The 112546-nt window shown below is 68.3% G+C and carries 103 protein-coding genes, 1 tRNA gene and 2 pseudogenes (1 of these 106 cut by a window edge); 41 read left to right on the forward strand and 65 right to left on the reverse strand.

Annotated features, from left to right (window positions below):
- Positions 1–524: pseudogene (locus tag V6M51_RS10575) on the reverse strand (hypothetical protein); the annotation flags it as partial.
- A 58-nt stretch (positions 525–582) separates the two neighbouring features.
- Between V6M51_RS10575 and V6M51_RS10580 the strand changes: the two are divergent.
- From V6M51_RS10580 to pgsA, 6 genes are all read left to right on the forward strand, one after another.
- Positions 583–798: a hypothetical protein gene (locus V6M51_RS10580; RefSeq protein WP_332766979.1), complete on the forward strand. Its 216-nt coding sequence runs from the start codon at positions 583–585 to the stop codon at positions 796–798.
- Positions 799–853: 55 nt separating this feature from the next.
- A complete protein-coding gene (locus tag V6M51_RS23870; RefSeq protein ID WP_442957851.1) occupies positions 854–1237 on the forward strand; it encodes a ClpX C4-type zinc finger protein in 384 nt (127 codons plus the stop codon).
- Between the two features lie 126 nt (positions 1238–1363).
- Positions 1364–3151: a long-chain-acyl-CoA synthetase gene (locus V6M51_RS10590; RefSeq protein ID WP_332766981.1), complete on the forward strand. Its 1788-nt coding sequence runs from the start codon at positions 1364–1366 to the stop codon at positions 3149–3151.
- A gap of 43 nt (positions 3152–3194) precedes the next feature.
- Positions 3195–5063, forward strand: a complete 1869-nt coding sequence (gene uvrC / locus V6M51_RS10595; protein ID WP_332766983.1) for an excinuclease ABC subunit UvrC — start codon at positions 3195–3197, stop codon at positions 5061–5063.
- Between the two features lie 65 nt (positions 5064–5128).
- Entirely contained in the window at positions 5129–5407 is a 279-nt protein-coding gene (locus tag V6M51_RS10600; protein ID WP_332766985.1) for a hypothetical protein, read from the forward strand.
- Positions 5408–5430: 23 nt separating this feature from the next.
- On the forward strand, positions 5431–6054 hold the full coding sequence (gene pgsA, locus V6M51_RS10605) for a CDP-diacylglycerol--glycerol-3-phosphate 3-phosphatidyltransferase (RefSeq protein ID WP_332766987.1): 624 nt from the start codon (positions 5431–5433) through the stop codon (positions 6052–6054).
- 167 nt (positions 6055–6221) lie between these two features.
- Here pgsA and V6M51_RS10610 read toward each other — a convergent pair whose 3' ends face one another.
- Both V6M51_RS10610 and V6M51_RS10615 read right to left on the reverse strand, forming a co-directional pair.
- Positions 6222–6839: a glutathione S-transferase family protein gene (locus V6M51_RS10610; protein ID WP_332766989.1), complete on the reverse strand. Its 618-nt coding sequence runs from the start codon at positions 6837–6839 to the stop codon at positions 6222–6224.
- A 75-nt stretch (positions 6840–6914) separates the two neighbouring features.
- Positions 6915–7811: a pirin family protein gene (locus V6M51_RS10615; protein ID WP_332766990.1), complete on the reverse strand. Its 897-nt coding sequence runs from the start codon at positions 7809–7811 to the stop codon at positions 6915–6917.
- 93 nt (positions 7812–7904) lie between these two features.
- On the opposite strand from V6M51_RS10615, the gene V6M51_RS10620 reads away from it, so the two are divergent.
- Positions 7905–8516, forward strand: a complete 612-nt coding sequence (locus V6M51_RS10620; RefSeq protein ID WP_332766992.1) for a cytochrome b — start codon at positions 7905–7907, stop codon at positions 8514–8516.
- A gap of 25 nt (positions 8517–8541) precedes the next feature.
- Entirely contained in the window at positions 8542–9237 is a 696-nt protein-coding gene (locus tag V6M51_RS10625; RefSeq protein WP_332766994.1) for a VIT1/CCC1 transporter family protein, read from the forward strand.
- A 20-nt stretch (positions 9238–9257) separates the two neighbouring features.
- Here the strand turns inward: V6M51_RS10625 and V6M51_RS10630 are convergent, their stop codons facing one another.
- The 3 genes from V6M51_RS10630 to V6M51_RS10640 form a co-directional block, all read right to left on the reverse strand.
- Positions 9258–9455, reverse strand: a complete 198-nt coding sequence (locus tag V6M51_RS10630) for a helix-turn-helix transcriptional regulator (protein WP_332766996.1) — start codon at positions 9453–9455, stop codon at positions 9258–9260.
- Complete coding sequence (locus V6M51_RS10635) at positions 9455–9841, reverse strand: hypothetical protein (RefSeq protein WP_332766998.1); 387 nt, start codon at positions 9839–9841, stop codon at positions 9455–9457. Before V6M51_RS10635 ends, V6M51_RS10630 begins: the two co-directional genes overlap by 1 nt.
- Positions 9842–9924: 83 nt before the next feature.
- A complete protein-coding gene (locus V6M51_RS10640) occupies positions 9925–10422 on the reverse strand; it encodes an Lrp/AsnC family transcriptional regulator (RefSeq protein ID WP_332767000.1) in 498 nt (165 codons plus the stop codon).
- Between the two features lie 141 nt (positions 10423–10563).
- Here V6M51_RS10640 and V6M51_RS10645 point away from each other — a divergent pair, with 141 nt between their 5' ends.
- Positions 10564–13986, forward strand: a complete 3423-nt coding sequence (locus V6M51_RS10645) for an indolepyruvate ferredoxin oxidoreductase family protein (RefSeq protein ID WP_332767002.1) — start codon at positions 10564–10566, stop codon at positions 13984–13986.
- Positions 13987–14002: 16 nt separating this feature from the next.
- Here the strand turns inward: V6M51_RS10645 and V6M51_RS10650 are convergent, their stop codons facing one another.
- Positions 14003–15310, reverse strand: coding sequence for a tetratricopeptide repeat protein (locus V6M51_RS10650; RefSeq protein WP_332767004.1), 1308 nt, complete (start codon positions 15308–15310; stop codon positions 14003–14005).
- Positions 15311–15451: 141 nt separating this feature from the next.
- Between V6M51_RS10650 and V6M51_RS10655 the strand changes: the two genes are divergently transcribed.
- Positions 15452–16099: a TetR/AcrR family transcriptional regulator gene (locus V6M51_RS10655; RefSeq protein WP_332767006.1), complete on the forward strand. Its 648-nt coding sequence runs from the start codon at positions 15452–15454 to the stop codon at positions 16097–16099.
- On the opposite strand, the gene V6M51_RS10660 is transcribed toward V6M51_RS10655, so the two are convergent.
- Positions 16096–17265, reverse strand: a complete 1170-nt coding sequence (locus tag V6M51_RS10660) for a serine hydrolase domain-containing protein (RefSeq protein ID WP_332767008.1) — start codon at positions 17263–17265, stop codon at positions 16096–16098. The genes V6M51_RS10655 and V6M51_RS10660 overlap by 4 nt on opposite strands.
- A gap of 128 nt (positions 17266–17393) precedes the next feature.
- Here V6M51_RS10660 and V6M51_RS10665 point away from each other — a divergent pair, with 128 nt between their 5' ends.
- Positions 17394–18506: an NAD(P)/FAD-dependent oxidoreductase gene (locus V6M51_RS10665; protein WP_332767010.1), complete on the forward strand. Its 1113-nt coding sequence runs from the start codon at positions 17394–17396 to the stop codon at positions 18504–18506.
- Between the two features lie 133 nt (positions 18507–18639).
- Here V6M51_RS10665 and V6M51_RS10670 read toward each other — a convergent pair whose 3' ends face one another.
- From V6M51_RS10670 to V6M51_RS10680, 3 genes are read right to left on the reverse strand one after another with little or no spacing between them, the layout of a single operon-like run.
- Positions 18640–19842, reverse strand: a complete 1203-nt coding sequence (locus tag V6M51_RS10670) for a PQQ-dependent sugar dehydrogenase (RefSeq protein WP_332767012.1) — start codon at positions 19840–19842, stop codon at positions 18640–18642.
- 40 nt (positions 19843–19882) lie between these two features.
- Complete coding sequence (gene asnB / locus V6M51_RS10675; protein WP_332767014.1) at positions 19883–21568, reverse strand: asparagine synthase (glutamine-hydrolyzing); 1686 nt, start codon at positions 21566–21568, stop codon at positions 19883–19885.
- Positions 21568–22596: a glycosyltransferase gene (locus V6M51_RS10680; RefSeq protein WP_332767016.1), complete on the reverse strand. Its 1029-nt coding sequence runs from the start codon at positions 22594–22596 to the stop codon at positions 21568–21570. The genes asnB and V6M51_RS10680 overlap by 1 nt, the downstream gene beginning before the upstream one ends.
- Positions 22597–22692: 96 nt before the next feature.
- Here V6M51_RS10680 and V6M51_RS10685 point away from each other — a divergent pair.
- The 4 genes from V6M51_RS10685 to V6M51_RS10700 all read left to right on the forward strand — a co-directional run bounded on the left by V6M51_RS10685 (position 22693) and on the right by V6M51_RS10700 (position 28597).
- Positions 22693–22769: transfer RNA gene (locus V6M51_RS10685), tRNA-Met, on the forward strand.
- 513 nt (positions 22770–23282) lie between these two features.
- A complete protein-coding gene (locus V6M51_RS10690; protein WP_332767018.1) occupies positions 23283–25064 on the forward strand; it encodes a CIA30 family protein in 1782 nt (593 codons plus the stop codon).
- Positions 25065–25149: 85 nt separating this feature from the next.
- Positions 25150–27882, forward strand: a complete 2733-nt coding sequence (locus V6M51_RS10695; protein WP_332767020.1) for a M14 family metallopeptidase — start codon at positions 25150–25152, stop codon at positions 27880–27882.
- 70 nt (positions 27883–27952) lie between these two features.
- Complete coding sequence (locus tag V6M51_RS10700; protein WP_332767022.1) at positions 27953–28597, forward strand: TonB-dependent receptor domain-containing protein; 645 nt, start codon at positions 27953–27955, stop codon at positions 28595–28597.
- Here V6M51_RS10700 and V6M51_RS10705 read toward each other — a convergent pair.
- Genes V6M51_RS10705 through V6M51_RS10715 form a run of 3 tightly spaced genes read right to left on the reverse strand, consistent with a single transcriptional unit; the run spans position 28481 to position 30941 of the window.
- Positions 28481–29395, reverse strand: a complete 915-nt coding sequence (locus V6M51_RS10705; protein WP_332767024.1) for a polysaccharide deacetylase family protein — start codon at positions 29393–29395, stop codon at positions 28481–28483. The two genes, V6M51_RS10700 and V6M51_RS10705, sit on opposite strands and share 117 nt — an antisense overlap.
- The gene (locus V6M51_RS10710; RefSeq protein ID WP_332767026.1) at positions 29395–30156 is read right to left on the reverse strand and encodes an SDR family NAD(P)-dependent oxidoreductase; all 762 of its coding nucleotides are present in this window, start codon (positions 30154–30156) and stop codon (positions 29395–29397) included. The genes V6M51_RS10705 and V6M51_RS10710 overlap by 1 nt, the downstream gene beginning before the upstream one ends.
- Positions 30153–30941, reverse strand: coding sequence for an IclR family transcriptional regulator (locus V6M51_RS10715; RefSeq protein WP_332767028.1), 789 nt, complete (start codon positions 30939–30941; stop codon positions 30153–30155). Before V6M51_RS10715 ends, V6M51_RS10710 begins: the two co-directional genes overlap by 4 nt.
- 417 nt (positions 30942–31358) lie before the next feature.
- Between V6M51_RS10715 and V6M51_RS10720 the strand changes: the two genes are divergently transcribed.
- Complete coding sequence (locus V6M51_RS10720; RefSeq protein WP_332767029.1) at positions 31359–34385, forward strand: TonB-dependent receptor domain-containing protein; 3027 nt, start codon at positions 31359–31361, stop codon at positions 34383–34385.
- 67 nt (positions 34386–34452) lie between these two features.
- Complete coding sequence (gene ggt, locus V6M51_RS10725) at positions 34453–36225, forward strand: gamma-glutamyltransferase (protein ID WP_332767030.1); 1773 nt, start codon at positions 34453–34455, stop codon at positions 36223–36225.
- A gap of 36 nt (positions 36226–36261) precedes the next feature.
- On the opposite strand, the gene V6M51_RS10730 is transcribed toward ggt, so the two are convergent.
- The 3 genes from V6M51_RS10730 to V6M51_RS10740 all read right to left on the reverse strand — a co-directional run bounded on the left by V6M51_RS10730 (position 36262) and on the right by V6M51_RS10740 (position 39249).
- Positions 36262–37179, reverse strand: a complete 918-nt coding sequence (locus tag V6M51_RS10730) for a LysR family transcriptional regulator (RefSeq protein ID WP_332767031.1) — start codon at positions 37177–37179, stop codon at positions 36262–36264.
- Between the two features lie 325 nt (positions 37180–37504).
- A complete protein-coding gene (locus V6M51_RS10735; protein ID WP_332767032.1) occupies positions 37505–38254 on the reverse strand; it encodes an aspartate/glutamate racemase family protein in 750 nt (249 codons plus the stop codon).
- 2 nt (positions 38255–38256) lie between these two features.
- Positions 38257–39249 (reverse strand): D-cysteine desulfhydrase, encoded by a 993-nt coding sequence (locus V6M51_RS10740; protein WP_332767033.1) that lies wholly within the window; start codon positions 39247–39249, stop codon positions 38257–38259.
- 206 nt (positions 39250–39455) lie between these two features.
- Here V6M51_RS10740 and V6M51_RS10745 point away from each other — a divergent pair, with 206 nt between their 5' ends.
- From V6M51_RS10745 to V6M51_RS10755, 3 genes are read left to right on the forward strand one after another with little or no spacing between them, the layout of a single operon-like run.
- Entirely contained in the window at positions 39456–40220 is a 765-nt protein-coding gene (locus V6M51_RS10745) for an SDR family NAD(P)-dependent oxidoreductase (protein ID WP_332767034.1), read from the forward strand.
- Positions 40221–40230: 10 nt separating this feature from the next.
- Entirely contained in the window at positions 40231–41544 is a 1314-nt protein-coding gene (locus V6M51_RS10750; protein WP_332767036.1) for an MFS transporter, read from the forward strand.
- 19 nt (positions 41545–41563) lie between these two features.
- Positions 41564–44041 carry a zinc-dependent metalloprotease gene (locus V6M51_RS10755; RefSeq protein ID WP_332767038.1) on the forward strand — a complete coding sequence of 826 codons (2478 nt, stop codon included), beginning with the start codon at positions 41564–41566 and terminating at the stop codon, positions 44039–44041.
- Between the two features lie 80 nt (positions 44042–44121).
- Here V6M51_RS10755 and V6M51_RS10760 read toward each other — a convergent pair whose 3' ends face one another.
- From V6M51_RS10760 to V6M51_RS10770, 3 genes are read right to left on the reverse strand one after another with little or no spacing between them, the layout of a single operon-like run.
- Positions 44122–44877, reverse strand: coding sequence for an MIP/aquaporin family protein (locus V6M51_RS10760; protein WP_332767040.1), 756 nt, complete (start codon positions 44875–44877; stop codon positions 44122–44124).
- A gap of 57 nt (positions 44878–44934) precedes the next feature.
- Positions 44935–45468 carry an arsenate reductase ArsC gene (locus V6M51_RS10765; protein ID WP_332767042.1) on the reverse strand — a complete coding sequence of 178 codons (534 nt, stop codon included), beginning with the start codon at positions 45466–45468 and terminating at the stop codon, positions 44935–44937.
- A gap of 11 nt (positions 45469–45479) precedes the next feature.
- Positions 45480–45833, reverse strand: a complete 354-nt coding sequence (locus tag V6M51_RS10770) for an ArsR/SmtB family transcription factor (RefSeq protein ID WP_332767044.1) — start codon at positions 45831–45833, stop codon at positions 45480–45482.
- A gap of 153 nt (positions 45834–45986) precedes the next feature.
- Between V6M51_RS10770 and V6M51_RS10775 the strand changes: the two genes are divergently transcribed.
- Positions 45987–47333: a hypothetical protein gene (locus tag V6M51_RS10775; protein WP_332767046.1), complete on the forward strand. Its 1347-nt coding sequence runs from the start codon at positions 45987–45989 to the stop codon at positions 47331–47333.
- Between the two features lie 25 nt (positions 47334–47358).
- The gene (locus V6M51_RS10780) at positions 47359–48138 is read left to right on the forward strand and encodes a phosphocholine cytidylyltransferase family protein (protein ID WP_332767048.1); all 780 of its coding nucleotides are present in this window, start codon (positions 47359–47361) and stop codon (positions 48136–48138) included.
- Here the strand turns inward: V6M51_RS10780 and V6M51_RS10785 are convergent.
- Genes V6M51_RS10785 through V6M51_RS10805 form a run of 5 tightly spaced genes read right to left on the reverse strand, consistent with a single transcriptional unit; the run spans position 48135 to position 52728 of the window.
- Positions 48135–48878, reverse strand: coding sequence for a nucleotidyltransferase family protein (locus V6M51_RS10785; protein ID WP_332767050.1), 744 nt, complete (start codon positions 48876–48878; stop codon positions 48135–48137). The genes V6M51_RS10780 and V6M51_RS10785 overlap by 4 nt on opposite strands.
- Positions 48875–49987: a dATP pyrophosphohydrolase gene (locus tag V6M51_RS10790; RefSeq protein ID WP_332767052.1), complete on the reverse strand. Its 1113-nt coding sequence runs from the start codon at positions 49985–49987 to the stop codon at positions 48875–48877. Before V6M51_RS10790 ends, V6M51_RS10785 begins: the two co-directional genes overlap by 4 nt.
- Positions 49988–50015: 28 nt before the next feature.
- Positions 50016–51074, reverse strand: coding sequence for an LptF/LptG family permease (locus tag V6M51_RS10795; protein ID WP_332767054.1), 1059 nt, complete (start codon positions 51072–51074; stop codon positions 50016–50018).
- A complete protein-coding gene (locus V6M51_RS10800; protein ID WP_332767056.1) occupies positions 51071–52306 on the reverse strand; it encodes an LptF/LptG family permease in 1236 nt (411 codons plus the stop codon). The genes V6M51_RS10795 and V6M51_RS10800 overlap by 4 nt, the downstream gene beginning before the upstream one ends.
- Complete coding sequence (locus V6M51_RS10805) at positions 52291–52728, reverse strand: HIT family protein (protein WP_332767058.1); 438 nt, start codon at positions 52726–52728, stop codon at positions 52291–52293. The genes V6M51_RS10800 and V6M51_RS10805 overlap by 16 nt, the downstream gene beginning before the upstream one ends.
- A 62-nt stretch (positions 52729–52790) precedes the next feature.
- On the opposite strand from V6M51_RS10805, the gene V6M51_RS10810 reads away from it, so the two are divergent.
- Complete coding sequence (locus tag V6M51_RS10810; protein ID WP_332767060.1) at positions 52791–53270, forward strand: DUF2141 domain-containing protein; 480 nt, start codon at positions 52791–52793, stop codon at positions 53268–53270.
- On the opposite strand, the gene V6M51_RS10815 is transcribed toward V6M51_RS10810, so the two are convergent.
- Positions 53258–54151: a metallophosphoesterase family protein gene (locus tag V6M51_RS10815; protein WP_332767062.1), complete on the reverse strand. Its 894-nt coding sequence runs from the start codon at positions 54149–54151 to the stop codon at positions 53258–53260. The two genes, V6M51_RS10810 and V6M51_RS10815, sit on opposite strands and share 13 nt — an antisense overlap.
- A gap of 75 nt (positions 54152–54226) precedes the next feature.
- Here V6M51_RS10815 and V6M51_RS10820 point away from each other — a divergent pair, with 75 nt between their 5' ends.
- From V6M51_RS10820 to V6M51_RS10835, 4 genes are read left to right on the forward strand one after another with little or no spacing between them, the layout of a single operon-like run.
- Positions 54227–55345 (forward strand): CDP-alcohol phosphatidyltransferase family protein, encoded by a 1119-nt coding sequence (locus V6M51_RS10820; RefSeq protein WP_442957852.1) that lies wholly within the window; start codon positions 54227–54229, stop codon positions 55343–55345.
- Positions 55330–56250, forward strand: coding sequence for a diacylglycerol/lipid kinase family protein (locus V6M51_RS10825; protein ID WP_332767064.1), 921 nt, complete (start codon positions 55330–55332; stop codon positions 56248–56250). Before V6M51_RS10820 ends, V6M51_RS10825 begins: the two co-directional genes overlap by 16 nt.
- Entirely contained in the window at positions 56247–57167 is a 921-nt protein-coding gene (locus tag V6M51_RS10830) for a hypothetical protein (RefSeq protein WP_332767066.1), read from the forward strand. The genes V6M51_RS10825 and V6M51_RS10830 overlap by 4 nt, the downstream gene beginning before the upstream one ends.
- Before the next feature lie 39 nt (positions 57168–57206).
- Positions 57207–57527, forward strand: coding sequence for a DUF1905 domain-containing protein (locus tag V6M51_RS10835; RefSeq protein ID WP_332767068.1), 321 nt, complete (start codon positions 57207–57209; stop codon positions 57525–57527).
- A gap of 11 nt (positions 57528–57538) precedes the next feature.
- Here the strand turns inward: V6M51_RS10835 and spt are convergent, their stop codons facing one another.
- The 7 genes from spt to lptC are packed head-to-tail and all read right to left on the reverse strand — an operon-like array spanning position 57539 to position 64894.
- Positions 57539–58756, reverse strand: coding sequence for a serine palmitoyltransferase (gene spt, locus V6M51_RS10840; protein WP_332767070.1), 1218 nt, complete (start codon positions 58754–58756; stop codon positions 57539–57541).
- 2 nt (positions 58757–58758) lie between these two features.
- Positions 58759–59010: an acyl carrier protein gene (locus V6M51_RS10845; protein ID WP_254837149.1), complete on the reverse strand. Its 252-nt coding sequence runs from the start codon at positions 59008–59010 to the stop codon at positions 58759–58761.
- 49 nt (positions 59011–59059) lie between these two features.
- Positions 59060–60037: an NAD-dependent epimerase/dehydratase family protein gene (locus V6M51_RS10850; RefSeq protein ID WP_332767072.1), complete on the reverse strand. Its 978-nt coding sequence runs from the start codon at positions 60035–60037 to the stop codon at positions 59060–59062.
- Position 60038: 1 nt separating this feature from the next.
- Complete coding sequence (locus tag V6M51_RS10855; protein WP_332767074.1) at positions 60039–61748, reverse strand: fatty acyl-AMP ligase; 1710 nt, start codon at positions 61746–61748, stop codon at positions 60039–60041.
- A 40-nt stretch (positions 61749–61788) separates the two neighbouring features.
- The gene (locus V6M51_RS10860; protein WP_332767076.1) at positions 61789–63105 is read right to left on the reverse strand and encodes a lipopolysaccharide biosynthesis protein; all 1317 of its coding nucleotides are present in this window, start codon (positions 63103–63105) and stop codon (positions 61789–61791) included.
- The gene (locus V6M51_RS10865; RefSeq protein WP_332767078.1) at positions 63102–64241 is read right to left on the reverse strand and encodes a glycerophosphotransferase; all 1140 of its coding nucleotides are present in this window, start codon (positions 64239–64241) and stop codon (positions 63102–63104) included. Before V6M51_RS10865 ends, V6M51_RS10860 begins: the two co-directional genes overlap by 4 nt.
- Positions 64242–64288: 47 nt before the next feature.
- Complete coding sequence (gene lptC / locus V6M51_RS10870; RefSeq protein WP_332767080.1) at positions 64289–64894, reverse strand: LPS export ABC transporter periplasmic protein LptC; 606 nt, start codon at positions 64892–64894, stop codon at positions 64289–64291.
- Between the two features lie 385 nt (positions 64895–65279).
- Here lptC and V6M51_RS10875 point away from each other — a divergent pair, with 385 nt between their 5' ends.
- The gene (locus tag V6M51_RS10875) at positions 65280–66479 is read left to right on the forward strand and encodes a glycosyltransferase family 87 protein (protein WP_332767082.1); all 1200 of its coding nucleotides are present in this window, start codon (positions 65280–65282) and stop codon (positions 66477–66479) included.
- Here V6M51_RS10875 and V6M51_RS10880 read toward each other — a convergent pair.
- A complete protein-coding gene (locus V6M51_RS10880) occupies positions 66460–66645 on the reverse strand; it encodes a hypothetical protein (RefSeq protein ID WP_332767084.1) in 186 nt (61 codons plus the stop codon). The genes V6M51_RS10875 and V6M51_RS10880 overlap by 20 nt on opposite strands.
- Positions 66646–67026: 381 nt before the next feature.
- Here V6M51_RS10880 and V6M51_RS10885 point away from each other — a divergent pair, with 381 nt between their 5' ends.
- From V6M51_RS10885 to V6M51_RS10895, 3 genes are all read left to right on the forward strand, one after another.
- Entirely contained in the window at positions 67027–68334 is a 1308-nt protein-coding gene (locus V6M51_RS10885) for a pilus assembly protein TadG-related protein (RefSeq protein WP_332767086.1), read from the forward strand.
- A 74-nt stretch (positions 68335–68408) separates the two neighbouring features.
- Positions 68409–68879 (forward strand): TadE/TadG family type IV pilus assembly protein, encoded by a 471-nt coding sequence (locus V6M51_RS10890; RefSeq protein ID WP_332767088.1) that lies wholly within the window; start codon positions 68409–68411, stop codon positions 68877–68879.
- 2 nt (positions 68880–68881) lie between these two features.
- Complete coding sequence (locus tag V6M51_RS10895; protein ID WP_332767090.1) at positions 68882–69271, forward strand: TadE/TadG family type IV pilus assembly protein; 390 nt, start codon at positions 68882–68884, stop codon at positions 69269–69271.
- On the opposite strand, the gene V6M51_RS10900 is transcribed toward V6M51_RS10895, so the two are convergent.
- The 12 genes from V6M51_RS10900 to V6M51_RS10955 all read right to left on the reverse strand — a co-directional run bounded on the left by V6M51_RS10900 (position 69268) and on the right by V6M51_RS10955 (position 79404).
- Complete coding sequence (locus V6M51_RS10900) at positions 69268–69771, reverse strand: A24 family peptidase (protein WP_332767092.1); 504 nt, start codon at positions 69769–69771, stop codon at positions 69268–69270. The two genes, V6M51_RS10895 and V6M51_RS10900, sit on opposite strands and share 4 nt — an antisense overlap.
- Complete coding sequence (locus tag V6M51_RS10905) at positions 69768–70682, reverse strand: tetratricopeptide repeat protein (RefSeq protein WP_332767094.1); 915 nt, start codon at positions 70680–70682, stop codon at positions 69768–69770. The genes V6M51_RS10900 and V6M51_RS10905 overlap by 4 nt, the downstream gene beginning before the upstream one ends.
- Positions 70682–71560, reverse strand: a complete 879-nt coding sequence (locus V6M51_RS10910; RefSeq protein ID WP_332767096.1) for a tetratricopeptide repeat protein — start codon at positions 71558–71560, stop codon at positions 70682–70684. The genes V6M51_RS10905 and V6M51_RS10910 overlap by 1 nt, the downstream gene beginning before the upstream one ends.
- Entirely contained in the window at positions 71560–72513 is a 954-nt protein-coding gene (locus tag V6M51_RS10915) for a type II secretion system F family protein (protein ID WP_332767098.1), read from the reverse strand. The genes V6M51_RS10910 and V6M51_RS10915 overlap by 1 nt, the downstream gene beginning before the upstream one ends.
- A gap of 11 nt (positions 72514–72524) precedes the next feature.
- A complete protein-coding gene (locus V6M51_RS10920; protein ID WP_332767100.1) occupies positions 72525–73505 on the reverse strand; it encodes a type II secretion system F family protein in 981 nt (326 codons plus the stop codon).
- Between the two features lie 2 nt (positions 73506–73507).
- Complete coding sequence (locus tag V6M51_RS10925; protein ID WP_332767102.1) at positions 73508–74845, reverse strand: CpaF family protein; 1338 nt, start codon at positions 74843–74845, stop codon at positions 73508–73510.
- Between the two features lies 1 nt (position 74846).
- The gene (locus tag V6M51_RS10930) at positions 74847–76070 is read right to left on the reverse strand and encodes an AAA family ATPase (RefSeq protein WP_332767104.1); all 1224 of its coding nucleotides are present in this window, start codon (positions 76068–76070) and stop codon (positions 74847–74849) included.
- Between the two features lie 80 nt (positions 76071–76150).
- A complete protein-coding gene (locus V6M51_RS10935; protein WP_332767106.1) occupies positions 76151–76453 on the reverse strand; it encodes a hypothetical protein in 303 nt (100 codons plus the stop codon).
- Positions 76454–76463: 10 nt separating this feature from the next.
- Complete coding sequence (locus V6M51_RS10940) at positions 76464–77909, reverse strand: type II and III secretion system protein family protein (protein ID WP_332767107.1); 1446 nt, start codon at positions 77907–77909, stop codon at positions 76464–76466.
- A 60-nt stretch (positions 77910–77969) separates the two neighbouring features.
- Positions 77970–78827 carry a Flp pilus assembly protein CpaB gene (cpaB, locus tag V6M51_RS10945; RefSeq protein ID WP_332767108.1) on the reverse strand — a complete coding sequence of 286 codons (858 nt, stop codon included), beginning with the start codon at positions 78825–78827 and terminating at the stop codon, positions 77970–77972.
- 153 nt (positions 78828–78980) lie between these two features.
- On the reverse strand, positions 78981–79148 hold the full coding sequence (locus V6M51_RS10950; RefSeq protein ID WP_332767109.1) for a Flp family type IVb pilin: 168 nt from the start codon (positions 79146–79148) through the stop codon (positions 78981–78983).
- A gap of 88 nt (positions 79149–79236) precedes the next feature.
- Positions 79237–79404 carry a Flp family type IVb pilin gene (locus V6M51_RS10955; protein WP_332767110.1) on the reverse strand — a complete coding sequence of 56 codons (168 nt, stop codon included), beginning with the start codon at positions 79402–79404 and terminating at the stop codon, positions 79237–79239.
- 572 nt (positions 79405–79976) lie between these two features.
- On the opposite strand from V6M51_RS10955, the gene V6M51_RS10960 reads away from it, so the two are divergent.
- The gene (locus tag V6M51_RS10960) at positions 79977–81287 is read left to right on the forward strand and encodes a hypothetical protein (protein WP_332767111.1); all 1311 of its coding nucleotides are present in this window, start codon (positions 79977–79979) and stop codon (positions 81285–81287) included.
- On the opposite strand, the gene V6M51_RS10965 is transcribed toward V6M51_RS10960, so the two are convergent.
- Entirely contained in the window at positions 81193–82806 is a 1614-nt protein-coding gene (locus V6M51_RS10965) for a hypothetical protein (protein WP_332767112.1), read from the reverse strand. The genes V6M51_RS10960 and V6M51_RS10965 overlap by 95 nt on opposite strands.
- Positions 82807–82921: 115 nt before the next feature.
- On the opposite strand from V6M51_RS10965, the gene V6M51_RS10970 reads away from it, so the two are divergent.
- Positions 82922–84040, forward strand: coding sequence for a glycosyltransferase 87 family protein (locus tag V6M51_RS10970; RefSeq protein ID WP_332767113.1), 1119 nt, complete (start codon positions 82922–82924; stop codon positions 84038–84040).
- Here V6M51_RS10970 and V6M51_RS10975 read toward each other — a convergent pair.
- From V6M51_RS10975 to V6M51_RS10995, 5 genes are all read right to left on the reverse strand, one after another.
- The gene (locus V6M51_RS10975; RefSeq protein WP_332767114.1) at positions 83996–84382 is read right to left on the reverse strand and encodes a GtrA family protein; all 387 of its coding nucleotides are present in this window, start codon (positions 84380–84382) and stop codon (positions 83996–83998) included. The two genes, V6M51_RS10970 and V6M51_RS10975, sit on opposite strands and share 45 nt — an antisense overlap.
- Entirely contained in the window at positions 84382–85110 is a 729-nt protein-coding gene (locus V6M51_RS10980) for a class I SAM-dependent methyltransferase (protein WP_332767115.1), read from the reverse strand. Before V6M51_RS10980 ends, V6M51_RS10975 begins: the two co-directional genes overlap by 1 nt.
- 1 nt (position 85111) lies before the next feature.
- A complete protein-coding gene (locus V6M51_RS10985) occupies positions 85112–86071 on the reverse strand; it encodes a glycosyltransferase family 2 protein (protein WP_332767117.1) in 960 nt (319 codons plus the stop codon).
- 116 nt (positions 86072–86187) lie between these two features.
- Positions 86188–87375 carry an ABC transporter permease gene (locus V6M51_RS10990; protein WP_332767119.1) on the reverse strand — a complete coding sequence of 396 codons (1188 nt, stop codon included), beginning with the start codon at positions 87373–87375 and terminating at the stop codon, positions 86188–86190.
- Positions 87375–88328 (reverse strand): ABC transporter ATP-binding protein, encoded by a 954-nt coding sequence (locus V6M51_RS10995; protein ID WP_332767121.1) that lies wholly within the window; start codon positions 88326–88328, stop codon positions 87375–87377. The genes V6M51_RS10990 and V6M51_RS10995 overlap by 1 nt, the downstream gene beginning before the upstream one ends.
- Before the next feature lie 203 nt (positions 88329–88531).
- Between V6M51_RS10995 and V6M51_RS11000 the strand changes: the two genes are divergently transcribed.
- Positions 88532–88723 (forward strand): hypothetical protein, encoded by a 192-nt coding sequence (locus V6M51_RS11000; protein WP_332767123.1) that lies wholly within the window; start codon positions 88532–88534, stop codon positions 88721–88723.
- A gap of 3 nt (positions 88724–88726) precedes the next feature.
- On the opposite strand, the gene V6M51_RS11005 is transcribed toward V6M51_RS11000, so the two are convergent.
- Positions 88727–89680, reverse strand: a complete 954-nt coding sequence (locus V6M51_RS11005; protein ID WP_332767125.1) for a CPBP family intramembrane glutamic endopeptidase — start codon at positions 89678–89680, stop codon at positions 88727–88729.
- A gap of 277 nt (positions 89681–89957) precedes the next feature.
- On the opposite strand from V6M51_RS11005, the gene V6M51_RS11010 reads away from it, so the two are divergent.
- A complete protein-coding gene (locus tag V6M51_RS11010; protein WP_332767127.1) occupies positions 89958–90428 on the forward strand; it encodes a methyltransferase family protein in 471 nt (156 codons plus the stop codon).
- 28 nt (positions 90429–90456) lie between these two features.
- Here V6M51_RS11010 and V6M51_RS11015 read toward each other — a convergent pair whose 3' ends face one another.
- Together V6M51_RS11015 and V6M51_RS11020 are read right to left on the reverse strand one after the other, a co-directional pair.
- Positions 90457–91146, reverse strand: coding sequence for a response regulator transcription factor (locus tag V6M51_RS11015; protein ID WP_332767129.1), 690 nt, complete (start codon positions 91144–91146; stop codon positions 90457–90459).
- Complete coding sequence (locus V6M51_RS11020; protein ID WP_332767131.1) at positions 91143–93050, reverse strand: ATP-binding protein; 1908 nt, start codon at positions 93048–93050, stop codon at positions 91143–91145. Before V6M51_RS11020 ends, V6M51_RS11015 begins: the two co-directional genes overlap by 4 nt.
- Before the next feature lie 679 nt (positions 93051–93729).
- On the opposite strand from V6M51_RS11020, the gene V6M51_RS11025 reads away from it, so the two are divergent.
- On the forward strand, positions 93730–94107 hold the full coding sequence (locus V6M51_RS11025; RefSeq protein WP_332767132.1) for a helix-turn-helix domain-containing protein: 378 nt from the start codon (positions 93730–93732) through the stop codon (positions 94105–94107).
- 994 nt (positions 94108–95101) lie between these two features.
- Positions 95102–95212 (forward strand): annotated as a pseudogene (locus tag V6M51_RS23875) (PEPxxWA-CTERM sorting domain-containing protein); the annotation flags it as partial.
- An 81-nt stretch (positions 95213–95293) separates the two neighbouring features.
- On the opposite strand, the gene V6M51_RS11035 reads toward V6M51_RS23875, so the two are convergent.
- Together V6M51_RS11035 and fdhD are read right to left on the reverse strand one after the other, a co-directional pair.
- Positions 95294–97585, reverse strand: coding sequence for an FdhF/YdeP family oxidoreductase (locus V6M51_RS11035; RefSeq protein WP_332767136.1), 2292 nt, complete (start codon positions 97583–97585; stop codon positions 95294–95296).
- A complete protein-coding gene (gene fdhD, locus V6M51_RS11040) occupies positions 97575–98396 on the reverse strand; it encodes a formate dehydrogenase accessory sulfurtransferase FdhD (protein ID WP_332767138.1) in 822 nt (273 codons plus the stop codon). The genes V6M51_RS11035 and fdhD overlap by 11 nt, the downstream gene beginning before the upstream one ends.
- A gap of 241 nt (positions 98397–98637) precedes the next feature.
- Between fdhD and V6M51_RS11045 the strand changes: the two genes are divergently transcribed.
- Positions 98638–98838, forward strand: a complete 201-nt coding sequence (locus V6M51_RS11045) for a hypothetical protein (RefSeq protein ID WP_305762166.1) — start codon at positions 98638–98640, stop codon at positions 98836–98838.
- Between the two features lie 10 nt (positions 98839–98848).
- Here V6M51_RS11045 and V6M51_RS11050 read toward each other — a convergent pair whose 3' ends face one another.
- The 5 genes from V6M51_RS11050 to V6M51_RS11070 form a co-directional block, all read right to left on the reverse strand.
- Positions 98849–100570, reverse strand: a complete 1722-nt coding sequence (locus V6M51_RS11050) for a M10 family metallopeptidase C-terminal domain-containing protein (protein ID WP_332767141.1) — start codon at positions 100568–100570, stop codon at positions 98849–98851.
- A gap of 129 nt (positions 100571–100699) precedes the next feature.
- Complete coding sequence (locus V6M51_RS11055) at positions 100700–101320, reverse strand: class I SAM-dependent methyltransferase (protein WP_332767142.1); 621 nt, start codon at positions 101318–101320, stop codon at positions 100700–100702.
- Between the two features lie 191 nt (positions 101321–101511).
- A complete protein-coding gene (locus tag V6M51_RS11060; protein ID WP_332767143.1) occupies positions 101512–102615 on the reverse strand; it encodes a response regulator in 1104 nt (367 codons plus the stop codon).
- A gap of 167 nt (positions 102616–102782) precedes the next feature.
- Positions 102783–105284, reverse strand: a complete 2502-nt coding sequence (locus V6M51_RS11065) for a TonB-dependent receptor (protein WP_332767144.1) — start codon at positions 105282–105284, stop codon at positions 102783–102785.
- A 411-nt stretch (positions 105285–105695) separates the two neighbouring features.
- Positions 105696–108530, reverse strand: a complete 2835-nt coding sequence (locus tag V6M51_RS11070; protein ID WP_332767145.1) for a TonB-dependent receptor — start codon at positions 108528–108530, stop codon at positions 105696–105698.
- Positions 108531–108929: 399 nt separating this feature from the next.
- On the opposite strand from V6M51_RS11070, the gene queC reads away from it, so the two are divergent.
- From queC to V6M51_RS11085, 3 genes are read left to right on the forward strand one after another with little or no spacing between them, the layout of a single operon-like run.
- Positions 108930–109673, forward strand: coding sequence for a 7-cyano-7-deazaguanine synthase QueC (gene queC / locus V6M51_RS11075; RefSeq protein ID WP_332767147.1), 744 nt, complete (start codon positions 108930–108932; stop codon positions 109671–109673).
- The gene (gene queE / locus V6M51_RS11080) at positions 109670–110302 is read left to right on the forward strand and encodes a 7-carboxy-7-deazaguanine synthase (protein WP_332767148.1); all 633 of its coding nucleotides are present in this window, start codon (positions 109670–109672) and stop codon (positions 110300–110302) included. The genes queC and queE overlap by 4 nt, the downstream gene beginning before the upstream one ends.
- Positions 110303–110327: 25 nt before the next feature.
- Positions 110328–110702, forward strand: coding sequence for a 6-carboxytetrahydropterin synthase (locus V6M51_RS11085; RefSeq protein ID WP_332767150.1), 375 nt, complete (start codon positions 110328–110330; stop codon positions 110700–110702).
- Here V6M51_RS11085 and V6M51_RS11090 read toward each other — a convergent pair.
- From V6M51_RS11090 to aroC, 3 genes are all read right to left on the reverse strand, one after another.
- The gene (locus tag V6M51_RS11090; protein WP_332767152.1) at positions 110699–110926 is read right to left on the reverse strand and encodes a hypothetical protein; all 228 of its coding nucleotides are present in this window, start codon (positions 110924–110926) and stop codon (positions 110699–110701) included. The two genes, V6M51_RS11085 and V6M51_RS11090, sit on opposite strands and share 4 nt — an antisense overlap.
- Positions 110927–110969: 43 nt before the next feature.
- Entirely contained in the window at positions 110970–111479 is a 510-nt protein-coding gene (locus V6M51_RS11095; RefSeq protein ID WP_332767153.1) for a response regulator, read from the reverse strand.
- A gap of 210 nt (positions 111480–111689) precedes the next feature.
- On the reverse strand, positions 111690–112546 hold the 3' portion of the coding sequence (aroC, locus tag V6M51_RS11100; protein ID WP_332767154.1) for a chorismate synthase. 265 nt of this gene lie beyond the right edge of the window; only the last 857 of its 1122 coding nucleotides appear in the window; its start codon lies beyond the right edge, outside the window — the gene reads right to left on this strand; it ends in the stop codon at positions 111690–111692.

Here is a 112546-nt window from a genome sequence, read left to right on the forward strand (position 1 = left end):
GCGGCGGCGCGGGCGGTCACGCGGGGCGTCGCGGCCTTGGCGACGGGCGCGGTCGGCGCGGGCGTGGCCTCGACCGGAGCCGGGGTCGGCGTCGCGACGGCCAATTCCGTCGGCTCCGGAAGCGGGGTCGGCGGCGCCGGCGCGACGGCCACGGTGGCCGGCTGTTCGGCGATCAGGCCGTCCCGCGGCTGCATGGTGAAGTAGGCGACCCCAGCCAGCAGGGCGACAGCGGGAATGGCGATCATGGCGATGGGCGCGATGGAGCGTCGCGACGACTTGGGGGTCGACTTGGCGCGCTCCGCATAGAGCGGCGCGGCGGCGAAGGTCGAGGTGTCGTCCATCATCTGGTCCTCGCGGACGAGGTCTGGATCGATAGAGGCGGCGCGCGGCGCGTCATCCGCCGCGAAGGTGCGCTCTTCCGGCGCCACACGGGGCGCGGAGTCGAACGTCGTCGCGGGATCTTCGCGGGCGAAATCCTCGGCGGTGAACTTGGGGCGGGCGAACGGGCTATATTCGGTCGACATATCAGACCTCCCAGGTCGTTGGTCGGAGATGAGAACGAGCTCGACGTTCACATGTTCCGTGATTTCCAACGTCACGCTTGATCAAGACCGTGTCTTAGTTGCCGCAGTTCCTGAAATTATACTGTTTTTTGACCGTGAAATTTTTTCCAACAGTGAAGTTTCATTTTCATCGATTGTCAAAGAACTTCCAAATTCGCGCCACAGTCTGGCGATTGCCGCCGCCTCGTCGCCACAATTGACGGCCGAGCTTGCCAAGGTGTCAGGATGTTCTTGACGAGCGGCGCGTAAGGATATACCTGACAGTCAGGACAAACCTGACGAGGCGCGCCATGAGCGAGGTTCCTCCAAACAAGTTCCTGTTCGGCGAGGACTCGTCCTCGACCTTCTATTGCTCGTTCTGTCTGAAGTCGCAGCACGAGGTGGAGAAGCTGATCGCCGGCCCCGGCATGATCACGATCTGCGACGCCTGCGTCGGCCTCTGCAACGAGTACCTGGCCGGCCGCACACCTGACCTCTCCCACTTCACGCCGCCCGACCAGCTTCCGGCCGAACGCTTGCTGGCCCAACTCCCGGCCGTTGAGGCCGTGCGCAAGGGCAAGGGTAACCAGCTTCAATGGGTGGTCGACCAGCTCCGGTCGCGTGAGGTGAGCTGGGCCCAGATCGGAGAGGCCCTGGGCATTTCGCGTCAATCGGCCTGGGAGCGGTTTTCTTAACCAAGCACTGAGTCCTTTCCGCCACGGTCGGGTTCGCCTGAGACGGGTGCGACGCTTCGCATCCATGGCTCAGCTTGACCCGCGCTCACGGCCCCCGCCAAGGTGAGCGCGCGTCGGAGGGAATGCATGCGACTGAAGGCCCGGCTCGAACGTGACTGGCGCTTCATGCGCGGGCTCAATCGCACCTTGAAGCGCGTGAAGACCATCGCGCCGTCCTCGCCCAACCTGATCTGCGACGACCTGCAGACGGCGGTGGAGACCTGGCGCGACAGGCCCGCGCTCACCTTCGAGGGCAAGACCCTCACCTATGGGGAGATGGACGCCGTCGCCAACCGCTTCGCCCATTGGGCCAAGGGGATGAACATCCGGCGCGGTCAGGTGGTGGCGCTGTTCCTGCCCAACCGGCTGGAATATTTCCCGATCTGGTATGGGCTGTCGAAAATCGGGGTGGTCACCGCCCTGATCAACAACCAACTCGCGGGTCTGCCCCTGGCCCACTGCCTGAACATCTCGGGCGCGGCCCATGTGATTGTCGATGGCGAGACCTCGCCGGCGTTCGAGCAGGCCAAGACTCTGCTGGAGCGGCCCATGCAGCAATGGGTCCTGGGGCAGGCGCATGGCGACCAGCGCGACCTCGTCCAGGCGCTGAAGAGCTGCAGCCAGCTCCCCCCCGACCGCTCGGTGCGCGAGGGCATGACCGCCAAGGACACCGCGCTCTATATCTATACGAGCGGCACGACCGGCCTGCCGAAGGCCGCGCGGATCACCCATGTCCGGGCCCAGCTCTATATGCGCGCCTTCGCCGGCGCGACGGGGGCGACGGCCAAGGATCGGATCTATGTGGCCTTGCCCCTCTATCACGCCACCGGCGGTCTTTGCGGCCTGGGCGCGGCCTTGCTGAATGGCGGCTCGGCGGTGGTGAAGAAGAAGTTCTCCGCCAGCCACTTCTGGTCCGACGTGGTCGCCGAGGGCTGCACGATGTTCGTCTATATCGGCGAGCTGTGCCGCTATCTGGTCAACCATCCCGAGGTCGAGGACGAGCACGGCCACAAGATCCGCCTGGCTTTCGGCAATGGCCTGCGCGGCGACGTCTGGGCCGAGATGAGGACGCGGTTCAGGATCCCGGAGATCCTGGAGTTCTACGGCTCCACCGAGGGCAATGTCTCGCTGTTCAATTTCGACGGCAAGGTGGGCGCGATCGGCCGGGCGCCCAAGTGGCTGCGCAACAAGTTCAGCGTGCGTCTGGTCCAGTTCGACGTCGAGACCGAGGAGCCGGTGCGCGGCATGAATGGTCTGTGCATCGAGTGCGGCCCGGGCCAGGTCGGCGAGTGTATCGGTCAGATCGGCGGCGATGCGCGCACCGCCTATACCGGCTATGTCGACAAGGCCGCGTCCGAGAAGAAGATCCTGCACGACGTCTTCGAGCGCGGCGACGGCTGGTTCCGCACCGGCGACCTGATGCGCATGGACGCCGACGGCTACTTCTATTTCGTCGACCGGATCGGAGACACCTTCCGCTGGAAGGGCGAGAACGTCTCCACCAACGAGGTGGCGGAACGTCTGGCCGCCGTGCCCGGCGTGGCCGAGGCCAATGTCTACGGCGTCACTGTCGAAGGCGCTGACGGCCGCGCCGGCATGGCGGGCCTGGTGGTCGAGTCAGGGTTTGACATCAAGCAGTTCGGGGAACAGGTCGCCCGCGACCTACCGCCCTACGCCCAGCCGGTCTTCGTCCGCATCCTGCCGGCCATCGAGACCACCGGCACCTTTAAGCACCGCAAGATGGACCTGGTGGCTGACGGCTTCGATCCCGGGAAGGTCCGGGGCGCGATCTTCTGGCGCGACCCGGTGAAGGGCTACATCAAGCTGACCAAGCCAGGCTTCGAGAAACTCTCCGCCGGCGGGGTGAAGCTCTAGATCGCGTCCTGCGCGCCACGCCGGACTCGCCTATATCTGCGCCATGACCATCGACGTCACCACCCCGGCGCCCCTGCAGGGCGCGGCCCTGATCAAGGACGAGGTCCGGCGCCTGCCCGACGCCCCGGGCGTCTACCGGATGATCGGCGAGGACGGCGAGGTTCTCTATGTGGGCAAGGCCCGCTCGCTGAAGAAGCGGGTGCTGCAGTACGCCCAGGGCCGCTTCCACACCCAGCGTATCGCCCTGATGGTCGACCTGACCCGGTCGATGGAGTTCGTCACGGTCCGCACCGAGACCGACGCCCTGCTGCTCGAAATCAACCTGATCAAGCAGATGAAGCCGCGCTTCAACGTCCTGCTGCGCGACGACAAGAGCTTCCCGGAGATCGTCATCCGGCGGGAACATCCCGCCGCCCAGCTCCGCAAGCACCGCGGCGCCCACACCATCAAGGGCGACTATTTCGGCCCCTTCGCCTCGGCCCACTCGGTCACCAAGACCCTGAACACCTTGCAGAAGGCCTTCCTGCTGCGGTCCTGCTCGGACAGCGTCTACGAGAGCCGCACCCGCCCCTGCATGCTGCACCAGATCAAGCGCTGCGCCGCGCCCTGCACGGGCCTGGTCAGCCTGGAGGACTATGGCGGCCTGGTCGACCAGGCCGAGGCCTTCCTGCGCGGCAAGAGCCGGGCGGTGATGAAGACCTTGTCGGACCAGATGCAGGCGGCCTCGGACGACATGGAGTTCGAGCGCGCCGCGCGGCTGCGCGATCGGATTCGGGCCCTGGCCTCCGTCGCCCAGGAGACCCAGGTCAATCCCGAGACCATCGAGGAGGCCGACGTCTTCGCCCTGCACGCCGAGGGCGGCCAGGCCTGCGTCCAGGTGTTCTTCTTCCGGGCCGGGCAGAACTGGGGCAACCGCGCCTACTTCCCCCGGGTCGACAAGTCCGACGAGGACCCGGACGTGATGAGCGCGTTCCTGGGCCAGTTCTACGACGATAAGCCGATCCCGCGGCTGATCCTGACCAGCATCGAACCGGCCGAGCGCGAGTTGCTGTGCGAGGCCTTCGGCCTGAAGGCCGGCCGCAAGGTGACCATCGACCGCCCGCGGCGGGGCGAGAAGCGCCAGCTCGTCGACCACGCGCTCACCAACGCTCGCGAGGCCCTAGGCCGCAAGATGGCCGAGAGCTCGGCCCAGTCGAAGCTGCTGGCCGGCGTGTGCGAAGCCTTCGGCCTGGACGGCAATCCCGAGCGCATCGAGGTCTATGACAACGCCCACATCATGGGGACCAACGCGGTCGGCGGCATGATCGTCGCGGGCCCCGACGGCTTCCAGAAGAGCCAGTACCGCAAGTTCAACATCAAGGGGACGGAGCTCACCCCCGGCGACGACTACGGCATGATGAAGGAGGTGATGCGTCGCCGCTTCGCCCGTCTGGTCAAGGAAGAGGAGGCCGGGGAGGGCGCGATCCGCCCCGACCTGGTGCTGGTGGACGGCGGCGCGGGCCAGCTCGCCGCGGTGACCGAGGTCATGGCCGACCTGGGCGTGGACGACATCGCCGTGGTGGGAGTCGCCAAGGGGCCCGACCGCGACGCGGGACTTGAGCGGTTCTTCATCGAGGGTAAGCCGCCCTTCATGCTGGAGCCCAAGTCGCCGGTTCTCTACTACCTGCAGCGCCTGCGCGACGAGGCTCACCGGTTCGCCAACGGCAGCCATCGCACCCGCCGCTCGATGGACATCAAGAAGAACCCGCTCGACGAGATCGAGGGGGTCGGTCCCGGCCGCAAGCGGGCCTTGCTGCACGCCTTCGGCTCCGCTCGCGGCGTGTCGCGGGCCTCGGTGGACGACCTGGCCAAGGTCGAGGGGGTCAGCGAGCCCCTGGCCCAGCGAATTTTCGACTACTTCCGCAAGGGTTGAGCGGGAACGTTTGGCGCGGCCGGACGCTGCGGTAAGCTGAAGCTCAATTCCGCCGGAGACCGCCCATGTCCGCTCGCGCCATCCTCGCCTTCGCGGCCCTAGCCAGTCTGGCGCCCGCCATCGGCCAGGCCAGTTCTCCCGACGCCTGGGCGGCCTTCCGCGCCGACGTCGCCGCCAAGTGCCTGGCCGCGGCCCAGGCGACCGGGATGAAGGCACCCGAGGTCATCGTCCACCCGCTGGGCACCGAGGCCTATGGCGTGGCTGTGCTTCGAGAGGGCGCGGACAAGCGAATCTGCATCTATGGAAAACAGTCTAAGAAGGTCGAGCTGACGCCGGCCACCTGAGTCACGCGCGCCCTAGGACCGACATGAAAGCCCTTCCCAACATCCTGACCTCGCTGCGGCTGGTCCTGACCCTGTTCGTCTTCCTGGCCCTGGCCGCGGCGGCGGGCGCCGTGCCCTATGTCAGCGAGCGGCTCACCCCCGAGATGCAGTTCGGCCTGCAGCGTTGGGCCTTCTGGTCGTTCGTGATCGCCGCGGTGACCGACTTCTTCGACGGCTGGTTGGCGCGCAAACTTGACGCGGTCTCCGTCTGGGGCGCGATCCTCGACCCCATCGGCGACAAGGTGCTGGTCTGCGGCGCGATCCTGGGCCTGCTGGCCCTGGGCGGCCAGCCGATGGTCGTGCTGCCGGCGGGCCTGATGCTGTTCCGCGAGTTCACGGTCAGCGCCCTGCGCGAGGTCGGCGCCGGCAAGGGCGTGAAGCTGCCGGTCACCCTGTTGGCCAAGTGGAAGACGACGCTGCAGCTCACCGCGCTCGCCGCCGAGATGCTGTCGTCATCCTGGGCGGCCTTCGACCTGCCCGCCGATCCGTCCATCCAGGCGCCGGTGACGCTGTTGGCGCACACCCTGATGTGGGTGGCGACGGTGGTCACCCTCATCACCGGCGCCCAGTACTGGGAACAGACGCGCAAGGCGTTGTCGGCGCAGTAGGGCGCAACATTTCCAAAACGGTGTCATCCCGGAAAGCGCGCAGCGCTTGTCCGGGACCCATAGACACCGGATCAAGCAAGACGCGGCGCGGCTTCGCCTCATCCGATCGCCCTCAGCGCGTATGGGTCCCGGTCTTGCTGCGCAAACCGGGATGACAGCGGTTGCTGCTACGCCGGCGCCTTGGCCGGCGCCCGGGCCTTCACCCGCTCGACCCAGGCGGCGATGTTCTTGTTGTCGGGGTTGAGCGGCTGACCGACCGTGCCGCCGAACTGAACGAAGCAGAACAGCAGGATGTCGGCCAGGGTGAAGCGCTCGCCCGCCACCCAGGTCTTGCCGGTCATCAGCCCGTCCAGCCAGGTCAGTTTTTCCTGGGTGAGGGCCTTCAGGTCGTCGGCGGCGTGGGGGATGGTCCGCATGCGGCTCTGGAACAGGGGCAGGCCCTCGGCGTAGCGGAAGCCGTTGGCGAGCGGTTCGCAGATATTGAGGTCGATGCGACGCAGCCACATGCGGGTCTCCGCGCGCTCTTCCGGCGTCGTGCCGATCAGTCGCGGGTTGGGGAACTTTTCCTCTAGGTATTCGCAGATCGGGATGATCTCGGACAGATGGCCGCCGCCGTCCATCTCCAGGCAGGGCGACTGGCCCGCGGGGTTCTTTTCCAAGTAGGGAGCCTGGCGGTTCTCGCCGGCCATGATGTCGACCTTGACCGTGTCGAGGGTGACGCCCTTCTCGGCCAGGAACATCGCCACGACAGCCGGATTGGGGCCGATGGAAGAGTAGAGTTTCATGCTGTCCTCCCAGGATCTGGTTGGCGGCATTCAGAACAAGCTTCCCCCAGGGCGTTCAAGCCCCTTTCGGTCGCCTCATGACATTGGGTTGGCCTGGGCCGGCGGCGGTTCGTCGGGCAGGGGAATGAACTCATCGTGGTCGGCGTCGGGCAGCTTCATCCGCCCGGCTCGCCAGTCGGCCTTGGCCTGCTCGATGCGGTCCTTGGACGAGGAGACGAAGTTCCAGTCGATGAACCGCGGCCCGATCGGCTCGCCGCCCAGCAGCATGACGATGGCGTCGTTCACCGCGGTGAACAGCACCGGCTGACCGGGTTCGAACACCAGCATCTGGCCCTCGTGGTACTGGCGTCCGTCCACCTCGACCAGGCCCTGGGCGACATAGGCCGCGCGTTCGGGATACTCCGCCGGCAGCTGCGCCTGGGCGCCGGGCTTCAGCGCCCAGTGGACGTAGAACATCGGAGAGTGGGTCTTGACCGGCGAGCTCGCGCCGAAGGCCTGGCCGGCGATGAGCCGCGCCCACATGCCGTTCGCCTCGTAGGTCGGCAGGACTTCGGGGGCGTAGTGGTCGAAGCTGGGGGCGGTCTCCTCATCCTCGACCGGCAGGGCGATCCAGGCCTGGATGCCGTTCATCGATCCGCCCTGGGCGCGCAGGGTCTCGAATCGCTCGGAATGGGTGATGCCCGAGCCCGCCGTCATCCAGTTCACCTCGCCCGGCCGGATCGGCTGGGTGACGCCCACCGAGTCGCGATGGGTCATCTCGCCCTCGAACAGGTAGGAGAGGGTCGACAGTCCGATATGCGGATGCGGCCGCACGTCCACATTCGCCGGGAAGCCCGCCTGGAACCGCGCCGGGCCCATGTGGTCGAAGAAGATGAAGGGCCCGACCATCCGCCGCCGGGCATAGGGCAGGACCCGGCCGACCTCGAACCCGCCCAGGTCCTTGCGCCGCTGATCAATGACAAGGTCGATCATGGTTGGGCTCCAACTTCATCCGCCATCCGACATTGACCGGTCAGAGCGGCGCGGAGAAGGCGCCCACGACCAGATCGCCGCGGCGACGCCGAATTGCGCGAGATCAAAGCGCCGGCGCCGTCCGGCATGGTGTTGAACAATATGTCCATCTCGAACTCCAAGACAGCCTATGGCTGGGCGGCCATCGCCCTTCACTGGATCAGCGCGATTTCCGTCGTGGCGCTCTATCTTCTGGGCGAGCAGATGGAGGAGGCCGCCGACAGAGCGGAGAAGCTCGCGGCCCAGGATCTACACGTGTCGGTGGGCGTTCTGCTGTTCACGTTTCTTGCGGCGCGGCTGCTATGGTCGGCGTCCCAGCCTTCGCCCGCGCCACTGGAACCCAACCGCTGGCTCCGAATTCTCGCCGCGGCGGTCCAAGGCCTGTTCCTACTGATGATTGCGGTCCTGATCATCACCGGCCCGCTGGCCGTCTGGTCCACGACCCGCCCTCTCGAGGTGTTTGACCTTCTCTCCATCCCCAGCCCCTTCCCGAACCGCGTCGCCTGGCTGCACGAGCTGTGCGAGGAAGTGCATGGGACCGCGACCAAGCTCTTCTGGCCGCTGATCGCCCTTCACGTCGCCGGTGCGCTTAAGCACTTGGTCTTCGACCGCGATCGGACGCTTCAAAGGATGCTCTGGGTTCGCGGGACCCAGGACTCGGCGTGATCGCCGGCCAGCTGTTGGGGGATGGATGAGCCGACTGCACAGAGAATTTCACCTGATCGAGCGAGTGGGCTGGCTGCGCGCCGCGGTCCTGGGGGCCAACGACGGCGTCGTTTCGACCGCCAGCCTGATCGTGGGGGTGGCGGCGGCGTCCCAGGGGCGCAGCGAGATCCTGGTGGCGGGCGTGGCCGGTCTGGTGGCCGGCGCCATGTCCATGGCGGCCGGCGAGTACGTTTCCGTCAGCTCCCAAGCCGACACGGAAAAGGCTGATCTGGCCCGGGAAGCGGCCGAACTGTCCAACCAGCCTGAGTTCGAATTGCGGGAGCTGACCCGCATCTATGCCGACCGCGGCGTCGAGCCGCGACTCGCACGGACAGTCGCCGCCCAGCTCATGGCGAAGGACGCGCTGGGCGCCCATGCTCGCGACGAGCTCGGAATATCGGCGGCCTCGACGGCCAGGCCCATCCAGGCGGCCGTCACCTCGGCCATGACGTTCGCCGGCGGCGCGGCGCTGCCCCTCGTCGCGGCCCTGGCGTCGCCGTCGGCCGTCGTCGTGCCGGTCGTGTCGGCCGCCTCGATCGCGTTCCTGGCGCTGCTGGGGGCCGTGGGGGCGCGGGCGGGTGGCGCGCCGTTGCTGAAGGCGATCTTGCGCGTGACCTTCTGGGGAGGTTTCGCCATGGCGCTCACCGCCGGCGTGGGCGCGATCTTCGGCGTCGCCGCCTGAGCCCATGCGCGGGCCCGCCATCAGCCGTGAGGGTTGTCGAAGATCTCCTCCACCGCCAGGGCGAACGCGGCGGCGATCCGATAGGCAAGATCGAGAGACGGGTCGTGTTTGCCACCCTCCAGGGCGATCACCGCCTGGCGCGACACCCCCACCCGGCGGCCCAGGTCCTCCTGGGTCCAGCCGCGCGCGGTCCTCAGGATCTTGAGTTGGTTGCGCATCAGCGGCTGGTGCGCACGAACGGCGAAATGACCCCGAAGGCCGCCCAAAACAGCAGGTAGACGTACCAGCCGGGCGCATGGGGCGCGTCGGCATAGCTCTCCAGATAGCCCCAGGCGCTGAAGGCGGCCATGGCCACGCCGGCCGCCAGGATGAAGCGCTTGGCGGTGATGGCGCGCACGAACTCATCGCTGTCGTGCATCAGGGCCAGCGTGGCCCACATCTGCCCCGCCACGGGCGCCGCCACCGCCAGCCCCAGCAGCCAGGCGCCCGGACGGGTCAGGTCGTCGAAGGCGCCGCCGATCGCCGCCACGTTGATGGCGACGTAGCCGCCCATGAACAGGAGGCTGCGGATAAGGTACCTGCGGTTCGGAAGGTCGATGGCCATGGCGCGGCTCCAGCGAATGTAAGGATCACCTTACATTCACCGAATGTCAGGTCAACCTTACATATCGCAAGGCCGCCGGCGGATCAGCCGTGGCTGCTGACGTAGGGACTGATCAGTCCCAGGGGCGCGGCGGTGGTGTGCTTGACCGAGCGGATCACGATCCGGCTCTCGATGTTCGAGACCAGGCCCAGCGACAGGATCTTGTCGCGCAGGAAGTCGTCGAAGGCGTGCATGTCGCGGGTGACGATGCGCAGTTCGTAGTCGGCCGCGCCGGTGACGGTGGCGCACTGCACCACTTCCGGAAGCTTGCCGATGGCGGTCTCGAAGGCGTCGAGGTTGTCCTTGGTCGGCAGCGACAGCTTGACGGTGCAATAGACCTCGAAGCCGAGGCCCAGCAGTTCGCGGTCCAGGATGGTCACCCGGCGCTGGATGACGCCCGAATCTTCCAGGCGTTTGATGCGCCGCCAGCACGGGCTGGAGGACAATCCGACCCGTTCTGCGATCTCGGCGACCGAAAGGCCGGCGTCATGCTGGATCAGGTCCAAAATCTTGGCATCGACGGCGTCGAGGGCCTCGGACAAGTTTTCCTCCTTCATACGACGCATATGAGCGTCATTCTTGCCCCGGAACCCATGGCGAGGGGCACGCCTTTAGCAAGCAATTGCATCGCACTTATATGATCTTCTATTGGCACTAGGGAGCCGAAAAGGAAAGATATTGCTATGCGCCACGCAGATGTGACGCTCGACGACAAATTCCTGCTCAAAGAAGGTCGCGTCTTCATCACCGGGGTTCAGGCGCTCCTGCGCGTGATGATGGACCAGCGCCGCCTGGATGTGATCGCGGGCCTGAACACCGCCGGATTTGTCTCGGGATATCGTGGCTCCCCGCTTGGCGGACTGGATCAACAGGCCGGTCGGGCGAAGAAGTTCCTCCAGGAGGCCCAGGTGGTCTTCAAGGAAGGCCTGAACGAAGACCTGGCGGCCACGGCCGTCTGGGGCAGCCAGCAGGCCAATCTGTTCCCCGGCGCCAAGTTCGATGGCGTCACCGGCATGTGGTACGGCAAGGCGCCCGGCGTCGACCGGACGGGCGACGCCTTCAAGCACGCCAATTTCGCCGGGACTTGGCCGAAAGGCGGAGTCCTCGCCGTGGCCGGCGACGACCACACCTGCAAATCCTCCACCCTGCCGTCGCAGTCGGAATTCGCCTTCCAGGACTTCGAGATGCCGGTGCTGTCGCCGGCCGACGTGCAGGAGGTGCTCGACTACGGCCTGTTGGGCATCGCCATGTCGCGGTTCTCAGGCCTGTGGGTCGGGCTGATCGCGCTGGCCGACACCATGGACTCCGGCGTCACCATCGACATCTCGCTGGACCGCCACAAGATCGTGGTCCCGACCAACTTCAAGTTCCCGGCCGGCGGGGTCGGTATCCGGCTGAAGGATCAGCCCCTGGACAAGGAGCGCCGCCTGCGGACGCTCAAGATCCCGGCGGCGCTGGCCTTCGCCCGCGCCAACCGCATCGACCGGGTCATGCTGGGCTCGAACCGGCCCCGGCTGGGCATCGTCTGCCAGGGCCAGGCCTACAAGGACGTGATCGAGGCTTTCTCGGCCATGGGTATCACCAGCCAGCAGGCCTCGGACCTGGGCGTCGCCATCTATAAGGTCGGCATGCCCTGGCCCCTGGAGCCGACGGGCCTTCGCGCCTTCGCCGCCGGCCTCGAGACCATGATGGTCATCGAGCACAAGCGGTCGCTGATCGAGACCCAGGCCCGCGCGGCCCTCTACGACCTGCCGGCCCACGCGCGGCCCAAGATCGTCGGCAAGACCGACGAGCAGGGCCACCCCCTGCTTTCGGAACTTAGCGCCCTGTCCGTGGCCGAGGTGGCCCTGGCCATCGCCGACCGGCTTCCCCCCGGCCCGCACATGGAGCGGGTCCACGACTACCTCTCCCGCGTCTCGGCCGCCTCCATGGCCGCCGTGACCCTGGCCGCGGAACAGCAGCGCAAACCGTTCTTCTGCTCGGGCTGCCCGCACAACTCCTCGACCCGCCTGCCGGAAGGCTCGCGCGCCCTGGCCGGGATCGGCTGCCACTACATGGCCAGCTTCTCCGATCCCTCCACCGACCTGAACAGCCACATGGGCGGCGAGGGTTTGACCTGGGTCGGCTCGGCGCCGTTCACCACCGAACCTCATGTGTTCGTGAACCTGGGCGATGGCACCTACAACCACTCCGGCTCCCTGGCGATCCGCGCCTCGATCGCCGCCGACAGTCACGTCACCTACAAGCTGCTGTTCAACGACGCGGTGGCCATGACCGGCGGCCAGGCGGCCGAGAGCGGCTTCACGCCGGCCCAGATCACCCGCCAGCTCGCCGCCGAAGGCGTGGCCAAGACGGTGATCGTCGCCGACGACCCGACCCGCTACGCCGGCGCCGTCGACTTGGCCCCCGGCGTTGAGGTGCGACCGCGCTCGGAGCTGATCATCGTGCAGCGCGAGTTGCGCGACACCCCCGGCACCACGGTCCTGCTCTATGATCAGGTCTGCGCCAACGAGAAGCGCCGGCGCCGCAAGCGCGGCAAGATGGAGACCGCGACGAAGCGGGTGTTCATCAATCCGCTGGTCTGCGAGGGCTGCGGCGACTGTTCCAAGACGTCCAACTGCGTCTCCGTCGAGCCGTTGAACACCGAGTTCGGCCGCAAGCGGCGGATCAACCAGTCGAGCTGCAACACCGACTATTCGTGCCTCGACGGCTTCTGCCCGTCCTTCGTCACCATCGAAGGCGGCGAGAATGCCCAGGCCAAGGCCATGCCGGCGCTGACGGCGGACTCCACGCCCTTGCCGACCTTCGAGCCGCTGGAGGGGGTGCGCAACATCGTCTTCACCGGCATCGGCGGGACCGGCGTGACCACCGTCGCCTCGATCCTGGCCATGGCCGCCCACGTAGACGGCCGCGCCTCGTCGGTGGTGGACATGACGGGCCTCGCCCAGAAGGGCGGGGCGGTGTTCTCCCACGTCCGGATCGGCGAGACCGAGGACAGCGTGGTCGGCGGGCGCGTCCCGGCGGCTTCGGCCCACGTGCTGATCGCCTGCGACATCCTTTCGGCGGCCGGCGCCGACGCCCTGGCTCTCTACGCCAAGGACCGCACCGTGGCCTGCGGCAACGAGGACTTCTCGCCCACCGCCGACTTCGTCACCGACCGCGACGTGCGCTTCGATTCCAAGAGCATGTCGGGCCGCATCAAGGCCGCCACCAAATCTTATGACGAATGCCCGGCGCACCACCTGGCCGAGACCACTTTCGGGGATGCGATCTATTCCAACATGATCATGGTCGGTTTCGCCTGGCAGAAGGGCCTGATCCCGCTGTCGTCGCGGGCTATCTACCGCGCGATCCGGCTGAACGGCGTCCAGGCCGAAGCTAACCTCCAGGCCTTCGAAATGGGCCGCAAGGTGGCGCACGATCCCTCGGCCCGAGGCCCGGCCGAGGCCGACGTCCCGACGCCCGAGACCATGCCGCTGGCCGACCTGATCGCCCATCGCGGCCACGAGCTCACCGCCTACCAGAACGCCGCCTACGCAAGGCGCTATCTGGAACGCGTGGAACAAGTCGCGAAGGCCGAGGCCCCCTTCGGTTCGGAGGCCCTGACCCGCGCGGTGGCGACCAACCTCTACAAGCTGATGGCCTATAAGGACGAGTACGAGGTGGCCCGCCTCTATACCGACGGCCGGTTCGCCGCGGAGCGGAACGCGACCTTCAAGGGCGGTAAGACCACGGTCTGGCTTTCCCCGCCCTTGCTCGCGCCCAAGGGTCCGGACGGCAAGCCGAAGAAAATTCAGTTCGGCGGCTGGATGCTGGATGCGGCCTTCCCCCTGATGGCCAGGATGAAAGGCCTGCGTGGCACCGCCCTCGACATCTTCGGCTACACCGACGAGCGGAAGATGGAGCGGCGCCTGATCGACGAATACCAGGCCGGCCTCGACAAGATCCTGGCGGGCCTCACCGCCAAGACCCTGCCGACCGCGATCCAGATCGCCGCCGTGCCGCAGGCCATCCGCGGCTACGGCCACATCAAGGACACCTCGGTGAAGGTCGCCAAGGCCGACGAGGCCAAGCTGTGGCGCGAGTGGGAGAAGGCGGCGGCCTAGACCGCCGCCTCCAACCTCACGCCGCGCGGGCGAGCAGGGCCTCGTCGCCGATCGACAGGGGCTTGGCGTTGGCGCGCTCGGCGAGCAGGGCCTTCTCCAGGCCCGCATCGCCGCCCCGCCGGGCCGAGGCGATCAGGGTCAGGTCGATCAGGTCGCGCTGGGCGTGGCTGCCGCCGAACCGGCCGGAGCGGTTGCGGACGCCGCGTAGCCGGTCGGCCGCGATGGCGTAGGCGCCCGCGTCGAAGGCGGCGATGGCCTGGATGAGGGGCAGGCCGACATCGCGCACCATGCCGGCGTTGTCGCCCGGCGCCGCCAGGGCCTGGTCCTGCGCCGCGAGCACCGCCTTGACGCCGTCCGCGCGGCCGGCGCCGACGAAAGCCATCATGGCGTGGGCGTCGGTGAAGGCCGACATGCCGAGGACGCCTTGCTCATAGACATCGGCCAGCCGGCGCCAACGGTCGCCCACATCGACCCCCAGAAGCTTCAACCGCCAGAGCAGGGCCGCGGCGTCCAGCTTGTCGAAGTCCATGGTCGAGGCCTCACCGTAGATCGGGCCGTCATAGAGCCGCAGCACTTCGTCGGTCTCGCCCAGGCCCAGGTGGAAGAGCGCCAGGTGCCACCAGTTGTGGACCGCGAAATAGCTGTCCTGCTGCCAGCCGGTGCTCTCGCGGCGCATGAACGCGATCCCATCGGCCCGGCGGTCCTGCATTTCCATGACGTGGGCCACGGCGTGCTGGGCCCAGGCGTCAAGGGGCTGCAGCTCCAGGGCCCGGCGACCGGCGGCCTCGGCGCGGCCGTAGAAACCGCTCTCCTCCAGGCCGAAGGCGAGCATGGCCAGCACGGCGTGGTAGTCGGGCATGGCGTCCGACCAGTGGGGCAGGACGCGCGCGATCCGGTCGCGCAACATGCGCGAGTCGCCCAGCAGGAAGTCCATGAGCTGGCCGGCCTGCAGCGCCTGCAGGTCGCGCGGGTGTTCGATGGACAGATCCTCGAGGATCCGTCCGGCGTCGCGGATCTCGCCGGCGGCGACGCTGGCCAGGGCGGCCACGTGGCCGCGTTCGCGGTCGGTCCCGGCCAGGGTCTTGGCGGTCTCCAGGGCGGCGATTCCGCCCATCATGGTCTCGGGATTGGTCCCGACCAGCATCAGGTTGGCCTTGAGCACATGGGCCATGACGAAGCCGGGGCTGTCGGTGATGGCCTGCTCCAGCAGGGTGAACGGATCGCCGCCCATGCGGTGATAGAGGCTGAGCGCCTCGCAATAGGCCTGGGCGGCCTTGGGACTGGCGCCGGTCAGGGCCAGTCCGGCCTGGTCTTTCTGTGACATCTGCTTCTCCTGGTCTCGGGGCAGGGAGAGGTATTTCGTTGGGCCAATGGCCTCTAGCGGATGCGCGGTCGGTTTTGGCGGACCACAGATTTTCGTGTTATCCGAAAGACTTGGGTCAGCATCCCGTGGCGGGCTAAGCCGATGTCGAGCGAGCTACTCGAGAAAACCACACCACCGGTGCAGTCGAAGGGCGCGCGCACCCGCGAGCGCCTGCTCGACATCGCCTATGACGCGATCATCCGTAAGGGATTCAGCGCCACCTCCATCGAGGAACTGGTGGCCGAGGCCGGCATCACCAAGAGCGGTTTCTTCTACCATTTCCGCGACAAGAACGATCTCGCCCGCCAGATCCTGGAACGGTTCCACGCCGAGAACGAGATCTTTCAGCAGACCCTCATCGCCCGGGCGCGGGAGCTCTCGTCCGACCCGCTCCACGCCTATCTGATCTTCATCAAGCTCTATGCCGAGGCGATGTCGGACATGGTGACGAACCATCCGGGCTGCCTGGTGGCGACCATCACCTTCCAGGACCAGGCCTTCGACCGCGACGTCACCCGGATGAACACCGAGGGCGTTCTGGCCTGGCGCAAGACCTTCCTCGCCTGGCTGGAGGAGATCGCCGAGACCTATCCCCCCAAGCTTCCGACGGACCTCGTCGGCCTGGCGGACGGGGTCTTTGGTACGACCTCCCAGGCGCTGATCGTCTCCAAGGCCCTGGGCGACCCGAACGTGGTCGCGCGCGACCTGCTGCTCTATCGCGACCAGATCCGGCTGACCTTCGGCGGCTAGCGAACGGCCGCGCGGATCGCCGCGGTCAGCCGGTCGCGCGCGGCGTTCAGCTCAGGGGTGTCGGCGGCGGGCCAGGCGGAATTGACCACGATGATCAGCCGGTCCTCCGGGAAGGTGGTGATCGACTGGCCGAAGATTCCCTGAGCCTCGTAAGAGCCCACGGCGGGATTGATCCACCAGAAATAGCCGTAGCCGCCGTACTCCGGGTGCGCGGGGCTGACCAGGATGTGGGAGCGGGTGGCGTCGGCGGTCCAGCCCTCGGGGACCACCTGTTTCCCGCCAGCCTTGCCGCCGCCCAGGATGAACATGCCGATCCGGCCGTAGTCGCGCAGGGTCATGGACATGCAGCAGCCGCCGCGTTCGTGGCCGGCCACGTCCTCGATCCAGATGGCGTCCTGCTCCATGCCGAACGGCGCCCAGATCTTCTCCGACAGGTATTGCGACAGCGGCTTGCCCACTGCGTTGGAGACCAGGATCCCCACCAGGTCCGTCTCGCCGGTGGAATAGTGGAACTTCGAGCCGGGCGGCACGTCGCGCGGCAGGCGGCGCATATAGCTGACCACCGGATTGACCCCCGGCTCGATCACCGAGAGCCCCACCTTGGCCACGTCGGAATCGAGGCTCGTATAGTCCTCGTTCCACTTCACGCCCGAGGTCATGGTGATCAGCTGGCGCACCGTCACGCCCTCATAGCCGCCGCCCTTCAGCTCGGGGATATAGCTGGTCACCGGGTCGTCCAGGCTCTTGATGAAGCCGTCCTGGATCGCCGCGCCCACCAGGGTCGAGGTCACCGACTTGGCCACCGAGAACGAGGTCCAGCGGTCGGCAGGCTTGCGGTCCAGGCCGTAGCGCTCCAGCAGCACCTTGCCGTCCCTGATCACCAGCAGGCCCGAGACCCGGTAGGCCGCCATGAACCCTTCGATGTCGTGGGGCGTCCCGGCGATCTTGAGCTTGGGGTCCAGCGGCGTCCCGGCCGGTAGCGGGTAGACCTCCGCCCCGCGCTTGACCACTTGGTGGGCGGCGAGCGTTTCCATGGCCTTGTAGCCGGCCTGCTGCTGCTCCGGGCTCCACATCAGGATCGAGGCGCCGGCCGGCGGCGGCGAGGCCTGGGCGAGCGCCGCCGCGGGAATCAAGGCCGCCGCCACGGCCGCCAAGGCTAGTCTCATCCCACGCATCGTCCCGCTCCCCGGCTTGTCTCGTTGCGGTGAGGCTAGAGAGGGCCGGGCGGTTTGCCTATGGGGCGGGCGTCAGGTCGGTCGTTCCCAAACGGACCGCCAACGGCTACCCAGGCTCCATGGCGGATTTCGATTTCGATGCGGTGGTGGTGGGCGCGGGCGCGGTGGGCTTGGCCTGCGGATATGCGCTCAGCAAGCGCGGCCTTGTCGTGGCGGTGCTGGAGTCAGGCCCGATCATCGGCGAGGGCGTCTCGGCGCGCAATTCCGAGGTGATCCACGGCGGGCTCTACTACGCCACCGGATCGCTGAAGGCGCGGCTGTGCGTCCAGGGCCGCCGCGCGCTCTACGCCTTCCTCGACAGCCACAAGGTGGCCTACGACCGCTGTGGCAAGCTTGTGGTCGCCACCACCACCGACGAGGTCGGGCGGCTGGATTCGATCCTGGAGCAGGCCCAGGCCAACGACGTCGAGGGCATGGACCGGATGACCAAGGCGCAGGTCCTGGCCCTGGAGCCGGCGCTGGCCTGCGAGGGCGCGCTGGTCTCGCCGCAGAGCGGGGTGTTCGACAGCCACGGCTACATGCTGGCCCTGCAGGGCGAGATCGAGGCCGCCGGCGGGGCGGTGGTGACCTCGACGCCGTTCGAGGGCGCCAGCCCGCTGGAGGGCGGCGGGTTCTCGGTGCGGGCCGGCGGCGAGGAGCCGACCACGCTCACCTGCCGGCTGCTGGTCACCGCGCCGGGGCTTTCGGCCCAGGCGGTGGCGGCGACCATCGAGGGTTTTCCCAAGGCGACCATCCCGCCGCTGCACTACGGCAAGGGGGTCTATTTCCGGCTGACCGGCAAGGCGCCCTTCGCGCGGTTGATCTATCCGCCGCCGATCCACGGGGCGCTGGGCACCCACTATCGTCGTGACCTGGGCGGCCAGGCGGTGTTCGGGCCGGACCTGCAGTTCGTCGACACCCTGGACTACAGCGTCGACCCCAAGCGGGCGACAGAGTTCTACCGCTATATCCGCAAGTTCTGGCCCGGCCTGCCCGACGGCGCCCTGGCTCCCGACTATGCCGGCATCCGACCCAAGCTGCATGGCCCGGACGAGCCGCAGCCCGACTTCCGTATCGACGGGCCGCAGGCCCACGGCCTCGAAGGGCTGGTCGCCCTGTTCGGCATCGAGAGCCCTGGCCTGACCTCCTCGCTGGCGATCGGCGAAGAGGTGGCGGGCCGGCTGGGGCTCTAACCCACCATCGTCATCCTCCGGGCTCGCGAAGCGAGATCCGGGGGACCCAAGCGGCCCACCAAGCTCTGCAACTCAGCTTGGGTCCCCCGGATCGTCTTTCAGACGACCGGAGGATGACGAGCTTGGGGTTGGCCTATTTCTTCGGGACGATCTTCAGCACCCGGCCCTTGGTGTTGTCGGTGGCGAGCCAGATCGCGCCGTCCGGTCCGACGATCACGTCGCGGATGCGCTCATTGAGTTCGGTGAACAGCCGCTCCTCGCCGACCACCTTGCCGTCTTTCAACACCAGGCGGGCCACCTGCTTGCCGGAGAGGCCGCCGATCAGCACGCTGCCCTTCCAGGCGGGAAAGGCCTCGCCCTCGTAGAAGGCCATGCCGGCCGGGGCGATCACCGGGTCCCAGTAATAGACCGGCTGCTCCATGCCGGGCTTGGCGGTGATCCCTTCGCCGATCGGTTGGCCGGAATATTCTTCGCCATAGGCGATGGTCGGCCAGCCGTAGTCCTTGCCCTTTTCCGGCTGGTTCAACTCGTCGCCGCCGCGGGCGCCGTGCTCGACCTCCCACAGCTTGCCGGTCGTCGGATCGAGCGCCGCGGCCAGGATGTTGCGGTGGCCGATGGACCAGATTTCGGGTCGAACGCCGGGCTTGCCGACGAAAGGGTTGTCCTTGGGGATCGAACCGTCGGCGTTGATCCTCACGACCTTGCCAAGCGTCCCGTCCAGCCGCTGGGCCAGGGCGCGGCCAGGCAGGATCGAGCGCTCGCCAAGGGTCACGAACAGGGTTCCGTCCTTGGCGAACACGAGCCGGCCGCCATAGTGCTTGGTGGAATCCAGCGACGGAGTCTGACGGAAGATCACCTGCACGTTCCGCAGGCTCTCGCCGGTCAGCGTGCCGCGCGCCACGGCCGTGTGGTTGCCGCCGGCCGGGTCGGTCTCGGCGTAGGCCCAATAGATCAGTCCGTTGCTCGCGAAGGCCGGATCGACCGTGACACCTAGCAGGCCGCCCTGGCCGCGGGCGTCGACGGGCGGCAGGCCGGCGACCGGATTCGACAGTTTGCCGTCGGTCCCGAGGATCCGCAGCCGGCCGGGCCGTTCGGTGATCAGTAGCCGGCCGTCCGGCAGGAAGGCCAGGCCCCAGGGATGATCCAGGCCCTCCGCGGCGGTGGTGACCTCGTAGGCGACTTTGGACACCATGCCCGGCGCGCGCGTCTGTCCAGAAAAGGCCGGCTTCTGGCCCTCGGCGTTGGGCGCGCCCGGCGTCGGCTGGGCCTGGCCCTGGGTCCCGCCGCAGGCGGCGAGTTGGGCCGCGACGGCGGCGACGGCAAGGACGTTGCGCATGGGGAACTCCTCGAATTGAAGCGTGAAAAGCCTTTGGACGTCAGTCGGTCATGGCGGCCAGGGCCTCGGCGGGCGCAGCGCCCTCCAGATGGATCAGCGACCAGACGGCGTAGAACAGCAGCGCCCAGCGGTCGCTGCTCTCGTTGGCGAAGGCCGCGGCGACGGCCTCGGGGGTACGGACCCGGCGCACGGCCTCGATCTTGGCGATGCGGCCGGCGAGGTCGGCGGCGCGCGGGGCGATCCAGGCGTTGACCGGAACGGTGAAGCCCTGTTTGGGCGCCCAGGGCGCGGCGGCCGGACAGGCGCGCTCCAGCCACTTGCGCAGCAGCCACTTGCCGTAGCGCCGGCGCACCTTGAACCGGTCTGGCAGGGCGAAAGCGAAGGCGGCGACCTCCGGATCGAGGAATGGCGTGCGCCCCTCTAGGCCGTGGGCCATCAGGCAACGGTCCAGCTTGGTCAGCAGGTCGTTGGGCAGCCAGGTGGCGATATCGGCCCACTGGGCTTGCTGCAGGCGTGTCAGGCCCGCGGGCGGCATGGCCGCGGCGCGCCAGCGGGCCAGCACCTCGGCGTCGGCGCTGCGCGGCTCGGCCAGGCGCCCGCCCAGCCAGGCCGGCCGCAGGGCGCGGCGATAGCGTCCGTAGCCGCCGAACAACTCGTCTCCGCCCTCGCCGGTCAGGACCACGGTCAGGGTCCCCTTGGCGGCTTCGGCCAGCTTGTAGGTTGGCAGGGTTGCATAGTCGGCCGTGGGGTCGTCCATCGCCCAGGCGACCTGCGGCAGGACCCGCCAGAAGTCTTCCTCGCCGAATTGGATCTCGCGCCAGTCGAGGTCGAGCGCCCGGGCCACCCGCTCGGCCTGGGCCCGCTCGTCGCGCGCGCCGGGCGCTTCGAAGCCGCAGGTGAAGGCGGTGACCGGGCGCTCGTTCAGCCGCGACATCAGGGTCGCCACGGTGGCCGAGTCGATTCCGCCGGACAGGAACAGGCCGTAGGGGACGTCGGAGCGCTGATGCACCCGGACGCTGTCTTCCAGCACTGCGTCCAGGCGGTTGACGAGCCGGGTCTCGCCGCCGCCGCGCGAGGTCCTGGCCGGCACGGCGATCCGCCGGCCGCGCGGGACGATCGCGCCGTTCACGACCTCCACGACTTCCCCTGGCGCCAGGCGGCGCAGCCCGGTGAAGATCGTCTCCTCGCCGAGCGTGTAGTTGAAGGCCAGCAGTTCGCGCACCCGGTCTTCGGAGATATCCGCCCCGATCAGCCCGGCCGCCAGGAAGGCTCGCGGTTCGGAGGCGAAGGTCACGCAGCCGTCATGTTCGAGCAGATACAGCGGCTTGATGCCGAACGGGTCGCGGACCAGCCAGACCCGGCCGTCGGCGCCGATCAGGCAGAAGGCGTACATGCCCCGCAGGCGATCGAAGGCGGCCGGGCCTTCCTGCGCGTAGAGATGCAGCAGCGGCTCGAAGTCCGACCCCGTGGCCAGCCTTTCGTTCAGGCCGAAGTCGGCGGCCAGTTCGACATAGTTGTAGATCTCGCCATTGCCGATGACCGTGGACCCGGCGGCGTGCAATGGCTGCCAGCCGCCCTCCAGGTCGATGATCGACAGCCGCGCGTGAGCCAGCGAGCGGTCCGGCCGTTCCTCGACGAACACCCCGTTGGGGCCGCGATGGACGATCGCCTCGATCAGCGGCCGGGCGGAGCCGCCCGGGCCGATAACGCCCGCGATGCCGCACATCAGATCGCCCCGTAGTCGGCGAACAGCTCGCGCCACTGGGCGACCACGGCGGCCTGCGAGAACTCGGTCTCCACCCGCGCGGCGGCGTTGCGGACGAGGGTGGCGCGCAGCGTCGGATCGGCCAGCAGTCGGTTCACGCCTTCGGCCAGGGCCTCGGCCTCGTCGATGGGGACGAGCAGGCCGTCCTCGCCGTCACGGATCAGGGCCGCGGGACCCTGGCTGGCGGCGGCGATCACCGGCAGGCCGTGGGCCCAGGACTGGATCACCACATTGCCCAGCGGCTCGTAGCGCGAGGGGAAGACGCAGATGTCGGCCGCGCGATAAAGGGCCGAGGCGTCGGTGCGCCAGCCCAGGAACCGCACCCGATCGGCGACGCCGAGCGCGTCGGCCATGGCCCTCAGCTTGGCTTCCAGCCCGCCCGCCCCGGCGATCCACAGGTGGGCGTCCGGGACCTTGGCCAGGGCGTTCAGCGAGACGTCGTGGGCCTTGGACTCGTGCAGCCGGCCCATGGCCAGCAGCAGCGGGACCTCGGCCGGCGTGTCGAGGCTCGCGCGGTCGACCGGGCCGACCTCGGCGGGGGCCTCGGCGAAATTGGGGATGTGGCGCACCTTGCCGGCCGGCCAACCCTGGCCCACCACCCACTCGGCGATGTCCTCGGTATTGGCGACCAGCTCGTCGAAGCCCCTGTAATATTTGAGGTTGTAGTAGCCTCCCAGGCGGCCGACCCGCGCCCACGGGCCCTTGGGCGTGTGCCGGGCGGCGCGGTTCATCCAGGCCAGCGCCAGCTTGACGTCGTACTTGCGGGAAAATCCTGCCAGCTTGGGCTTGGTTAGGATGTCGACCGGACCGCCGAACCGGAAGACCCCGGACGGCACGCCCATGCGCGCCAGGGCGGCCTCGCGATTGGCGTTGGCGCGGATCGCACAGGCCTGATCCACGCCCGCCCGCGCCAACGCGCCGACCAGGTCGAGGAAGTAGGTTTCCGCGCCGCCTTCGCCGGCCGTTCCCAGGAGGTGAAGCACGCTCATGCCGGAGAGAACCTAGCTGGGTAACGCGCCGCACCCAAGCCGCTTGAAGCGGGGAAAAAGCCACCCTATAACCCGCCCCTCGCCGAAAGGCCCGGCGGCTGGGTAGCTCAGATGGTTAGAGCGGTGGATTCATAACCCACAGGTCGGCGGTTCGATCCCGCCCCCAGCTACCACCTTATACAAACTCGGCGGTTCGGCGCTCTGGCCCTCAGGGGGCGTGAACGCCGCGGTTCAGCGTAATCTCAATCGGCGCATCGGCCGAACGCACCCGGGCCATCGGCCCCCGGAGCGACCGCTCGCCAGACTCCGCGCCCTGGCTAGGGGTGAACAACCGTCTTGGAATTGGCGCCTAGGCGGGAGCCCCTGCTCGCCATGTTCGAGGACGTCGTCCCGACGAGAATCCTCACCTACGAAATCGGAACTCCGACGCGCCGATGTCAAACATCATCAGTAGAACTAATCGTTTAGAACAACTGATCTTGTATTGATCGACAGCGTCGATGATTTTGCGAATGCTGAAATAAATCCGGCACAATTGTGTATTCGCATGGTGATCGCTGGAAGCGGCGCATCAGGCGATTGTGGGGCCGGGCGAGTGTGGTTTGGCCGCGCCCGTACGTCTTAGCTTACAGCGGCGGAGGTCCGCCGGCCCGCACGCGGGCGCCGAAACGCAGGGGGATAGGGTCTTGGGGTTCAGGTGGAGTTTGGCTGGGGCGGCGGTCCTGGTGTTCGTCGCGAGCGGCGCGGCCCTGGCGGCGGGCCCGGCGACCGTCATCGTGGGCGCCACGGTGTTCGACGGCACGGGCGCGGCTCCGCGGGTGGCGAGCGTCGTCCTGCGCGACGGCCGCATCGTCGAGGTGGGCGCCAAGGTGAAGACGCCGCCCGGCGCTATCGTGATCGACGCCAAGGGCAAGGCCCTGCTGCCGGGCTTCTTCGACCTGCACACGCACTGGACGCCCGGCGGCAAACCCAATACCGCGCCGCAGATCGCCAGCGCCTACGTGGCGGCCGGCGTCACCACCATCAACGACTTCCATCAGCCGCCGGAGGCCTATGAGCCGCGTCGCCGCTGGCTTTCGACCCTCACCACGCCGCATGTGAATTTCACCGCGCGGATGAGCACCCCAGGCGGGCACGGCGCCGATTGGGGTGATGTGGCGACCACCAAGTGGGTGAACACGCCCGAGGCGGCCCGCGCCGAGGTCCGCGCCCTGCTGCCCTACAAGCCCGACGCCATCAAGGCCTTCGCCGACGGATGGCGCTACGGCTCCGCGCCCGACAACACCAGTATGGACCTCTGGACCCTATCGGCCCTGGTGGAGGAGGCGCACAAGAACGACATCAAGGTGCTGACCCACACCGTCACCGTCGAGCGGGGCAAGGTGGCCGCCCGGGCCAAGGTCGACGTGATCGCCCATAGCCTGCAGGACCGCGAGGTCGACGGCGAGGTCGTTGACCTCATGAAGGCCAATGGCGCCACCTACGCGCCGACCCTGGCGGTCTATGAGCCGGTGAAGCCCGGTCAGGCGGAACCCGACCGCAGCGACCCGCGGGTGCAGCAGTCCTTCCGCAAGTTCGGCTACGCCCTGCACAATGTGAAGGTGCTGCACGACGCCGGCGTGCCCATCGCCGTGGGCACCGACGCGGGCATGCCCGGCACGCCGCACGGCGCAGCGACCCTGCGGGAGATGGAGCTGCTGGTTCAGGCCGGCCTGACGCCCACGCAGGCCCTGATGGCGGGCACCGCCAACAGCGCCAAGGTCATGGGCGAACTGGCCGACCGCGGCACAATCGAAGCCGGCAAGCGCGCGGACCTGGTGCTCGTCGACGGTGCGCCCTGGGCCAATATCGCCGACATCCGCAAGACCGATCGGGTGTTCATCGACGGCCAACTGGCCTTCGGCCCCGGCGCGAAGGTTTCCGCCGGCAACGCCCAGTCCGCCATGCCGGCGATCAAGGTCAAGGCGTTGATCGACGACTTCGAGCGCCCCGACGGCCGGACCCAGCTCGACACCCTGCGTCTGGACGACATGGACGGCGGGCATGACCGCACCGTTCAGGTCAGCCAGATCGTGCCCCGCGCCGCCGGCGGCCGGGCGTTGCTGATGACCGCCCGGATGGCGACCAAGGAGGCGCCGTCGGCCGGGATGATCCTGCCGCTGAGCCGCGGTTCGGTCGAACCCGTGGACGCCCGGAGCTATTCGGGGGTGCGTTTCGAGGTCCGCGGCGATGGCGGCGCCTACAGCCTGTCCGTCAACACCCTCTCGGGCCGTTGGGGCAAGACCGTCACCGTCGGCGATCAGTGGACCACCGTTCAAGTCCCCTTCGCCGAACTCGAGCCGACGGTGGGCCGAGGCGGAGAGGGCGGCGCCTGGAGCGGCGCCGACCTGGTGGGCGTGGGCTTCAGCGGCGGGCGCAAGGCCGGGCAGAAGCTCTGGCTCGAGGTGGACAACGTGACTTTCTACTGACCAGCCGGCCGCGGGTTTCCCGCGGCCGATTTGCAGGACGTGTCGGGTCCCCCGGGATCCGTGAGCCGACCGAGGGGGCGTGCCGATGAAGTTCGAACGAGTATTTTCCGGAACCGTGGCCTTGGCGCTATGCGTCGCCCTCGGCGCGCCGGCGGCCTGGGCCGGGCCTGCCGTCACCTCGCCCAAGGAGGCCTTCGGCCACGAGATCGGCGACGACTACAAGCTGGTCAACTACACCCAGCTCGAGGCCTATTTCAAAACCGTCGCCGGCCAGTCCGACCGCATGAAGCTCGTCGAGATCGGCGCCACCGAAGAGGGGCGCCGGGAATATATGGCCATCGTCTCCTCGCCCAAGAACCTCGCCAATCTCGACAAATACCGCGACATCGCCCGCAAGCTCGCCAAGGCCGAGGGCATCGACGCGGCCGAGGCCCAACGGCTGGCGGCGGACGGCAAGGCGGTGATCTGGATCGACGGTGGGCTGCACGCCACCGAGGTGGTCGCCCCCCAGGCCCTGATCGCGGGCCTGCACGACATGCTGACCAAGGACGATCCGGAGACGATGCGGATCCTGGACGACGTCATCATCCTGTTCGGGCAGGTCAACCCCGACGGGATGGAGTTGGTGTCGAACTGGTACATGCGGAACGCCGACGAGGAGAAGCGGGAGTTCTCGAACCTTCCGCGCCTCTATCAGAAATACATCGGCCACGATAACAACCGCGACTACTACATGTCGGCGATGAAGGAGACGACCAACGTCAACCGGGTCTTCTTCCGGGAGTGGTTTCCCCAGATCATCTACAACCACCATCAAACCGCCCCTGGCGGGACCGTGGTGTTCATGCCGCCCTTCCGCGACCCCTTCAACTACAACTACGACCCCTTGGCGATGTCGACGCTCAGCGAGGTCGGTTCGGCCATGCACAGCCGGCTGATCAGCGAGGGTAAGCCTGGTTCCACCATGCGCAGCGGGGCCACCTATTCCACCTGGAACAACGGGATGGAGCGCTCGGTCACCTATTTCCACAATGCGGTGGGCCTGCTCACCGAGATTACCGGTCATCCGACGCCGATGACCATTCCGCTGATCGCCAAGAACCAGATCGCCCGCAACGACCTGCCGGCGCCGATCGCGCCTCAGGCGTGGAAGTTCCGGCAGTCCATCGACTACTCGCTGAGCATGAACCGGGCGGTGCTCGACTACGCCTCGCGCAACCGCGAGCGTCTGCTGATGAATATCTGGCGGATGGGAAACAATTCGATCGAGCGCGGCCGGAAGGACAGCTGGACGATCACCCCCAAGCGCATCGAGGCCCTAGAGGCGGCCGCCAAGGACAAGCCCCTGGTTGGAACCGGACGCACCCGCGGCCTGCAGCCCGAGCTCTACAAGGCGGTGCTGCAGGACCCAGCCCAGCGCGACGCCCGCGGCTACGTCATCCCGGCCGACCAGGCCGACCTGCCCACGGCGGTGAAATTCCTCAACGCGCTCATCAAGACCGGCGTGGACGTCAAGCGCGCCACCAAGCCCTTCACGGTCGCGGGCAAGGCCTATCCCGCCGGCTCCTATGTGGTGAAGGCCGACCAGGCCTATCGGCCGCACGTGCTGGACATGTTCGAGCCCCAGGACCATCCGCACGACTTCGCCTATCCGGGCGGGCCGCCGGTGCCGCCCTACGACTCCACCGGCTATACGCTGGCCCTGCAGATGGGCGTGAAGTTCGACCGCATCCTGGATGGGTTCGACGGACCCTTTGAGCCTGTGGCCGACGTGATGACGCCGCCCCCTGGGCGGGTCGTCGGATCGGGCAAGGCCGGCTACCTGGTGAGCCACGAGGTCAATGACAGCTTCATCCTGTCGAACCGGCTGCTCAAGGCGGGCCAGGGGGTTTACTGGTTGAAATCCCCGACGCGCGCGGCCGGTCGGTCGTTCGGGCCTGGAACCCTCTGGATTCCCGCCACCTCGATCAACCGGGCGATCGTCGAAACCGCCGCGCGGGAGCTGGGGTTGGACGCCTACGCCCTGGCAAACAGGCCAGCGGGCGCATCCCTCAAGCTCAAGCCGGTCCGCATCGGCCTGGTGGACAAGTACGGCGGCGTCATGCCGTCGGGTTGGACCCGTTGGCTGATGGAGCAGTACGAGTTCGACTACAAGGTGGTCTATCCGCAGCAACTGGACGCGGGCGCTCTGAACAAGGACTTCGACGTCCTGATCTTCACCACCGGTCTGTTGGCCGCCGAGGACTCCGAGGCCCAGCCTAGCCGCCAACCCAAGGCGGAGGACATCCCCGCCGAGTTCCGCTCCTGGCTTGGCGAGATCACCGAGGAGAAGACCGCCCCACAGATCGCCGCCTTCCTCAAGGACGGTGGGACGGTGCTGACCATCGGTTCTTCGACCCGCCTGGCCGAGATGGTCGGGGCGCCGGTCAAGAACCTGCTCAACGGGCCCGACGGCAAGCCGCTCCCCCGGACCAGCTTCTACATTCCCGGGTCCCTGCTGAAGGTCTCGGTGGATAACGGCCAGCCTCTCGCCTATGGGGCGCCCAAGACCATGGACGTCTACTTCGATCGCAGCCCGGCCTTCGCCGCGGGCCAAGGCGCGCGCGTGGCCTGGTATCCCGAGGGCGACGTGCTGCGCAGCGGCTGGGCGCTGGGCCAGGACAAGCTGGTCGGCGCCAGCGCCATCGTCGACACGGAGGTTGGACGCGGAAAACTCTTCCTCATGGGGCCGGAGGTCGCCCAGCGAGCCCAGTCGCACGCGGCGTTCAAGTTCCTGTTCAATGGCCTGCTGTACGGCCCGGCGAGCGTCCGGCGCTGAGTCCGACGTCATATTGAGGCGGAGGCCTGCAGGCCTCACGCGGCCGGGTGTCCCCATACCGAAGCCGTGCGTGAAGATCTTCGCCTCAAGCGCGGCGCTTCGTCCCGCCGCGCCTCCCAGCCCCGCTTTCCTCCCGGAGCGGGGCTGGATTGCGTCGGCGTGGCGCAGGTCCGCGTCCCTGGAGCCGGAAACCTCGACCAACTACAGCGTGGGCCTGGCGATCACGCCGATGCCGGGGCTCTCGGTGACGGTGGGCGCCTACCGCATCGAACTTCGCGACCGGATCGCCCTGACCGGCCTGCTCTCCGGCTCGGGGGTGGCGTCCATCCTGACGCGCAATGGGTTCCCGTCGAACCTGTCGGCGCGCTACTTCGCCAATGCGATCGACACCAATACGACGGGCCTCGACATCGTCGGCTCCTACGCTCACCAGCTCGGAGACCGCGGGCGCGTGTGCCCGACACCCAAGGCTTCGCACCCTTCGGCGGCAACTCGCCGTTCGGAATCCGCGGCGGCTTCTAGGCAGGTTGGGGAAGGGCGGCGCCCCTACGCCACGTCGGCTGCAGGCGCTTGGCGGCGCTCCATGCGCGCGCCGAGCCTACGGCTCGACCGGGCAGGCGGCCTTTACGTGGGCGACCACCTCGGCGTGGGTGGCGAACCAGGCGTTCATCGAGCGGCCCAGCCGCGCGATCTCATCCAGGATCCAAATGCGTGATCGGGCGCCGATGACGTGTGGATGCATGGTCAGCTGGAAGAGCCCGCCCTCGGCCGCGGCCCCGGCGAGCTCGCGGCGGAAGATGTCGAGCACCGCCTCCGGCGAGGTGTAGGGCCGTAGGCCCGAGAACCGGTTCATGCCGAAATAGACCGCGTCGTCGCGGATCCATTCCACGGGCAGTTCGACGACGCCGGTGGGTTCGCCGTCCATCTCCAGCTCGTAGCAGTCGTCGTCGGCCATCAGCGAACTGTCATAGGCCAGGCCCATCTCGCGGATGATCTTCAAGGTGTTGGGGCTGAAGTCCCAGGATGGGGTGCGGATGCCGACGGGCCGGATGCCGGTGAGGTCCTCCAGGGCGTCGGCGGACCGAAACATCAGATCGCGCTCGGCCTCGTAGGGAAGGGTGGAGTTCAGCTCGTGGATCCAGCCATGGATGCCGATCTCGTGGCCTTCGGCCACCGCGCGCCGTTGTTCCTCGGGATGGAGCAGGGCCGACACGGCGGGAACGTAGAATGAGGCGGGGACCTCATGCCGGCCAAGGATTTCCAGGATGCGCGGGACGCCCTTGCGCGCGCCGAACTGGCCCCAGCTCTGGCGGCTGATGGATCCGCCGCCATCGCGCAGGTCGTTGGTCTCGTGGTCGCTGTCGAATGACAGGGCCACGGCGAACGGCGCGCCGCGCGGCCAGTGGTCGGGCGCCAGTCGACGTCCGGCCCGAACCCGGTTGACCACCTTGCGCCACCGGGCTTCCGGCCAGCGCCAGGGCGGCAGATCCTCGTCCTTCGGCGAACCGCCCATCAATGTCCTCCGTTCACCGACAGGATCTCGCCGGAAATGAAGCTCGCCTGGCTGGAGGCGAGGAACACGGCGGCGTTGGCGATGTCCTGCGGGGTTCCCAACCGTCGCAGGGCGATCCCCTCGACGATCTGGCGCTGGCGGTCCGGGCTGTAGGACGCCCATTGCCGGGCCGTCGCCTCGTTGGTCTGCACGAAGCCCGGAGCCACGCTGTTCACCCGCACACCGAACGGGCCAAGCTCATGGGCCAGCTGGCGCGTCAGCCCGAGCAGGGCATGCTTGGCCGCGCAATAAGCCTGGACCCCAGTGAGAGACGCCTTGAGCGCCGCTCCTGAGGTGATGTTGACGATCGCGCCGCCTCCGGCCGCCTTCATGCCGGGGACGCTCGCCCGACAGAGCGAGAGCGCCGCGCCGAGGTTGATCTCAAGCACCTGGTCCCACGCGGCGTCCGTGACCGATTCGATGGGCGTGAAGCTCTGACCCGAGACCCCGCCCGCATTGTTGATCAGCACGTGAATCGGGCCACCGGTCTGCTGCTCGATGGCCGCGATCCAGCGGCCGCCCGCCTGCCGGTCAGTGAGGTCGACCACTTCTGTCTCAATCCCGGTCCCCCGGCCGAGGTCACGCAGATCCTCGACCCGGACGTCGCAACCGTGGACCCGGGCGCCGAGGCGCTGGAAGCTCTCGGCGATCACGCGTCCAAAGCCGATCGCCGCCCCGCTGACCACCACGGTCTGGCCGGTGAAGTCGGGCGCGAAGCTCATGCTATGGCCAGGTCCAGCGGCGGGCGGGCGCGTAGCTGCTCGGTCAGATTGGCGGCGCCCGCCATCACCGCGGCCACGACCTGCTGGCGCTTGTCGTCGAACCGCGCGGTGACACAGCCCATGTTGAGGGCGCCCACCGGGTGGCCGCTGGCGTCGACCACCGGCGCCGCCACTCCCGTGCCGCCAAGCGCGAACTCTTCCATGACGATGGCATGGCCGTCCTCCCTGGCGCGGCCGACGATCTTCAAGATCTCGGCTCGATCGGTGACGGTATGACGGGTCAGCGCCGGGAAGGGGCCTGGGCCGATGAGGTCGCCCCAAGCCGCGGTCGGGCTTCGGGAGACGAGGACCCGTCCGATGGCGGTGCAAAATAGCGGGATCGGCCGATTGATGTCCGTGTCGTAGCGAACGTCCACATTGGCGACGACCTTGACCAGGTTGCGCGCATGACCAGGCGTCGCCCAGACGCCGAACGTCATCGACTCCCCCATCTCCTGACTGAGGGCTTCCATGATCGGGCGCGCGGCGGCCACCAGCCGCGCATAGGGGTCGGCCGCCCACCCAAATCCGCCGCTGCGATAGGCGTCGGCGAGCAGATAGCGGTCGCTCAAGGGGTCGCGATAGACATAGCCGCGGTTCACCAGGGTGCGCAGGAGCATGAGCGTGCTGCTCTTGGGCGCGTTGAGCCGCGTGGTCGCTTCCCGCAGCAGGACTCCGTCGTCCGCGACCGCGATGAGCTCCAAAAGGTCGAGGACCCGAGCGGCGGAGAGGACGTTGTCGGTCATGTGGGTGAATGATGTTCCTATGCTTGAACGCATTCTCGCTCTGCGCCTAAGCCGTCGTCAATCGTCGGCCGCGTCGCGCGGCCAAAACCGATTGCAGTCGTGGAATCCATCAGGCTGGCCCATGATCCAGGCCACAGCCGCATCAGATATTTCGTGGACCTGCAAGGCCGGTTTGAACCGCTTTATTGCGATGTTCGGTCGGATGAACCCGTGTCGAGCGACTTTTTCGCGGGGGCGCCGCGAGGTGGGCGCCGGACAACTGACCCATCAGTTTGCGTTATTGAACAGTCCAAGAGCGGTTGTTGGACGTAGCGCGCGTCGCCGTGGACAATCCCTCAGGATCAGGCCGTCTTCAGGTCTGGACGCATGAGGGGATTAGAAAAGATGTTGGGTGCTTCGTCACGCCGACGCGCCGCGATGTTGGCGACGTCGGCCCTGTGCACGGTCGCGGGTCTCGCCACACCGGTCTGGGCTCAGGATGCGGCCGCCGGGCCGGAAGCGGTCGAGGAGGTCGTGGTCGTCGGCTCCCAGATCCAGGGCAAGGTCACTGCGGCGCTGCCGGTCACGATGGTCACCGCCGAACAGATCCAGGCGACCGCGGCCGGCTCGGGCGACGAACTCTTCCGCACCATTCCCCAGGCCGGCAACGTCCAGTTCAACTCGAGCTTCCTGCCGGGGTCGAGCAACTCAGCCCGCGGCGACGTCAACTCGATCAGCCTGCGCAACCTTGGCACCGGCAATACCCTGGTGCTGCTCAACGGCCGCCGCACCGTGGTCCACCCGACGACCCAGGCGGAGTCCCTGGTTCCGGTCTTCACCTACAACACCAACGCCATCCCCGTGGCCGGGCTGAAGCGCGTCGAGGTGCTGCGCGACGGCGCGGCGGCCATCTACGGATCCGACGCGGTGGCCGGCGTGATCAACACCGTGCTGCAGACCGACTACGACGGCGCCCAGCTGGAGGCCCAGTACGGCTTCGCCGAAGGCACCAGCATGCGCGAGGGCCGGCTCACCGGCCTGATCGGCAAGGAGTTGGAGAGCGGCCGCGGCAATGTCAGCGCCTTCTTCTCGACCGAGCGACGTTCCGGACTGATCGATTCCGACCAGAACTACACCCGGTTCGCCGACCGGCGCGGCCTGTTCGTCGGCACCGAGTTCGAGACCGCCACCAGCCTCGACACCCGCAGCACCAGCTCGCCCTTCGGCCAGTTCACGGCCCGGACCACCACGGCGATCCGCTCAAACGGCGTGGCGGTGACGGGCGCGACGGGGATCTTCAAGATCGTGCCGTCGTCCAACGGCTGCGCGTTGACCCTCAGCCCGGGCCTTTGCATCGTCAGCGGCGCGCTCAACGTCACCAACGACCGGAACCTCCGCCAGGAGTCGGCGGCGGTGAAGAGCTACACCGTGCCGGAACTCGAGCGGTACAACTTCTTCGGCGCCGCCCACTACGACCTCAACGACGACATCACCTTCTTCTCGGAGCTGGGTTACTACTACGCCAAGACCCACGGCCTGCAGGGTCCGAACGCCGTCGCCACCTCGGCCTCGGTGACCATCCCGGCCACCGGCTACTACAATCCCTTCGGCGCCGCGATCCTGCCCAACGGCCAGGTGAATCCCAACCGCCTGCCGGGCCTGAACATCTCGGCCGCCGGCGTGCCCGTGACCATCAACACCTACGGCCTGGTGGACGTCGGCGCGACTCCGGTCGACGTGACCAACGACCAGGTCCGGGTGCTGGGTGGCCTGCGCGGCAAGCACTGGGGCTGGAACTGGGAGAGCGCCGCCGTCTATTCGGAGGCCAATGTTGAGGACGAGTCCTTCGCGGTCAGCGCCACCAAGCTGCAGGCGGCCCTCTCGCTCACCACGCCGGATGCCTACAATCCGTTCAACGGCGGCACGCTGTCGAACCTCAGCTACGGCGACGCCACCCCGTCTAATGCGGCGACCTTGGCCGGTCTCCAGGTTCCGATCACCCGCAAGAACAAGACCTCGCTGGCGCTCTGGGACTTCAAGATCAATCGCCCCGACATCGTCACCATCTGGGGCGGGGATGTGGGCATGGCCCTGGGCGTGGAGGTGCGCCACGAGACCTATCGCGACGACCGCGACGACCGGATCGACGGCACCATCCTCTATACGGACGCGGTGACCGGAACTGTGCTGGGCTCGGACCTGCCCGGCACCAGCACCTCGCCCGACGTGCGCGGCAAGCGCACCGTCGCCTCCGCCTATGCCGAGCTCGCCATCCCGGTGGTGTCGCCGGAGATGGACATCCCGTTCGTGGATCGGCTGGAAATCCAGCTGGCCGGCCGCGCCGAGCACTATGACGACGTCGGCGACGTGGCGAAGCCGAAGATCGCCGGCGCCTGGGACATCGTTCCCGGCCTGCGGCTTCGGGGGTCCTATTCCGAGGGCTTCCGGGCCCCGAACCTGGAGCAGATCAACGTCACCCAGGTCAGCCGCAGCAATAACCGCCAGGACTACTATTTCTGCGAAGCCGATCTGCGCGCCGGCCGTATCGCCAGCTTCAACGCCTGCGCCCGGTCGAAGGCCACCCGAGCCATCCGCGCCGGCAACCCCGACCTCGTTCCGGAGACCTCCACGAACCTGTCCTACGGGATCGTGTTCCAGCCCCAGTTCATCCCGCCGGAACTCGGCCGCGCGACCTTCACGGTCGATGTCTGGAAGATCAAGCAGGAGGGGATCATCGGCGTCTTCGGTGAAGGCAACGGCGTGATCCTGGACTACTACCTGCGCCTGCAGGGAACCTCGAACCCGAAGGTGCACCGCGCCGCCCCGACCCCCGAGGAGATCGCGGCCTTCGCCGGGACCGGCCTCGCCCCGGTCGGCGAGGTGCTGTCCGTCGACGACCAGTACGTCAACCAGCTGCCGCAGGTGGCCCAGGGCGTGGACTTCGGCTTCATCTACAGCCTGGACACCGAGCAGTTCGGCGACTTCGACGTCAATTTCGACCTCGCCAGGATCGACAAGCTCTATACGCGGCCGACGCCGCAGATCCAGGAACTGCTCGACGCGCGCGCCGCCGGAAAGATCAATTCCGGCACCGTCATCACCGGCGCATCCGATCTGGTCGGTCAGAACGGCACGCCGGAGTGGCGCTGGTCGGGATCGGTGAACTGGAGACTGGGGAACTTCAGCATCAACTGGTTCGCCACCCACGTCGGCGAGTTCTACAGCACCACCCTCACCTACGCGGCCACGGGCGAGTTCTACGAGATTCCCGCGACCACCCGGCACAACCTCTCGTTCACCTACGAGTTCGACGACGAGGACGGCTTGATGGCCGGAACCCGGCTGCGGGTCGGGGCCCGGAACCTGTTCGACAGGGATCCCCCGCTCGCGCCCGGCGGCTATGCCGGCACGGTCTACAACCCGTATGCCCGCTACCTGTACGTGAACGTCCGCAAGTCCTTCTAGAAAGCACCAGGGAGCGGAGCGCCACCACGCCCATGGGCAAGGTGGCGCTCCGTCAGGGAGAATCCATATGCGCGATGACGGCTTCAAGCGCTGGCCCGCCCTTTCGCGGGCCGCGCTGGCGAGCGTGCTCGCCCTGTCCATGGCGGTCAGCTTTCCGGCGCTGGCGCAGGAGGAGCCCCAGGGCGCCGTGCGGACCGCGACCGGCGGCGACCTGATCGACTACGGCTCGATCCACCATCCGACGATCGGGCGTGACGGCATGGTCGTAGCCCAGAACAAGATCGCCGCGCGGATCGGGGCCGAAATTCTGAAGCAGGGCGGAAACGCCGTGGACGCCGCGGTGGCGGTCGGCATCGCCGAGACCCTGACCCTACCGCGCGCCGGCAATATCGGCGGCGGCGGCTACATGCTGGTCTACGACGCCGCCAGCAAGAAGACGGTCGCCATCGAATATTACGGCCAGGCGCCGCTCGGGGTGAAACCCGACTTCCTGCTCGGGCCCGACAACCGGGTCGACCCCGACAAGGTGCAATCCTTCAAGGGCGTCACGGTGCCCGGAACGGTGGCCGGGCTCTACGAAGCCCATCGCCGGTTCGGCAAGATGCCGTGGGCGAAGCTGATCCAGCCCGCCATCGACCTGGCCACCAAGGGCATGGTGATGAGCGACGACGAGTCCCTCGCCCTGGCCCGCCGCAAGGAGGCCATGGCCAAGGACCCCGGGGGCGCTCTGAAGGTGTTCTTCAAGCCGGACGGCACGGCCTATGCTCCGGGGGACATCTTCAGGAACCCGGACCTGGCCTGGACCCTGAAGCAGATCCAGGCCCGCGGCGCCGATGGCTTCTACAAAGGTCCCGTCGCCGAGCGCATGGTGGCCGGCATCCAGGCGGGTGGCGGCATCATCACCCTGGAGGACCTGGCTGCCTACAAGGCCAATGTCCTGGAGCCGATCTGGTCGGACTACCGCGGCTATCGGATCGCCTACATGCCGCCGACGTCCGCGGCCTCGAGCGTCGCCGAGGCCATGAACATCATCGAGCAGTTCCCGATGGCGGAGATGGGGCAGGGCAATGTGGCCAGCATGCACCTGATCGCCGAGGCCCTGAAGATCGCCGTCCTGGACCGTCGATATTCCGGCGGCGGCCCGCAGTGGACGACTCCGGCCAAGGGCATCGCCAGCAAGGCGTTCGCCAAGGAGCGGGCCAAGCTCATCTCGATGGACCGTTCCCTGGACTCCAAGACCTTGCCGGGCCTGGACCCCCACCCCTTCGAGGGGCCGGACACCACCCATTATTCCGTCGCCGACAAGGACGGAAACGTGGTCTCCAACACCTATACGCTCACGGCCTCCTTCGGCGCTCACGTGGTCGCGCCCGGCACGGGCTTCCTGCTCAACAATTCCCTGGGCAATTTCGACTGGAATCCGCGACCGACCAGCCTCGGCAACAAGATCGAGCCGGGGAAGCGCGCCCAATCCACCATCTCGCCGATCATCGTCTTCAAGGACGACAAGCCCTGGGTGGCGACCGGGACTCCGGGGGGCGGCACCATCGTCGCGACCATGGTGCAGATGCTGGTCAACCTGATCGACTTCAAGCTGAACGTGGCCGAAGCGGCGCAGAGGCCGCGGGTGCACCAGGCCGGCGTCGACGGCGCCCTCCAGCTCGAGGAGGCCATTCCGCAAGACCTGGTCGCCGGCCTGGTGGCCAGGGGACACAAGGTGGAGCGTTCCCAGATCATCGGCAGCACCCAATCAATCATGATCGGGTCCGATGGCGTGTTCTATGGCGCCGCCGACAGCCGCCGGCCGGATTCCGCCGCGGTGGGCGTGCGCCAGTTCTAGGGCGCTGGCGGAAACGTCGAAGCCGCGGCGATCCCGCTAAGCCGTCGCCACCAGCCGCAGCTCGCGAACCTCGGCGCGGCGCGGGGGCAGGCTCTTCAGGAACATCTCGGCGGCGCGGCTCAGCTTGCGCTCCGAGTGACGCAACATCCGGAACGCACGGCGCGGCAATTCCAGCGGCACGCGGGCCAGGACACCCGCCTTCACGGCCTCGCGCACCACCAGGTCGGAGAGCGCGCCTGGGCCGCCCCCAGCGATCACCGCCGAGCGAACAGCCTCGTTGGTGGGCAGCTCCAGCCGGATGTCGAGGTCGGCGGTCGGCACCCCCATGCTCCGCAGCGCGCCGATGAACTCGGAACGGGTGCCGGACCCTTGCTCACGCAGCACCCAGCCCGCCCGAAGCAGGCCGTCGGCGCTCGGCGCGCGACTGGCCCAGGAATGGCCGGGCGGCACGAAGATGCACATCTGATCCCCGTCCAGGTCGAACCCCGTCAGGGCCGCATCGGCGTACTCGCCCTCGACGAACCCGATCTCCGCGCCGCCGTCGAGGATCATCCGGCCGACCGCGGCTGTGTTGCTGATGTGGAGTTCGATGCTGAGGTGCGGAAACCGGTCTCGGAAATCGGCGATCAACTGCGGTAGCCAATAGTTGCCGATGGTCTGGCTCGCGCAGATCGAGACCGTGCCGCGCCGCAGATTGCTGAGGTCGGACAGGGTGCGCTGCGCCGTGCGCACCTGGTTCAAAACCTTCTCGGCCTCGACCAGGAAAGCCTGGCCGGCGACGGAGAGCTCGATCCGCCGGCCGACCCGGTCGAACAGCGCCGTTCCGTAGGCGCTTTCCAAGGCGCCGATCGAGGCGCTCACCCCGGACTGGGTGATGTGCAGGACCTCGGCCGCGCGCGTCATATTGAGGCGTTCCGCGACGCAGACAAAAATCCTGAGCTGCTCAAGAGTCATACGTCCAATCCCCTGAGAACGTCGTCCGTACACAGCCTAGGCACAAGCCTTGGCGTTCATCAAAGGGAATATCGTTCAGCCAGCCGAACGGCGATGGGTGTGGCGATGGCGCCCAACTCCATGATCGCCGCAGCGGCCAGGATGCAACGTCAGCTTGTCGCGTCCTCATGCAAATGTAGGCTGCGACGGGGTATTCTATGCAGGTCGCGAGGACCTGCAGCGTGAGGTTGATCTTGCCGACGAAGGCGGAAGCCCCCGGCGCGCATAGGCGCTCAGGGCGCCTTGCCTAAAGTGTAAGCAGTCGCCTTGTCGAGACGAAACGGGGTCAGGCCTCTCCCACCTCGGTGGACGTGAAGGGCGGTGGCAGAGGGCGTCTGCGCAATGCATAGTCGACAAGCGCGGCGGCGAGCGCTTCGGTCGAATTGATCAGAGGGGCGGCCGTCATGCCCGCATCCAGGACCAGCGGGACTTCCGTGCAGGCCGCGATCAGAAGGTCGGCGCCGGCGGCTTCAAGTCCGGCCGCGATGACGGCCATTCTCCGGGACATCGCCGCGCTCTGGTCGCCGGCCTTGATGTCATAGAGCATGGTCATGAACTGCGCCTGGGCCCACGGCTCGGGCGATAGGCAGGCCAGGCCCCGGCGGCCGAGTTCGGCCTGATAGAGACCCGCGGCGATACAGCCGTCGCCAGCCAACAGGCCCACGGTCCGGCCCCGCCCTTCCGCCAAGGCCGCAGCCTGGGCGCTCGCCTCTTCGATCATGCTCACGAAGGGGATGCCGACGCTGCGTTCGATCTCGAACTGGAATGCGTGGGCGGTGTTGCACGCCATCGCCAGGACGTCGGCTCCGGCTCGCTCGAGCCCTTGCGCCATCTGCGCCAGGACGGGGGCAGGCGAGGGCGCGCCACGCAGGATCGCGGCGTTGCGATCGGGCACGCGCGGATTGTTGTCGACGATCAGCCGCACCCCGTCCTGCTCGGAGCCCCGTGGGGATCGGCGCAGGACCTGCGCCATGAGGTCGATCGCCGCCGCCGGCCCCATGCCGCCCAGGATCCCGACCGTGAGGGGCGCATCCATCTTCAGAAGATCGGCTGGTAGGCGTAGAGCGCCGGGGACCCGCCGGTATGGAGGAAGAGCACGTTCTCGCCGGCCTTGAAGTCACCGCGCCGGATCATGCCGATCAGACCCGCCATGGCCTTGCCGGTATAGACTGGATCCAACAGGACACCCTCCAGCGCGGCCGTGAGCCTTACCGCCTCGACCATCTCCGGCGTCGGCAGCGAATAGCCCGGACCCACCCACTCATCGAGGCAGACCACGGAGTCCCGCGGGAGGGGGGCGGTGATCCCGGCCAGGGCCGCCGACGTCTGAGCGAGCTGGAACACATTGGCCTCCTGCTCGGCCCGCGGGCGGCGCACATTGATCCCGGTGATGGGAAGGTTGGCGCACGTGCCGAAGGCGCCGGCCAGGAGACCGGCGTGGGTGCCGGCGCTGCCGCTGGCGCAGACCAGGTGATCGAGCCGCAGTCCCTGATCGAAGGCCTGAGCCATGATCTCCTCGAAGCAGGCCACGTAGCCCATCGATCCAAGGGCGTTGGAGCCTCCGCCGGGTATGACATAGGCCTTGCGGCCAAGGCTCGCCACCGCCTCGGCCACCGCGCCCATGGCCGCGGCGAGGTCCGCGCCCGCATCGACGACGGTGATCGTCTCGGCGCCGATCAGCTCGAACAGGAAGTTGTTGCCGCTGGCGCGCGGGTCGTAGCTGCCGGGCACCCGTTGCTCCAGCACCAGGCGGCACTTCAGGCCCTCTTTCGCCGCCGCCGCCAGGGTGAGACGGCAGTGGTTCGACTGCACGGCGCCGACCGTGACCAGGGTGTCGCAACCCTGGGCCAGCGCATCGGCGACCAGGAATTCGAGCTTGCGGGTCTTGTTGCCCCCCGAAGCCAGGCCGGTGAGGTCGTCGCGCTTCATGAAGATGTTCGGGCCGCCCAGGGCCGCGCTGAGCCGGGGCAGGGCCTCCAGCGGGGTCTGGCCGGCGGAGTAGCGACGCCGCGCGAACTTGGCGAGGTTCATGGGAAAACTCCTTCAAGCCACGACGTACGCCCGACGCCAACTCCACCTTTGGGACCTAATCCTGTTTCCGTCGCTGTCAACAATCATCAGTCAAAGTTGTCAAAGACAAAACCCCACCTAATCATAGTGCAGTTGAGAATACAGAGTTGCGAACACTGTAAAATTCCGCCATGTCTGTTGTATTACCGTAGAGTTTGAGGGTGTCGATGTCGAGCATGGGGGACGGACCGGTCGCCATCGTCACCGGAGGCGCGCGGGGCATTGGGCGTGGCTGCGCTCTGGCCCTGGCGGAGGCCGGATACGACCTGGTCCTGATCGACGTTCTGGAGCCGGAAATGGCCTCGACCGCACGGGAGCTGGAAGCGCTAGGCCGGCAGGTCCTCGTCCAGGTCGCCGACGTCTCGGACTTCCAGCGCGCGCAGGACGTGGTCGGAGCCGCGATGGCCCGGTTCGGTCGGATCGACGTCCTTCTCAACAACGCCGGACGTTCCATGGCTAAGGGGATGACGGAGATCACCGAGGCGGAGTTCGACGCGACCATCGCGGTCAACCTGAAGAGCTGCTTCAACTACATCCACGCGGTCGCCCCGATCATGCTCGCCCAGGGCGGCGGCCGGATCGTTAGCATGTCGTCGCTCAACGCCCACTCGGGCGGGGTGACGGCCGCGGTGAGCAAGTTCGCCTATGCGGCGGCCAAGGCCGGCATTCTCGGCATGACGCGCGCGCTCGCCAAGGAGTTGGGCCCGACTATCCTGGTCAACGCCATCTGTCCCGGGCTCATCCAGACCGAGGTCAACGGCAATGTGGTGATCCGCGAGCGCGGCGAGGCGGTGGCCCGCGACGGGATCGCGCTCGGCCGCGTGGGCAGCCCTCAGGACGTGGCCCAGCTTGTCCGGTTCCTGGCCACCTCGGAGCCCTGCTTCATCACCGGACAGGATTTCATCGTCGACGGATTCCAGTTCCAGGTTTGAGGCCCCGACCATGACCGCGCTGACGGAGCATCTGCCACCCGACGAGCCGGCCGCGCCGCTGAGCGCGGCGACGCGGCGGCGGGCGATCGTCGCGTGTCTGTTGGGCAACCTGTTCGAACTCTTCGATTTCGGAGTCTACGGCTACTTCGCCATCCAGATCGGCAAGGCAATCTTTCCATCCGCCGATCCGGTGGTCTCGCTGCTCGCCAGCTTCGCCACCTATGGCGTCGGATTCCTGATGCGGCCGGTCGGCGCGATGGTGCTGGGCAGCTATGGCGACCGTCATGGCCGCAAGGCGGCGCTGGCCTTCACCATCACCCTGATGGCGGTGGCCACGGGGCTGACCGGGCTCGTGCCCTCCTATGCCGCCATCGGGATTTGGGCGCCGGTCTGCCTGGTGGTTTGTCGGCTGTTGCAGGGTTTCTCGACCGGCGGCGAGTGGGGTGGCGCGACCACCTTCCTGGTGGAGCACGCGCCGCCTGGCCGGCGCGGTTTCTACGGCAGCCTCCAGCAGGTCAGCACTGGCCTGGCGCAAATCCTGGCGATCAGCACGGCCCTGGTCCTGAACACGGTCCTCTCCACCCCGGATCTGGAAGCCTGGGGCTGGCGCCTGCCGTTCCTGGCCGGCTTCATCCTCGCGCCCATCGGCTACTACCTGCGCTCCCGGGTGGAGGAGTCGCCGGAATTCGTGGCCACGGCGCGGGCCAAGCGCATTCCAGTCGCGCCCCTGCGTACGGCGCTCACCGTCCACCGCAACGCCGTGCTCACCTGCTTCGGCGTGACCATGATCTGGACCGTGTCGAGCTACGTCTTCATCACCTTCCTGCCGACCTACGCCACCCAGTCGCTGCACATGGCGCCGATCGTCGCCCTGGGCGGCACCATTTGCGCGTCGATCACCAGCACGATCGTTGTCCCGCTGTCGGGCCTGGCGTCCGATCGCTGGGGCCGGACGCCGATGGTGATCTCCGCCGTCGGGTTCGCGCTCTTCAGCATCCCGCTGTTCATGCTGCTATCGCAGGCCCAGTCGTTCGCCGCCCTGGCCACCGTGGCCGTTATCGCGGGCGTTCTCTACGGCCTCTACAACGGCGCGGCGCCGAACGCGCTCTGCACCCTGTTTCCGACCACCGTCCGCTATACGGCCCTGTCGGTCGGCTACAACGGCGCGGTGATGATTTTCGGCGGCTTCGCACCCTTCATCGCCACCATGCTTGTGCGCGAAACCGGCTCGGCCATCGCGCCCAGCTTCTATGTGACAGCCTGCGCCCTGGCGAGCCTGCTGGTTCTCGTCTGGCCGCGACGCAACCAAGTCTTCGCCCATTGAATCGGCTCCGGGAGATCTCATGAAACCCGTGTCTTCGGCGGGCGGCGCCCTCTTCGCGGCGCTCCTGGTCGTCTGGGCGTCTGGTGCGGCCGCGGCGCCGGCGGACGAGGCCTGGGCGAAGGCCACGGCGGCGAGCGAGGCCCGCGAGGGGCTGCTGCAGACGCATGTGGACCGCAAGGCGAGCCGCATCCTGGTGCGGCTGCCCGCCGCCGACCGCGACGGCGTCTCCGGGCGCTTCCTGTATCAGGCCAGCCTGGCGACCGGTCTCGGCTCCACCCCGGTCGGGCTGGATCGCGCCGAGATGGCTCGCACCCTGGTGGTCGCCTTCCGGCGGGTGGGGCGCAAGGTCATCCTGCAGGCCGAGAACACCGGGTTCCGCGCCGACGGTGGGACGCCGGAGGAGATCAAGGCCGTGCGAGACTCGTTCGCCGTGTCGAACATCTGGGCCGGCGAGGTGGTCGCCGAAGAGCCGGGCGGCGGTGTGCTGGTCGATCTCACCACCTTCCTGACCCAGGACACCCTCGACATCGCCGCGCGGCTGAAGGCCCGCCGCCAGGGGACCTTCCGCGCCGCGCCGAGCCTGACCTATGTCGACACAGGCCGGATCGGGGTCTTCCCGGAGAACCTCGAGTTCGAGGCCGTCCAGACCTTCACCACCGACGAGCCGGGCCCTGAGATTCGGGCGGTGACGCCCGATCCACGCTCGGTCACCTTGTCGGTGCATCATTCGTTCCTGAAACTCCCGGAGCCCGGCTTCAGGTCGCGCCCGCACGATCCGCGCACCGGGACGTCGGTCCAGGTGCTGGTCAACAACTATGCGGCGCCGCTGGACGAGCCTGTGGTCTATCGCCTGGCCCGCCGGTTCCGTCTCGAGAAGACCGATCCGGCCGCGCCACGTTCCCGGGTCAAACGGCCGATCGTCTTCTACGTGGATCGCGCCGCGCCCGAACCCATCCGCAGCGCCCTGGTGGAAGGCGCCGGCTGGTGGGCCCAGGCGTTCGAGGCGGCCGGTTTCATCGACGCGTTCCGGGTCGAGGTGCTGCCCGAAGGCGCAGATCCCATGGACGCGCGCTACAACGTCATCAACTGGATCCACCGCCAGACCCGCGGCTGGTCCACCGGCCAGACGATCGTCGATCCGCGCACCGGCGAGATCGTCCGTGGCGTGGTGCAGCTCGGCTCGCTGCGCATCCGCCAGGACCGGCTGATCTTCGAGGGACTGCTGGGCGCCGAGAAGAGCGGTCGTGGCGGACCCGAGGATCCCGTCCAGATCGCCCTCGCTCGGATTCGCCAGCTGGGGATGCACGAGACCGGCCATGCGCTTGGCTTCGCGCACAATTTCGCCGGCAGCACGTTCGGGGGCCGGGCTTCGGCGATGGACTATCCGGCGCCGCAGATTTCCGTCCGGAACGGCAAGCTCGACTTCGGAAAGGCCTATGTCGAAGGCGCCGGGGACTGGGATCTCTTCACGGTGCGATGGCTCTACGGCCAGATCCCGCCAGGAACCGATGAGACGCGGGCGCTAGACCAGCTTGCTCGCGAAGCGGCCGGTCGTGGCATGCGCTTCATCGCCGACGCCGAGCACCCCTACAGCACCCAATGGGACAACGGGACCGATCCCGTGGCCGAGTTGGAGAACGTGCTGGCGGTGCGCCGCCTGGCGCTCGCCCGGTTCGGTTTGGGGAACATTCCGGCCGGGGCGCCGGTCGCCGACCTCCGACGCGTGTTCGTGCCGGTCTATCTGTTCCATCGCTATCAGGTGGACGCCGCGGTGAAGCTCGTGGGCGGGGTCGACTACGCCTATGCGGTGAGCGGCGGCGGCGGCGAGCGCGCGAAGGTGATCGACGCGCGGACCCAGCGCCGCGCGCTCCAGGCGCTGCTCGTGACCCTGTCGCCCAAGGAGCTCGACCTGCGCGACGAGCTCATCGAACTCCTGTCGTCGGCCCAAAGCGGCACCAGCGACAAGCAGTTCGAGATCGAGCTCTTCCAAACCCTCGGCGGGCCGGTGTTCGACATGCCAGGCGTGGCCACGACCGCCTCGGACATGACGCTATCGGCGCTGCTCGATCCCCAGCGCCTGAACCGCGTGATCGAGCAGCATCGGCGCGACCCCGGTCAACTGGGTCTTCAGGAACTGCTGTCGGCCGTGTTCGACAGCGTGGCCCCGCTGGCTGGTGAGGCGCCGCGCCTGGCCGAGATCCGGCGCCGGCAGCAGCTTCGCCTGGTCGGGGACGTCGTCGATACGCTGAAGGACAAGTCGCTATCGCCAACCGCCGCCGCCGAGCTGTCGGCAGCCCTCAAGACGTTCGGGCGGCGGTTGCAGACCTACCAGGGCGGGGCCGAGGAGATCGTCTTCGCCCGACATCTGGGCGGCCTCATCCTGGACGCCGATCCGGAGCGCCTGGCGGCGCTGGGGTCGGAGCGCATGCCCGTCGCTCCGACGCCGCCCGGCAGTCCGATCGGAGAAGATTGCTGGTTCTGCGCGCCGAACCCGTAGCCGCCGTCATGCCCGTTTCGCGCGAGATGTCGTGCGGAGCAGCTGGGGTTGTGGAAGACAGTGACCGGGAAACGGATCGGTCATGCTTGAGCCTTCTGTTTCAGCAGCCAGCCGAAGACGAACGCCGCCAAGGCGGCTCCGACCAATTGCGCGGCGATGAAGGCCGGCGCGGAGGCCGGCGCGATGCCGGCGAAGGTGTCGGACAGACTGCGCGCGATGGTCACCGCCGGATTGGCGAACGATGTCGAGGCTGTGAACCAATAGGCCGAGGTGATGTAGAGCCCGACCATCATCGGCGTGGCCTCGGGCCTGAAGCGGATCGACCCGAGAATCGTGGCGATGAGGCCGAAGGTGGCCACGCCTTCTGAGAAGGTTTGGGCGGGGCCGTCGCGAAGCCTACTGGAAATCTGCAGGACCGGTTCTTCGAACATCAAGTGCGCGGCCCACACGCCCGCGATGGCCCCAAGCATCTGGACGGCGACATAGGCCGCCGCCAGGGCCCAGCTCAGCTCCCGCCGCGCGGCGAAGACCAGGGTCACGGCCGGATTGAAGTGGGCGCCGGAGAGCGGCCCGAAAATCGTGATGAGGACGACGAGCCCCGCGCCGGTGGAGATCGTATTGCCGAGCAGGGCGATGGCCGTGTTGCCGCCGGCCAATCGCTCGCCCATGACGCCCGAGCCGATGACAATCGCCAACAGCAGCGCCGTGCCGAGGAACTCGGCAGCCAAGCGATGCAGCGACCCGAAAGGCTGAAGCGGCGGTTCTAGGCTGGCGTCCGACACATCAACACCGCTGTAGTTGACCGACGAGATCGACGGTCGGCAGGTTCGCGGCATGCAAGACTTCCTCGAACGCCTCGAAGGCCGCAGCGCATGGCTCAAGCGGGCGCGATCTCATCTGGCGGCCGGCGCCGGTATGTCGAGGGTTTCGCCGATCTCATGCATTTTCGCCTGCAGCGACATGCGGTCGATCGTGGCGAGCGGAAGGGCCAGAAACAGCCGAATGCGGGTCCCGAGTTGCCTGGCCGCCTCGGCGAAGGCCGCCGCCTGCTCGACATAGGTCCCCTCGACCTCGGCGGGGTCGGGAATACCCCAGTGCGCGGACACCGGCTGGCCGGGCCAGACGGGGCATACCTCGCCGGCGGCGTTGTCACAGACCGTGATGACGAAATCGAGTTCGGGAGCCCCGGGCCTGGCGAACTCGTCCCAGGACTTGGACCGGAAGTCGGAGGGCTCGAAACCCAGCGCATGCACGAGATCGAGGGCGTGCGGATTGACCTGGCCCTTGGGAAACGAGCCGGCCGAGTAGCCCTTGAAGCGGCCGTGTCCCTCCTTGGTGATCAGCGCCTCGGCGATGATCGAGCGCGCCGAATTTCCGGTGCATAGGAAGAGGACGTTGTAGACCTTGTCGGGACGGGGTTCGGCCACGGTTCAGTTCCTCAGCATGATGCGGCCTCGGCCTCGCAGCATTGGCTGGCGACCAAGGCCAAGGGCGCGCAGATTTCAGGCGCGCCGCCACAGCAATCCTCCATCAGGAAAGCCAGCAGCTCGCGCATGGTGTCGTAGTCGGCCGTGTAGATGATCGATCGCCCGTCCCGCCGCGAAGCCACCAGGCCGGCATGGTTGAGCACATTGAGATTGGCCGAGAGCGTATTGGGCAGGATGTCGAGCCGGCGCGCCAGTTCTCCGGCCGGCAATCCCCCAGGACCGGCCTGGATGAGCAGACGGAAGACCGCGAGCCGGCTCTCAAGAGCCAGGGCCGACAGGCTTGCGATGGCGGATTTCGTTTCCATATTTCCACAATATAAGAACTATACGACAGTTCCAAGACGTAAGGTCGCGTGGCGGCCGATTCCAAAGGCCGTATCAGCCATGATCGATCTGCCCGCCCTGCACCCCCAGTTCCTCGCCGCGCCGGACATGGCGCCGCTGGAGCCGGCCGGCCGATGAACGCCATCACCCTGGAAGAGCAACTCAACCGCGATTGCTTCTGCATCGATGTCGACCCGGAACGGGTCTGGTCGGTCGTGGAGCGCGCCGCGGCCGGCGTCGTGCCGGTCGAACTGCTCAAACAGCATCGGGCCCATCTCTTCTCCAGCGCGCCGGTCTTCCTCTCGGAAGCCGACCTCGCCGGCATGGAGACGGTCGTCCAGGCCATCGAGGCGACCGCGCAACTAACCGCCTTCCAGGACGCCGCGCTGGCCTGGGCGCCGGAGATCGCCAAGGTCGACCTCGGGCCGCGCGGCGCCTTCATGGGCTATGACTTCCACCTGACTCCGGACGGCCCCAAGCTGATCGAGGTCAACACCAATGCCGGCGGAGCCTTCCTGAACGCGCTTCTGGCGCAAGCCCAGGTGGCCTGTTGTCCCGAGGTGCGGGCCGTCGTCCCGGCCGCCGATCCGCTCGCGGATTTCGAGGCCGCCGTCTGGCGGATGTTCCAGGAGGAGTGGCGCCTGCAGGGACGGGGCGAGGCGCTGAGCGTCATAGCCATCGTCGATGAGGCTCCAGCCGACCAGTACCTCTACCCGGAGTTCCTCCTCGCCCAGGCCTTCTTCAAACGCCACGGCGTCGAAGCCGTGATCGCCGACCCGAAGGACCTTCGCTTCGACAAGGGCCGCCTGTTCCTCGGTGAGCTGGCTATCGACCTCGTCTACAACCGCCTGGTCGACTTCGGCTTCGGCCGACTCGAGAGCGCCGCGCTGCGGGCGGCCTACCTCGCCGAGGCGGTCGTCGTGACGCCGAGCCCACGCAATCACGCGCTGCTGGCCGACAAACGCAATCTTACCCTCCTGTCGGATCCCATGCGGCTCAAGGCCTTGGGCGTCGACGCCCAGCCGCGTAGGGACCTAGCCGCAATTCCGAGCGCGCGACCTGTCACCGCCGACAACGCCGACCACCTCTGGGCCGAGCGGCGGTCCCTGTTCTTCAAGCCGGCCGGCGGCTACGCGGGCAAGGCGGTCTATCGGGGCGACAAGCTCACCCGCGGCGTCTGGGCGACCATCCTCGAGGGCGGCTATGTCGCCCAGGCCTTCGCCGCGCCGAGCGAGCGACGGGTCCAGGTCGACGGCGATCCCCAGACCCGGAAGATGGACGTGCGGCTCTACACCTATGCCGGCGCCACGTTCTTGGCCGCCGCGAGGCTCTATCAGGGCCAGACGACGAACTTCCGGACGCCGGGCGGCGGCTTCGCGCCGGTGGTCGTTGTCAAGACTCCGCCCCGTGTCGACATGGCGCAGGATTATTGCGTTCCGCCGTGTGCGTCCCTAGGTGCGCCGTCGCCGGACGACTGGTAAACAGCAGGCTTGGGCGCTGCGCCGGGTGGGACAAAGCGAGATCGTGTCAAAGTTCGAGGCCGGTAAGGCCATTATTCTGAGCGCGGGGCAGGGTCGCCGCCTCTCGCCGCTGACGGACTCGCGGCCGAAATGCCTGATCGAGCTTTCAGGCATGAGCGTGTTGCACTGGCAGCTGCTGCATCTTCACCAGGCCGGCGTGCACGAGGCGGTGGTGGTCACCGGCTTCGGCGCCGAGGCGGTGGACGCGGAGGTGGCGCGGCTGAGCCTTCCTGGGATGCGCGTGCGCACCCTGTACAACCCGTTCTTCGGGCTGACCGACAACCTGGCCACCTGCTGGCTGGCGCGCGAGGAAATGCGTGAATCGTTTCTCCTGCTGAACGGCGACACCCTGTTCGAGCCGGCCGTGGCCTCGCGCCTGCTCGCCGCCCCGCCCGCCGACATCACCCTCGCCATCGATCGCAAGGACGCCTACGACGCTGACGACATGAAGGTGCTGACGGACGGCCATCGCCTGCTGTCGATCGGCAAGACCATCCCGGCGTTCGACGCCGAGTCCATCGGCTTCCTGCGGTTCTCGCCCGCCGGCGCTGCCGAGTTCGTGGCTGGCGTCGAGTCCGCCCTGCGCGGACCTGAGGGATTGAAGCGCTGGTACCTCAGCGTGATCGACGAACTGGCGCGCGCCGGCCGCAACGTGGCGACGGCCTCGATCCAGGGCCTGGACTGGGCGGAGATGGACTTCCCGGCCGATGTGGCCCGGAACCTGGCGCTCACCGAGGCCTGGTCCCGGATGAAGGTGGCCGTCTAACCGCTCGCCAGCCGGCGGACCAGGTCGAGGTCGGCGGGTTTGTCGACGTCGACGGCGGCTAGGCCGTAGGGCGTGCGCACCGCCACGGCGCTCAGTCCGATCCGGCGGCCGAGGCCGGCGACCGCCTGGTCGAGGGTGAGACGGCCGAGCGCATAGCCCAGCAGCATGCCTGGCCCGAGCAGGGCGGCGATCTTCCAGGGCTGCTTGCGGTGGGCCTCGACCCGCCGCCAGAGAGCGATGGCGGCGAGCGCGCGGGCGTCGCGCAGATAGAACAGGTTGCAGCCCGAATAGCGGCCGTCGCGGAAGGCGAGATAGGTGCGCCGGGTGTCCGGGACGGCGGCGCGCACCACGTCCTCCCGCGCCAGCAGGGCCGCGATGTCCGCTCCCGCCGGGATGTCGGCGAGGAAGCGAGTGATCCACTCCGGCCGCAGCAGGGCGTGGTCGCTGGTGGTGACCAGCAGGGGGAAGCCCAGGGCCTTGGCGGCCTGCTCGACGCTCTGGCTGGGTGTGGCCGCGGCCGGGATGACCTCCAACGGCGCGGCGGCCTCGGCGACCTGCGGGTGCGAGGTGCAGACGCCGATGCGGGCCGCGCCGGCGACTTGTAGAGCGGCGACCACGCGGGCCAGCAGGGTCTGGCCGGCCAGTTCGATCAAAGCCTTGTGGCTTACCCCAGCATAGGCGCGCAGCTCGTCGGGCTCGGCGCGGGAGCCGGCCAGGACCAAGGCCGTGAAGCTGCTCACGCCAGGGCCTTTTCATAGATCCGGTAGGTCTTGTAGATCCGCCCGCCCAGGGACTGGCAGATGCGGTTCATGGGGGCGTTGTCCTCGAGGATCCAGGACAGCTCGTAGGTCTGGTAGCCCAGGGCGCGTGCCTGGGTGGCGCTGGCGTCCATCAGTTGGAAGGGCAGGAGCTGGCCGCGGTGGGAGTTGGCGAACTTGCGTTTCACGCCCATGAGCGGAATGCGGATCGACTTCACCCGGGCGACCTTCAGGCGCCACAGCAGTTTGGCCCAGCCGAAGGGCGCCAGGCGGCCGTCCAGGTCGGCGATGGCCTCGTTGACATTGGGCAGCAGGACCACGAAGCCGGCCACCTCGCCGTCGAACTCGGCGAACCAGATCAGTCGCGGATCGATGACGGCGCGCAGGGCCTTGCCGAGCTGGTCCGTCTCGGCCTCGGTGGTGGGGGTGAAGCCCCAATTGCCGGACCAGGCGTCGTTGAGGACCTCGGTCATGGCGACGACTTCTTCGTCGTAGCGGCTCATGTCGAGCATGCGCAGGGTCACCCCCGGAGCCGGACCGCGGCGGACCCGCCGCAGGATAGCGGGCGGAATGTCGTCGCTCATCTGGCAGAGGTAGGCGTAGACGTCCTTGGCCTTGGTGTAGCCGCAGGCCTCGACGCGGCGCCCCGCATAGGCCGGATCGTGGCCCATCATCACCATGGGCGGGGTGTCGAAGCCGTCGACCAGCAGGCCGACCTCCTCATTGACCGATAGGTTGAAGGGACCCAGCGCCACGGCGCAGCCGCGGGCCTTCAGCCAGGCCTCGGCGGTGGCGAGCAGGGCGGCGAACACCTCGGGGTCATCCTCTCCCGCGATCATGCCGAAATGACCGGCCGGGCGATTGGGGTCGACGGGCGCCAGAGCGTCGATTTGGGCGCTGATGCGGCCGACGTCGCGACCGCCGCGGACCGCCAGCCAGAGCTGGACCTCGGCGTGTTCGAAGAATGGGTTGGTCTTGGGCGTCAGCGCCGCGGCGCGCTCGCTGATCAGCGGCGAGATCCACTTCGGGTCGGCGGCGGCCAGGGTCATGGGCACGCGGATGAAGCGCGCCAGGTCGGCCTTGGAGGCCACGGGCCGGATCGTCAGATCGCTCAGGGGTCTATCCTTCCATCCGCAGCAGGGCCGTGCCGGCCAGGGCGGCGAAGACGGCCGGCGCCGTCCAGGCCGCGAGCAGGGGGCTGAGCGCGGCGCTCTCGCCTAGCGCCGTCAGCAGTCCATCGGCCACAAGGAAGCTCAGCCCGGCGGCCAGAGCCGCCACGGTGAGCACCGCCCCCTCGCGGGTGCGGAAGTTCCCCAGGGCCACCGGGGCGGCGAGCAGCAGCATGACCAGCACCCCGATCGGGGCCGCGAAGGCGCGCTGCACGCGCACGGCGTAGTAACTGTCCGGCCGTTCAGAGCCCCCACCCTCCAGGGCGCGCCGCGCGCTGGCGGCGCTGGGGGCCTGGGCGGGCGACAGCAGCGAACGGACGTCGGCGGGCTGCAGGCGGCTCCGCCAGGCGAGTTCGACGGCCGAGGAGGCCAGGGCCTGGTCCGGCGTGAAACGCAGCATCCGCGGATCGTGCAGGCGCCAGACGCCATCGGCATAGGTCGCCGAGGCCGCCTCGATGCGTTCGGAAACCCGACCCTGGGCGTCACGGCGATAGATGCGCACATCGTTCAGTCGCTCGCCGCTGGAGGCTCCGGGCTTGGCGACCACGATTTCGGCGCCGGAACGGAAGGCGCGGGGTGATGGATCGACCGGGGTTCCGGGCTCGCTCGCCTGCCACCAGGCTTCGAGCACGGCGTCGGTGCGCGGCGCGACCAGCTCGGCGGCGGTGAAGTGCAGCAGCATGATGACGAAGGCCGCCGGGACCGCCATCTCGAGCAGACGGTAGCTCGAGACCCCGGCGGCGCGCATGGCGGTCACCGCCTGTTCGCGGGCGAGCTGGGCGAAGGCGAACAGGCCGCCGGCCAGCACGCTCAGCGGCGCGACCTGTTCCACCAGCCGAGGCAGGCGCAGCGTCGCGTGATAGGCCACGCCGGCCACGCCCAGGCCGCGTTCCAGGATGTCGGTGGTTACGTCCAGCAGGTCGAGGATCTGCAGCACCGCGAGCAGCACGGCGCCGGCCGCGAGGATCCGCAGCAGGACGGTGCGCAGGACATAGATGCGAAGCTTCACGCCGCCCCCGCCCGCCGGAGCCGAACGCGGGCCATGGCTTCGTTCGTGTGATGACTGACCATGCCGATCATCAGGCTGATGGGGGTCTCGCCGGGCCGGTTGCGGCTGCCCATGAACATCCAGACGCCGAAGCCGGTGAACAGCGCGAAGGGCGTCCAGATGGCGGCGAAGGCCGGCAGGCGGCCGGCCTCGGCCAGGCTCTGGCCGAGCTGCAGGGAATGCTGGAAGGCCAGCAGCAGGACGCCGGCGAAGATCAGCCCCGGCGCGCGCCGCCCGCGCTTGGCCGCCAGGCCGAGGGGGAAGGCGATGAGCGGCAGGAAAGGCAGGAACAGCGCCCGCGCCAGCCGGCCGTACAGCTCGGCCAGCAGGGTGGCGCGAGGCAACAGGCCGTCGTCGGCCTTGGCCCGGGCGGCAAGTTCGCCAAGGCTCAGCTCGCGTTCGTCGCCGCCTCGGGCCCGCATGAGCGCGCTGGAGCCGGCCAGGGGCGCCTGGGCCACGAAGGTCTCGAACTCGACGATGTCGAAGGCGCCGTCGCGTCCCTCAAGCGTGCGCCGCCCGTTGTGCAGCCGCAGGGTCACCGTCTTGCGGTCGGGCGAAACCTGAAGGTCGGCGGAGCGGGCGGTGATGACCTCCTCCCGGCCCTCCGGCGTGATGCGGCGGATGAACAGGTTGCCCAACTCGCGGCCTTCGGGATCGGCCATGTCGGCCGTCATGATCAGGTTGTCCTCGGTAGCGAAGGCGCCGGCCTGCAGCTCGCCGTTCCAGCCGGCGTTGGCCGCGGCGTGCATCACCGCGCGATAAGCGTAGCGGCTGGAAGGCTGCAGGTAGCCGAACACCACCAGGCTGACCAGGGTGAGCACCAGGCCCAGCCCGACGAACGGCGCGGCCAGGCGGGTCAGCGACACCCCGGCGGCCAGCAGGGCGTCAGTCTCCGACCCATCGCTGAGCCTGGTGATGACGATGAACAGGGCGACAAAGAAGGCGACCGGCAGGGCCAGGCCGAAATAGTGCGGCACCAGCTGGCCGGTGAGCTGGACCACGAAACCGAACCGATCGCTGCTCTGGGAAAGCAGGTCGAGCAGGCGCAGGGCCCGTTCCAGCAGCAGGGCGACCAGGGTCACCGCCAGGCAGCCCAGCATGGGCCCCGTGGTCAGGCGCAGCACGTAGCGGTCGATCAGCGACAGGCCGGGGGGCACGTGGAACGGCCGGCGGGCGCTCACGCCGCGGACCATGCGTCGCGCAAGGTCGCGGTCAGGGCCAGGAGGGCCTGATCGCCTAGCTCTACCGCATTGGCCAGGGCCGGGACGCCCGGCCAGCCAATGTCCGGAAAGGCCCGTCCATCGTACACGCGCTCGCCCTGGTAGCGGGGAATCACATGGAAGTGGACGTCGGGATCGACCATCATCAGCATGAGATAGTTGATCCTGGCGTAGTCGACAGTGGTCTTCAGAAGCCGCTCGATTCCGCCGATGACCGGCTGCAGATCGGCGAATCCGGCCGGGCTGACGTCGGAGAAGCTGGTGACGGGCTCCTTGCACATGAGCACCAAGGACCCAAATGTCGGCTGCTTGGGTCGCACGAGGACCAGCCAATGGTCGGTTTCGGCCACCAGAGTTCGTGGGTAGCCGAAATTCACCGCTGTCTTATTGCTCATGAAGCAGCCTGCTCGTCTGGCGCCTGCCGCCGTGCGCGCACCATAGGGAGTCGCCGTTTTCCATGAAAGTCCGAACCGGCCTTGGCGGCGCGGTCCTCGCCGGTCTGATGTGCATGGGGGCGCCCGCCGTGGCGGCCGAGGCCGAATGCGCGGGCAAGCCCAGCGCCCATCGGCTCACGGTCGAGGTCACCGGCCTTCGCGCCGCCCAGGGCCAGGTGGCGGTGACCCTCTATCCGGACGACGGGCGTCGGTTCCTGGCCCCGCGCGGTAAGCTGGCGCGGCAGAGGGTGAAGGCGCGGTCGCCGGTCACCCAGGCCTGTTTCTGGCTGCCTCAGGCCGGGGTTTACGCCGTCGCCGTCTATCACGACGCCAACGCCGACGAGGATTTCAACCGCAGCCGGACCAACGGCATGCCCATCGAGGGGTTCGGCTTCTCCAACGACGCCCCCACCAAGATCGGCCTCCCGGCCTTCGACAAGGTGCGATTCCGCGCCCGGCCCGGCGAAAGTTCGATCCGGATCGCCCTGCGCTACCTGCGCTGAGGCGCTTGCAGCACATAGTCACCCAGCGCCTCGAACCTCCCGGTGTCCGCCGAGAGCCCGCGAGCGACGACCCGCATCCTTCGTTCGGCGGAGAACTCGATGCTGTGCCAGCGCGCCGGCGCATGGCGACCGCCTCCGGCGGCCGAGGCGGATGGGACGCCGAGCACTGGGATCGGGCCGCGCGGGCCCGGGATGGCGCTGACCGCCGCCTCGTGCGCGTGGCCGTGGAGCACAAGGTCGACGCCGTGAACGGCCAGGAGCGCGCGCAGCGCGCCGGCGTCCTCTAGCGCCTTGCGGCCTGAGACGACGCCGGCGGCGGGCGGATGGTGGAGGGTCAGGACGCGATAGAGGTCGAGCCCGGCCAGGCCCGTGAGGATCTGGGCCAGGCGCTCGAGCTGGGCCCCGCCCAGCCGGCCGCTAGCCAGCCAGGGCGCTGTCGGGGTCGCCGAGCAGAGATTGATCAGGGCTAGGGGGCCGCGTTCGCGCACGGCGGGGAAGGCGACCTGCGGTGTGTCGCCCAGCCATTCGCGCCAGGGCTCGAAGGCGCTGGGCGCGCCGGCCCGCACCAGGGCGTCGTGATTGCCCGGGCTGAGGGTGACGTCCGTCGCGGCGCCCAGGGTCTGGAGCCAGGTCCGCGCTGCGGCATATTCGGCGCGGCTCGAGAAATTGGTCAGGTCGCCGGTGACCGCGATGTGGTCCGGGGCGTGGCGGGCGACGTCGTCGGCCAGCGCTTGCAGAACCCGGGGCTGATGCTCGGAGCCCTTGCGTCGCCAGGCGATGGCGCTGAGCAGCCGCTTGGAGCCCAGATCGCGCCAACCCAGCGCGCCGGCGGGCGGCGGCAGGTGCGGATCGGAGAGGTGGGCGAGACGGTAGGGGGGCACGCGGACGATGGTTTCTGGTCAGGGGACGGCGAAGCTGGCTATCAATCCCATACAGGCGCAGCTCGGTAGGCGGAATTGACGAATACAAACGACGGCGTCGGCGCGGCCGGCCCCAGCGCCATGGTGATCGGATCCGGAAGCGTCCGGATCTGGGGCATGAGTTCGGCCGAACGGCTGCAGCGGATCTTCCGCCGTCTGGGCCTCGAGGCGTCCCAGGGCGCGTCGAGCCTCGTGGCGGCCGACGCCCGCTGGGTGTTCGACGAGGCCCTGCTGCGCGCCTTGGCCAAGCGGCCCAAGGTGATCCTGGTGGACGAGGAGGGCGTCCCCGCCGCCGTGCACGCGGTGGGCGAGGCGGTCGCGCGGCTGGAGGCCGGTGAGGACATCGCCACCGCGGCGGCGGACTATCCACGCCTGACCGCCTCGGAGCTGGGCGATGCCTATAACAGCGAGCTTCGCAAGCGCGAGCCGCCGATCCTGCGCCGGCTGACGCAGGGCGACGTCCGCGCCGTCGAGAAGCGGCTGTTCCAGGGCTCCTACAAGGGTGTCACCGACCTGGTGACCAAGTATGTCTGGCCGGCGCCGGCCCGGGTTGTGACCCGCTGGTGCGCCCTGGCCGGGATCACGCCGAACCAGGTGACCTTCGCGAGCTTCCTGCTGGTCCTGGCGGCGTTCTGGATGTTCTGGACCGGGCATTTCGGCTGGGGCCTGGTCGCCGCATGGGCCATGACCTTCCTCGACACGGTGGACGGCAAGCTGGCCCGGGTGACCCTCACCTCGTCGAAGCTGGGCAATGTGTTCGACCACGGCATCGACCTGATTCACCCGCCGTTCTGGTGGTGGGCCTGGCTGGTGGGCGTCCAGACTGGACCCCATCCCCTGCCAAGTTCGAACCTCATCCTGGCTGTGATCGTCGGCGGCTACGTCCTGCAACGGATGCTGGAGGGGGTGTTCCTGGCGCGCTTCAAGGTGGAGATGCACGCTTGGCGGCCGTTCGACAGTTTCTTCCGGCTGATCACCGCGCGGCGCAATCCCAACCTGTTGCTGCTGACCCCGGCCGCCCTGGCGGGGCGGCCCGACATCGGACTGGCCCTGGTGGCGGCGTGGACCGCCCTCAGCCTGCTGGTTCACCTGATCCAGGTCCTGCAGGCCCTTGCCGCCCCGCGCGGCCAGGTGACGTCGTGGCTCTCGCGTTGACCAAGGTGGGCGTGGTGCGCAATCCGCGCAGCCATGCCAATCGCGGGCGGGCCTCCGGCGCGCCGGAGGGCCTGTATTGGGCCGAGCCGGAGACGCCGCGGGCCTTGGCGGAGGACATGAGGCGTTTCGCCGAGGCGAGTGTGGACCTGGTGGTGATCGACGGCGGCGACGGGACGGTCCGCGAGGTGCTGAGCGCCCTGCCGGCGGCCTATGGCGCCCGGCCGCCGGTCCTGGCGGTGTTGGCCTCGGGCAAGACCAATGTCCTGGCGCTCGATCTGGGCGCTGGCCCCGACTGGACCCTGGCCGAGGTGCTGCGCCGCGCCGGAACCGATGCGCCGTCCCTCAAGTCGCGGGCGCCGTTGGAGGTGAGCTGGGCCGACCAGCCGCCGGTGCGGGGATTCATCCTCGGCCTCGGGGCCTTCGCCCGCGCCACCCAGATGTCGAAGGCGGTGCATCGCATGGGCGCCTATCACAGCCTGTCGGTGGCCCTCACGCTGACGGGGGCGGCGCTCGGGACCCTGTTCGACCGCAAGGACAGCCCGTGGCGTCGCGGGGTCCAGGCCACGGTGGCCCTGGACGGCGGCGCACAGGCCTCCGGCCCCCGTTTCGTGCTGATCGCCACGGCCCTGAAGCGCTTACCCTTCGGCCTGAAGCCCTTCGGCCCGCTCCGAGAGGGGATGAAGGTCCTGGATGTCGACGCCCCGCCGCGCGGGCTGCTGGGCGCTCTGCCGGTCGTGCTGGCCGGTCGTGGCGACGATTGGCTGGCCGTCCGGGGTTACCGCCGGGCCTTGGCTGACCGGCTGGACCTGCGGGTCGACGAATCCATCGTCATCGACGGCGAGGTCTTCCCCGGTGGAGAGATCTCCGTGCGCCTCGGGGCGCCCCTGCGGTTCCTCGTCCCATGACCGACGACCTCCAGGCCCTGGTCGCCGCGGAACTGGAGACGCCGGCGCCGGTGATCGCGCGAACCATGGGCGCGCATCTGGCCGCGCGATTCGAGGGCGCGGCGGCGGTGCTGTTCTACGGGTCGGTGCTGCGCACCGGCGACACCGACGGGGTGATGGACTTCTACGTCCTGACGGGCGCGCCGCGGCGCGGTTTCGCCGGCGTCATGGGGCGGCTGCTGTGGCCGGACGTGAGCTATCACGAGCTGGAGACCGAGGGCGCGACCCTGCGCGCCAAGGTGGCCTCGATGACCCTGGCGCAGTTCGGACGGGCGGCGACCGGACGCGGCGCCGACACCACGATCTGGACGCGCTTCGTTCAGCCCGCCGCCCTGGTCTGGGCGGCCAGCCCCGGCGCGCGCGCGGCCGTTCACCAGGCGGTGGCGCGGTCGGCGGAGACCGCCTCCCGGTACGCCGCGGCGATCGGGCCGCCGCGGGGCCGGCCAGGGGCCTTTTGGCGCGCGCTGTTCCGCCAGACCTACGCCGCGGAGTTCCGGGTCGAGGCGGCGGGGCGCGAAGCCCAGATCTTGGGCGTCGATCCGCAGCGCTACGACCGCCTGCTGATCGCCGCCTGGCGGGCCGGAGGGCTAGGGTTCGAGGGAGAGAGCGACGGGGAGGTGGCTCCCGCCCTGAGCCAGGAGGATCGCGCGATCCAACTGGCGGCCTGGCGGCGGCGGCGGGCCCTGGGCAAGCCGCTGAACCTGGCCCGGCTGGTCAAGGCGGCGTTCACCTTCGAGGGCGCGGCGCGATACGCCGCCTGGAAGATCGAGCGCCACACCGGTTTGCCGGTGCCGCTGACCCCCTGGCGCGAACGCCACCCGATCCTGGCCTCGCCCGGCGTGCTCTGGCGGCTTTGGCGGCGGCAGGGACGCCGCTGAGTCGTTGCGGACCTTCGGCCGGCGCGCCAAGCTGCCGCCATGAGCGCGCGCCAAGGTTTCCCGGTCCGGTTCGAATTCGACGCAGAGGTCATCGAATGGCGAGGCCCCTCGCCGTTCTTCTTCGTGCCGATTCCGGGGCGATACGCCGAGGAGCTGCGGCGGCTGGCGAAAGCCGTGTCCTATGGATGGGGCGTGGTTCCTGTCGAGGCTGTGATCGCCGGCGCCACCTTCACCACGTCGCTCTTCCCCAAGGACGAAGGCTATCTGTTGCCCCTGAAGGTGGTGGTCAGGCGCAAGACGAACGTCACCGCGGGCGACCTGGTCGCCGTGGCGATGACCGTCGGGGCCATTCAGCGGTAGGCCGCGCGCCGCTACCCCTGGGCGCGGCGGGGTTCGGCGCCTAGCAGGCCGAGTTCGCGAGCGACCCGGCCCATGACCGCGATGACCTGGTCGATCTGCTCGGGCGTGTGGGCCGCGCTGATGCTGCTGCGCAGGAGCGGACGGTTGTCGGGGGTTGCCGGCGGAAGGGCCAGGTTCAGATAAACCCCGTTCTGCAGCAGGCCGTTCCACATGGCGATGGCGGCGGCCTGGTCGGGCATGGTCACGGCGACGATCGGGCTGCAGGTCGGGCCGGTGGCCAGGCCCATGGCGGTGAGGCCGTCATAGAGCCGCCGCGCATTGGCGTGCAGCCGTTGGCGCAGTTCCGGCTGCTCCTGCAGGCGGCGCAAGGCGGTGACGGTGGAGGCGATCACTGCCGGGGGCAGAGAGGCGGTGAACATGTAAGGGCGGCAGACGATCCGCAGGACGTCGAAATCGTCCATGTCGGCGACGCAGAAGCCCCCGACGGAGCCCAGGCTCTTGGAGAAGGTGCCGACCACCACGTCGACATCGGCCTCGACACCGGCTTCCTCGGCCAGGCCGCGGCCCGTTTCACCGAGCACGCCCATGGAATGGGCCTCGTCGACCACCAGATAGGCGCCCATCTCGCGCTTGATGGCGGCGATCTCGCGCAGCGGCGCGACGTCGCCGACCATGGAATAGATGCCCTCGACAACGATCAGCTTCTCGCCGGGCGTGTCCTTCAGGCGCTTGAGGCGCTTGTAGAGGTCCTCGGGGTCGTTGTGGCGGAAGCGGGTGACCTCGGCATGGCCCAGGCGCGCGCCGTCATAGATGCTGGCATGGCTGTCGGCGTCCAGGATCAGGTGGTCGCCGCGGCCGACCAGGCTGGAGAGCAGGCCGAGATTGGCCTGGTAGCCGGTGGTGAAGACCATGGCGTGCTTGCGGCCGTAGTAGGTCTTCAGCGCCGATTCGAGCTCAAGGTGGCCCTCATAGCTGCCGTTGGCGATCCGCGAGCCGGTGGTCCCGGTGCCGCGCTCGCGCACGGCGCGCACGGAATCCTCGACGCATTCGGGGTCGAAGGTCAGGCCGAGATAGTTGTTGGTGCCGAGCAGGATGGTCCGCCGCCCCTCGACGACGCCCTCGGTGGGCGAGATCACCTCGTCGAAGCGGACTCCGAACGGGTCGGCCGACGCCTGGCGGAGCGCTTCGTAGCGGTCGCGCGACGCCGCGTGTCTGTCGAGCAAGGCCATGCTCAAGCTTTCTTTCGAATGTTGTCGATCAGCGACGCGAGGTCGCCCACGGTCTGAACTTCGCTCAGCCGGTCGATGGGAATGGAGATGTCGAAACGATCCTCGAGCTCCATGACGATGTTCATGAGCGCCAGGGAATCAACGGCGAGGTCGCGGGAGATGTCCGAGGCGGCCGTCACGTGGACGCTGCGTTCCAGCACCACCTCGGCGGCGCGCGCGACCTCGAGCACGGTAAGATCTGTCACAAGCTGCATATAAGGTTCGACGAGCCCCCTCGAACGATCGTCAATCAGCGTCGCACATTTAGGCCGTTCCGCCGAGCGGAACCACGGCATCCTTCGCGCGCCTGTGTGCTCTACCAAACATGACGCCACCCGTCTTGTACCCTTCGACCGTATTTAGGAAGCCCTGCGCGAGATCGAAGAGGGGGGCAGGAAGATCGAGCGGTTGCTCGTCGGGCCGCACCGACCAGTCGAGATGGAGGAGCTCGCGGGCCTTGCCGGGGCTGAGAATGGCCGGGACGCCCAAGCCTTGCGCAAGGCGACCTCCGGCGGCCAATGCGGTCAGGACCAACCCCGGCGTGCGGACAAAGCGCGGCTGGGCGTCGAATACCGCGGCGGCGGTCTGCAGAATCTCACGCCAGCCGTAGCCCTCGGGACGGTGGTCGGACAGGGTGACGCTGAATCCGGTGGGCTTGTCGGCCAGGGCGGCGATCTGTCGCGCGGCGTCGACCACATGCATCATCGCCAGGCGCGCCTTGGGGTCGAACAGCGGCAGCACGGAGCTGGAGGCGGCGAGACGGAAGAGCGGCAGGGTCTCGGGATCGTCGGGGCCGTAGAGCGCCGGGGGCCGGGCGATGTTGAGGCGCGGGCCCAGATGGCCGCGCGCGGCGTTCTCGCCTCCGCGCTTGCTGGCGGCGTAGTCGGACAAGCCGGGCTCACGGGCGGCAAGGCTGGAGACCAGCAGCATGGCGGCGGGTGTGAGCTGGGCCAGCCGCCGGGCGCCCTCCACATTGACCGCGAAGAAAGCCCGGCGATCACGCGCCTTGATCAGGCCCGCGCCATGCACGACGACGTCGGCGTCGCGGCAGAGGGCGGCGAGGGCTGCGTCGTCGCCGAGGTCGCCCGGAACCACCTCGACCTCAAGGTCGCGCCATAGGGGATGGATCGGGTCGCGCCGGGCCAGGATGCGTACGCGCCAACCGCGCGCGGCGAGTTCCCGCACCAGATGACGCCCGAGGAAGCCGGTCGCCCCGGTGACAGCGGCCAACCGCTCGGCCACCTCAGGCGGGCTCCGTCGCCGCCAGCCCCGCCAGATAGCCGGCCTTCGCACGCGAACGGCTGAGTTTCCCCGAAGAGGTCTGCGGCAGGGCGTGGCCGCCGACCAGATTGACCTCCGCCTCGACCCCGTGGCGCAGCCGGAGCAGGTCGGCGACCTCGCGCGCCAGGTTCTCACGGGTCTCGGGATCGCTGCTGCGGCACTGGACCAGAACGATGACCGCCTCCTCGCCGTCCGACGGCGCCGAGAAGGCCGCGACGTCGCCGCTGCGCAGGGCCGCGATCTCCGCCTCGGCGGTCCACTCCAGGTCCTGCGGCCAGATATTGCGGCCGTTGAGGATGATCAGGTCCTTGATGCGCCCGGTCAGCACGATCTCGCCCTGCGAGAGGTAGCCAAGGTCGCCGGTGTCGAGCCAGCCATCGGCTGAGAGCGCCTGCTGGGTGACATCCGGCTGCCGGAAATAGCCTTCCATGAGGCTGGGCCCGCGGGCATAGACCCGCCCGACCGTGCGCTCGGGGAGCACCTTGCCGTCATCGTCGCGAATCTGCAGCTCATGTCCGGGCAGGGGCGGACCGCAGCGGGCGAAGTCGCGGACCCGACCGGCCTGGGTCGAGGCCACGGCCAGGCCGTCGCGCTCGAGGCGGCCGACATCGAGGCTCTCGGCGACCAGGCCGCGGCCCAGCGGCGCCATGGTCAGCGCCAGGGTCGCCTCGGCCATGCCGTAGCTGGCGACATAGGCGCCGGGCGAGAAGCCCGCGTCCGCGAACCGCTCGGCGAACTGGTTCAGCGGTCGGGTGCGGATCATGTCGCCGCCCAGGCCGGCCACCCGCCAGGCCGACAGATCGAGGCCGTCCGGGCGGGCGTTCTCGGCGCGCCGCGCGCAGAGCTCGTAGCCGAAGGTGGGGCTGTAGGAGATGGTGGCCCGGTTGGCGGCCATGAGCTCCAGCCACTTGAGCGGGCGGCGGACGAAGGCGCCGGTCGGCAGCAGGTCGACGCTCATCTGGGCGGTGAGCGGGCTCAGCAGGAACCCGACCAGCCCCATGTCGTGGTAGAGCGGAAGCCACGAGCAGGCGCGGTCCTGCGGCTTCACCTGCAGGCCGTCGCGGGTGATGGCCACGGCGTTGGCCATGAGGGCGCGGTGGGTCACCAGAACCCCGGCCGGGAACCGGGTGCTGCCTGACGAGAACTGCAGGTAGCAGGGACTTTGCGGTCCGATCGACGGCAGGTCCGCCGGTCCGCCTTGTGGGAGGTCGGAGAGGGCCCCGGCAAAGCGCAGGGCCTGGCCCTCGGCGATCTCGGTGAGCCAGGCGCCCATGGCGGCGGGACCCATCAGCCCGCTAGCGTCGGCGGTCCGCAACATCCGGCGAATCTGCTCGACATAGGCCTCCCGGCCGCCCAGGGGCGTCGGCAGCGGCAGGGGCGCGGGAACCAGGCCCGCATACTGGCAGGCGAAGAAGGCGATGACGAAGTCGGCGTCGGTCTCGGCGATCAGTCCGACCCGGTCGCCCGGGGCCAGGCCTGCGCCCAGCAGCCGGACCGCGGCGTCATGAGCGGCCTCGCGCAGTTCGCTGTAAGGCAAGGCGCGGGCGAACTCGCCCCGCAGGCCGTAGACATTGACCCCGGTCTCACCTCGCGCCGCGAAGTCCAGGGCTTCGAGCAGGGTGGGGAAATCGGCCAATCGGAGGGCGCGTTCCGGCGCTGTCGGCGTAATCATTGGTCAGGCTTCGCGCGGTTCGTTCGGACTCGGCAAGGATTTAGTGCGCAAGGCGCTCTTTGCGAACGAGTTTCTGTAGGCTCCAGAGCATTCCCAAGGCCAAGGCCAGGGTTGCGCCCACGAGGGCCGCGCCAGCGCCGGGCAGGCCGTAGGCTGCGACGATCGGCGGCAGGGCGACCAGGAACGCCGCGGCCACGACCAGCCGGACACGCAGGACCGCCCCTGGCTTGCCCATCGAGACCAGCATGGGCTCCAGCGGCAGGGCCCAGACCCCGATCACCGCGGCGGCCACCTGCCAGATCATGGTCGGCGCGGCCGGGGCGAAGTCGGGGCCCATGACCAGGGTCAGCAGAGGCCCCCCGGCGAAGACCGCCACCAGCAGGAGCAGGGTCGCGCCGCCCCCCCCGACCAGGCCCACGCGCAGCGCCAGGGCGCGCATGCCGGCGTGGCTTCCGCTGGCCCGCAGCTTGGCGAGTTCGGGATAGAGGGCGGGGATCAGCAGCCGGGCGGGCTTGGCCAGGGCGTCGGCGATCTGGCGCGCGATGCGCCACAGCCCAGCGTCGGCGGCGCCGAGCAGGGCCCCGACCACCAGGGTCGCGACATGGGTGAAGGCCACCTCCAGGCTGCCGCTGGCGTTGGCCGCCCAGGCGAACCGCCAGGCGCCGGGGATCGGCGCGCTCGGAACCTTGGGGCGCATCAGGTCCGCCAGAAGGCCTCGGCGGCGCATCTCGGCCACGGCGGCGAAGGTCACGTAAAGGAAGCCGGCCAGGGTCCCGGCGGCCCAGACGATCAGGAAGAAGCCGACCGGCGCGCCGATGACGATGCCGACCAGGCCGCCGGCCAGGCGCACAGCCGAGCCGATCGCCGCCTGGGCCGAAAGCAGCCCGAACCGGTCGAACAGCCGCAGCAGGCCGATCTGGGTGGTGGGGACCATGAAGATGATGGTCAGGGCGTAGAGCGCCGCTGGACCGGCCGCGTCCTTGGGCAGTCCCACATGGGGTCCCAGCAGGAAGGCCCCGGCGACGCCCAGCGTCGCCCCCGCCGCCGCGCCAATGAGGTCGAGCCGCAGCCCGAAGCGCACCACCTGCTGGAAGTCGGCGCGGCGATCCTCGGCCAAGGGCGCGGCGCCGAACTGCAGCACCGTCTGCCAGGTCTGGAACCGGGCGATGTCGGCGACGAACTGCGCGAAGGTGTTGGTCAGCACCAGGACCCCGAACAGCGAAACGCCCAGGGTGCGGGCGGCCAGCGCCATATAGGCCAGGCTGAGCGCCGCGTTGACCGCGCGACCGCCCAGCAAGAGGCCGGCGTTCGCCATGACACGGCCCAGCAAACCTGCATTGGCCGCTGTCTGTGTCATCCGACCCCCAGCCGCTGGGCGATGGCCTCGGCGGCGCGCAGGGAGGACGAGCGGGGCTGGAGGTCGAAGCTCTCGGCGAAGCCCGCCTGCTGTTCGGCCAGGTAGTCGCCATGGGACTTCCGCGCGGCGTCCAGGGCGCCGGCCAGGCCATCCAGGCGATCGATCACCGGACCGTAGCGCCAGTGGCGGTAACTCTCGTCGTCCGCCCAGGCCACGCCGTGGGCGTTGAGGAAGGCGGCTGGGCGGGGGGTGCGCAGGAACTCATAGATCTGGCTGCTGACGTCGCCCAGATAGAGGTCGGCGACCCGGGTCCAGGTCATGTCGATGGCCGCCGGACCACCCAGGTCGACGTGGATCCGGGGATGATCGCGGAACGGTTCGACGGCGGCCAGGTCGGCGGCGCTCGCCGGGTCGAACAGCCGCACATGCGGGGCGAAGATCACGTTGAAGCGGCCGTCGGAGGCCAGGTCTTCCAGCACCTGCGCGCCCCAACGGGGCCACGAACTGAGCCGCGGGTCGAAATGCGGGTTGTAGAGGACGATCGGCCGGTCGTCGGCGAAGGGCCGCGCCGGCCTGGGCGCCAGGGCCTCGACGATATCGAACTTCGGATAACCGACCATGGCGCAGTTCTCCGCCCGCACGAGGCCGGAGTCGACCATGCGGTCGCGCTGCTTGGGGCCGGCGGCCATGACCAGGTCGAACTGACCCAGCCGCGGCTCGAAAGGACCGCCGCGATCGCCGGCGCCGTGCTGGGTGTAGATCAGGCGCGGCTTGCTCACCCCGAGCCGCCGGACCAGGGCGGTGGTGCGCTCCGGTGTGACCAGGGCGTCATAGGCCGCGAGGGTCGGCAGATTTGCGACCAGCATGGCCGCCTTGGGCGGGGTCGAGGCGCCGCGAAGGCGGAGCTCCCGAAGCCATTTCGGGCCCAGCAGCCGGCCATGCACCGGCGCGCCGCCCAGCCGCTCCAGGGCGCTGTCGATATAGTCCAGATGCGCCTGCGAGGTGGCGGCCAGGTCGACCTCGAACTGAGGCCAGCCCTTGGCCAGCTCGACGGCGATCGGCAGGCTGTGCAGGATCTGATGGATCTGCGCGATGTAGAGGAAGCAGATCCGTCGGGGCGGGGTGGGCGAGGTCATGTGATCTGCGCATTGGCCCAGTCCGGGGGCCGCCGCAACGTCTGTTTCTAGTTCCTCGGCGTCAGCCGTCCGCGAACGCCGCCCTTGAGGATCAGGCGATCCCCCTGCTCGTCGGCCTCATAGGACCCGCCCTGGACGACGCCGGCGCCGCTTTCCACCCGCAGGCCGCTCTGTCCGCTCACCGCGCCCGTGCGGGTGTCGATCCGCGCCTGGTTGGCGGCGAAACGGGCTCCGCCGCCGCCGTCCATCTTGACGTCGCCAGTCAGGACCAGTGCGTGGGCGGCCTCATCGAACACCCCGGCTCGGGCGGTCATGCGCTTGGTCGCGTTCGCGTCGTCCCGCAGGACCAGGACCGGGTCGACGATCTCGATCTGGGCGGTGGCCGGGTCGGTCCGGCGGCCTTGGCTTCCGGTGATGACGAAGCTCTTCCCGCTTGGCCCCCGCCCGGCGAATCGCGGTTTGACCATGGTGTCGACGTCGCGCGTCTGGGGCCGGCTCGGCGGCGCGACGCCGCTCATGGCGATCTGAACCGCGCAAAGCGCGCAGAGGACCGCCGCGCTGATCGGCAGGGCCCGGCGCAGGACCCTGACCCGGGTGAGATGTCCGGCGCGGAGCCGGGCCCCGGCCGCCGGGTCATATGATCGAAGCCGCATGGCTCGTGAAATCTCCCGCGTCGCCCTCTGGCTCAAGGCGTCGACGCCTGGGGTCTAGCTTCGATCATTGTCGCCACTATCTCTCGGAAGGTCAAAGTCACGAGGCTCGGCGACCAAGCCAAGAGGGCCGCCGGGCCCACAGCAAGGGGGCAGTCAAGTGAACGTCGTCCTGGCCATTGTCGGAACCCTGTTCATCGCCGGAGGCGTGTTCGGGCTCTACCTGGCGTTCCGAACCGCGCAACGGCGATCGGACGACAGTCGCCGCTAGGTGGCCATGTCGTGCGCCCGACTCCGTCGGGATGGCGGCGGCGGCGGAAAGAGCTGCTAGGTTGAGCTGAGCCGGGCCGCCGCGACGGGCGCCCGGCTTCGCGGGGGAGGGCCGGCGATGAACCTGGATTTCGTTCGCCACGCCCGCTGGCTCGATCGGGAACGGGCGGTCGGATACGCCAAGATCCTGGCTCTGGCCTATGTCCCGCTTCTGGTCATTCCATATCTCTACGCCATCGGGACGCAGCCGGGCGGTCGCCCGAGCGTCGACTTCATGAGTTTCTGGAGCGCCGGGTCGCTGTTCTGGCGCGATCCCGCGAGCGCCTATGACGCCGCCGCCCAGATCGCGTTCCAGGCGGAGGCGTTCCAGAGTCATGGACGCTACCTGCCGTTCCTGTATCCGCCGCCGTTTCTCGCCCTCGTCGCGCCGCTGGCCCTGATTCCCTTCACCGTGGCCTATCCGACCTGGGTGGCGGCGACCTACGCGGTCTATCTTGCTTCCGCCCGACGTCTGCTGCGCGCTGGAGCCTGGCCCATCGCGGTGTTCCCGGCGCTCTACGTCAACGCGGTCCAGGGCCAGACGGCGGCGCTGTTCGCGGGCCTGTTCGTGGCGGCCGGACTGCTCATGGCGCGCCGCCCGTTCGTCGCCGGCCTGGTCTTCGGGTGCCTGATCTTCAAGCCGCAACTCGGGCTGCTCATCCCCATCGCCCTGATCGCGGGCGGCTTCTGGCGAACCCTGCTGGGCGCGGCGCTGTCCAGCCTCGCCCTGCTGCTCCTGGCGCTGATCGCCTTCGGACCGGAGACCTACGCCGCCTTCGTGGGCGCCGGTTCGACCAGCCTGGGCCTGCTGCAGGAGGGCTCCTCGCTGGGCTGGGCCAAGGTCCAGAGCCTGTACGGCGCCTTGCGCCAGATCGGCGCGCCGCCCTGGGCGGCGATCGGCCTGCAAGGGCTCCTGAGCCTGGCGGCGGCCGGGGGCGTGGCATGGGTCTGGCGGTCCGGCGCTGACATGCTCACCCGGATGGCCGCCCTGGCGACGGGCGCGCTCCTGGCCACCCCCTATGTACTCGACTACGACTTCGTCCTGCTGATCGTCCCGCTCTGCTGGCTGGCGCGACGTGGGATCGAGTCCGGCTTCCGGCCCTGGGAGAAGCTGCTGCTGCTGGCGGTCTATGTGACGCCGCTGATCTGCCGTCAGGCCGCCCTGGCCTTGGGTTTCAATCTCATGCCGCTGCTGGTGGTCGGGCTGTTCGTGCTGATCGGCTCAACGACGCTCCGCGGCGCGGCGCCGGCCGGCGAGGTCAGGAGCGCCGTGCGATGACGTGCCGGATCGTCTCCAGACCCGTCGCGGCCGCGTCGCCGCCCTGTTGCGCGACCTCATATATCCGCTGATCGAGGGCGATGCGGCGGTCAGGCGCGAGCAGAATCGCATACCAGGCGAGCATGCCCGTCATGGCGAGCAGGACGCCCTCCCGCACCTTGATCATCGGACATGGCCTCCGTTCGCCGTCGGCGGGTTGAGGATGACGGGGTCGCCGCAATCCCACAGTCCGAGCCGCGCAACGCCCAACCCACTCCTCAGGAGTCTATACCTTAACTATCCCTAATGCCAGCGTGTCACCGCGAAGTGATCAAGCTTAACACGGACCGACCAGTACAGAAATCGACCTGCCGTCACCAAAAGCGGAGCGGTTTTCAACCGCCACTTGATTCTTTGCGGCGATCCCTCGGTATTCGATCGCCAGCATTGATGTCTGTCGGGAGATGAAGGTATATTGTCGGCGAGGTTGGATGACTGACGGAAGCTTGTAGGCGGGGGCTGTGCATTGGCGGGCGGCGGCGAATTCTCAAGGACGGTCGGCCGAATCTTGAAGCGGGGCCTTGGCTGGCTGACGGGCTCGGCGCGGGGCAATGTCACGCCGATCATCGCGATCCTGCTACCGGTCATCGTCGGCGGCTTCGCCGTGGCCAGCGAGACCTCCACCTGGTTCCTGGCCCAGAGATCCATGCAGCACGCGGCGGACTCCGCCGCCCTGGCCGCGGCCACCAACAATAGCGGCCCCAGCACCAGCCCGCCGCCGACCTATTCCGAAGAGGCCAAGGGCGTGGCGAGCCGCTACGGCTATACGACCGGGACCAATAACGTCACCGTGGTGGCGACCTATCCGACCTGTCCGGCGCCCTGGACCGGGAACTGTTACCAGGTGACGATCACGCGGGACATCCCGATCCGCCTGGCGCGGTTGGTCGGGTACAATGGCGACGTGGCCATGGGGGCCGGACGCGCCAAGACCGTGATCTCGACCGCCATCGCCCGGGCCGGCAGCAAGGGCACTTTCTGCCTGACGACGTTCAATCCCGCCGCCGACGCCCTGCAGTTCAAGGGCGCCCCAAGTCTCGACCTCACCGGCTGCGACATCGCTTCTGCTGGCGGCGCGAGCTGCAACGGCACGTCCGGCGCCACGGTTGGCCACGCCTATGTCACCACGGCGGGCAAATCGAACGACGACTGCGGCTCGAATGAGATCGTCGGCGCAGCTCCGACGGATATCTACGCGCAGCTGGCGTCGAACATCAACGATCCGTGCGATGGCGTCCCTCGTGGGACGCATCACATACCGGCGAACACGATCTGGAGCACCGACCAGCCGTACTGCGGAGATGTGATTCTGGACGGCAATGTGTCGGTCAATGCCGACATCACTCTGACTATCGGCCAGGGCGGGCTCGATATCGGCAGCTCCACCCTGAGCACCACCGGCGCGGGCCACCTGACGATCATCTTCACCGGAACGGCTGGGGACGGCTTCCAGCATAACTTCAGCGGCACCGGGACATTCGACTTCGCCGCACCGACCTCGGATGCGAGCCCTTGGGCCGGGGTTGCGATCTACCAGGATCCCGTCCTGACCACCGGCCTCGACGTGCTCGAAGTCGGAAATGCGCCGATCTACAAGGTCACGGGCCTGCTCTACATGCCCAAGGCCAACATCGTCATCAAGGGCGCCATCGACCACCAGACCGGCGGCGACAACTGCATGGCGATCGTCGCCTGGACCATCGACATCCGCGGAACCGGCGGCATCTTCAGCGCTCCGACCAGCCAGTGCGATCGGGCGAATCTCACCCTTCAGGGACCGCCTGGGTCAGGAGCCGGCCCCAGCCTCATCCAATGATTGTTCCAGTGATTTTCAGTGCAAGGCGCCGGAAGCGCGAGGGCTTCGCCGCCGATCAGCGGGGAGCGGCCGCATTGGAGATCGCGCTTTGGCTCGGGGTCCTGGTCGTGCCGGTCCTCAACGTGGTCGACCTCGGCTTCTACACCTTCCAGAAGATGCAGGTGGAGTCGGCGGCCCAGGCCGGCGCCCAGGCGGCGTGGGAAGCCTGCTCGTCGCTGAAGGTCCAGCCCAAGGGAACGGCCTGCGGCGCCGCCATGACCACCGCCATCACAACAGCGATCCAGAGCACCTCGCTCGGCACCAATGTGACCCTGGTGACGGGCTCGCCGACCGAAGGCGCCTACTGCCCCGACGCGACGGAAGTCCTGCAACCGGTCGGAACTTACGCGCAGAGCTGCGCGGCGGCCGGCTATCCGGACGGTACGGCGGGCGACTATGTCCAGGTGGCAGTGAGCTACAGCTATTCGCCGGTGTTCTCCGGCGTCTCCATCGTCGCCCTGCTGCCGACGCCGATCGTCCGCACGGCCTGGATGCGGTTGGGGTGATCATGACCATGCGTCGCGCCAGGGAATTCTTGTCGAATGAGGGCGGCGCCAGCGCGGCCGAGTTCGTGCTGGTCCTGCCGCTGCTGCTGCTGCTGACCATCGGCACCGTCTACCTGACCTTCATGCTGCAGGCGGCCTCGAGCCTCCACTTCGCGGTCGAGGACGCCGCGCGATGCGCCGCGGTGAAGACGACGGTCTGCAGCGACTCGGCGACCACCATCACTTACGCCACGAGCCGGTATAGCGGTCCCGGCCTGACATCCCTGACCTTCACGCCGGCGGCGGCCCAGGCCTGCGGTTACCAGGTCAGCGGCTCGGGCACCTTCTCGCTGCGAACCGGCCTGATGACTCTGGCCGTGCCGCTCAACGCGACGGCCTGCTTCCCGACCTAGCCGATCGGCGGAAGGAACCCGGGGGTGACGGCGCCGGTCGTGATGGCGCCCAGGGCGATCGCCACGCCGTAGGGGATGCCTGACTTCTCGCCCGAGGACCGGCCCCGCGTGGTCAGGGCGCGCATGGCCCTGTCCGGCCGCAGGAGCAGGAAGCCCAAGGCGATCGCGCCGCCGAACAGGGCGGTGAGCAGGGCGAGCGTCCCCAGGTTCGCCAAGCCGGCGAACAGGGCCGCCGCCGAGAACAGCTTGGCGTCGCCGGCTCCAAAGATATTGAAATGATATAGCAGGTAGGTGACCGCGAAGGTGATGGCCGCCGCGCCGAGTCCCGAGAGTAGCGGCGATGGCGCGAGCCCGGCGGCGACCGCCGCGAGATAGGTGACGATCAGGACGGCCACCGTCCAGTTCGGAATCCGCCGATGCAGGATGTCCATCACCGCGGCGACCGCCAGCATGGCCGCGAAAACCGCAGGCGTCACCCAGGGCAGCGCGTCGGCGATCATGGCTTGGCGGGACCCGGCGCGATGTCCGGTTGGCCGGCTTTCATGGCCTTGACCAGTTCCAGATTGTGATAGGCGCGGCCATAGGTGCTGCCACGGTTGTCGATGGCCTGTTCGAACAGGCGCTGGGCGTCCTCCAGATCGCCCCGCAGCACCGCGGCGAACCCGGCATTGTTGAGCACGCCGGCCTTCTGGTCCTTGTCGCCCACCGCCGTCGCCCGGGCGTAGTCGCCCTGCAGCGCCAGGGAAAGCCTCAGATTCATCCGCGCCGCTGTGAGCGTCGGGTCGCGATCCAAGGCGGCGACGAAGTCGGCCGAGGCCTCCGGATAGCGGCCCTGGAGCAGGCGCGAATAGCCGCGGTTATTGTAGACGATCTCGTCCACCGACGGGGTGGCGATGGCCTTCGCGTAGGCGGCTTCGGCGGTTGCCCAGTCCCGGCGGCGGTCGCTCTCGACGCCCAGGGCGTTCCAGGCGCGCCAGAGGGTGGGGTCGCCGGCGACCGCGCGACGCAAGGTGGCGACGGCCTCGTCCGAACGGCCAAGCTGGGCGAGGGCGACGCCGCGGCCCTGCAGCGCCTGGGCGTTCAGCGCCGGGGCGGCTTCAGCCAGGGCGAAGCTGCGGGCCGCCTCTTCGAACCGTCCCCGCGCCAGGTGCAGTTCGCCTGATCGCAACATCAGTCGCGGGTCGGTTGGCGCAACGACCAGGGCCCCGTCGAGGATCCGTCCGGCGTCCACGAGGCGCTGCTCCTGCATGGCGCGATCGAACTCGCTGGTGGCGATGTCCAGGTTGGCGGTCGCCTGGGCGGCCTTGCCGGGCTTGAAGAAGCCGGCTGCGGCCGGCGTACCGGCGGACGCCACGGCCAGGGCCGCGAACGCCATGGCCGCCAGTTTCGCCGTCGACTTGAAGCCTGCCATTAGGAACGTCCTCCTGTGGGCGCCAGCGCTGGCGGCGCATCCCGGCCCAGCACCAGCTGGAACGGGCAGGCCGAGGCGCAGGCCGCCATTGTCACCTTGAACGGCAAGGTTCGTGCCAGCGCTCGAGCCACCGGCTCGATCTGCGCGTCGAACCGGATCTCGGAGCGGTCCTGCGGCGCCGCGGTCTCGTCGGCCTGGGCCAGGGTCCAGCCCGCGCCGGCTAGGTAGAGTCGAGTCGGGGTCAGGGCGCGGCCGCTTGCGTTCACAAGGATCAACCGCCCGCCGGCGAGGGCCGGGGTCGCCCGCTGGACCACGCCGACGGGGATGACGCGCCGGATCAGGGGCGGCGTCGAGGGCTGGGTCCGAGCCTCGTCCGTCGTGCCCAGATCGGCCAGACGCACCGGCGCCGGCGGCGCGGCCTGGGCGAGCAGGGGCGCCGGTGTCCGCTGAGCGGCCTGGAGCAAGGCTGAATAGCGCAGGTTGGCGGCGACGATCGGCGAGTCCGGCTCGGCGCGGGCGGCCAGGGTGTAGTAGCGCTCGCTCAGGTCGAAGCGGCCGAGCTTGTCATAGACCACGCCAAGGGCGTTCAGGACCCGCGCGTCGCCCGGCGTGCGTTCGCGTGCGATCTGAAGGATGTCCAGGGCCTCGGCATAGTCTCGCTCCTGGATGCTCTGGGCGGCGGCCTTGTACAGACGGTCGGCCGGCAAGGTCATCGGGTGCTCGGAGGCTCCGGTCGGCGCGGCGCGGGCCTGGAGCTGCGGGGCCGGCCTGTGGCCGGACAACCGGCTCACGAGGTTTCCGACCGTTGCGCAGCCGCCCAGCGCCATGGCCATCAGCGGCGCGGCCACCGCGACGGCGCGTGCGAGTTTCCTGGTCATCAGCCCGTCCCCTTCAAGGCCGGCAGCCCTTCGCGAACCATGTCGATCATTCCCGGAAGCAGGAGGGCGGTGACCACCACCGGGAGGATGCAGGCCACCAGCGGGATGGTCATGAGCACCGGAATGCGCATCGCCTTCTCCTCGGCCTTGAGCAGGCGGTCCTGGCGCATCTCCTGGGAATAGGTGCGCATGGTCTGGCCGATGCTGGTCCCCAGGGAGTCGGTCTGGATCAGCAAGGCCGAGAAGGACCGGATCGCCGGCACGTCCGTCCGCTCGCCCAGGCTCCGCAGCGCCTCCACCCGGGTGCGCCCGGCGCGGAGCTCCTGCGACAGGACGCCGAATTCGCGGGCGATGCGGGGATGGGACTCCGTCACCTCCTGTCCGACCCGCACGAAGGCCGCCTCCATGCCGAGACCGGCCTCGATGCAGACGACCATGAGGTCCAGGGCGTCGGGAAACTGCTGCTGCAGCTGCTCGCGGCGTGATTCCGCCATCCGGTCCACGATCGCCCGGGGCGCGATGAGGCCCGCGCCGCACAGGACCACCGCGAAGATCGCCAACTTGGTCGTCCCATAGGGCGCGGCGCTCAGCATCTGGCCGGCCAGGAACATCATCGGCAGGCCAATGCCCAGGCCGAAGCGGGCGATGAAGAACCAGATCGGCGCCGACGGGCTCTCGAAGCCGGCGCGGAAGAGCAGATCGCTCATCTTGCGGCGATCTACGTCGTCGCTCAGGGACGTCGAGGACTGGATCCAGGCCAGCAACCGGTTCGAGACCCTGTTGTCCTTGATCACCGATGAGGCGTGGCCCGCGCCCATCCCGCTGCTGGGCGCCTTGCGCAGCCGGCGATTGATCAGGAACGTCGATTCCAGCCGATAGAGCAGCCAGTAGGACGAAGCGACCGCGGCCAGGAAGACGCCGATGAGCACCAGGATTTCCGTGATGTTCGTCATGGCCAGCCCTCCTAGTACTTGAAGTTGACGATGCGATGCATGACGACCTGACCGATCGCGTAGAGGATCATCGTCAGGGTCACGACAGGCCAGAAGATCGGGTCGGCGAACTTGGACGTGTAGAAGGCCGGCTGGGTCAGGCCGACGAACGAGATCAGGAACAGCGGCAGCAGGCTGAGCACCACCGCCGACATCCGGCCCTCGCTCGCCAAGGCCTGGACGCGCTTGCCCAGGGTGATGCGGCCGCGGATGACATTGGTCAGGTTGGCGAGGATTTCGGCCAGGTTGCCGCCGGTCTCGGACTGGATTCCGACGCTGACGGCGAAGAAGTGCGCGTCCTCCGATCCCGTCCGGCGGGCGAAATTGGCCAGGGCTTCACGGAACTCGAACCCGTAGGTGGTCTCGTCAACGATGAGCCCGAACTCCGAACCGATCGGGTCGCCCATCTCCTGGGTGACCAGGTGCACGGCCGATACGACTGGGTGGCCGGCGCGGATGGCGCGGATGATGATGTCGAGGGCCAGCGGAAGCTGTTCCTCCAGGAGCTTCTTTCGCTGAGCGTGCTGGCGCGACACCCAGACCCAGACCGCCGCCGACACCAGCATGGTCGCGGCGACCAGGGCGGTCAGCGTGTCCTGTAGGCTGCGCGCACCGAGCACGAAGGTGGAGAGCATCCAGAGCCCGGCCACCGCGCCGCCGGCGTAGGCCAGCAGCCGCAAGGGGCTGATGGTAAGGCCCGCCTGGCCCAGATAGCGGCCGGCGCGGTCGAAGAGCCGCCCGCCGATTCCGCCCAGCCCGGAGGTCGATTGCCGGCGCACCAGGCTCTCATAGACCTGCTTGGCCGGCACCCCCGACTCCAACAGGGTCAGCCGCCTGTTGACGCGCTTACGGCGCGCCCTCGAGGCGAACATCATCGTGGCGCCGGCCTGAATGGCCAGCACGGTCGCCACGAAGGCGAAGACCAGGGTGATGGGAAGGATGAGGTTTTGCATGGTCAGATCGACACCCGGCCGGGCGCGAAGATGTCGAGCGGCAGATCGATGCCGCGCATGTGCAGCACCTCGATGAATTTCGGCCGCACGCCGGTGGCCTCGTAGTCCCCGACCACCTCGCCCTTGCCGCCGCGCCCGCGACGGCGGAAGCGGAAGATCTCCTGCATGGAGATCACGTCTTCCTCCATCCCGACGATTTCGGAGACCGACACGACCCTCCGACGACCGTCCTCCGACCGCTCGACCTGGATGACCACGTTCACCGCCGCGGCGAGCTGGCCGCGAATGGACCGCGGCGAGATTTCCAGCCCGGCCATGCCGATCATCTGCTCGACCCGCGAGAGTGCGTCGCGGGGCGTGTTGGCGTGCACGGTGGTCATCGAACCGTCGTGGCCGGTGTTCATGGCCTGCAGCATGTCGAACGCTTCGCCGGCCCGGACTTCGCCGACGATGATCCGGTCGGGTCGCATCCGCAGGGAGTTCTTGACCAGTTCGCGCTGGGTGACCTCGCCGCGACCCTCCATGTTGGCCGGCCGGGTCTCCAGGCGGCCGACGTGGGGCTGCTGGAGCTGCAGTTCCGCGGAATCCTCGATGGTAACGATCCGCTCCATGGGATCGATGAACGCCGAGAGCGCATTGAGCAGCGTCGTCTTGCCCGAGCCGGTGCCGCCGGAGATCAGCACATTGCGGCGACCTTCCACGATGGCGCGCAGCACCCTGGCCATCTCGGCCGTGACGCTGCCGAACTCGATGAGCTTGTCCATGTTGATCGGGATCGCGGCGAACTTCCGGATCGAGACCAGCGGTCCGTCCACGGCCAGGGGCGGGATGATTGCGTTGACGCGGGAGCCGTCGGCGAGGCGCGCGTCGACCATCGGCTGGGACTCATCGACCCGGCGTCCGACCGCGGCGACGATCTTGTTGATGATCCGAAGCAGGTGGCGGGTGTCCTGGAAGCGGACATCGGAGCGCTCCAGGCGCCCGGCGCGCTCCACATAGACCATCTCGTGGGTGTTGATCAGGATGTCGGTGATCGACGGGTCCTTGAGCAGCGGCTCCAGCGGGCCGAGGCCAAGGAGTTCGTCGAGCAGCTCTTCCACCAGCTGATCGGTCTGGGCCGGGGTCAGCAGGCGCTTTTCCTCGCTGAGCAGACCCAAGACCGAGCGGCGGATCTCGAGCTTCAAGGCGTCGCGCGGGGTCTGGTCGAGGACAGACAGGTTGAGCATGTCCAGGAGGCGCTGATGCAGGCGCACGCGCAGGTCTAGCGCCTCGGTGGCCGCCGTGGTCGGCCGCGCGCTCCGATCGTTGGCCGCCTGCAGGTCTTCGTTCCAATAGCCCATGTCAGGTCCCACCCATGCTGGACTTGGCCGTCCGTACGGCGCTGATCTCGCCGACGAGCTGGCGCAAGGCCTTCTCGAGCTTCGTGCCCCTGCGGATCGCGGAGATCGCGGAGCCCTGGTTCACGGCCTCGCCCATGAGCTTGCGATCTTCGGGGATCAGGACGTCGAAGGGTCGGCCGATCGCCTGCTCCACGGCCCGTTTCGAGATCATGGCGGGCGCGTCGCCGCCACAGCGGTTGCACACCATGGTCACCGGCACGTGGGTGAGGCCCTGGGAGACGAGCAGGTCGAGCTGGCGGTGGGTCAGGTGGGCGTGCGGCACCGAGAGGTTGGTCACCATGATGATCTGATCGGACTGGCGCAGCGCGCGATTGGTCCAGGCCGTCCAGGCGCTCGGCAGGTCCAGAAGGACAAGGTCGAAGTCGCGGCGCAGGGCGATGATCAGACCGTCGACCACCTCCATGGTGATCGCCTCGAGCGGCATGAAGACGTGCGGCGCGGCCAGGACCCTCACGCCGCTGGCGTGCGGGACCAGGCCGGCGGCGAAGCCGATCTCGGAGGGGCTGCCCTCGGCCGCCAGGACCTCGGCCATGGTGATGGAGTCGGTCACATCGAGATAGACCGCCGCCATGCCGGACTGGACGTCCAGGTCGACCAGGCAGACGCGCTGGCCCTTGCCGTTCTCCGCGACCATGGCGGCGGCCTGCGCGGCGATGGCGGTGGCGCCGACGCCGCCGCCGGCCTTCAGCAGCGACACCACGTGGCCGCGCGGGGCGCCGCCGGTGCTCTCGGGGCGGCCCATGGCGGCCAGGATGCGTTCCAAGGTGGCGGCCAGCGCCGGCTCGGAGATCGGCGAAAGCAGGACGTCGCCGGCCCCTTCGCGCACGATGCGCCGGGTGGTCTCCACGTCGGGGTGGGTGAGGAACACCACGACCCGGCCGCGCCGCTCGCAGCCGCGCAGCTCCGCGCAGAGCCGATCGATCTCGTGGGGCTTGGCGCCGTCCGCCGCGGCGATCACCACGTCCACGCGGTCCAGGGTCGCACGGAAGCCCTCGCCGGTCCCGGGCTCGAACAGCACTTGGGGAAACTGGGATTTCAGGGTCTCGGAGGGCGCCCGGCCGTCGAAGGCCGCGACGTCATAGGCCAGCCGCACCAACCGTTCCCGTGGATCGGCGACTTCTCTCGTCGGTTCCCGCGCGGCGGATATGCGACTGAACAGGGCCACTAGATACTCCGAAACCTAATCCGAGCGGATGGGCGCGGGGGCCGCCCTTGCTCGCGCTATGAAATCCTTGTTGGCGTCTATCATGTCGGCGGCGCGCCGGGCGCGCCGGCGCCACTGATTCCGACACGGCTCGCGCTCGCCGCCGCCGGCTGGAGGACCTTGCCCTTGTTGTAGCGGTCCTGGGCCAGGTTGGTGCGCGCGCCGGCGGCGGCCGGCGGCGTGTCGCGCCGATAGCTGGCTTCGGGGTCGGCGACCTGGGCGGCCAGGTTCTGCTTCACGCTCTGGCCGTAGTCGGGCGAGAGGTTCCCTTGGGCCGAGACGCAAGCCCCGAGCGCGAGAGCGGCGAAGACCAGGGCGATGGTGGTGGATGTGCGAAGGGTCATGGACATGTTCCTAGTGCAGCACGTGGCCGTAGCCGCCTTCGAGCCCGCCCTTGGCCGGATCCACCGACATCAGGGCGCGTTCCTCGGGCGTGCGGGCCTTGAGCGACGCGCGCTGGGCGCCGAAGACGAACAGCTCGAAATCGGACGGCGGGACGAACCGGTCGCCCGGGGTCGCCGCGCGACCGCGGGTCGGCGTGGCCAGGTGCGGCGTGACGACCAACACCAGCTCCGTCTGGTTCTTCTGGTAGCCGGTCGAGCGGAACAAGGCGCCGATCACCGGAAGGTCGCCGATGAACGGGTACTGGCGGATGTCGCTGCGATATTCGTCCTTGAGCAGGCCGGCGATCGTGAAGGATTCGCCGTCCCGAAGCTCGATCGTCGTCCTGGCGCGGCGCACCTTGAGCCCCGGGATCGTCAGGTCGCCCGCGGTGATCGATGCGGTGGGGTCGATGGACGACACCTCCGGCGCCACGATCAGGTTGATCACCCCGTCATCCAGCACCGTGGGCGTGAAGCCGAGCGAGATGCCGAACTCCTTGAACTCGACGGTGATGGTCCGCTCGCCGCCCTGGGTGTTCTGGGCGATGGGGATCGGGAACTCGCCGCCGGCCAGGAAGGTGGCGGTGTCGCCGGACATGGCCACCAGGGTCGGCTCGGCCAGGGTCTTGACCAGGCCCTTGGTCTCGAGGGCGTCGAACAGGATGTCGAGATTGACGTCGCCCGAGCGGATCAGCGCCTGGAAGACCCCGAAGCCGTCGAAACTGCCGCCCTTGAGGGAGTCGCCGGTGGCCACGTAGGGTTCCCCGGCTTGCGAGGAGAACGGCCGGCCGGGCGCGCCGTTGGACGGCGAACTGGTGTTGACCCGCAGCTGCTTGGCGATCGAGCGCTCCATCTCCACGAAGCGCACCGACAGCATGACCTGCTGCACGCCCTGGACGGAGAGCATGTTGACCACCTTGCCCGGGGCGTAGGTCTCGGCCAAGGCCACCATCTGCGCCACCTTGGGCCCGCTGCTGGCGCGGCCGGAGAGGACGATGGATTCGTTGGCGGCGCTGACATTGACGCCGTTCTCTTCGGGCATCACCTCATGCAGCCGGCTCTTCAGCCCGCCGACGTCGGCCGACACCACCACGTTGATCGAGGAGATCAGCCGCTTGCCCGGCCCGTAGATGCTGAGGACGGTCGAGCCCATCTTCTTGCCGACCACATAGACCGAGTGGGTCGACAGGGGCAGCACATCGGCGATCTCCGGATTGGCGATCATCAGGTCGGTGTAGGTCGGGGCCTCCAGGACCTCGGACTTGCCGGCCGGAACCACCAGTTCGTAGCCGCCGCCCACGGCCTGGGCCATGGCGGGCGCCGAGGGCGCGTAGAGCGCCGCGGCCAATAGGAGCGCCCGCACCAGACGCCACGTCGCGCCGAGGGAGCCCTTCGATTTGATCGTCTCGATGTTCACGCCCCTACCCCTATTCTAAGCGCCGCGCCCCACAGGGCTCATGCGGTCTTGTTCTCTAAGTCAGCGCGACACCGCGTAGTCCGAGGTGATCACGCCGCGGGTGACATTCACGCGCAGGCCGGGCGTCGCGGGTCGCGCGGCGCGGCGTGGCGCAGCTGTCCGCAGCACCATCGGCGAGGCGCCCCGACCGCCGAGATCGGCGACCGTGGTCACCCGCTTGTCGACCGCCGCCTGATCGCCGACCTGGCGGAGGGCGAGCGAGACCGTTCCGACCGCTTGCGCCAGGGAGATGACCTGGGCCTGGGCGGGCGTGACCTCGAGGGTGATCGCCTTCACCACGACGGGCTTGGTGGTGGTGTCGTCGTCGAGTTGGTCGACCCCGAGCACCTTGAGATTGTCGGCCAGGATCTGAGTGACGAAGGTCGACCCGGTTTTGCCGCCCTGGGCGCCCACGTCGCGGGTCACCAGGACATCGACCCGGTCGCCCGGAAGCACGAAGCCGGCGACCCCGGCCACGTCGTTGGCGCGGAAGGTCACCGCGCGCATGCCCGGCGTCATGGCGGCGGACAGGTTCACCTTGCCGCCGGGGGCGGTGATCTTGGTCGCCAGGATCGGTTCGTTGATCACGATCGCGCGCAGCGCCAGGCGTTGACCGCCGGCGCTGGCTTCTTCGATGGTGGAGAGCGCCCCCGCGGGTGCGGCCGCTTGGGGGAAGCGGACGACCTTGAGGGCGGCGGGTTGCAGCGCGACGCCCCGCTCGATGGGCTGGGCGGCGACGACCACCGGAACGGTTCCGGCGAGCGACACGGTCGATGCATCTACGTTGCGCTGACGGCTGAGCCACACATTGGCCAGGGCCACCGCGACAAGACCCAGAAGTATCGCGACTACGAGAGTTGCAAGCGTACGTATAGGCATGTTGTAAGACCGCCCGTATTGAAGCTCGCTTGTTGGGTTCGCGATCTTCGAGAAGCTTTACTCGATGCGACTTAAGCGCAGCTTTAGTTAATAGGTTGGGCGCCCTGGAGTAGTCGCGGCGCTAAGCCGCGGCTGCTCCAGTGTCCCGAAGGCTCAAGACGCCGTGATGGACGAGGACGCGGTGTTCATCGCCGTGGCGATGGAGTCCCGCAGGACGCCGGTCGCGGCGACGATGCCAACGCCCACGATGGCGAGGATCAAGGCGTACTCAGCCGCTGAAGCGCCCGATTCGTCTTTGAAGAACGAAACAAACTTGGTCATGGAAACCTCCAAGGGACCGGTTGCGGCTTCTCACGAAGCCGCGCGTGATCCGTCGATTGACGCCGCGAGGACGCGCACGTCGCTGCGACTACGAAGCGGTGATGGTCGACGACGCTTTGTTCATCGCCGTGGCGATGGAGTCACGCAGCACGCCGGCGGCGGCCACGATGCCCACGCCGACGATGGCGAGGATGAGCGCGTATTCAGCGGCCGAGGCGCCGGACTCGTCTTTGAAGAAGGAAACGAACTTGGACATAAGCAAACCCCCGTTGATGCTAACCGAGCGCCAGATGGCGCCGTTAGACGGCTGTGGGATGCGAGCAGCCCCCGCCGTCTCTTGCTCCAGTTAGAACCTTCGTTAAGAAACTGTAAATCGAAATCTTATGCGTTAACCTTGATGTTGGAGAATCCGTTAGGAAAGGAATACTTGGCACGCGAATTGAAGGCGCGCGCCCAGAGTCCTCATTGCGGGAATTCAGGTGTCCGCGTGGCGACGCTTCCGAAATTGAATCTCCCAAGCTAGTCAATCGTTAACCAGCATTTGGCGTCCGAAATCCCACACGGATAAGGTGTGCGGAAGCTGTTCTTAATATTCTTTAACATTGAGACTATTGGTCGCAGCCAAGTTTTTTTCGCAATTGAAGACTGTATCCGCAAGGAAACACTCGCGACCCCGTAAAACGGCGTCGTCACCCGCAGGGCCACCCGGTGGGCGTGAATTCGAGGCTGGCGCGGACAATGACCGTCGACGTACCAATGGCCCGAGACTGGGCCTGACGCGAGTATCAAGGGGCGGGCTGGGGGGCGGGGGAAGACATGCGCTTAGCAATGGCGGCCGTGGCGGCGCTGGCGGGGCTGCTGATGCTCCCTACCTTAATCTGGGGACCCGCGCCGATCGACTCGGCCGTCTACAACTATGTCTGGACCAAACAGTTCGGAGAGGCCCTTGGACAGGGCGTCATGTATCCGCGCTGGCTTCCCGGATCCTTCGAGGGCCTGGGCAGTCCGACCTTCTACTTCTATCCGCCGATCGCCTTCTATGTGTCGGGGCTGCTTCAGCTCGCCGGATTGACGACGCTGCAGGCCATCGCCGGAGCCGCCCTGCTGGCGCTGCTGGCCTCCGGCCTGTCGATGGCCGCATGGCTTAGGTTCAAGGGCGCTAATCCGCTCTGGGCGTTGCTCTACATGGCCGCCCCCTACCACATGGCCGACTGGTACCAGCGCGCCGCCATGGCCGAGTTCGTTTCGTTCGCTTGGCTCCCGCTGATCGCACTCGCCATCGAGGCCCAGCCTCGCCGCTGGGCCACGCCGCTCTTGGCGGTCTCGTTCGCGGGTCTGGTCATGACCCACTTGCCGGTGGCGCTCCTGACCAGCCTCGGCCTGATCCTGCCAATGGTGATCGCCAGGCGCGAACACCTGAAGGCCTACGCGGTTTCAGGTGCGCTGGGCTTGGGCCTGAGCGCGATCTACCTGCTGCCGGCGCTCACCCTGCAAGACCACATTTCCACGGCCGTGATGTTCTCGCCCTCCTATCAGCCCGCCAACTGGGCGCCATGGGGGGCCAGCGCGGCGCTATGGGTGGTTCCGCTGGCCCTGGCGCCTGTCGCCCTGGCAATCGGCAGGTCCCGGTTCTGGCTGGGCGTCACGGTGGTTTGCGCCGCGATGAGCCTGGCTCTGATCCCGATCGTCTGGGAGCTTCCGCCCCTGAAACAAGTTCAGTTTCCCTGGCGAATGCTCGTGGTCGCCGAGTTCGCCGCCGTCACCGCGGCCGCGCTGTCGCCACGACTGTCGATCGTGGCTGTCGCGATGGCGATCGCCCTGAGCGCGCCAGCCTATGCGCGTGTCGTCAACGTCGCCGTCAACAGTTTGAACGAGCCCTTTCCGGCGTACATTGAGCGCGAACTGCCCGATGCCCCAGAATACCTGCCCGCCGGCTCAAAGTTCACCAACGTCACAGCGGAGTCCCGGACACCCGATTTGAGCCAGGCGGCGCGGCCAACCTTGGGCCCCGAACCCGTGCGCGAGACCGTGGTCGGCGGGTGGATCAGTCTGCTGGCGGCGCTGCTGCTGGCGATGACGACGGCGATGGCTTGGCGATCCCGCCAGCGCCCGGCGCAAAGCCCGACGCTCCGCGGTTGATCCTCGAGTGCACCACCGCGAAACGGTCGGCGTGCAGCCGCCGCCAGCCGGGGAGCTCGTCCAGCACACCTACGGCGGGGTTGGTGGGCTGCAGGATCGTCCAATCCACCTCGCGCGCCTCGAGCTCCGCCTTCAGGCCCGCGGCGTCGGGCCGGGTCAGGCGGGAATAGAGGTGCATGAAGGCGTCGCCGTACATGTCGGCGCGGCCGTCCACATAGGGGCGGACGCCCTTGAAGATCAGGTAGCCGCCGAAGCCGTACTCGTTGAACACCGGCCGGCGCGCCAGGTCGGGCGGGACCGCCGCCAGGGCGGAGATCGGGCTGTTCACCCCATCGACGCGCGTCGTGGTCGAGGCCAGCCGCTCGGCGCTGAGGCCGATGACCACGAGGCCCAGGGCGACCGCCACGAAGGCCACCGCGCGGCGGTCGTTGGGGGCGCGCGGCTCAGGCTCCAGGGGCCGGCTCTTGGCGCGGGCCAGGGGCTGGGCCAGCAGCAGGGCGGCGACCAGGGCGAAGGTCGCCTGGTGGCGGATGTGCTGCAGCGCCATGTGCAGCAGGCCCAGCAACAGCAGCAACCGTACGACGGGAACCTGGACGCCGCGCCAGAGGCAGAGAAACAGCACCTCCAGCAGGGCGATCTCGAAGACGCTGAGCTTGCCGAAGTCGGCGCTGCGCCATTCCACGATGATCGGCAGGCTGGTCATGCCGGTGACTTCGAGCGGGAAGATCAGGCCTTCGATCCCATGCGGCGTGACCAGGGCCAGGGCCAGGGCGGCGACCGAGAACAGGCCCCAGTCCCGCAAGGCCGCCCAGAGCCGGTGGCGATTCTCGACCAGGGCCTCCAGGGCGAAGGGACCGATCAGCGCCAGGCCGAGGACGAAGCTGCCATGCAGATTGGCCCAGACCAGCATCAGGGGCAGCAGGCGCCAGGGAGGCGCGCCGCCTTGCTCCCGGGCCACGATCAGGCCCGCGACCCAGGCGGCCAGGATCGGCAGGGCCAAGAGGTGGGGCCGCGCCAGCAGGCTGGGCGCGCCGCAGGCCAGCGCGAAGCCGAGAGCCAGCATCAGCGGCCCGGGCGCCAGCCATCGGCGCAGATAGGCCGCGACGATCAGGGCCGTGGCGCCGACCGCGCCGGCGAACAGCAGGGCCAGGCCGCTCCAGCCGCCGGCCCGGAAGACCAGGGCCATCAGCACCTCGGACAGCCACTCGTGCGCCTGCCAAGGGGCGCCGGCGAAGGTGTAGGAAAAGGGGTCGGTGGTCGGGATCGCCCGATGGCGCAGGATCCAGTCGCCGGTCGCCAGGTGCCAGTAGGTGTCGCCGTCGTCGAAGATCTTACCGACCGAGAGCACCGCGACGAAGGCGGCGAGGCCGCAGACCGCCACCAGCCGTGGGCCTGCGACGCCGGAGAACAGCCAGGAGAAGAGACGATCGACGAGGCCCGGTCTCAAGGTGTCGTTGGCTGGGGTTTCGACCATGCGGGCCGCCGGACCTTTGTCGATGAAGCGACGGAGCGGGCTCATCACGCCTTGCGCCGCTTAATGTCACGCTAACGATGACCTGAGGGGATGAACAGGGCGCGATGACAGTTCTTGAAGGCCTGTTGTCTTGCCCATGACCATGGCGTCATTGTCGGTCATGGAGTCGAAGATCCGCCCGATCGCCCTGGCCGCCGTCTTCGCCCTGTTCCTATGGATCGATCTGCGGCTGATCCTGGCCATGGTCGAGGTCCAGCCGCTGGGCATCGACTTCCTGGCGATCTGGAGCGGGGTCCGTATCGCCCTGGAGCATCCGGACCGCCTCTACGACTTCGCCGCGGTCACCCAGAGCCAGCAATGGTTGCTGGGGGAGGGCTCCAAGGTCCGGCCCTTCGTCTATCCGCCGAGCGCGGCCCTGCTATTCCTGCCGTTCGCCCTGGTGGGCTTTTGGACGGCATTCGCAGGCTTCATCCTGCTGACCGGCGCGCTCTATCTCGCCGCGGCTCGGCGCATCGCCCCCGGGATCGCGCCGCTGGTGCTGCTGGCCCTGGCGCCGCCGGTGGTGTTGTCGGGGCTGATCGGCCAGCTCTCGTTCCTGATCGGCGGGCTGGTCCTGCTGGCCCTCATCCTCCGCGACCGCCCCGTCGTGGCCGGCGCCTTGCTGGGGATCGCCGCGGCGTTCAAGCCCCAGCTGCTGGTGCTGTTCCCGCTCGCCCTGGCCCTGGAAGGCCGCTGGCGGACGCTGGCGGCGGCCTTCGCCACGGGCGGCCTCGTCTGCCTGGGCTCATTGGCGGCCTTCGGCGTGAGCGCCTGGACGGGCTGGCTGGCGGCCCTGCCGAGGTTCGCCCGGCTGGTCGCCGACGACGCCGACCTGATGCGCAATGTGGTCACCCCGGTCGGCGCCCTGGTTCGGCTGGGCGTCGGGGGCCCTGCGCTAGCTGTCGCCCAGGCGGCCTGCGTCGCGCTCGCGGTGGGCCTGGTCTGGCGGACCTTCCGGCGGGCCAGCAGCCCCGGTCAGCGCCTGGCCGCCCTGATCGGCGCCGGCCTGCTCATCACCCCCTACGCCATGCAGTACGAGATCGCTGTCATCGCGCCGGCCGTGGCGGCCCTGGCGGTCCCCACGGGTGACCGCCGCTGGCTCTACCACCTCCTGGCGCTGCTGCTGCTCAGCCTGACGCTCCCGGGCCTGGCCATCCTCCTCGGCCTGCTGGTCTGCGTGCTGGCGCCGGACGTCCTAGGTCGATCTGAACGCCCACAGCTTGGAGAGCGCGAAGCTTAGGGTCGGGACGGCGAGCACCACCGGGACCAGGGCCAGCCAGAAGGGCCAGCCCGCCCGCTCCACCAGCAGGTAGACCAGGGCCTGGTTCAGACCCAGGGCCAGGAGCGAAACGGCCAGGAAGCGGCCGAACTGGGCCAGGTTTCGGCTCGGCCGGCGGAAGGTCAGCCGCGCATTGGCCAGGTAGGAGACCCCGACCGCCGCGCAATAGCCGGCGAGGTTGGCGTTGAGCGGGGCGAGGTCGAGCGCCTCGCGCGCCGCGAGCGCCACCGCCACATGGACCAGGGTGGCGGCCACGCCGACGATGACGAACGTCCCGCCTTGCCTGGCGGCTTCTCGGGGCATCAGGCCGCACGTCGCGCGACGAGCAGGATCGAGACCCCGAACGGCAGGTTCAGGGCGCTGAGCAGGCCTCGCTCCAGGGCGAAGATCAGGCGCAGGACGGCGTTGAGACCCGGGGAGGGCATGGCGTCGTCGCCGCCCGCCGTGTCGCCCATCGCGGCCTTCGCCAGCCGCACCGCGGCGATGGGCGGGAAGAGCAGGGTGTTGAAATGGGTCGCCTTCTCCACCGTCAGCCCGGCCTTGGCGAACAGTGCGCGGAAGGCGGGCAGGGCGTAGCGCCGCTTGTGATGGTGCAGCTCGTCGTGCCGGCTCCACATCCAGGCGTTGGCCGGGACCGTGGCGATAAAGTATCCGCCGGGCTTGAGCAGGCGCGACAGGGCCGCGACCGAGGCCAGGTCGTCGTCCACATGTTCGATGACGTCGAAGGCCGCGACCAGGTCGAACGGCGCCTCGAAGGGCGGCAGGCCTTCGGGCAGCAGGCCGTCCTGGACCTCGATGCCGCCGCGGGCGGCGTAGGCCCGGGACTCGGCGTCCGGCTCGATGGCCCGCACCTTGCCGAAACGCGACAGCATTTCGAGGTTCCCACCCGTGCCGCAGCCCACCTCGAGGATCGCCGCGTCGGCGGGTAGGCGCAGGGCGGCGATGCGGTCGGCGAGGATCTGCCGCCGGGCGGCGAACCACCAGTGGTCACGCTCGACCCGGCGCATGGTGTCGTAGACTTCGCGGTCCATGTCAGGCCTCGAACCCGACCCGTTCGCGCACGAGATAAAGGGGGCGGCCCTTCACCTCTTCATAGAGCCGGCCGACATACTCGCCGAGGATCCCGAAGGCGATCATCTGGATGGCGAAGCCGAACAGCACCACCACCATCAATGAGGCGTAGCCCGGCACGTCGCGGCCCACAACCAGCACGCGGACGATCAGGGCTAGGGCGGCGACCAGGGCGGCCGCCGCGGCCGCGAGGCCGACCACCGTCCAAACCCGCAGCGGGGCGGTGGTGAACGAGGTGATGCCGTCCAGCGCGAACCGCCAGAGCTGGAAATAGCGCCAGGAGGTCTGGCCGGCCACGCGCTCGGGGCGGACATAGGCCACGCCCACCTGCCGGAAACCGACCCAGGCGAACAGCCCCTTCATGAACCGGTTGCGCTCGGGCAGCTGCTTCAGGGCCTCGATGACCTGGCGGTCCATCAGCCGGAAGTCGCCGGTGCTGGGCGGGATGGGACTGGCTGAAATGGCGTTGAACACGCGGTAGAAGGACCCCGCCGTCAGCCGCTTCAGCCAATGGTCGCTGCGGCGGTCGGCGCGGACGCCGTAGACAACGTCGTAGCCCTGCTCCCACAGGTCCACGAACTCCGTGATCAGCGCGGGCGGGTCCTGCAGGTCGGCGTCGAGGGGGACGACCATGTCCCCGGCCGCGACGTCGACGCCGGCGGTCAGGGCCGCCTCCTTGCCGAAGTTGCGGGAGAGCGCGATCACCCGGATGCGCGGATCGGCGGCGGCGCGGACCCTGAGCTGTTCGAGCGTGGCGTCGCGGCTGCCATCGTCGACGCAGACGATCTCGGCGCGAACCCCCAGGTCGGAGATCACGGCGTCCAGGGCCTTGAACAGATGGTCGAGGACCGGCGCCTCGTCGTGCATCGGCACGATGAGAGACAGCAGTTTTCCGGCCCGGGAGCGAGGCGTCAGTCGCAAGGCGCGATCCTGAACATCAGCCGTCACGTCGATCACCCAGACTTGGCGCCAGATTCGACGGCGCGGTGAGGCCTTAATACTACTGAATTCTTAAGGTTGGGTTCGCCGCGGTAAGCCTAGGTCGGCCGAAAGCCGAGCGCTTTTCGCGCCCGCGCCAGCGGGGTTTCCGTCAGGGCCATGGCGGCCATGGCGCCCACGACCACGGTGGTCAGCAGCATCAGGACGAAGGCGCCCAGGATGTGGGCCAGCGGCAAGGTTCCCGGCGGCGCCATGAGGATGACGAAGGGGGTGAAGGGCGGAACCCAGGCCAGCCACGCTGTCTGCGCGAGATCGCCCGAAAGCTGGGTCAGGGCCACGAAGAAGACGAGCAGCAGCAGGCCGAAGATCGGCCGCGAGAGGTTCTGCGCGGCGGGTAGGTCCTTGGCCACCGCGCCGACACCGATCATGGCCGATCCGTACATGGCGAAGGCGAGCAGATAGAAGGCCCCGGCCTGGACCAGGGTGGCGGGACTCCTGAACGCCGCCAGCAACAGGGTCTGCAGGCCGCCGCCCAGGCCGCCGAGCGGGCTGGCGGCGACCGCGGCGCCTGCGGCCAGCCAGGCGGCCAGGACGAAGACGGACAGCACGCCCACGCCCAGCAGCTTTCCGAAGATGATCTCGCTGGACCGCGCCGAGGCCAGCAGGCTGTCGAGGGCGCGGTTCGACCGCTCGCGGACGATCGCCTGCAGCAGCATGCCGAGCGCCCCGATGAGGTTCATCCACAGCAACATGACGATGGTGAAGCGGCCCACCTGGGGTCCGACCTGCGAGCCGGTCGCTGTGGGCGCCGGCTTGATCCAGGCGACATCGACGCGAACGGCCCGAGCGGCGTTCAGGGCCGCGTCCGCGACCCCGGCCTCGCGCAGCGCGCGCTGTTGCAGGGTCGCGGTGAGATCTCGCCGCAGGATCGCGGACGCGACGTCGGAGAGGGCCTGCCCGCGGACGACGACCTGGGCGCCCGAGATGTCGATGACGGTGTCGGCCGGCGGATCGCTTCCCGCCGCCTGGACGGCCAGCTTCGAGCGGCCGAGACCGTTGACGGTTTCGATCGCCGCCAGGGCCGTGGCGCGCAGCGCCGGATCCTCGGCCCGCAGGAGCACGGACTGGGCGGGCGGGGGCGCGCTCGGACCCGCGCCGGCCATGGCCGCGCCGACCAGGCTGGTCGCCAGCATCAGGGCCGGGCCGAGCAGCAGCGCGACCCAGAAGCTCGGCACGGACGCGTAGGCCGTGATCTCGCGCAGGGCGATGAGCCAGAGTCTGCGCATCAGGCCGCCGCCTGGTAGCCGGCGAGGGTCCAGAACGCGCCTTCCAGGTCGGCCTGGATGGGCTCGAAGCCGTGCACGGCCAGTTCGCGTTCGGCCATGGCGCGCATCAGGGCGGGGTAGGGGACGTTCCGCGGCAGCAGCACCCGCCAGCGCATGGCGTCGCCCATCTTGCTGGGGAAGGCCTGGGCCTCGCCTCCGAGGTCGCGGACGATCTCCAGCAGGGCCGCGTCGTCATTGATGGTGACATAGACCCCGTGAGGGGCGTGGGTGGTGGCCTCGGCCACCGCGCCTTCGAAGACCGTCCGTCCGCCCGACAGGATCACCACCTGGTCGCACAGGCGCTCGGCGACGGCCATCGAGTGGGTCGAGAACAGGATGGCGCCGCCCTTGGCGCGGTATTCGCTGAACAGCGACTGGACCTCGGCCTGGGCGATCGGATCGAGGCCGGAAAACGGCTCGTCCAGGATCAACAGGTCGGGCTCGTGGGCGATCGCGCACAGGATCTGAACCCTTTGGGCGTTGCCCTTCGACAGTTCGCCGACCCGTGCGCGCGTCCGGTCCGCCAGGCCGATGCGCTCCAGCAGGGCGTCGGCCCGCAGGTAGGCGGCCTTGCGCGGCAAGCCCTTCAGCCGGGCATGGAAGGCGATGGCGTCGCGCGCGCGCTCCCGCGGGGCCAGGCCGCGCTCCTCGGGCAGGAATCCCAGGCGCTTGCGGGCCTCGAAGGACGCCGGCCGGCCGAAGAGCTCGATCCCGCCCCGGTCGTGGGAGACCAGGCCCATGATCGCCTTGAGGGTGGTGCTCTTGCCTGCGCCGTTGACCCCGATGAAGCCGGCGATGCTGCCGCGCGCGACCGTGAAGGAGACGTCGGTGATCCCCCGGCCGCCGGCATAGGTCTTGGCAAGGTTCGTCACCCGTAGGGGCGCGAGGTCTGCGGGCGGGCCAGCCTGGAGCATGGACCAACCTCCGCGCAGATTGGTTTAATTTGGAATAACGATCACTGGTCAAGACTCAGGTGCGGCGCCAGGGTGTTGCGGTCCACAGTTGCATTGCCGCGCCCAACCGCCGTGGCGGTCTTAGACGCCCCGGTCACCCTTGGGATGAAACCGACCAGACCCGGCCGGCGTTAGCCGAGCCTAGCGACCCCTGGAGACCGCCCTTGTCCCGCATGAAGCGCCTTGCGCCGTTCTTCCTGCTCGGGCCGGTGAGTGGCCCCCTGACCGCCGGCATCGTCTTCAACCTGCGCGGCGGGCGGCCAGTCCTGGCGTTGCTCTACGCCCTGGCGCTCGCGGAGTTCGTCTTCCTGCTGCCGGTGGTCACCGCCAGGCTGGGTCTGAGCGCCCTGTCCTGAGGCTCACGCGTTCGATGGCGTGCGGCCCATGGCGCGCGTCCGCACCAGCCATTCGACCACCCCAACGATGATGGCCAGGCCGATCACTTCGATCGCGAGCTCCAGATAGTCGAACGGCCGCGCGGCGATCGGCGCGAGGCTGACGGGCTTGATGAACAGGCTGACCATTAGGTTGTTGGCCAGGTGCGCGCCCAGCGCGAACTCGAGGCCGCCGGTCCGCAGCACCACCCAGGCCCAGGCCGCGCCCATGGCGGCCCTGATCAGGAACGATCCGACATTGGGATCGGCGTGGGCGAGAGAGAACAGCACGCCGTTGACGACCAGCAGCAGCGCCACCCTGTGGACGAAGACCGAGGTCTGCTGCAGCAGCCATCCCCGGAACAGCATCTCCTCGGCCAGGGCCGCCAGGCAGAGGAAGACGGCTGACGCCGCGACGTAGGTCAGGCGCGCCCAGACGGGGACGCCGGGGGTGAGAATGGGGGCTTGGGACGCGTCCCCCGTCAGATAGGCGATGATCACCGACACCCCGAGGACCGGCGCGGCGACCGCGAGGCCCAGGCTGACCAGCCGCCACCGGAAGCGTGGGGCGATAGTTAGGAAGCTGAGTCGCGGTCGCCGCTCGATACGCGCGGCGACGGCGATGAAGGTCCAGGCGGCCGTGAAGGAGCTCAGCCCGGCCAAGGCCAGTTCGAAGACGTAGCTTTGCAGCGTCCGGTCGCCGCGACCGAAGTCGGTGAGGACGCCGAGGGCCTCGGTCACGCCGACCGAGCCGCCGGCGGCCATCAGCCCCGCCGCGGTCCCGAGAACGACCAGCATGACCAGGCCGGCGGCGAACAGGCCAGCCAGGCCGCCGAAGGCGAGCACGTGCAGGACGCGCCACCATCGCGCCTCGACCTCGCCGGCCTGCCGGAGGAAGGCGTAGCGATCGGGAGAGCTCTCGCGCCAGTCAGCCAACATTGCTCGCCCCCATGCGGCGCACCGGGCGCGGCCGGCAATCTCGCCTTGTGGATCTGAGCGCACCGGTTGGCAAGACAGCGGAGGTTCGGTCAAGATCGCGCCGTCGTCGCGCGACGGCAAAGTAGCCGCCTCTCCGGTTTCGTGGCAGGTTCTCGCCATGGGGCGTATACTTGATTTGTCCGAACGGCTGATCTTGGTCTTGCTGTTCGCAGCCTTGGCGAACGCGACCATTCGCTCGGGCGCACCCGCGAATTTCCTTCTGCTGACGACCGAAGGCATGTCGGTCTTCTTCATCCTCATCCGTCGGCAGGCGCTCAGCGCCAGCACAGAGCCCCTCGACTGGGCCCTGGCCCTGGGCGGCGCCATGCTTCCCCTGATGGTCCGCCCAGCCCCCGGGCCGCTGGCGCCGGAATTCGTCGGCGCCACGCTGATGGCGGTCGGGGTCCTGGTCACGATCGCGGCGAAGCTCAGCCTGAACCGGCGGTTCGGCCTGGCCCCCGCCAATCGCGGCGTACAGGCCGCCTGGGCCTATTCCATCGTCCGCCACCCGATGTACACGGGATACTTCATCGTCCAGGTCGGCTTCCTGCTGACCAATCCCAGCCTCTGGAACCTGTGCGTCTACCTGGTCGCGTGGAGCGTCCAGGTCGCCCGGTTGTTCCGAGAAGAGCGCTGGCTGCTGACCGACCCGGCGTATCAGGCCTATGCGGAGCGGGTGCGTTTTCGGTTGATCCCGTGGATTTTCTGACTGCCGGCCGGCCCCGCGAGCCGGCTTGTCAGGTCATGTTGAGGCGGTAACCGAGGCCGGACTCTGCAAGCAGGAAGCGCGGCGCGGCGGCGTCCGGCTCGATCTTGCGGCGAACCTGCCAGGCGAGGACGCGGACATTCATGAAGTCCGCGTCGCCGGCGCGTCCCCAGATCGCCTCGATGATCTGGTCGTGCGAGACGATCTCGCCCTTGGCGTCAGCCAGCAGCTGCAGCAGTTCGGCCTCCTTGCGCGACAGCCGCACGTACTCGCCGTCGACGGTGGCGCGCCGGGTGGCCATGTCGATCTGCAGGCCCTTCTTGGACACGCCGGCCTCGCTCGAGGCGCAGCGCCGGGGCGGGCGCAGGGCCACGCGGATGCGGGCGAGAAGCTCGCCGACGTCGAAGGGCTTGGGCACATAGTCGCTGGCGCCGAGGTCCAGGGCGGCGATCTTCTCCCGCTCGGAGCCGCGGGCCGATATGACGAGAATGGGCGCCTTTGAGATCGCCCGGGCCTGGCTGATGACTTCTTTTCCGTCGATGTCGGGCAGGCCGAGGTCGAGGAGCACCACGCCGAACTCTTCGAGAACCAGCTGTTCGAGAGCCTCGACGCCGGTCTTGGCCGTCGTCACCGCGTATCCGGCCTGGATCAGGGTGGAGCGCAGCATGCGCAGCAGCTGCTCCTCGTCCTCGACGATCAGGATCTTCGCGTCGCTACTCATTGTGGGGCCTCTGCAAGCGGCAAGGCGATGGACATCACCAAGCCGGTTTCACCATTGGAACGGTTGCGGGCCTGCACGGAGCCGCCCATGATTTCGACAAGACTGCGGGTGATATAGAGGCCGAGGCCGAGGCCCGGCGCCTTGGCCCGGCGACTGCGGAAGAAGCGGTCGAAGATGCGGTCCTGGTATTCCTGCTCGACGCCGGGACCCTGGTCGGAAACTTCGACGACCAGGCGGGATCCGTCCTTGCGGCTGCGCACGTCGACCACCGAACCCTCGGGGCTGAACTTGATCGCGTTCTCCAGGACATTGCCGAACACCTGGGCCAGGAGGCTGGAGTCGGCGCGGACCAGGTCGGAGTCGACCTTCACGTGCAGGAACCGTCGGGCGCCGCCGGCCTCGCCGAAGGTCTCCCACACGTCGTAGATCAGCGGCTCCAGGCTGATATCCGCGAGGTTCACGTCGATGGAGCCGGACTCCAGCCGCGCGACGCTCAGGAAGTTGTCGACGTAGCGGTCCAGCCGGTTCGCCTGCTCCTTGATGATGAGCAGCAGTTCGCGGCGCACGCCGCGGTCGTGTTGCTCAGGGAGGTTCAGGATGCTGGTGACCGAGCCCATGATCCCGGCCAGGGGCGAGCGGAAGTGGTGAGAGACGGCGTCGAGCAGGATCGTGCGCAATTGCTCGGTGCGCGCGACGAACTCGACATCGGCCTTTTCCAGGCTGAGGCGGGAGCGGACGATGGCGGACGCGCCGAGGTCGATCAGCGAGACCACGATCTCGTTGGCCGCCCGTACAGCCGCGGCGGCGCCGGGAATCCGCCAGACCACCACGCCGACATCACGCCCGTCGGCGGCCAGGCGCTTCACGTTCCAGCCCTCCGCGGAGTCCGGACGTTGTCCGCTCGACAGGACTTCAGCGCCCGGCGTCGAATGATTGATCGTCCCGGCCTCGTCGCGGATCTGCACGACGCCGCCCCTCGGCGCGATCCTGACGAGACTGTCGAAAAGAACCTGGCGGATGGCGCCCTCGTCGGCGCTTGCCGACAGGTCCCGACCGGCGGTGACCACGGTTTCCAGGGCGCCTTGTTCCTGCTGAAGCCGATCGGCAAGCACGCCGACCGACCACCCTAGGGCCGCGAACATCACCATGCTGAACCCGGCCTCCAGAGGCTTGAGCATGGGCGTGTGCTCGGGTCCGCCGGGGAGGCCGTTCAGGATCAGCATCGCGAATATGCCTGCGGCGAGCCCGAACCGGGCGCCGAACCCACCCCCGACAATCACCACCGCGACCAGCACCGAGAGCATGGCGGCGAAGGGGCCGAGCAGGTATCCGGCCACCAGGCTGCCCACCAGTCCGAGGCCTACGACGCAGAAGGCGGCGAACGCCCGCTGAGCTTCGTCGGCGGCCGACAGCCGGCCAGTGTTGAGCCCCTTGTGCTTGGCGATCCGGAAGAAGTCCCCGAGCGCCGGCCCGGAGGCGTGGGGCGACAGCGGTCGCCCGGCCTCCAGCAGAGACCGCGCGTGCCGGTTGCGCCGCCGCACCACGTCCGAATAGACGCCGGTGGTGACGACGCTGGCGCCGAACAGGGCCAGCAGGAAGCCATCGTCGGAGCCCAGTCCGGTTGGCGGGAATTCAAGGCCGCGCAGGAGGTGGAGCACCGCAAGCCCGGCCACGGCGGCCACCAGGCCCGAGGTCAGGCCGAACACCACGGCGACGATCAGGGTCATCGCCAGGAAGGCCGTGACGAGATTGCCGAGATGCGGACTTTGGGAGAGGCCGAGCGTGATCGCCGCGGCGAAGGCCAGGGTCCGCAGCAGGGCGAAGATGTTGCCCACCGCCTCCAGCTCGCCCGGCGGTGAACCATCCGCCGTCGGCGGCGGACCTCCGCGCAACATGTCAGCCATCGCCCACTCCCCGCGACCCCGGTCCGCCGCGCCGCCCTGGCGGCGCCCGAAACGATCACGGTCACCAAGGAACTGCGGCGAGACGAAGCCAAGCCAGACTAGCACCCTGCTTAGGAATGTTGAAAATTCCGCACGCACGCTCGCGGCGATCTTGGCGCTTCGGGTTGGGTTTCCAGAAAACTTCGGGGTGGGAGGCTTCGCCGTGCGGCCCGCTGGCGGCGACTCGGCCCGTTCCAGAAGATCGGGCGACGCGAACTGGCGCAGAGGAGCACCCATGACTGCCTGCGGGTCTTCGGCGAAACGCAACGTGGCCGCGCCAATTGCGCCTTGTAATTACCATTGGTCTCAAGTTTAGAAAATAAGCGATAGTTAAAGAATCAGAGCACATGATCTGAAATGAATGCCTCTATCCGTAGATTAAGAGTTCTCATTTCGCTGTATTGAGCGACGGGAGAAATATAGAATTTCGCCTCGTTGGGGAATTACGGACCGACGGGGGAAATATTCCCCTGTCTATGCCTGGATTTAACTTCCTCTTATTCCAGAACCTCCGGCGGCGGCGCTACATTCGGAACAGCGTGGTTCGGCGGCTGATCGTCGGCGGCTTCCGGCATCCTGGCGGTCACCCCAGATCGACGACGCATCGCCGCTGACCTGATCTCGCGCGATGAGGTGCTGCATGACGAAGTTCGACATCCGGGCTTGCCGACGGCTGGCCGATACGATCACCGCGAAGGCCGACGCGGCCTTGGATTACCCGACCATGCTGGTGTTCGACGGGTTCGCGCGCGCCTGGCGGCGACAGGTCGACCTGCTCGAGGCCCACGCCGAGGCCACGGCGAGCGTGAACGCCCATATCGGCGCGCGGGTGCGCCAGCGACGCCATGAGATGGGTCTGAGCACCGAAGACGTAGCTGAGCTCTGCGGGATCACGGTGGCGCAGATCGAGCGGTACGAGGCGGGCGACGCGGTCATCCAGGCCGCCCTGGTCTGGCGGCTGTCTCGGGGGCTCAATCGACCGGTCGATTTCTTCTATCCCGAGCGGGCCGCGCCGTAGACGGCGGTCTGATTCGCGCCTGGGTCGCCCTGGTCATCCGGACCGCGACATCTTGTCGCCGGCGCGTTCTTGGACCAACGATTATTAGGCGATATTAAGTCGGGATCGAAGAAATACCTGATCTGTTAAGATGCGGACGCCCAGTCCCTAATTGGACTGCGGCGTGACTGTGATATTTTGCTAAGCGTCGTCTTTTACCTCCATGAAGGCGCAAGTAAGCCCCTAAATGAGCGGGCTGATCCGTGGTTGTCCAACGCGGATCAGCCCGTCTCGCCCCCCCTCCAAAGCTCTCATCGAAGGCCCAGGTTCCGGCCTCGCTTTTGCAGCTAACCCGTCAATGGGCCCGCAAGCACTCGGGTCTGTGCCAATTCGGTCCGCCACGACGGCCACGACGGGGAACTGCAGAATGAAGATGCTCTTTGCGGCCGCGGCCTTCGCCGCCATCTGCCTCACCGGTGCGCAGGCGTCCGCCGCGACCCTGGTGCTCGGCGCGGGCGGCCCGGACTATTACTACCAGATCCACAACGACGCCGCGCCCACCGGGACGAGTGTCACCCTGATCACCCAGCCCGGCGACCACGACGTATTCTACACCTCGGGAAGCGTCCTCAATCCCGGCGGGAACGGCAATGGCTACGCCACGGTCACTGGGCCGTTCTCCTGGCTGGTCATCGATCCCGGCGCTCCGATCCTCGGCTTCACCGACATCGGCTTCAAGCTGGACCCCTTCGTCGGCACGGGCCCCAAGCCCACCTTTACCTTCGACCTGATCCTGAACTTCGTGGGCGGCGCGCCCAGCCAGACCTTCAGCACGGGGTTTGCGGCCAACAACAAGTTCGACGTCCACGCCGGCCTGGGCGAAGTGATCCAGAGCATCGAGCTGCGCAACCTGACCGCTCTCACGACGATCAAGGGCAAGCAGGGCGCTCCGGACACCGTGGTGACCAGCGCGGCCAACTTCGACAATATCCGCCAGGTCTCGTTCAACGGCCCGCTGCTCTCGGCCGTCCCGGAACCCTCCACCTGGGGCATGATGATCGTCGGCTTCGGCGCCGCGGGCGCCATGCTTCGCGGTTCGCGCCGCCGGCAGTTCGCCCTGGCCTAGCATCGTCAGGAAACCTCGACGCCGCCGCCGGTCCTTGGCCGGCGGCGTTTTCGTGTCCGCCCTCCGGCGCTGTTCGCCGGCCTAATCCGCGCGACGCATCCGGACCGGCGCCGACTTGTAGGCCGGCGTGCCGCTCCGGCGGTCGTGGTCGTCCAGGGCGATCAGGCCGTTGGTCTCCGGGTAGTAGGCCGCGACGCAGCCTCGCGGCAGATCGCGGGCGACGGCGGTGAAGCCACGGATCACCCGTTCTCCGCTCCCGTCGAAGGCCGCGGCCAGATCGATGCGGTCTCCTGGCGCGAGGCCCCGCGCCGCCAGGTCCTCGGGATTTGCGAACACCACGTCGCGGCGGCCGAACACCCCGCGGTAGCGGTCGTTGGCTCCGTAGATGGTGGTGTTGTACTGGTCGTGGCTGCGCAGGGTGGTCAGCAGCAGCACGTTCGAGTCGCCCTGGCGGGCGTCGCCGCCGTCGGCGAGGAAGGGCAGGAAGTTGGCCTTGCCGCTCGCGGTTTTCCAGACCCGCTCGGACGGCGCGACCGGCAGGCGGAACCCGCCGGGGACGCGGATGCGTTCGTTGTAGCCGGCGAACAGCTCGGGCAGCACCGCCTCGATCAGGTCGCGAATGCGGTCGTAGTCCGCCGTCAGCCCCTCCCAGTCGACCGGGTCCTCGGGCCCGAACGCGGCGCGGGCGATCCCCGCGACGATCGCCGGCTCCGACCTGAGCTGCGGCGAGGCGGGGGGATTGAGGCCCCGCGAGGCATGGACCATCGACATGGAGTCCTCGACGGTCACCGCCTGGCGCCCGCCCGCCTGGATATCGATCTCGGTGCGTCCCAGGCAGGGCAGGATCAGGCTTTCGCGGCCCGGCAGCAGGTGGGAGCGGTTGAGCTTGGTGGCGATGTGGACGGTGAGATCGAGCTTGCCGATCGCCGCATGGGTCCGCTTGGGATCCGGGGCGGCCACGGCGAAATTGCCGCCCAGGCCGATGAACAGCTTGGCCTCGCCCCGCTCCATGGCGGCGATGGCCTCCACCACGGTGTGGCCGTGCGCGCGCGGCGCCGTGAAGCCGAACACCCGGTCGAGGGCGGCCAGGAACGGTTCGGACGGCTTTTCCCAGTGGCCGACGGTCCGGTCGCCCTGGACGTTGGAATGGCCCCTAAGCGGACAGATGCCGGCGCCGGGCCGGCCGATATTGCCGCGGAGCAGCAGCAGGTTGGCCAGTTGCTGCACGGTCGAGGACGAACTGCGGTGCTGGGTCAGGCCCATGCCGTAGCAGAGGATCGTGGCCTTGGATCGGGCGTAGGTTCCGGCCGCCTCCTCGATCTCGGCGCGTCCCAGGCCCGACCGGGCCTCGATCGCCGGCCAGTCCAGGCTCTCCAGATGGGCGGCGAGCGCCTCGAAGCCCTGGGTGTGCTCGGCGATGAAGGCGTGGTCGAGCGCCGGCGCTTCGCCGGCCGCGCGGGCTTCTGCATCCCAGGCGATGAGCGCCTTCATCATGCCCTCGACCAAGGCTGCGTCGCCGCCGATGGTCGGCTGGTAGTAACGCGAGGCGATCTCGGTTGAGCCCAGCGTGGCCATCTCGACCGGATCCTGCGGCGAGGCGAACCGCTCCAGCGCCCGCTCACGCATGGGATTGAACACCAGGATCGTCGCTCCGCGTCGCGAGGCGTCGCGCAGGGTGGTCATCATGCGCGGATGGTTGGTGCCCGGATTGTGCCCGAAGCTGAGGATCAGGTCGGCCTGGTCGAAATCCTCCAGGGTCACCGACCCCTTGCCGAGCCCCAGCGAGTCCGGCAGGCCCACGCTGGTGGGCTCGTGGCACATGTTGGAGCAGTCGGGGAAGTTGTTGGTGCCGAGCTTGCGGCCCAGGAGCTGGAAGAGGAAGGCGGCCTCGTTCGAGGCGCGGCCCGAGGCGTAGAACTCCGCCTGGTTCGGATCATCCAGCGCCCGCAGAGCCGCGCCGACGCGGGCGAAGGCCGCCTCCCAGCTCAGTGGGAGGTAGCGGTCGGAGGCCGGGTCATAGGCCATGGGCTCGGTGAGGCGTCCGGCGTCCTCCAGGGCGTGATCGCTCCAGGTCCGCAGTTCGGTGAGCGTATGGGCGGCGAACAGCGCCGGCGTCGCGCGCTTGGTGGTCGCCTCCCAGGCCACCGCCTTGGCCCCGTTCTCGCAGAACTCGAAGGATGAGGTGTGCTTGGGATCCGGCCAGGCGCAGCCGGGACAGTCGAACCCGTCCGGCTGGTTGAGGTGGAGCAGGCTGCGACCGCCCTCCATGACGGTTTCCTGGTCGGCGAGGGCTGTTCCCACCGCCTTCAGGGATCCCCAGCCGCCGGCCGGGTTCCGGTAGGGCCGCACGCCGGGGATGTCGTCAGCCGACATGAAGCAGCTCCGGCTTCAGCCGCTCGGCGCGGCTGAACACCGTGTGGCCGTCGTCGCGGGCCAGGGCGACCAGGGTGATCCCGGCCTCCTCGGCCTTGCGAATGGCGAGGTCGGTCGGCGCCGAGATGGCCACGATCATCGGGCAGCCGATCCGCGCGGTCTTCTCCACCATCTCGAACGAACACCGGCTGGTGACCACCACGAAGCCTCCGGCCGGGTCCGCGCCCGCCCGCAGCAGGCCGCCCGCCAGCTTGTCCAACGCGTTGTGACGGCCGACGTCCTCGCGGACCAGGCCGAGCTCCCCATCGGCGTTCGCGAAAGCCGCGGCGTGGGTGGCGCGGGTCAGGCGTCCCAGCGGCTGGCGGTCGCCAAGCGCGGCCACCGCGCGCTGCACGGAGCGAGGATCGAACCGTCGGCTCGAGCCGACGACGGGAAGCGGGCGGACAGCGTCGGCGAGCCGTTGCACCCCGCAGAGTCCGCAACTGGATCGGCCCTCCAGGGTCCGAGGCCGGATTCTTCGGGCCCTGGCGGAGGGACTTAGGCGCAGATCGACCAATATCCCCTCGGCCGTGGCCTCCACGGTCACGTCGAGGATCTCGGCGAAATTCGCCACGCCTTCGGTAAGGGTGAAGCCGATCGCCAGGTCCTCGACATCGTCCGGCGTGGCCATCAGCACCGTGTGCGGTCGGCGGTCGAAGGAAAGGCCGATCGCCGTCTCGATCGGGGTCGCCCGCTCGATGGTCCGACCGTCCCGGGTCGGGCTCCATTCCAGACCGGTCCGGCGCCCGACCAGTTCGCCGCTGAAATCCATGGATGCATCCTCGCCTGGAGCCGTGACCGCGCGCCTCAGTCTATCGCAGCTTCGCGCCGACGGCGCGTGCGCACGAGGTTCGACCCGGCCTGATTTTCGGGCGCCAGGACCCTCACGAAACCGTTTTCCGACAAAGCGTCATTGCGCTGCAGCAAAACTCGGCTACACGCGTTTTGCAGTTGCACAGTCGCGTAGCCCGGTACGGGTCAGAATGAGGCAGTTTCCAATGATCATGACGTCCATGCGAGTTTTCCCCAGCCTGTTCGTGGGGCGGCGCGAGGTGGTCACGGCCTTGGAGACCCCGCACATCTTCGGCGAGGGCGAGCCCGGAACGGCCTTCGTCTGCGGCGCCTGCGAGGAAGTGGTGATGACCAGCCGCGATCGGGCCGACATCGCCGACGTGGTCGTGAAGTGCCGTTGCGGCGAGTACAACCAGCTCTAGGACAGGCCAGCTAGGTCGCGACGATCCAGCCAGCGGTCAGGGACGACATCTGGACGCCCACCAGGATCATCTGGGCGCCGCCGCCCATGTCGATCACCACATCGCCGCCCAACTGGCTGACGGTGTAGGTCGAGCCTTCGCTCACCAGCACGCTGTCGCCCTCGGCGCGGTTGAAGTCCATCACCCGGTCCAGGCCGGCGTCGCGCCAGGTGTGGAAGGTGTCCGCGCCCGAGCCGCCCCAGATGGTGTCGGATTCGCGGTCGCCCGAGATCCAGTCGTCGCCGGCGCCGCCCTCGATGTAGTCGTTGTGCTGGCCGCCTCGGATCAGGTCGTTACCGTCGCCGCCGTAACAGGAATCGTCGGCCATGTTGCCGTAGATGACGTCCGAACCGAGCTCGCCATAGAGCAGGTCCATGTCCTTGCCGCCGACCACCCAGTCGTCGCCGTCGCCGCCGTACTCGGTGTCGCGGCCCATATTGCCGTGCATGTCGTCGAAGGCCGCGCCGCCATAGAGGACGTCGTCGCCATCCTCGCCGCGCAGGAAGTCCAGGCCATCGCCGCCGCGCAGGGTGTCGTTGCCCGCGCCCGACCAGACAACGTCGTTCCCGCCGTTGCCTTCCAGGACGTTGAACGCGGAATTTCCGGTGATGGTGTCGGCGCCGCCGCCGCCCAGGGCGTTCTCGATGGTCACATTGGCCGCGATGGCCACGTTCCCGGTCAGGCCGCCGACATTGGAGAAGTTGCCGGCCCGCAGGTCGATCGTCTGGGCGCTGGTCCAGCCCGCGAAATTGAAGGTGTCGTTGCCGCCGGCGTCCCAGACCGCGAAGATCGGTCGCGAGGCCACCGAGGTGGCCTCGAACCACGCTCGCCCAGCATTGGAGTTGAAGCCGTAGATGGTGTCGCCCGTGCGGGTCGAGAGATTCGCCCCGTACTCCTGCTGGATCGCGGAGATGTCGTCGAGCAACGGCGCGGCGGCGTATCGGCCGCCAAAGCTGGCGCCGGTGTTGGTCTCGCTGAAGTAGCTCATCACCGTGTACTGGCGGGAGTCTTCATAATAGATCGCGTCGGCCGCGTAGGTCGGCGAGGTGTCGGAATCGTAGTCGGCCGGGTGGGCCAGGCCGATGGCGTGGCCGATCTCGTGAGCCAGAACCATGCCGCCATGGTTGCCGACGCTCGGGGTAGCGTTGCTGCCCTTGGTGATGTTCACCCAGACATCCCCGGCGCGCGACGAATAGCTTGTCGAGCCCGGGTAGTAGCCGAAGGCGCTGGCTGAATCCGCGCCGCTCGAATAGTTGCCGAACAGGATCGTGGCCTGGTCGGAATAGGCGGCCTCGCCAAACGATCCGGAGCCGACGCGGGTGAAGTAGATGTTCGCTGCGTCCGACCAGCCGGCCAGGGCCATCTCGGCCTGGGCGATTTGGGCCGCGTTGAAGCGTTCGAACCCGGCCGTGTCGTCGGGCATCGTGCCGGGCGCGTTGGCCCGGAAGGCGTAGGTCACCGTGAAGGCCTGGCCCAGCACGCCACCCCAGCCCGCGTCGCCGCGGATCAGCTGGTTGCCGGCCTCGGCGATGGTGTAGCTCTCCTTGGACCCGACCAGGGAGCCGCGTTCGTCGGCGTTGAGATAGGCCTGGGGCTGGCCGTCATCATTGGTGACGTCCTCGACCACGAAGTGACCGCAGGGGCCGGCGCAGCCGCAGCCGCGAGACGTCTCGCCAAGGGAATCAGACAACATTTACGCGTTCCACGGCCCCCCGGCCGACCAGATTCATACGGCGATCGCGTTCGCCGAACAATGAGAGTTCTGCGCTTGCGGCGATATCGCGCACGAGCATCTCATTGGGATTACAAGACAATTTCGACATCAGGCGATCGCGACGCCCCATTCGTTCCACCCGGCGATCCTGGGCGTCTTGGGTAGATAAAAGGTTTCCAGATTCTGTATCGAGAATCCCGACGCCGCTATGGCCCCGGCCACCGGTCGGGTGAGGTGGCAACCGCCGGCCAGGCGCTTCCAGATCGGCTCCACGCGCCGTTGCCATTTGGCCACCTCGGAGTCGGGAGCCAGGCCGTGCTCGCAGAACAGGAAGCCGCCGCCGGGTTTCAGAACCCGTCGCGCTTCGGCGAGCGCCATGGCGGGGGTCTGGACGGAACAGAGGGTGAAGGTGCAGACGACGCTGTCGAAGCTGGCGTCCGGGAAGGGCAGGGCCTCGGCGGTTCCCTCGACCACCGAGACGGCCAGGCGCGGATCGCGCGGCGCGGCCAAGGCCAGGGCGCGAAGCTCGGCCGCCGGATCGACCCCGGCGACGCTCTCGACCTTGTCGGCGTCGTAGAGAGCCAGGTTCAGGCCCATTCCGATCCCCAGTTCCAGCACCCGGCCCGAGGCCAGCGGCACGATCTTGGCGCGCTGCTTCATGATCGGCGACGAGGCGCAGGCGCAGGTCAGCAGGCGGGGCAGGATTCGGCGTTCGTAGAAGGATGGCATCGGCCCGTGGCTCCTAGACCCTTTCCGGGTCAGATGGAATCATCTGACCGGATGAAAAGGATCTATCTTCAAAGGCTTAGAGCGTGACGGGCGCCTGAACCGGTATCCACTTCAGGCTGTCACGCTCTAGCGTGGGGGGACGATGGCTCAACCGAGGGTCCGCGCCTAGTCCTTGGCGAGGAAAGCTGGTCCTAGGCCGCGACGGCCGCGCCGCCGCCCAGGTTTTCCTGCAGGGCGCGCAGCAGGTTCTCGGGCTTCATGGGCTTTTCGACCACGCCGTTCATGCCGGCCTTGAGGTAACCGGCGGCGTCTTCCGGATCGGCGTTGGCGGTGAGCGCGATGATCGGCACCCGGCCGGCGGGGCCGGGGAAGCCGCGGATCTCGCGGGTCGCCGAGACGCCGTCCATACGGGGCATCTTGATGTCCATCAGGATCAGGTCGAAGCGGCCGGTGCGGGCGGCTTCCACCGCCTCCACCCCGTCGACGGCCGACTCCGAGGTGCAGTCGAACATCTCGCAGAGGGTCTCGGCGACCATGCGGTTGGTGGCGTTGTCGTCGACCACCAGGATGTGGGCGGCGCGGTCCTGCTGGACCAGGGTCTCGGGCGCGACGATCTCGTCGGGCGCGCGCTGGGCGACGAAGTGGAAGGTCAGGGTCTCGCCGGTCCCGACATTGGCCTCGACCCGCACGTCGCCCTGCATGGCCTGGACGATGCTGCGGCCGAGGGCGACGCCGAGCGCGGTCTCCAGGCCGAACAGAGCCTCGATCTCGCGGATATCCAGGGCGCGGTCGCCGAGCACGCGCTCGGAGCCGCCGCGGACGCTGCCTTCCAGCCGCACCTGATCGCCTTCGGCGACCGCGCGCAGGGTGGCTTCCACCGCCCCGCGCCGGACGCCGGCCAGGGCCTGGGCGATGAAGGCGTCGAACACCTGGCCTATGCGCTCGGCGTCGATCAGCACGACCGTGTCGGGATCGCCGTCATAGGAGAACAGCAGGGTGACGCCGCCCGCGAGCGCGCGATCCTGCCAGCGGCCTTGGATCTCGTCGGCGAGATCGGCCAGGCGCTTGGGTTCGAGGGTGAAGACCAGGCCGTCGGTGGCGGCGGTCTTGAGGTCGGTCGAGGAGACCAGGATCTGGCGCACGGTCCGCGCGGCCTCGGCCACGCCGGCGACGCAGGCCTGGGCGTCCGCGCCCATCGGCTGGCGCGACAGCCTCTCCGCAAGCGCCAGCACGCCCTCCATCTGCTGATGGATTTCGCTGGTGACGCGCTCGAAGAAGAATTCAGGCAACGACATGAACGGCAGGCGTCCCGGGAAGAACTTGTGCTCAGAATGGACCTAAGCGCTTGCGGAGACGTTAAATTCCACCTGTGCGTCAGCGCCGCACCGGCGCACCACCCACATGCGAAAAGGGCGGCGGGATTGCTCCCGCCGCCCTTCGCGTCGTGTGGCTTCAGCCCGTTTTAGAAGCGGTACTGCAGCTCCAGGCCGTAGGTCCGGGGCTGGATCAGTCCGCGCGCGATCGCCGTGCCGGTCTGGCGCAGCGTGCCGGTGGCGGCCGAACCGGGGTTGGGCATGCCAAAGATCGCCGTCGGGTTGGTCGAGCTGGTCGAGTTGTAGCCCTCTTCGTCGAAGGCGTTCTTGACGAAGCCGATCAGGGTGTAGCGGTCCTCGGCGTCGTTCCAGAGCACCCGGAAGTCGGTGACGCCGTAGGACGGCACCTTCAGGTCGCGGCTCTTGAACGGCTGGTAGATGGTCTCGTCGGTCCAGGTGTAGGTGGCCGAGAGGATCAGCGAGCCCGGGGTGAAGTCGAAGGTGTAGTTGCCGTTGAACGCGAACTTGTTCTCGGGCGACTGGTAGAGGTTCGAGCCCTTCAGGGTCTGGAACACCAGGCGGGTGCCGTTGCTGAGCGCCGAGCCGCCGCTGGGGGTGGCCGCCGGATCGAGGGCGCCCGGGTCCGCCGGATCGTAGAAGCAGCAACCGCGGGTGATCTCGGTGTTCAGGTAGCCGTAGCTGGCCGACATCTGCAGGGCCTTGATCGGCTGCCAGATGGCTTCCAGCTCCAGGCCGTACGCCTCGGCGTCGACATTGACGAAGTTGTTGGCCGCCGCCGTGCCCGCCGCGTTGAGCTGCGACAGATTGAGCTGAAGGTCCTTGTAGTCGTTGAAGAAGGCCGAGGCGTTGAGGATCAGGCGACCGCCGAAGGTCTTCTTCAGGCCGAGTTCATAGGCGTCGACCTGCTCCTGGTCGGCCTTGGGCTGCGACGACAGGGTGCCCAGCAGGAACCCACCCGACTTATAGCCGCGGCTGTACTTGGCGTAGACCAGGGTGTCGTCGTCGGGCGTCCAGTCCAGGTTCACCACGCCGGTGACGGCGTCCCAGCTGTCGGACAGGGTGCGCGAGTTCTGCACGCCCGGAAGCGCCGGGTTGGTGTCGGTGGAGACGTCGAAGGCGAACGCGCCGCTGGCGATGCCCGGCGACAGGATGATCAGGCGCTGGCTTTCGAAGCCGTCCTTCTCGTCCTTGGTGTAGCGCAGACCACCGGTGATGGCCCACTGGTCGTTGAACCGGTAGGTCGTCTGGCCGAACACCGCCCAGGCCTTGGAGGTCAGGGTCGCCTGGGTGTCGGCGTAGTTGCGCAGCGGGTTCGGGGCGGCGAGGGTTCCGAGCAAGGTCAGCGGCTGCGAGAGCTGCGTCTGGTTCGGGTTCCGCAGTTGGATGCGCTGCTTGTATTCCTCGTGGTACTGGTAGAGGCCGAGGATCCAGCTCAGCGGACCGTCCGAATTCGAGGTCAGGTTGACCTCGTTCGAGTAGTAACGCTTGTTCTCGTCGAAATCGGTGGTCAGGGTCGGGAAGTATGGGACCGCCATGCCGGGGATGGTGATGGCCGTCGTGCGGCTGGTGAAGTCGTTGTCGCCACCGGTCTGGTAGTTGTACTGCTGGAAGCCGCCGATGTACTTCAGGTCCGCCCAGCCGAGGTCATAGGTGACGTTGGCGATCAGGATATGGTTGCCGCGAAGCTGGCCGTACCCGTCGGTGTTGGTGTTCATCTTGTACGGATCGGTGACGCCCGGATTGGCCGTCGTGTAACCGAACTGCGGATTGGGCATCAGCTGGCCGATGGGGCCGAACGGGTTGGTGGTGTCGTAGGGCGTGATCAGGTTGTTGAGCCTGTCGCCCACGCCCATGGTGTCGTCCCAGCTCGTGCGGTTGTAGCGAACGAAGACGTCCACATCGTCGCCCAGCTCGGCTTCCATCTGCACTTCGAAATAGGTGCGCTTGATCTTGGCGGCGTCGTTGGCCGTGCCGACGTTCTCGACGAAGCCCTCGCGCTGCCAGTCCTGGCTGCCGCCGATCTTGAAGCGCAGGTTCTCGGCCACCGGGATCGAGACGACGCCTTCGATCTTGGTGCGCTCATAGTTGCCGACGCCCAGGCGGATCTCGCCGCCGAACTCGTCGGCCGGACGCTTGGACACCATGTTGATCGCGCCGCCGATGGCGTTGCGGCCATACAGCGTGCCCTGCGGGCCGCGCAGGATTTCCGTCCTCTCGATGAACAGCGGGGTCTTGAACAGTTCCGAGGACGAGGCCGAATAGAAGCCGTCGGTGTAGGAGGCCACACCCGGGTCGTTGCCGACATAGAAGGTGTTGCGGCCGGCGCCGCGCAGCGAGACGCGGTCGGTGCCGGAATAGTTCATGCCCGGCGTGAAGTTCACGAAGTCCTGGATGCCGGTGATGCCGGCGATGTCGCGCTGTTCGGAGGTGTAGGCCGACACGGCGACGGGCACATCCTGCAGGGCCTGTTCCCGCTTTTCGGCGGTGATCACCAGTTCCTCGATCTCGAAGCCGGCGTCGTCGGCCGGGGCGGCGTCTTGGGCGAAGGCGGGGACCGCGACCGCCGACAGCGTCATGACGGACGCGCTCATGGCGAGCAGGGTCCGCAGACGCGGAGCGTTGTAAGACATCAGTATCCTCCCAGGGCGGCGGGGACGGGGGATCGTCCGCGTAGCCGCCCGCGTGATGCGCATGCAGTGAAGTCCGGCGCGGGGAGGCGCCGGGCCGCGGAACCTCTGTCCGGCGCTCGGCTGCGTCAATGTTAAGGCTGATCACTTACCGCGTTTGGGCTGACGTTTCGGCGGCCTGTGGCGGAAATACCGCGTTTTCGAATAGCGTGTACAAAAACGACCGGCGTTCTTTGATGAATTCGTGAATCAACCGGAAACGCCGGCCCTGAAACCGGCCTGGATGTCGAGATCGCCATACCGAGTCTATGAATCGGTGCTCGGCGCCTGCCGCGAGGCGGTGTCCCGAGCAAAGAAAAGGCCGCCGCCCCGAGGGGCGGCGGCCAAGGCCGTCTGGCTAGGATTGTCTAGCGATCAGAAGCGCTTCTGCAGCGAGATGCCGTAGGTGCGGGGCTCGGTGTAGAAGGCGTTCCGGAACAGGCCCGAGGAGTCGTCGGTCAGGTAGAAGTCGGTGATCGCCTCCTCGTCGGTGGCGTTCTTCACATAGGCGCCGACTTCCCAGCCCTTCTCGCGGTTGGCGATGGTCAGCGTCAGGTTGACGTTGTGCCAATCGTTGATGCGGTCCGGTTCGCTGTTGTAGATCCGGGCGAAGGTCTCGGTCTGCTTGTAGTAGTCGCCGCGCAGGGTGACGTTCCAGCCGTCGCCGAAGTCCCAGTCGTACTGAGCGCCCAGCGAGATGGTCCAGTGCGGGGCGTTCGGCAGTTCCTTGCCTTCGAGACCGACCGGGACCCCGTCGCTGACCAGGCCGCCGAAGGCGTTGGTCCCGACGGCGATGGCGCCGCCGCCGATGTTGGTGCCCGCGCCGGCCGTGGAGGCCGGGGTGCAGACGCTCAGCAGGGCGAAGGGGTTGGAGATGGTGTTCGATATGGTCAAGGCCGTCTGGGCCGAGGCCAGGCTCACCACGCAGTTGGAGGCCGCCGCCGACTTCACCACCACCAGGTTCGGATTGCTCTGGGTGCGGTTGAAGGTGTCGATCGACACGCCGGACTGGATCTCGGTGTCGAGCCAGCCGATGGCCGCATTGAGCCGCAGGCCGTCCAACGGTTGCCAGACCGACTCGAATTCCGCGCCTTTGACCTTGGCGTCGATATTCTCGTTGGTGGAGGCGCGGTTGACGATCTTGGAGACCTGGTAGCCTTCGTAGTCGTAGGTGAAGACGGTGAGGTTCATCGTCATCGTGCCGTCGAGCAGGGTGTTCTTGGCCCCGAATTCGATCGACTTGATGAACTCCGGCTCGAACGACGCCGGTCCGCAGATCACGCCGGCCCCGCCGCTGCAGGGGGAGTTCAGGCCCCCGGCCTTATAACCGCGGGCGAAGAAGCCGTAGATCAGGGTCTCGTCCGTGAAGCCCAGGTCCGGCTTCCAGTCGAAGCCGATACGGCCCGTGGTTTCCTTGAACTTGGTTTTCAGGATCGCCGGCGTGCCGGGAAGCGGCCCGCCGATGCCGGTGCCGGGCGTGCCCAGGGTGACCTGGTGGTTCTCGACCTCCTTGTCGTCGACCGTGTAGCGCAGGCCGCCGGTCAGCTTCAGGGTGTCGCTGAGCTCGTAATAGAGTTCGCCGAAGAAGGCGTGCGAACGCAGGTCGTAGGGGCCGTAGGCGTCGTAGTAGTTGTGCCCGCTGCGGTTCGGTTCCTGGTTGGGGTCGATCCCGACGCAGGGCGCGGCCGTATTGCAGTTGGGATTGCCGGTCTGGAGCAGGTTGTTCGCCTGGTACCAGGCAGTCCCGGTGTTGAACATCACGAAGTAGTCGCCGGTGGCCTGGTAGCGGACCATGATCGCGCCGACGTTGAAGTTGAACGGGCCGTCATAGGCTGACTGCAGCCGCACCTCGTGGCTCCACTGCTCGGTGTTGGCCGAGGAGATGTCGCTGGTGGTGAAGCGGTTGAATGCGCCGTTCTGCTTGTCGTTGACGACACCGCCCGGGAACAGGGTCGCGTAGAGGCCCGCATAGCCGGGCACCCCGGCCAGGGCGTTGACCGGATTGGGCGTCGAGTTGAAGGTCGTGCTGGGGACGTAGCGGTTGTAGTCTTGGCGCGTGTAGAGGTCGTATTGGGTGAACGCCGCCAGCCAGGTCAGTTTCAGGTCTTCGGTGAGGTCCCAGTCGACATTGAACATGTAGATGTCGGTCTTGGAATTGTAGATCGGGTCGAAAGTCGACTCGATGTCCCGCACGTCCGAGGTCTGCATCTTGCCGGCGTAGGCGTCGCCGGTCTGGAAGCCGCCGAGCGCGCCGAACAGCCCGCCCAGCGTGGCCTGGGAGTTCACCGTGCCCAGCACGCCCGCGGAATACAGCGAGGTCGCCTGGCAGCCCTGGGTGAAGAAGCCGCGCTGGATCTGGCCGATCAGGCCGCCGGCCGCCGCCGAATAACCGACGCCGCCGACATTGGCCAAGCCGGTGTCCTTGGTGCAGAACTGCTTGCCGATCCGGGAGCGGTTGTCCTCTTCGTTGAAGTGGTCCCACATGAAGTAGGCGCGGAAGTCGTCGGTGGGGGTGAAGGCCAGGGTGGCGCGCGCGCCGTAGAGGTCGCGGTCGTCGGCGTCGTTGCCGGTGACCAGGTTCTTCCCGTAGCCGTCGCGCTTCAGATAGGAGCCGGCCAGGCGCAGGGCGAAGGTGTCGCCGAGCGGCACATTGAGCATCCCGCGCAGCTTGCGGCTCGAATAGTTGCCGACCTCGCCGCGAACCATCGCCTCGAATTCGTCGATCGGCTTGGCGGTGATCATGTTGACCACGCCGCCGGTGGCGTTGCGTCCGTAGAGGGTGCCCTGCGGCCCGCGCAGCACCTCGACCCGTTCCACGTCGTAGAACTCGGTCTCGAAGAGGTTGTTGGCGATCAGCGGGGCGTTGTTCAGGTGGATGCCGGTGCCGGCGTCGCCGGAGCCCGCCACCAGCTTGGAGCCGATGCCGCGGATCTGGAAGTTGTAGCCGGTGAAGTTCCCCTTGGAGAAGTTCACGTTCGGAACGGCCAGCACCAGGTTTGGCCCGCCGTCGATCTTGGCTTTCTCGAGCGCATCCTGGTTGAAGGCCGACACGGCGATCGGGACGTCCTGGAGGGCTTCTTCGCGTTTCTGGGCGGTGACGACCAGTTCTTCGATAACATTCTGGGACCACGCCGGAGACGCGATCGTGCTCAGCGCTACGGCCGACGCGCCCACGATCAGCAGGCTCCGCAAGTGCAGAGTATTGGACATTCCAGGCTCCTCCCATGACGGCAGGGCTCTCTACAAGCCGGCCCGGTCCGTCAGCATCGCCGCGCAAGATATCGATTGGGGGCAGGCGGCCTTTCCCCCAACGTCGCAAGCTCCCGCGCTGTCAGGGAGTCTGTCAACATGACGGCGATAAGTGATCGGCGTTCAGGTCGAAACTTCCACAGGTCTGTGGCGTAAATACCAAGGCTTCGAAGACTGTTACGCAGCGTCAGGTTTGGGGTTTTTTGGACCACGAACACTTATTTCGCACATGCGAATAATCGTGCTGCATGTGCGAAGGCTTGGTGGCGCTGATTTTTTCAAGCACTCGGTATGCTCGGCCTGCGAAGTCCTGTCGCGACGGGCTTCCGGTTTTGCCTCCGCGCGCGCATATGGGGGCCGATGAGCCGACCTTCGCCACAGATCGCCGATCCGGGCCGTGCGCTCGTCCTGTTCTCCGGCGGGCAGGACTCCAGCGTTTGCCTGGCCTGGGCGCTGGCGCGCCATGGCCATGTGGAGACCGTCGGCTTCGACTACGGCCAACGCCACGGCGTGGAGATGCAGCAACGCCAGGTCGTCCGCCGTGAGATCGCCGCGCGCTTCCCCCAGTGGGCCGATCGCCTGGGCGAGGACCATCTCCTCGACCTGCGCGGTTTCGGCGCCGTCGGTGAGACGGCGATGACCCAGGAGCGCGCCTTCGAGGTCACTGAAAAGGGCCTGCCCAACACGTTCGTGCCGGGCCGCAACCTGGTGTTCCTGACCTATGCGGCGGCTCTGGCCGATCGGCGCGGCTTGAGGTTTCTTGTGGGTGGGATGTGCGAGACTGACTTCTCGGGCTACCCGGACTGTCGGCGCGACGCCTTGGACGCCCTGGAAAGCGCCTTGAATCTAGGCATGGCGCAGGACTTCGTGGTCGAGACCCCCCTGATGACCCTGACCAAGGCCGAAACCTGGAGTCTGGCCAAGGCCCTGGGCGGGGAGGCCCTGGTGGAACTGATTCTGGAAGACAGCCACACCTGCTATCGCGGGACCCGTGGCGAACGCCACGCCTGGGGCCACGGCTGTGGCGATTGTCCGGCCTGCGAGCTGCGCGCCAGGGGCTGGGCCGAATGGGTGGCCGCCGGCCGCCCGGAGCTCGGCCTGTGAGCTACGCCGTCAAGGAGATCTTCCTGACCCTGCAGGGGGAAGGGGGGCAGGCCGGCCAGTCGGCTGTGTTCTGTCGTTTCGCCGGCTGCAACCTATGGTCCGGGCGCGAGCAGGACCGCGCCGAGGCGGTTTGCACCTTCTGCGACACCGACTTCGTGGGCTTGGACGGCCCTGGCGGCGGGCGTTTCGCCGACGCGGCGGCCCTGGCCGAGGCGGTCGAGGCCGCCTGGATCGGCGGGCCGGACAACCGCCTGGTGGTCTGCACCGGCGGCGAGCCTCTGCTGCAGCTCGACGCCGCGGCGATCGACGCCCTGCACGGGCGCGGCTTTCGCATCGCGGTGGAGACCAACGGCACGCTGGCCGCGCCGGATGGGATCGACTGGGTCTGCGTCAGTCCGAAGGCCCAGGCCAAGGTGGTGCAGGTCCGCGGCCAGGAACTGAAGCTGGTCTACCCCCAGCCCGGCGTCGATCCCGCCGCCTTCGAACACCTGGATTTCGAGCGCTTCCTGCTGCAGCCGATGGACGGTCCGGCGCGCCTGGAGAACACCGAGGCGGCGATCGCCTATTGCCTCGCCCACCCTCGCTGGCGTTTAAGCGTGCAGACGCACAAGTATCTCGGCATCCCCTGACGTGGGACGCCCCAGAACCCCCCTGATGACCCAACCTGTTTTCGAAATCACCAAGGCCGCAACCTTCGACGCGGCGCACTACTTCGCCGAGGGGCCGCAGCACCGGCCCTATTCGAACATGCACGGCCATTCCTTCAAGGTGGAGGCGACGGTGCGCGGCGCGACCCAGGAGCCCGTGGGCTGGGTGGCCGACCTCGCCGATCTGGACGCGGCGTTGAAGGCGGTGGCGAGCGAGCTGGACCACGGCCTGCTCAACGAGAAGCCGGGCCTGGAGCGCCCGACCCTCGAACACCTCTGCCTCTATTTCGCCGAGCGCCTGAAACCTGGTTTCCCTGGTCTGTCGAAGATCGTCGTCTCGCGCCCGACCATCGGCGAGAGCTGTGCGATGGCCGTCGCCTAGTCGTCGCCGCGGCGCTTCCGGTCGTTCTTCCGATCCTCGTCGCCGTCTCCGCCGGGGATCACCGCGCCCGCCGCCATGCCGACGCCCTTGGCCGTCACGCCGACGGCCGTGCCCGCGACCCCGACCGCACCGCCCACCACCGCGCCGGCGGCCATGACCAGGCAGCCTGACAGGGAGACTCCGAGGACGGCGAGGGCGGCGAGACGCAGGAGCAGTCGGGACATGGTCCCTGCCTAGCCGGCAATCATCGCCAAAAGGTGACGCGGCTCAGATCTGCACCAGGCGCGCTTGCGGACCGTCGCCGGCGCGTCGCCGGGGTCCGTCATAGCGCGGGTCGTTGCGACGGCGGCGGTCGGGTCCGAAATAGTCGTCGGTGCGCACGAAGGGCCGGGCGTGGTCGATGATCTGGTGGACGCGTTCGATCACTCCGCGCGCGGTGATCGGCTTGGCCAGGAATTCGTTCACCCCGGCGTCACGCGCCTCGCGGATGCGCGCCATGGTGAAATGGCCGGTGATCATGATGACGGGGACGAGCTGATTGGGACTGTCGGCCGCATTGCGCAGCAGGCGGACAAAATCGATGCCGTCCAGCGGTTCCATGGCCAGGTCGGTCAGGACGATATCGACGGGGTGGCTGCGCATCATCTGCAGCCCTTCGGCTCCGTCGCAGGCCTCGTAGATTTGGCTGATTCCGATGGCGCGCAGAATCTCGGCCAGCAAGACACGCATGTGCCGGTTGTCTTCAACGACGAGTATCTTCAGCAGTTCGAAGCGCACCTTGGCCCGACTATCCTTGATCTCCGCCCTGATTCAACTCGCAAGGGTTGCGGCGAATCAAATGTCGGACGCCCGCTGGCGCGGTCATTACCTTTGCCCTGGAAGCAGGGTCAATAGGCAAAACGTCGTTCTTCGAATCCGACGCAATCTAGACTTGTGCGGTCGTCGAGTAGTCGACTTAGGAGGGGGCTCGACCCCGCCAGAGCGCGCTCAAGCGCGCCCGCCCTGGCCCGGCGAGAAGGCCCCGCCGCCGGTCTGGGCGCGGTGGCGCAGGAAGGCGTCGGCCAGGACACAGGCGGTCATGGCCTCGACCACCGGCACGGCGCGCAAGCCCACGCAGGGGTCGTGGCGGCCCTTGGTGCGTAGGTCGATCTCCGCGCCCGTCTCGTCGATCGAGCGGCGCAGGCTGAGGATCGAGGAGGTCGGCTTGAAGGCGACGCGAGCGACCACCGGCTGGCCGGAGGAGATGCCGCCCAGGATGCCGCCGGCGCTGTTGGACAGGAAGAGCGGGCCGTCATTGCCCATGCGCATCTCGTCGGCGTTCTCCTCGCCGGAGAAGGCGGCCGAGGCGAAGCCCGCGCCGATCTCCACGCCCTTCGAGGCGTTGATCGACATCAGGGCGGCGGCCAGCTCGGCGTCCAGCTTGCCATAGACCGGGGCGCCCCAGCCGGCGGGCACGCCGCTCGCTTCGACCTCGACGATGGCGCCGGTCGATGATCCGGCCTTGCGGACGGTCTCGAGATGCTCTTCCCAGACCGGAACCATCTCGGCGTCCGGGCACCAGAAGGGGTTCTCCGTGCGCTGGTCCCAATCGAAGCGCGACCGGTCCACCGCATGCGGCCCGATCTGGACAACCGCGCCGCGAATGGTGACGCCCTGCAGGATCTTGCGGGCTACGGCGCCGGCGGCCACGCGCGCGGCGGTCTCGCGGGCGGAGGCCCGGCCGCCGCCGCGATAGTCGCGCACGCCGTACTTGGCGAAATAGGTGTAGTCGGCGTGGCCCGGCCGAAACTGCGTGGCGATCTCGCCATAGTCGCGGCTGCGCTGGTCGACATTCTCGATCAGCA

This window comes from Phenylobacterium sp., assembly GCF_036677185.1.
Taxonomy (GTDB): domain Bacteria; phylum Pseudomonadota; class Alphaproteobacteria; order Caulobacterales; family Caulobacteraceae; genus Phenylobacterium.

Coding starts and splice junctions, on each gene's coding strand:
- V6M51_RS23870 (WP_442957851.1), top strand. CDS start 854: ATGAGCGAGGTTCCTCCAAACAAGTTCCTGTTCGGCGAGGACTCGTCC.
- V6M51_RS10590 (WP_332766981.1), top strand. CDS start 1,364: ATGCGACTGAAGGCCCGGCTCGAACGTGACTGGCGCTTCATGCGCGGG.
- uvrC (WP_332766983.1), top strand. CDS start 3,195: ATGACCATCGACGTCACCACCCCGGCGCCCCTGCAGGGCGCGGCCCTG.
- V6M51_RS10600 (WP_332766985.1), top strand. CDS start 5,129: ATGTCCGCTCGCGCCATCCTCGCCTTCGCGGCCCTAGCCAGTCTGGCG.
- pgsA (WP_332766987.1), top strand. CDS start 5,431: ATGAAAGCCCTTCCCAACATCCTGACCTCGCTGCGGCTGGTCCTGACC.
- V6M51_RS10610 (WP_332766989.1), bottom strand. CDS start 6,839: ATGAAACTCTACTCTTCCATCGGCCCCAATCCGGCTGTCGTGGCGATG.
- V6M51_RS10615 (WP_332766990.1), bottom strand. CDS start 7,811: ATGATCGACCTTGTCATTGATCAGCGGCGCAAGGACCTGGGCGGGTTC.
- V6M51_RS10625 (WP_332766994.1), top strand. CDS start 8,542: ATGAGCCGACTGCACAGAGAATTTCACCTGATCGAGCGAGTGGGCTGG.
- V6M51_RS10630 (WP_332766996.1), bottom strand. CDS start 9,455: ATGCGCAACCAACTCAAGATCCTGAGGACCGCGCGCGGCTGGACCCAG.
- V6M51_RS10635 (WP_332766998.1), bottom strand. CDS start 9,841: ATGGCCATCGACCTTCCGAACCGCAGGTACCTTATCCGCAGCCTCCTG.
- V6M51_RS10645 (WP_332767002.1), top strand. CDS start 10,564: ATGCGCCACGCAGATGTGACGCTCGACGACAAATTCCTGCTCAAAGAA.
- V6M51_RS10650 (WP_332767004.1), bottom strand. CDS start 15,310: ATGTCACAGAAAGACCAGGCCGGACTGGCCCTGACCGGCGCCAGTCCC.
- V6M51_RS10655 (WP_332767006.1), top strand. CDS start 15,452: ATGTCGAGCGAGCTACTCGAGAAAACCACACCACCGGTGCAGTCGAAG.
- V6M51_RS10660 (WP_332767008.1), bottom strand. CDS start 17,265: ATGAGACTAGCCTTGGCGGCCGTGGCGGCGGCCTTGATTCCCGCGGCG.
- V6M51_RS10665 (WP_332767010.1), top strand. CDS start 17,394: ATGGCGGATTTCGATTTCGATGCGGTGGTGGTGGGCGCGGGCGCGGTG.
- V6M51_RS10670 (WP_332767012.1), bottom strand. CDS start 19,842: ATGCGCAACGTCCTTGCCGTCGCCGCCGTCGCGGCCCAACTCGCCGCC.
- asnB (WP_332767014.1), bottom strand. CDS start 21,568: ATGTGCGGCATCGCGGGCGTTATCGGCCCGGGCGGCTCCGCCCGGCCG.
- V6M51_RS10680 (WP_332767016.1), bottom strand. CDS start 22,596: ATGAGCGTGCTTCACCTCCTGGGAACGGCCGGCGAAGGCGGCGCGGAA.
- V6M51_RS10695 (WP_332767020.1), top strand. CDS start 25,150: ATGAAGTTCGAACGAGTATTTTCCGGAACCGTGGCCTTGGCGCTATGC.
- V6M51_RS10705 (WP_332767024.1), bottom strand. CDS start 29,395: ATGGGCGGTTCGCCGAAGGACGAGGATCTGCCGCCCTGGCGCTGGCCG.
- V6M51_RS10710 (WP_332767026.1), bottom strand. CDS start 30,156: ATGAGCTTCGCGCCCGACTTCACCGGCCAGACCGTGGTGGTCAGCGGG.
- V6M51_RS10715 (WP_332767028.1), bottom strand. CDS start 30,941: ATGACCGACAACGTCCTCTCCGCCGCTCGGGTCCTCGACCTTTTGGAG.
- V6M51_RS10720 (WP_332767029.1), top strand. CDS start 31,359: ATGTTGGCGACGTCGGCCCTGTGCACGGTCGCGGGTCTCGCCACACCG.
- ggt (WP_332767030.1), top strand. CDS start 34,453: ATGCGCGATGACGGCTTCAAGCGCTGGCCCGCCCTTTCGCGGGCCGCG.
- V6M51_RS10730 (WP_332767031.1), bottom strand. CDS start 37,179: ATGACTCTTGAGCAGCTCAGGATTTTTGTCTGCGTCGCGGAACGCCTC.
- V6M51_RS10735 (WP_332767032.1), bottom strand. CDS start 38,254: ATGGATGCGCCCCTCACGGTCGGGATCCTGGGCGGCATGGGGCCGGCG.
- V6M51_RS10740 (WP_332767033.1), bottom strand. CDS start 39,249: ATGAACCTCGCCAAGTTCGCGCGGCGTCGCTACTCCGCCGGCCAGACC.
- V6M51_RS10745 (WP_332767034.1), top strand. CDS start 39,456: ATGTCGAGCATGGGGGACGGACCGGTCGCCATCGTCACCGGAGGCGCG.
- V6M51_RS10750 (WP_332767036.1), top strand. CDS start 40,231: ATGACCGCGCTGACGGAGCATCTGCCACCCGACGAGCCGGCCGCGCCG.
- V6M51_RS10755 (WP_332767038.1), top strand. CDS start 41,564: ATGAAACCCGTGTCTTCGGCGGGCGGCGCCCTCTTCGCGGCGCTCCTG.
- V6M51_RS10760 (WP_332767040.1), bottom strand. CDS start 44,877: ATGCCGCGAACCTGCCGACCGTCGATCTCGTCGGTCAACTACAGCGGT.
- V6M51_RS10770 (WP_332767044.1), bottom strand. CDS start 45,833: ATGGAAACGAAATCCGCCATCGCAAGCCTGTCGGCCCTGGCTCTTGAG.
- V6M51_RS10775 (WP_332767046.1), top strand. CDS start 45,987: ATGAACGCCATCACCCTGGAAGAGCAACTCAACCGCGATTGCTTCTGC.
- V6M51_RS10800 (WP_332767056.1), bottom strand. CDS start 52,306: ATGGTCCGCGGCGTGAGCGCCCGCCGGCCGTTCCACGTGCCCCCCGGC.
- V6M51_RS10805 (WP_332767058.1), bottom strand. CDS start 52,728: ATGAGCAATAAGACAGCGGTGAATTTCGGCTACCCACGAACTCTGGTG.
- V6M51_RS10810 (WP_332767060.1), top strand. CDS start 52,791: ATGAAAGTCCGAACCGGCCTTGGCGGCGCGGTCCTCGCCGGTCTGATG.
- V6M51_RS10830 (WP_332767066.1), top strand. CDS start 56,247: ATGACCGACGACCTCCAGGCCCTGGTCGCCGCGGAACTGGAGACGCCG.
- V6M51_RS10835 (WP_332767068.1), top strand. CDS start 57,207: ATGAGCGCGCGCCAAGGTTTCCCGGTCCGGTTCGAATTCGACGCAGAG.
- spt (WP_332767070.1), bottom strand. CDS start 58,756: ATGGCCTTGCTCGACAGACACGCGGCGTCGCGCGACCGCTACGAAGCG.
- V6M51_RS10845 (WP_254837149.1), bottom strand. CDS start 59,010: ATGCAGCTTGTGACAGATCTTACCGTGCTCGAGGTCGCGCGCGCCGCC.
- V6M51_RS10855 (WP_332767074.1), bottom strand. CDS start 61,748: ATGATTACGCCGACAGCGCCGGAACGCGCCCTCCGATTGGCCGATTTC.
- V6M51_RS10860 (WP_332767076.1), bottom strand. CDS start 63,105: ATGACACAGACAGCGGCCAATGCAGGTTTGCTGGGCCGTGTCATGGCG.
- V6M51_RS10865 (WP_332767078.1), bottom strand. CDS start 64,241: ATGACCTCGCCCACCCCGCCCCGACGGATCTGCTTCCTCTACATCGCG.
- lptC (WP_332767080.1), bottom strand. CDS start 64,894: ATGCGGCTTCGATCATATGACCCGGCGGCCGGGGCCCGGCTCCGCGCC.
- V6M51_RS10875 (WP_332767082.1), top strand. CDS start 65,280: ATGAACCTGGATTTCGTTCGCCACGCCCGCTGGCTCGATCGGGAACGG.
- V6M51_RS10880 (WP_332767084.1), bottom strand. CDS start 66,645: ATGATCAAGGTGCGGGAGGGCGTCCTGCTCGCCATGACGGGCATGCTC.
- V6M51_RS10895 (WP_332767090.1), top strand. CDS start 68,882: ATGACCATGCGTCGCGCCAGGGAATTCTTGTCGAATGAGGGCGGCGCC.
- V6M51_RS10900 (WP_332767092.1), bottom strand. CDS start 69,771: ATGATCGCCGACGCGCTGCCCTGGGTGACGCCTGCGGTTTTCGCGGCC.
- V6M51_RS10905 (WP_332767094.1), bottom strand. CDS start 70,682: ATGGCAGGCTTCAAGTCGACGGCGAAACTGGCGGCCATGGCGTTCGCG.
- V6M51_RS10910 (WP_332767096.1), bottom strand. CDS start 71,560: ATGACCAGGAAACTCGCACGCGCCGTCGCGGTGGCCGCGCCGCTGATG.
- V6M51_RS10915 (WP_332767098.1), bottom strand. CDS start 72,513: ATGACGAACATCACGGAAATCCTGGTGCTCATCGGCGTCTTCCTGGCC.
- V6M51_RS10920 (WP_332767100.1), bottom strand. CDS start 73,505: ATGCAAAACCTCATCCTTCCCATCACCCTGGTCTTCGCCTTCGTGGCG.
- V6M51_RS10925 (WP_332767102.1), bottom strand. CDS start 74,845: ATGGGCTATTGGAACGAAGACCTGCAGGCGGCCAACGATCGGAGCGCG.
- V6M51_RS10935 (WP_332767106.1), bottom strand. CDS start 76,453: ATGACCCTTCGCACATCCACCACCATCGCCCTGGTCTTCGCCGCTCTC.
- cpaB (WP_332767108.1), bottom strand. CDS start 78,827: ATGCCTATACGTACGCTTGCAACTCTCGTAGTCGCGATACTTCTGGGT.
- V6M51_RS10950 (WP_332767109.1), bottom strand. CDS start 79,148: ATGACCAAGTTTGTTTCGTTCTTCAAAGACGAATCGGGCGCTTCAGCG.
- V6M51_RS10955 (WP_332767110.1), bottom strand. CDS start 79,404: ATGTCCAAGTTCGTTTCCTTCTTCAAAGACGAGTCCGGCGCCTCGGCC.
- V6M51_RS10960 (WP_332767111.1), top strand. CDS start 79,977: ATGGCGGCCGTGGCGGCGCTGGCGGGGCTGCTGATGCTCCCTACCTTA.
- V6M51_RS10965 (WP_332767112.1), bottom strand. CDS start 82,806: ATGAGCCCGCTCCGTCGCTTCATCGACAAAGGTCCGGCGGCCCGCATG.
- V6M51_RS10970 (WP_332767113.1), top strand. CDS start 82,922: ATGGAGTCGAAGATCCGCCCGATCGCCCTGGCCGCCGTCTTCGCCCTG.
- V6M51_RS10975 (WP_332767114.1), bottom strand. CDS start 84,382: ATGCCCCGAGAAGCCGCCAGGCAAGGCGGGACGTTCGTCATCGTCGGC.
- V6M51_RS10980 (WP_332767115.1), bottom strand. CDS start 85,110: ATGGACCGCGAAGTCTACGACACCATGCGCCGGGTCGAGCGTGACCAC.
- V6M51_RS10990 (WP_332767119.1), bottom strand. CDS start 87,375: ATGCGCAGACTCTGGCTCATCGCCCTGCGCGAGATCACGGCCTACGCG.
- V6M51_RS10995 (WP_332767121.1), bottom strand. CDS start 88,328: ATGCTCCAGGCTGGCCCGCCCGCAGACCTCGCGCCCCTACGGGTGACG.
- V6M51_RS11005 (WP_332767125.1), bottom strand. CDS start 89,680: ATGTTGGCTGACTGGCGCGAGAGCTCTCCCGATCGCTACGCCTTCCTC.
- V6M51_RS11010 (WP_332767127.1), top strand. CDS start 89,958: ATGTCGGTCTTCTTCATCCTCATCCGTCGGCAGGCGCTCAGCGCCAGC.
- V6M51_RS11015 (WP_332767129.1), bottom strand. CDS start 91,146: ATGAGTAGCGACGCGAAGATCCTGATCGTCGAGGACGAGGAGCAGCTG.
- V6M51_RS11020 (WP_332767131.1), bottom strand. CDS start 93,050: ATGGCTGACATGTTGCGCGGAGGTCCGCCGCCGACGGCGGATGGTTCA.
- V6M51_RS11025 (WP_332767132.1), top strand. CDS start 93,730: ATGACGAAGTTCGACATCCGGGCTTGCCGACGGCTGGCCGATACGATC.
- V6M51_RS11035 (WP_332767136.1), bottom strand. CDS start 97,585: ATGTCGGCTGACGACATCCCCGGCGTGCGGCCCTACCGGAACCCGGCC.
- fdhD (WP_332767138.1), bottom strand. CDS start 98,396: ATGGATTTCAGCGGCGAACTGGTCGGGCGCCGGACCGGTCTGGAATGG.
- V6M51_RS11045 (WP_305762166.1), top strand. CDS start 98,638: ATGCGAGTTTTCCCCAGCCTGTTCGTGGGGCGGCGCGAGGTGGTCACG.
- V6M51_RS11050 (WP_332767141.1), bottom strand. CDS start 100,570: ATGTTGTCTGATTCCCTTGGCGAGACGTCTCGCGGCTGCGGCTGCGCC.
- V6M51_RS11055 (WP_332767142.1), bottom strand. CDS start 101,320: ATGCCATCCTTCTACGAACGCCGAATCCTGCCCCGCCTGCTGACCTGC.
- V6M51_RS11060 (WP_332767143.1), bottom strand. CDS start 102,615: ATGTCGTTGCCTGAATTCTTCTTCGAGCGCGTCACCAGCGAAATCCAT.
- V6M51_RS11065 (WP_332767144.1), bottom strand. CDS start 105,284: ATGTCTTACAACGCTCCGCGTCTGCGGACCCTGCTCGCCATGAGCGCG.
- V6M51_RS11070 (WP_332767145.1), bottom strand. CDS start 108,530: ATGTCCAATACTCTGCACTTGCGGAGCCTGCTGATCGTGGGCGCGTCG.
- queC (WP_332767147.1), top strand. CDS start 108,930: ATGAGCCGACCTTCGCCACAGATCGCCGATCCGGGCCGTGCGCTCGTC.
- V6M51_RS11085 (WP_332767150.1), top strand. CDS start 110,328: ATGACCCAACCTGTTTTCGAAATCACCAAGGCCGCAACCTTCGACGCG.
- V6M51_RS11090 (WP_332767152.1), bottom strand. CDS start 110,926: ATGTCCCGACTGCTCCTGCGTCTCGCCGCCCTCGCCGTCCTCGGAGTC.